Source organism: Pseudorhodoferax sp. (assembly GCF_047601025.1).
In the GTDB taxonomy this organism is placed as follows: Bacteria; Pseudomonadota; Gammaproteobacteria; order Burkholderiales; family Burkholderiaceae_C; genus Pseudorhodoferax.
In genome coordinates this window covers 4,603,025-4,716,398 of record NZ_JASGJZ010000001.1, presented here as the reverse complement: position 1 = coordinate 4,716,398, position 113,374 = coordinate 4,603,025, and the positions used below count along the sequence as shown (strand labels likewise).

96 protein-coding genes, 1 tRNA gene, 6 pseudogenes and 2 riboswitches (2 of these 105 cut by a window edge) are annotated in these 113,374 nt (G+C 69.7%); of the genes and pseudogenes, 61 read left to right on the top strand and 42 right to left on the bottom strand.

The features are described 5' to 3' along the window. From QM782_RS21840 to QM782_RS21825, 4 genes and pseudogenes are all read left to right on the top strand, one after another. Nucleotides 1–189: the end of a tyrosine-type recombinase/integrase gene (locus QM782_RS21840; RefSeq protein WP_415204968.1), read on the top strand. Its footprint begins 1,101 nt before the window's first position; only the last 189 of its 1,290 coding nucleotides appear in the window; the start codon falls outside the window, past its left edge; it ends in the stop codon at nucleotides 187–189. Nucleotides 190–549: 360 nt separating this feature from the next. After that, nucleotides 550–714, top strand: a pseudogene (locus tag QM782_RS21835) (IS5/IS1182 family transposase); the annotation flags it as partial. A 68-nt stretch (nucleotides 715–782) separates the two neighbouring features. Beyond that, on the top strand, nucleotides 783–1,061 hold the full coding sequence (locus tag QM782_RS21830; protein ID WP_415204967.1) for a hypothetical protein: 279 nt from the start codon (nucleotides 783–785) through the stop codon (nucleotides 1,059–1,061). Nucleotides 1,062–1,336: 275 nt separating this feature from the next. Continuing rightward, the gene (locus QM782_RS21825) at nucleotides 1,337–2,002 is read left to right on the top strand and encodes a hypothetical protein (protein WP_415204966.1); all 666 of its coding nucleotides are present in this window, start codon (nucleotides 1,337–1,339) and stop codon (nucleotides 2,000–2,002) included. On the opposite strand, the gene QM782_RS21820 is transcribed toward QM782_RS21825, so the two are convergent. From QM782_RS21820 to QM782_RS21790, 7 genes are all read right to left on the bottom strand, one after another. Further along, on the bottom strand, nucleotides 1,995–3,431 hold the full coding sequence (locus tag QM782_RS21820; RefSeq protein WP_415204965.1) for an argonaute/piwi family protein: 1,437 nt from the start codon (nucleotides 3,429–3,431) through the stop codon (nucleotides 1,995–1,997). The two genes, QM782_RS21825 and QM782_RS21820, sit on opposite strands and share 8 nt — an antisense overlap. 14 nt (nucleotides 3,432–3,445) lie before the next feature. Continuing rightward, a complete protein-coding gene (locus tag QM782_RS21815) occupies nucleotides 3,446–5,293 on the bottom strand; it encodes an SIR2 family protein (RefSeq protein ID WP_415204964.1) in 1,848 nt (615 codons plus the stop codon). Nucleotides 5,294–5,369: 76 nt separating this feature from the next. Further along, on the bottom strand, nucleotides 5,370–6,245 hold the full coding sequence (locus QM782_RS21810) for a phospholipase D-like domain-containing protein (protein WP_415204963.1): 876 nt from the start codon (nucleotides 6,243–6,245) through the stop codon (nucleotides 5,370–5,372). Nucleotides 6,246–6,252: 7 nt separating this feature from the next. Next, nucleotides 6,253–8,460, bottom strand: coding sequence for a hypothetical protein (locus QM782_RS21805; RefSeq protein ID WP_415204962.1), 2,208 nt, complete (start codon nucleotides 8,458–8,460; stop codon nucleotides 6,253–6,255). A 12-nt stretch (nucleotides 8,461–8,472) separates the two neighbouring features. Then, entirely contained in the window at nucleotides 8,473–12,675 is a 4,203-nt protein-coding gene (locus tag QM782_RS21800; protein WP_415204961.1) for a helicase-related protein, read from the bottom strand. Continuing rightward, on the bottom strand, nucleotides 12,662–15,154 hold the full coding sequence (locus QM782_RS21795; RefSeq protein ID WP_415204960.1) for a hypothetical protein: 2,493 nt from the start codon (nucleotides 15,152–15,154) through the stop codon (nucleotides 12,662–12,664). The genes QM782_RS21800 and QM782_RS21795 overlap by 14 nt, the downstream gene beginning before the upstream one ends. A gap of 309 nt (nucleotides 15,155–15,463) precedes the next feature. After that, on the bottom strand, nucleotides 15,464–17,209 hold the full coding sequence (locus QM782_RS21790) for an HsdM family class I SAM-dependent methyltransferase (RefSeq protein WP_415204959.1): 1,746 nt from the start codon (nucleotides 17,207–17,209) through the stop codon (nucleotides 15,464–15,466). A gap of 387 nt (nucleotides 17,210–17,596) precedes the next feature. Between QM782_RS21790 and QM782_RS21785 the strand changes: the two genes are divergently transcribed. The 6 genes and pseudogenes from QM782_RS21785 to QM782_RS21760 all read left to right on the top strand — a co-directional run bounded on the left by QM782_RS21785 (nucleotide 17,597) and on the right by QM782_RS21760 (nucleotide 23,090). Beyond that, a complete protein-coding gene (locus QM782_RS21785; protein ID WP_415204958.1) occupies nucleotides 17,597–18,088 on the top strand; it encodes a helix-turn-helix transcriptional regulator in 492 nt (163 codons plus the stop codon). Next, nucleotides 18,085–18,741 (top strand): nucleotidyl transferase AbiEii/AbiGii toxin family protein, encoded by a 657-nt coding sequence (locus QM782_RS21780; RefSeq protein WP_415204957.1) that lies wholly within the window; start codon nucleotides 18,085–18,087, stop codon nucleotides 18,739–18,741. Before QM782_RS21785 ends, QM782_RS21780 begins: the two co-directional genes overlap by 4 nt. 55 nt (nucleotides 18,742–18,796) lie before the next feature. Continuing rightward, nucleotides 18,797–19,879, top strand: coding sequence for a DUF4365 domain-containing protein (locus QM782_RS21775; protein ID WP_415204956.1), 1,083 nt, complete (start codon nucleotides 18,797–18,799; stop codon nucleotides 19,877–19,879). Nucleotides 19,880–20,141: 262 nt separating this feature from the next. Further along, a pseudogene (locus QM782_RS21770) lies at nucleotides 20,142–21,113 on the top strand (tyrosine-type recombinase/integrase); the annotation flags it as partial. 117 nt (nucleotides 21,114–21,230) lie between these two features. Next, nucleotides 21,231–22,321, top strand: a pseudogene (locus QM782_RS21765) (IS110 family transposase). Nucleotides 22,322–22,802: 481 nt separating this feature from the next. After that, nucleotides 22,803–23,090 (top strand): hypothetical protein, encoded by a 288-nt coding sequence (locus QM782_RS21760; protein WP_415204955.1) that lies wholly within the window; start codon nucleotides 22,803–22,805, stop codon nucleotides 23,088–23,090. Nucleotides 23,091–23,385: 295 nt separating this feature from the next. Here the strand turns inward: QM782_RS21760 and QM782_RS21755 are convergent, their stop codons facing one another. Further along, nucleotides 23,386–24,735 (bottom strand): type II toxin-antitoxin system HipA family toxin, encoded by a 1,350-nt coding sequence (locus tag QM782_RS21755; protein ID WP_415204954.1) that lies wholly within the window; start codon nucleotides 24,733–24,735, stop codon nucleotides 23,386–23,388. Continuing rightward, a complete protein-coding gene (locus QM782_RS21750; protein ID WP_415204953.1) occupies nucleotides 24,732–24,995 on the bottom strand; it encodes a helix-turn-helix domain-containing protein in 264 nt (87 codons plus the stop codon). The genes QM782_RS21755 and QM782_RS21750 overlap by 4 nt, the downstream gene beginning before the upstream one ends. Nucleotides 24,996–25,300: 305 nt before the next feature. Between QM782_RS21750 and QM782_RS21745 the strand changes: the two are divergent. After that, nucleotides 25,301–26,116, top strand: a pseudogene (locus tag QM782_RS21745) (HipA domain-containing protein); the annotation flags it as partial. Nucleotides 26,117–26,721: 605 nt separating this feature from the next. Continuing rightward, nucleotides 26,722–27,082 (top strand): annotated as a pseudogene (locus tag QM782_RS21740) (DUF2958 domain-containing protein). A 42-nt stretch (nucleotides 27,083–27,124) separates the two neighbouring features. Here the strand turns inward: QM782_RS21740 and map are convergent. The 4 genes from map to QM782_RS21720 are packed head-to-tail and all read right to left on the bottom strand — an operon-like array spanning nucleotide 27,125 to nucleotide 29,170. After that, complete coding sequence (gene map, locus QM782_RS21735; RefSeq protein WP_415204952.1) at nucleotides 27,125–27,892, bottom strand: type I methionyl aminopeptidase; 768 nt, start codon at nucleotides 27,890–27,892, stop codon at nucleotides 27,125–27,127. Then, nucleotides 27,889–28,101: a ParD-like family protein gene (locus QM782_RS21730; RefSeq protein WP_415204951.1), complete on the bottom strand. Its 213-nt coding sequence runs from the start codon at nucleotides 28,099–28,101 to the stop codon at nucleotides 27,889–27,891. Before QM782_RS21730 ends, map begins: the two co-directional genes overlap by 4 nt. Further along, the gene (locus QM782_RS21725; protein ID WP_415205702.1) at nucleotides 28,089–28,799 is read right to left on the bottom strand and encodes a DNA glycosylase AlkZ-like family protein; all 711 of its coding nucleotides are present in this window, start codon (nucleotides 28,797–28,799) and stop codon (nucleotides 28,089–28,091) included. The genes QM782_RS21730 and QM782_RS21725 overlap by 13 nt, the downstream gene beginning before the upstream one ends. Before the next feature lie 20 nt (nucleotides 28,800–28,819). Continuing rightward, the gene (locus QM782_RS21720; RefSeq protein ID WP_415204950.1) at nucleotides 28,820–29,170 is read right to left on the bottom strand and encodes a DNA glycosylase AlkZ-like family protein; all 351 of its coding nucleotides are present in this window, start codon (nucleotides 29,168–29,170) and stop codon (nucleotides 28,820–28,822) included. Nucleotides 29,171–29,352: 182 nt separating this feature from the next. Here QM782_RS21720 and QM782_RS21715 point away from each other — a divergent pair. Next, nucleotides 29,353–29,529 (top strand): annotated as a pseudogene (locus tag QM782_RS21715) (IS1634 family transposase); the annotation flags it as partial. Here QM782_RS21715 and QM782_RS21710 read toward each other — a convergent pair. The 5 genes from QM782_RS21710 to QM782_RS21690 form a co-directional block, all read right to left on the bottom strand. Beyond that, complete coding sequence (locus QM782_RS21710) at nucleotides 29,503–29,760, bottom strand: hypothetical protein (RefSeq protein WP_415204949.1); 258 nt, start codon at nucleotides 29,758–29,760, stop codon at nucleotides 29,503–29,505. The pseudogene QM782_RS21715 and the gene QM782_RS21710 overlap by 27 nt on opposite strands. Nucleotides 29,761–29,823: 63 nt before the next feature. Continuing rightward, nucleotides 29,824–31,170 (bottom strand): TolC family outer membrane protein, encoded by a 1,347-nt coding sequence (locus QM782_RS21705; RefSeq protein ID WP_415204948.1) that lies wholly within the window; start codon nucleotides 31,168–31,170, stop codon nucleotides 29,824–29,826. A 239-nt stretch (nucleotides 31,171–31,409) separates the two neighbouring features. Further along, nucleotides 31,410–31,751: a rhodanese-like domain-containing protein gene (locus QM782_RS21700; protein WP_415205701.1), complete on the bottom strand. Its 342-nt coding sequence runs from the start codon at nucleotides 31,749–31,751 to the stop codon at nucleotides 31,410–31,412. A 17-nt stretch (nucleotides 31,752–31,768) separates the two neighbouring features. Further along, nucleotides 31,769–32,473, bottom strand: a complete 705-nt coding sequence (locus QM782_RS21695; protein ID WP_415204947.1) for a protein-L-isoaspartate O-methyltransferase family protein — start codon at nucleotides 32,471–32,473, stop codon at nucleotides 31,769–31,771. A gap of 56 nt (nucleotides 32,474–32,529) precedes the next feature. Further along, nucleotides 32,530–33,309, bottom strand: coding sequence for a YdcF family protein (locus QM782_RS21690; RefSeq protein WP_415204946.1), 780 nt, complete (start codon nucleotides 33,307–33,309; stop codon nucleotides 32,530–32,532). Nucleotides 33,310–33,374: 65 nt separating this feature from the next. Between QM782_RS21690 and msrA the strand changes: the two genes are divergently transcribed. The 3 genes from msrA to QM782_RS21675 all read left to right on the top strand — a co-directional run bounded on the left by msrA (nucleotide 33,375) and on the right by QM782_RS21675 (nucleotide 36,416). After that, nucleotides 33,375–33,908, top strand: coding sequence for a peptide-methionine (S)-S-oxide reductase MsrA (gene msrA, locus QM782_RS21685; RefSeq protein ID WP_415204945.1), 534 nt, complete (start codon nucleotides 33,375–33,377; stop codon nucleotides 33,906–33,908). Between the two features lie 14 nt (nucleotides 33,909–33,922). After that, complete coding sequence (locus QM782_RS21680; RefSeq protein ID WP_415204944.1) at nucleotides 33,923–34,252, top strand: hypothetical protein; 330 nt, start codon at nucleotides 33,923–33,925, stop codon at nucleotides 34,250–34,252. Between the two features lie 88 nt (nucleotides 34,253–34,340). Then, nucleotides 34,341–36,416, top strand: coding sequence for a TonB-dependent receptor (locus tag QM782_RS21675; protein ID WP_415204943.1), 2,076 nt, complete (start codon nucleotides 34,341–34,343; stop codon nucleotides 36,414–36,416). Between the two features lie 243 nt (nucleotides 36,417–36,659). On the opposite strand, the gene QM782_RS21670 is transcribed toward QM782_RS21675, so the two are convergent. Continuing rightward, nucleotides 36,660–37,013: a hydroxyisourate hydrolase gene (locus tag QM782_RS21670; protein ID WP_415204942.1), complete on the bottom strand. Its 354-nt coding sequence runs from the start codon at nucleotides 37,011–37,013 to the stop codon at nucleotides 36,660–36,662. A 73-nt stretch (nucleotides 37,014–37,086) separates the two neighbouring features. On the opposite strand from QM782_RS21670, the gene QM782_RS21665 reads away from it, so the two are divergent. The 17 genes from QM782_RS21665 (at nucleotide 37,087) to QM782_RS21585 (ending at nucleotide 59,045) form a co-directional block, all read left to right on the top strand. Continuing rightward, nucleotides 37,087–38,019 (top strand): AEC family transporter, encoded by a 933-nt coding sequence (locus QM782_RS21665; protein ID WP_415204941.1) that lies wholly within the window; start codon nucleotides 37,087–37,089, stop codon nucleotides 38,017–38,019. A 105-nt stretch (nucleotides 38,020–38,124) separates the two neighbouring features. Beyond that, nucleotides 38,125–39,072, top strand: coding sequence for a sugar ABC transporter substrate-binding protein (locus tag QM782_RS21660; protein ID WP_415204940.1), 948 nt, complete (start codon nucleotides 38,125–38,127; stop codon nucleotides 39,070–39,072). A 9-nt stretch (nucleotides 39,073–39,081) separates the two neighbouring features. Further along, on the top strand, nucleotides 39,082–40,611 hold the full coding sequence (locus QM782_RS21655; protein ID WP_415204939.1) for a sugar ABC transporter ATP-binding protein: 1,530 nt from the start codon (nucleotides 39,082–39,084) through the stop codon (nucleotides 40,609–40,611). After that, complete coding sequence (locus tag QM782_RS21650) at nucleotides 40,608–41,579, top strand: ABC transporter permease (RefSeq protein ID WP_415204938.1); 972 nt, start codon at nucleotides 40,608–40,610, stop codon at nucleotides 41,577–41,579. Before QM782_RS21655 ends, QM782_RS21650 begins: the two co-directional genes overlap by 4 nt. A 2-nt stretch (nucleotides 41,580–41,581) precedes the next feature. Further along, entirely contained in the window at nucleotides 41,582–42,592 is a 1,011-nt protein-coding gene (locus QM782_RS21645) for a LacI family DNA-binding transcriptional regulator (RefSeq protein WP_415204937.1), read from the top strand. After that, nucleotides 42,589–43,530 carry a ribokinase gene (gene rbsK, locus QM782_RS21640; RefSeq protein WP_415204936.1) on the top strand — a complete coding sequence of 314 codons (942 nt, stop codon included), beginning with the start codon at nucleotides 42,589–42,591 and terminating at the stop codon, nucleotides 43,528–43,530. The genes QM782_RS21645 and rbsK overlap by 4 nt, the downstream gene beginning before the upstream one ends. After that, a complete protein-coding gene (gene rbsD, locus QM782_RS21635) occupies nucleotides 43,527–43,922 on the top strand; it encodes a D-ribose pyranase (RefSeq protein ID WP_415204935.1) in 396 nt (131 codons plus the stop codon). The genes rbsK and rbsD overlap by 4 nt, the downstream gene beginning before the upstream one ends. Before the next feature lie 360 nt (nucleotides 43,923–44,282). Then, nucleotides 44,283–45,053 carry an SDR family NAD(P)-dependent oxidoreductase gene (locus QM782_RS21630; RefSeq protein WP_415204934.1) on the top strand — a complete coding sequence of 257 codons (771 nt, stop codon included), beginning with the start codon at nucleotides 44,283–44,285 and terminating at the stop codon, nucleotides 45,051–45,053. A 338-nt stretch (nucleotides 45,054–45,391) separates the two neighbouring features. Next, nucleotides 45,392–45,618: riboswitch (cobalamin riboswitch) on the top strand. 145 nt (nucleotides 45,619–45,763) lie between these two features. Next, nucleotides 45,764–47,971 (top strand): TonB-dependent receptor, encoded by a 2,208-nt coding sequence (locus tag QM782_RS21625; RefSeq protein ID WP_415204933.1) that lies wholly within the window; start codon nucleotides 45,764–45,766, stop codon nucleotides 47,969–47,971. 8 nt (nucleotides 47,972–47,979) lie between these two features. Further along, nucleotides 47,980–48,864 (top strand): ABC transporter substrate-binding protein, encoded by an 885-nt coding sequence (locus QM782_RS21620; protein ID WP_415204932.1) that lies wholly within the window; start codon nucleotides 47,980–47,982, stop codon nucleotides 48,862–48,864. Continuing rightward, complete coding sequence (locus QM782_RS21615; RefSeq protein ID WP_415204931.1) at nucleotides 48,846–49,859, top strand: FecCD family ABC transporter permease; 1,014 nt, start codon at nucleotides 48,846–48,848, stop codon at nucleotides 49,857–49,859. Before QM782_RS21620 ends, QM782_RS21615 begins: the two co-directional genes overlap by 19 nt. A gap of 104 nt (nucleotides 49,860–49,963) precedes the next feature. Next, entirely contained in the window at nucleotides 49,964–50,701 is a 738-nt protein-coding gene (locus tag QM782_RS21610; protein ID WP_415204930.1) for an ABC transporter ATP-binding protein, read from the top strand. Beyond that, nucleotides 50,691–51,695, top strand: coding sequence for an LLM class flavin-dependent oxidoreductase (locus tag QM782_RS21605; RefSeq protein ID WP_415204929.1), 1,005 nt, complete (start codon nucleotides 50,691–50,693; stop codon nucleotides 51,693–51,695). Before QM782_RS21610 ends, QM782_RS21605 begins: the two co-directional genes overlap by 11 nt. A gap of 27 nt (nucleotides 51,696–51,722) precedes the next feature. Next, complete coding sequence (gene cobW / locus QM782_RS21600; protein ID WP_415204928.1) at nucleotides 51,723–52,772, top strand: cobalamin biosynthesis protein CobW; 1,050 nt, start codon at nucleotides 51,723–51,725, stop codon at nucleotides 52,770–52,772. A gap of 689 nt (nucleotides 52,773–53,461) precedes the next feature. After that, nucleotides 53,462–57,268 carry a cobaltochelatase subunit CobN gene (gene cobN, locus QM782_RS21595; protein WP_415204927.1) on the top strand — a complete coding sequence of 1,269 codons (3,807 nt, stop codon included), beginning with the start codon at nucleotides 53,462–53,464 and terminating at the stop codon, nucleotides 57,266–57,268. After that, the gene (locus tag QM782_RS21590; RefSeq protein ID WP_415204926.1) at nucleotides 57,265–58,383 is read left to right on the top strand and encodes an ATP-binding protein; all 1,119 of its coding nucleotides are present in this window, start codon (nucleotides 57,265–57,267) and stop codon (nucleotides 58,381–58,383) included. The genes cobN and QM782_RS21590 overlap by 4 nt, the downstream gene beginning before the upstream one ends. 206 nt (nucleotides 58,384–58,589) lie before the next feature. Next, the gene (locus tag QM782_RS21585; protein ID WP_415204925.1) at nucleotides 58,590–59,045 is read left to right on the top strand and encodes a vWA domain-containing protein; all 456 of its coding nucleotides are present in this window, start codon (nucleotides 58,590–58,592) and stop codon (nucleotides 59,043–59,045) included. 132 nt (nucleotides 59,046–59,177) lie between these two features. Here the strand turns inward: QM782_RS21585 and QM782_RS21580 are convergent, their stop codons facing one another. The 3 genes from QM782_RS21580 to QM782_RS21570 all read right to left on the bottom strand — a co-directional run bounded on the left by QM782_RS21580 (nucleotide 59,178) and on the right by QM782_RS21570 (nucleotide 64,111). Continuing rightward, a complete protein-coding gene (locus QM782_RS21580; protein WP_415204924.1) occupies nucleotides 59,178–60,194 on the bottom strand; it encodes a response regulator in 1,017 nt (338 codons plus the stop codon). Between the two features lie 8 nt (nucleotides 60,195–60,202). Beyond that, nucleotides 60,203–62,824, bottom strand: coding sequence for an MHYT domain-containing protein (locus tag QM782_RS21575; RefSeq protein ID WP_415204923.1), 2,622 nt, complete (start codon nucleotides 62,822–62,824; stop codon nucleotides 60,203–60,205). Nucleotides 62,825–63,238: 414 nt separating this feature from the next. Then, entirely contained in the window at nucleotides 63,239–64,111 is an 873-nt protein-coding gene (locus tag QM782_RS21570) for an ABC transporter substrate-binding protein (RefSeq protein ID WP_415204922.1), read from the bottom strand. A gap of 203 nt (nucleotides 64,112–64,314) precedes the next feature. Between QM782_RS21570 and QM782_RS21565 the strand changes: the two genes are divergently transcribed. Next, nucleotides 64,315–64,734: a GNAT family N-acetyltransferase gene (locus QM782_RS21565; RefSeq protein WP_415204921.1), complete on the top strand. Its 420-nt coding sequence runs from the start codon at nucleotides 64,315–64,317 to the stop codon at nucleotides 64,732–64,734. A gap of 157 nt (nucleotides 64,735–64,891) precedes the next feature. On the opposite strand, the gene QM782_RS21560 is transcribed toward QM782_RS21565, so the two are convergent. The 14 genes from QM782_RS21560 to QM782_RS21495 form a co-directional block, all read right to left on the bottom strand. Further along, entirely contained in the window at nucleotides 64,892–65,674 is a 783-nt protein-coding gene (locus QM782_RS21560; protein WP_415204920.1) for a CbiX/SirB N-terminal domain-containing protein, read from the bottom strand. Further along, entirely contained in the window at nucleotides 65,658–66,434 is a 777-nt protein-coding gene (locus QM782_RS21555; RefSeq protein ID WP_415204919.1) for an ABC transporter ATP-binding protein, read from the bottom strand. The genes QM782_RS21560 and QM782_RS21555 overlap by 17 nt, the downstream gene beginning before the upstream one ends. Next, entirely contained in the window at nucleotides 66,431–67,516 is a 1,086-nt protein-coding gene (locus QM782_RS21550) for a FecCD family ABC transporter permease (protein WP_415204918.1), read from the bottom strand. The genes QM782_RS21555 and QM782_RS21550 overlap by 4 nt, the downstream gene beginning before the upstream one ends. Nucleotides 67,517–67,523: 7 nt before the next feature. Continuing rightward, nucleotides 67,524–68,558, bottom strand: coding sequence for an ABC transporter substrate-binding protein (locus QM782_RS21545; RefSeq protein WP_415204917.1), 1,035 nt, complete (start codon nucleotides 68,556–68,558; stop codon nucleotides 67,524–67,526). A gap of 2 nt (nucleotides 68,559–68,560) precedes the next feature. Next, entirely contained in the window at nucleotides 68,561–70,639 is a 2,079-nt protein-coding gene (locus QM782_RS21540; protein ID WP_415204916.1) for a TonB-dependent receptor, read from the bottom strand. A gap of 139 nt (nucleotides 70,640–70,778) precedes the next feature. Then, nucleotides 70,779–71,025: riboswitch (cobalamin riboswitch) on the bottom strand. A 62-nt stretch (nucleotides 71,026–71,087) separates the two neighbouring features. Next, nucleotides 71,088–71,339 (bottom strand): DUF6587 family protein, encoded by a 252-nt coding sequence (locus QM782_RS21535; RefSeq protein WP_415204915.1) that lies wholly within the window; start codon nucleotides 71,337–71,339, stop codon nucleotides 71,088–71,090. Between the two features lie 2 nt (nucleotides 71,340–71,341). Beyond that, the gene (feoB, locus tag QM782_RS21530) at nucleotides 71,342–73,240 is read right to left on the bottom strand and encodes a ferrous iron transporter B (RefSeq protein WP_415204914.1); all 1,899 of its coding nucleotides are present in this window, start codon (nucleotides 73,238–73,240) and stop codon (nucleotides 71,342–71,344) included. Next, nucleotides 73,233–73,532, bottom strand: a complete 300-nt coding sequence (locus QM782_RS21525; RefSeq protein WP_415204913.1) for a FeoA family protein — start codon at nucleotides 73,530–73,532, stop codon at nucleotides 73,233–73,235. Before QM782_RS21525 ends, feoB begins: the two co-directional genes overlap by 8 nt. Nucleotides 73,533–73,577: 45 nt before the next feature. Then, a complete protein-coding gene (locus QM782_RS21520) occupies nucleotides 73,578–74,753 on the bottom strand; it encodes a PepSY-associated TM helix domain-containing protein (protein ID WP_415204912.1) in 1,176 nt (391 codons plus the stop codon). 18 nt (nucleotides 74,754–74,771) lie between these two features. Then, complete coding sequence (locus QM782_RS21515; RefSeq protein WP_415204911.1) at nucleotides 74,772–76,880, bottom strand: TonB-dependent siderophore receptor; 2,109 nt, start codon at nucleotides 76,878–76,880, stop codon at nucleotides 74,772–74,774. 52 nt (nucleotides 76,881–76,932) lie between these two features. Continuing rightward, nucleotides 76,933–77,664: a hypothetical protein gene (locus QM782_RS21510; protein ID WP_415204910.1), complete on the bottom strand. Its 732-nt coding sequence runs from the start codon at nucleotides 77,662–77,664 to the stop codon at nucleotides 76,933–76,935. Nucleotides 77,665–77,708: 44 nt separating this feature from the next. Further along, entirely contained in the window at nucleotides 77,709–80,180 is a 2,472-nt protein-coding gene (locus QM782_RS21505; RefSeq protein ID WP_415204909.1) for a TonB-dependent siderophore receptor, read from the bottom strand. Nucleotides 80,181–80,325: 145 nt separating this feature from the next. Further along, nucleotides 80,326–81,342 carry a FecR domain-containing protein gene (locus QM782_RS21500; protein WP_415204908.1) on the bottom strand — a complete coding sequence of 339 codons (1,017 nt, stop codon included), beginning with the start codon at nucleotides 81,340–81,342 and terminating at the stop codon, nucleotides 80,326–80,328. After that, entirely contained in the window at nucleotides 81,330–81,854 is a 525-nt protein-coding gene (locus tag QM782_RS21495) for a sigma-70 family RNA polymerase sigma factor (protein WP_415204907.1), read from the bottom strand. The genes QM782_RS21500 and QM782_RS21495 overlap by 13 nt, the downstream gene beginning before the upstream one ends. A gap of 229 nt (nucleotides 81,855–82,083) precedes the next feature. Between QM782_RS21495 and QM782_RS21490 the strand changes: the two genes are divergently transcribed. Then, on the top strand, nucleotides 82,084–83,418 hold the full coding sequence (locus QM782_RS21490) for an NAD(P)/FAD-dependent oxidoreductase (protein WP_415204906.1): 1,335 nt from the start codon (nucleotides 82,084–82,086) through the stop codon (nucleotides 83,416–83,418). 37 nt (nucleotides 83,419–83,455) lie between these two features. Here QM782_RS21490 and QM782_RS21485 read toward each other — a convergent pair whose 3' ends face one another. The 4 genes from QM782_RS21485 to QM782_RS21470 are packed head-to-tail and all read right to left on the bottom strand — an operon-like array spanning nucleotide 83,456 to nucleotide 88,488. Next, nucleotides 83,456–84,667 carry a CynX/NimT family MFS transporter gene (locus tag QM782_RS21485; RefSeq protein WP_415204905.1) on the bottom strand — a complete coding sequence of 404 codons (1,212 nt, stop codon included), beginning with the start codon at nucleotides 84,665–84,667 and terminating at the stop codon, nucleotides 83,456–83,458. Next, a complete protein-coding gene (locus tag QM782_RS21480) occupies nucleotides 84,667–85,437 on the bottom strand; it encodes a glycosyltransferase family 2 protein (RefSeq protein WP_415204904.1) in 771 nt (256 codons plus the stop codon). Before QM782_RS21480 ends, QM782_RS21485 begins: the two co-directional genes overlap by 1 nt. A gap of 7 nt (nucleotides 85,438–85,444) precedes the next feature. Beyond that, nucleotides 85,445–87,268, bottom strand: coding sequence for a lipid A export permease/ATP-binding protein MsbA (msbA, locus tag QM782_RS21475; RefSeq protein ID WP_415204903.1), 1,824 nt, complete (start codon nucleotides 87,266–87,268; stop codon nucleotides 85,445–85,447). After that, nucleotides 87,265–88,488, bottom strand: coding sequence for an O-antigen ligase family protein (locus QM782_RS21470; protein WP_415204902.1), 1,224 nt, complete (start codon nucleotides 88,486–88,488; stop codon nucleotides 87,265–87,267). Before QM782_RS21470 ends, msbA begins: the two co-directional genes overlap by 4 nt. 270 nt (nucleotides 88,489–88,758) lie before the next feature. On the opposite strand from QM782_RS21470, the gene tolB reads away from it, so the two are divergent. The 11 genes from tolB (at nucleotide 88,759) to QM782_RS21415 (ending at nucleotide 99,965) form a co-directional block, all read left to right on the top strand. Beyond that, on the top strand, nucleotides 88,759–90,051 hold the full coding sequence (tolB, locus tag QM782_RS21465; RefSeq protein ID WP_415204901.1) for a Tol-Pal system beta propeller repeat protein TolB: 1,293 nt from the start codon (nucleotides 88,759–88,761) through the stop codon (nucleotides 90,049–90,051). Between the two features lie 32 nt (nucleotides 90,052–90,083). Beyond that, nucleotides 90,084–90,626, top strand: coding sequence for a peptidoglycan-associated lipoprotein Pal (gene pal / locus QM782_RS21460; protein ID WP_415204900.1), 543 nt, complete (start codon nucleotides 90,084–90,086; stop codon nucleotides 90,624–90,626). Nucleotides 90,627–90,630: 4 nt separating this feature from the next. Next, entirely contained in the window at nucleotides 90,631–91,428 is a 798-nt protein-coding gene (ybgF, locus tag QM782_RS21455) for a tol-pal system protein YbgF (RefSeq protein ID WP_415204899.1), read from the top strand. Between the two features lie 45 nt (nucleotides 91,429–91,473). Beyond that, entirely contained in the window at nucleotides 91,474–92,433 is a 960-nt protein-coding gene (locus tag QM782_RS21450) for a hypothetical protein (RefSeq protein ID WP_415204898.1), read from the top strand. Beyond that, nucleotides 92,430–93,236 carry a ThiF family adenylyltransferase gene (locus QM782_RS21445; RefSeq protein ID WP_415204897.1) on the top strand — a complete coding sequence of 269 codons (807 nt, stop codon included), beginning with the start codon at nucleotides 92,430–92,432 and terminating at the stop codon, nucleotides 93,234–93,236. The genes QM782_RS21450 and QM782_RS21445 overlap by 4 nt, the downstream gene beginning before the upstream one ends. 24 nt (nucleotides 93,237–93,260) lie before the next feature. Further along, a tRNA-Lys gene (locus tag QM782_RS21440) sits at nucleotides 93,261–93,336 on the top strand. 69 nt (nucleotides 93,337–93,405) lie between these two features. Continuing rightward, entirely contained in the window at nucleotides 93,406–94,632 is a 1,227-nt protein-coding gene (tadA, locus tag QM782_RS21435; RefSeq protein WP_415204896.1) for a tRNA adenosine(34) deaminase TadA, read from the top strand. Continuing rightward, nucleotides 94,629–95,666 (top strand): LD-carboxypeptidase, encoded by a 1,038-nt coding sequence (locus QM782_RS21430; protein ID WP_415204895.1) that lies wholly within the window; start codon nucleotides 94,629–94,631, stop codon nucleotides 95,664–95,666. The genes tadA and QM782_RS21430 overlap by 4 nt, the downstream gene beginning before the upstream one ends. A 61-nt stretch (nucleotides 95,667–95,727) precedes the next feature. Continuing rightward, a complete protein-coding gene (locus QM782_RS21425; RefSeq protein WP_415204894.1) occupies nucleotides 95,728–96,648 on the top strand; it encodes an adenylate/guanylate cyclase domain-containing protein in 921 nt (306 codons plus the stop codon). Between the two features lie 18 nt (nucleotides 96,649–96,666). Continuing rightward, nucleotides 96,667–99,168 (top strand): penicillin acylase family protein, encoded by a 2,502-nt coding sequence (locus QM782_RS21420; protein ID WP_415204893.1) that lies wholly within the window; start codon nucleotides 96,667–96,669, stop codon nucleotides 99,166–99,168. A 101-nt stretch (nucleotides 99,169–99,269) separates the two neighbouring features. Next, complete coding sequence (locus QM782_RS21415; RefSeq protein ID WP_415204892.1) at nucleotides 99,270–99,965, top strand: flagellar brake protein; 696 nt, start codon at nucleotides 99,270–99,272, stop codon at nucleotides 99,963–99,965. Between the two features lie 40 nt (nucleotides 99,966–100,005). Here QM782_RS21415 and QM782_RS21410 read toward each other — a convergent pair whose 3' ends face one another. Beyond that, entirely contained in the window at nucleotides 100,006–100,395 is a 390-nt protein-coding gene (locus tag QM782_RS21410) for a hypothetical protein (protein ID WP_415204891.1), read from the bottom strand. Nucleotides 100,396–100,618: 223 nt separating this feature from the next. On the opposite strand from QM782_RS21410, the gene QM782_RS21405 reads away from it, so the two are divergent. From QM782_RS21405 to QM782_RS21350, 12 genes are all read left to right on the top strand, one after another. After that, complete coding sequence (locus QM782_RS21405; protein WP_415201025.1) at nucleotides 100,619–100,864, top strand: hypothetical protein; 246 nt, start codon at nucleotides 100,619–100,621, stop codon at nucleotides 100,862–100,864. 112 nt (nucleotides 100,865–100,976) lie between these two features. Then, nucleotides 100,977–101,198, top strand: a complete 222-nt coding sequence (locus tag QM782_RS21400; RefSeq protein ID WP_415201024.1) for a hypothetical protein — start codon at nucleotides 100,977–100,979, stop codon at nucleotides 101,196–101,198. Further along, nucleotides 101,195–102,400, top strand: coding sequence for a replication initiation factor domain-containing protein (locus QM782_RS21395; protein WP_415204890.1), 1,206 nt, complete (start codon nucleotides 101,195–101,197; stop codon nucleotides 102,398–102,400). Before QM782_RS21400 ends, QM782_RS21395 begins: the two co-directional genes overlap by 4 nt. Before the next feature lie 48 nt (nucleotides 102,401–102,448). Next, nucleotides 102,449–102,745, top strand: a complete 297-nt coding sequence (locus QM782_RS21390; protein WP_415201022.1) for a hypothetical protein — start codon at nucleotides 102,449–102,451, stop codon at nucleotides 102,743–102,745. Continuing rightward, nucleotides 102,745–102,960: a hypothetical protein gene (locus QM782_RS21385; RefSeq protein ID WP_415204889.1), complete on the top strand. Its 216-nt coding sequence runs from the start codon at nucleotides 102,745–102,747 to the stop codon at nucleotides 102,958–102,960. The genes QM782_RS21390 and QM782_RS21385 overlap by 1 nt, the downstream gene beginning before the upstream one ends. Nucleotides 102,961–103,056: 96 nt before the next feature. Further along, nucleotides 103,057–103,263, top strand: coding sequence for a hypothetical protein (locus QM782_RS21380; RefSeq protein WP_415204888.1), 207 nt, complete (start codon nucleotides 103,057–103,059; stop codon nucleotides 103,261–103,263). Nucleotides 103,264–103,340: 77 nt separating this feature from the next. Continuing rightward, nucleotides 103,341–103,787 (top strand): hypothetical protein, encoded by a 447-nt coding sequence (locus QM782_RS21375; protein ID WP_415201019.1) that lies wholly within the window; start codon nucleotides 103,341–103,343, stop codon nucleotides 103,785–103,787. A gap of 14 nt (nucleotides 103,788–103,801) precedes the next feature. Then, complete coding sequence (locus QM782_RS21370) at nucleotides 103,802–105,244, top strand: IgG-binding virulence factor TspB family protein (RefSeq protein ID WP_415201018.1); 1,443 nt, start codon at nucleotides 103,802–103,804, stop codon at nucleotides 105,242–105,244. Further along, a complete protein-coding gene (locus QM782_RS21365) occupies nucleotides 105,241–105,528 on the top strand; it encodes a DUF2523 domain-containing protein (RefSeq protein WP_415201017.1) in 288 nt (95 codons plus the stop codon). Before QM782_RS21370 ends, QM782_RS21365 begins: the two co-directional genes overlap by 4 nt. Continuing rightward, on the top strand, nucleotides 105,525–106,625 hold the full coding sequence (locus tag QM782_RS21360; protein WP_415201016.1) for a zonular occludens toxin domain-containing protein: 1,101 nt from the start codon (nucleotides 105,525–105,527) through the stop codon (nucleotides 106,623–106,625). The genes QM782_RS21365 and QM782_RS21360 overlap by 4 nt, the downstream gene beginning before the upstream one ends. 825 nt (nucleotides 106,626–107,450) lie before the next feature. After that, the gene (locus QM782_RS21355; RefSeq protein ID WP_415204887.1) at nucleotides 107,451–108,191 is read left to right on the top strand and encodes a VC1465 family Xer recombination activation factor; all 741 of its coding nucleotides are present in this window, start codon (nucleotides 107,451–107,453) and stop codon (nucleotides 108,189–108,191) included. Nucleotides 108,192–108,467: 276 nt separating this feature from the next. Then, the gene (locus QM782_RS21350) at nucleotides 108,468–108,824 is read left to right on the top strand and encodes a hypothetical protein (protein WP_415204886.1); all 357 of its coding nucleotides are present in this window, start codon (nucleotides 108,468–108,470) and stop codon (nucleotides 108,822–108,824) included. A 609-nt stretch (nucleotides 108,825–109,433) separates the two neighbouring features. On the opposite strand, the gene QM782_RS21345 is transcribed toward QM782_RS21350, so the two are convergent. Then, nucleotides 109,434–110,852: a short-chain fatty acyl-CoA regulator family protein gene (locus QM782_RS21345; RefSeq protein ID WP_415204885.1), complete on the bottom strand. Its 1,419-nt coding sequence runs from the start codon at nucleotides 110,850–110,852 to the stop codon at nucleotides 109,434–109,436. Nucleotides 110,853–110,966: 114 nt separating this feature from the next. On the opposite strand from QM782_RS21345, the gene QM782_RS21340 reads away from it, so the two are divergent. From QM782_RS21340 to acnD, 3 genes are all read left to right on the top strand, one after another. Continuing rightward, nucleotides 110,967–111,365, top strand: coding sequence for an acyl-CoA thioesterase (locus QM782_RS21340; RefSeq protein ID WP_415204884.1), 399 nt, complete (start codon nucleotides 110,967–110,969; stop codon nucleotides 111,363–111,365). Continuing rightward, nucleotides 111,362–112,528, top strand: a complete 1,167-nt coding sequence (gene prpC / locus QM782_RS21335) for a 2-methylcitrate synthase (RefSeq protein WP_415204883.1) — start codon at nucleotides 111,362–111,364, stop codon at nucleotides 112,526–112,528. Before QM782_RS21340 ends, prpC begins: the two co-directional genes overlap by 4 nt. A gap of 61 nt (nucleotides 112,529–112,589) precedes the next feature. Next, nucleotides 112,590–113,374, top strand: the start of a protein-coding gene (gene acnD / locus QM782_RS21330) for a Fe/S-dependent 2-methylisocitrate dehydratase AcnD (RefSeq protein ID WP_415204882.1). 1,840 nt of this gene lie beyond the right edge of the window; the window shows 785 of its 2,625 coding nt (coding positions 1–785); its start codon is at nucleotides 112,590–112,592; its stop codon lies off the right edge, out of view.

The following is a 113,374-nucleotide window of genomic DNA, read 5'->3' as shown; positions in this document are numbered from 1 at the left end:
CGGTTGGTCTACAACAAGGCGGAATATGCCGAGCCGCGCAGGCACATGCTTCAGGAGTGGGCGAACATGGTCGATGCATGGGCTGCCGGCGAAGCGTACAAGCCTGCTTTTTTCCCGCTGGCACCAGTTTTCCCGACCGGTTGCAGGCAACGAAGTGAAGTGGCAACCGAGGAGTGTTGCATGGCGTAGCCATAAGGGCTGCTGGGGGCGCTGAGTTCGACTTCCGTCCGCTCAGCCATTGTCTTCCCAGCCGGCGTCTCACGACGTCTCAGGGAGAGTCTCAGAAGGGGACGCTTAACGGGCTGCATGTATGCAGCCCGTTTTCTTTTGGTGTCAGGGCGTCTCATGGAATCTCACATGATCCGGGGGTCGCGAGTTGGACTCCGGCGCTCTCGGGCAGGCCGCCGTCTAAGATCTTGATTTGTACTGGCACGCTTCCCAGCAACCCCCGTCCCGACCCCCGGCCGTGAACGGGTGCTTTGCAAAATGAGAGCATTTCCGACCCCCGGCTGGGGTAGCCTGAGCGGAACAGACAAACCGTCGCCTACCGCCATCGTGGACAAGGGCTACTGGGGACCCACCGAGGGCGTGCGCATCCTGCGCTCGGGACAAAAGCGTGGCATCACAAAGACCTTGAAGTCGATGATCAAGCGGCGCAGTGCCATCGAAGAACTGGCAATCGGGCACATGAAGATGGACGGACGCCTGGGCCGCAAGCTCTGCGCCACAGATGCTCCTAAAATCTCCATCCCTGGAGCGCATCCTGAATGTCGCCTCAAGAGATGACGAATCTGATCGAGGTCCACTATCACGCCGCCGATAGCACGACCGGCGTGACACGCGATACCACGAAGCGCCTGGCCGAGCACCTCGGCATCGATGAGATTGAGGTTATCCATCTTGCGCTTCGCGAACTGGCCATGACCCTTGGTGTGCTGCCGCAGTACGACGCGGACGATGGTCCGTTGACGATCGCGCAGTTCTGCCAGATCAGGGTGCGTCGTTCGCCAAGTGCCAAGCGATCGGTGCGATCCAGCTTGATAGATATCGAAGCTGCGTGATCGGACCCGTTATGAGGGTGCTGCGATATCTCAAAAGTGACCCGAGTACAGCCTAACAGTGAGTTGGGTGACAAGTCCTCCGCCAGCACCTCGTCTAAGGTGTTGATTTATAACGAAGTTTCGAGCGATCATCCGCGGCAACCCCCCGACTGTGAATGGATTGGTGGGTTGGATGTCCGGAGTTCAGGAAGCAGGCAGGTCGCCGACCTTGGTTTAACCTGAAGCAGGCATGATCGGCATGCTGTGCGAGGCTCAATCCATGAAGCTCCAGGACCATGCGTTTGTCGATCCGGCGCCGTACCGGCGACGTTGTTCTGCGCTCTGAACTGGCGGGGCTGGGCAGCGTGTCACAGGTATCGCATGCGCTCCAAGTGCTGCAGCGCGAGGGCGAACTGATGTGTCTCGGTGCCGGCGTCTACGCCAAAGCCCATCGGGATGGCGGGAGCGGCACGGTGCGGCCGCTGGCCGAGTTCGAGACACTGGCACGCGAAGTGGCAGCCAAGCTCAAGATGGTGGCTCACTCCAAGGCAGAGGGCACTACCGCTCAGGCATCTCGCGATCGCGGCGATTCTCTGGTTCTCGATACGGATCACCGCCGGGTCTCCCCCAGGGTTGCCCTGGGTGACCGTAACGTGGCCTATGTCAACGATCGCATGTGCTCGGAAGCGCACGCCGGCGTCCGCCTGACGATTCCAACCACGGGCGTGGCGCAGTTCGTCTGTGACCTCGCACACAAGCACCATGTGAGCTATACGCCCACGTCCATGGATCAGTGGGCCGAGACGGTCACGCGGCTGGCGGGCGATGAGGTACGTTCCGGGCCGGTGCAGGATATGTTGATCGCGCTCAAACGCGCCGGCAAGCTCTCTACCGGCGACATGGCCGCTCTGCTGGTCAACTATCTGCGGGAGCGCAAGCAGGGTGGGCGTCCGGTCACATGAACAATCGATAGGGATAGCTGTGGCCGGGCAAATTGGGCACATTGGAGATCGTGCGCGACAGCCGCTGTGAATACATGATAGTTACAGGGAGCGGATCGTAGAGGGCGTCGTTGTTCCAGTCCATTTTGGCGAGAGCCATGGCTTCGGACGCCAGGAGATCGAAAGGGCCGCGCCCCATATGCCTGCGCAGCACCATGGGTTTCGGAATGCTCTTCCCACCCTGAAAGTAGTCCCGTCCGCCGACCGCAGATGGAGCATTGCCGGCGACCCACAGCAGTGCGGAGCTACCTGAGGTCATGACCATGGTGCCGCGAGGCACGGGAAAGCGCGCAGGCTCAATCTTCGGAGCCTTGCCGGGCGCCTCGACCATCCAAACTCCGCGCCATGCCGAACTGGAGCCGATCTCCACGCATTCGACTTCGGGGATCGACTGGGTCGCGTCCTGGGCCCCCTTGAGCTCGCCATCCGTGAATGCCGTGGTCTTGTGGATTACCAGGCGGCGCGGTACACGACCACCGTGTCCCTCAAGGTACAAGCGAAGACTGCGCGTCAGTACAGCCCGCATATCGGCTTGCGAGAGAAAGGGGTTGTGCCGCGCTTCGGCCTCGTTGGCGATGGCGTCGTTCGCCTCAAACGCGATGAACTGCATCCCGCCGCCCTCCATGTCGAAGACCTGCGAACAGCAGGTGACGTAGTGGGCTTCGTCGGACGAGCGACGAATCGCGTAGGCCAGACCGATGTAGGCAGTATCCGCAGGGACACCCTCAATCGGCGCGAGCTTCCAAGGAGTGCCTCCCGATTTTGCATACAGCGCGACCGCGAGCCGCCACGAGCGCGCGCCCCAATTGTCGAATCGCAGGGACTTGTCGTTGACAACCTGTGTCGGAATCCCCAGTTGGGCACCGAGCGCCTTCAGTTCATCATGGGCATCGAATTCCTTGGTTCGCAGATGGGGCAACCAGCGATCAGGGAAGTAGACCAGTGCCACGTCGAACTGGTCACGCATTGTGTCGAGCCGCTTGAGGGCTTGATGAAGTGCCGCGCGAACGCGGTCCGCCACCGTCTTTCCCTGGCCAAGGTCATACAGCTCCTCTGGCCAGGCCACGTGGACCTGCTTGTCGGCGCCGAGGAGGTCGACGCCGAACAGAGGCTCGAATCCTGGGAATGCCTGCGCATAGCTGTTGCGGTCCGTGTTGCGTTGAGGGCCGCGCAAGCTCTCGCGCATGTCGCGCACTGGCGCCGCGCCCGAGCGAGGACCCACGTATGCGACTCGCAGCTCGGTGACATAGCGTCGAAACGAATCCTTGTCGAAAGCGCCGAACCGTGACAATCCAATCAGCGGATGGCGATGCATGGCCTTTGGGTCGCCCGCCGCGAAGGCCAGCGCGGGTTCGTCCAGCAACGTGAAGGCAGGCAGGTGGATGGGCAAGGGCGCTTCCGCGTTCATTGCTGCCCCCGCTGAAAATGAAAATAGTCGTGATCGTGGCCAGGTCGGCTGCGCGCTGTCCTTGGGCCAAGCTCGAACACGGCATCGATGCCATCCCCCTCTGGCAAGCCATAGGCGCCGCGCCGCGCGCCCTTGGCGTGCGTGAGCAGTTCCACCCAGGCGTCCAGGATGGTGGACCATTTGTGGTTGTATTTCTGAACCCAACGTTCGCGCCGCCAGTCCTCGGCCTTCCTCCATTCGAGGCTGGCCTGGGCGGGGTCCTCATCCTGCTGCGGCCTGCCGAAGTCAATGAAGGTTGCGGGCTCGAACACGACCCACCAGCGATCGTCGGCTTCCTCCAGGCGGATCCACAGGCCTTCGGCATACTTTCCCGTCGTGCCGGGTACGGGACCTGTCAGCTCAGTTCCGTAGGCAACCCTGAGCTTGGCCAGAAGGCTTCGCCGGTCCTGGGCAACCTCCGGTGGCAGATCCGATCTCGGGCGCGACACCGAGAGGCTGTGGCCCCGGCCCTGGAGGCGGGCATGCAGAGGCAGTTCTCGACACAGGGCGAGCACGAGCGCGTCGTAGACCACGCCCTTGGCCCAGGAGTCCTTGCCAATGTCGAGCGCAATTTCGCCGGCGGATGAGGAGCCGAACGGGGCCAGCGCCTGGGTGAGCGGGGCATCGGCTCCGAACGCGGCGAGGAGGCCGGGATTTCCGGCTTGGCCGACAACGGCTTTTGCGTTCGCTTGCTTGAGCAGGGCGCGCACGTCGGATATCCCCGCCTGTGCGTTCAAAGTGAGCCTGCGTGCCGCACGAGGCATCTCGAGCAGGGGCATTGCGGAGAGGCGCAGGACCGGCGCCGCCAGGGCCGCTTGGCGCTGGAGTGGCACTTGCGTGGTGTCGGTCGAGCGTCGGTCACCGAAGATATGGGAGACCAAGGTCTGCGGCAGGTCGGTCACGTCGGCGATATCGCCGAGCAGCTCGTCGAACGTGGTACCACGCACAAGGTGCACATCTACCTGCGCGAGTGCAGCTTGTTCCAAGAACTCCCTCACGGCAGGCAGTAGATTGGCCGGGTCTTGGCACAGCCAGTAAATCCCCTTGGGATAGGGGACAGGGTCCCTGAGCACCGCGCTCAAGGCCTGCATGACCGACACATCCCTGCCGCTGTAGCCCACGACGACCAGACCGAACCTCTGAAGTGATTGAGTCAACACTAGGCGCAACTGCGTGTCCTGCTCCAACAGCTCCGCATCGGTGTTCTTCAACTCGATCGACTGGTAGTCCCCGTGCAACTTGACGATCAACGGCCATTCGCTTTCGCGCAGGCAGGTTTCGGCGCGGGCTGCGTTGTCAATGGCCGCGAGCGTCACCGTTGTGCGTTGGTCTGCAGGCAGGAACTGAGCGGCCACTGTGGCAGCGCTCTCAATAAGTGCGTCGAAGTTGGTGGTGAAGACGCAAGGAGTCTTCCGCGCACTGAGCAGAGAGCCCAGGACCTTGTGTCCCAGAGATGGACTACCTTTGCTGACCTGATTCCTGATGTAGAGACGTCGGTCCTCAGGAGTGGGGTAGAGCGCTTCGAAGGCGCGGCTGTACTCCGACGGGTCCCATTTCGGTGGCAGTGAGCCTTGCCGTTCATGATGGCGGTCGATGCGCGCTTGCCAGATGGGGTCCGCGGAGTCGATCTCGCGCAGACTGATACCCGCCTCCGATGCGTAGAGGCGGGTTCGGAACTCCTGGATCATCTGGTAGCCGGTTGGTATGCCTGCCGTCGCAGACGCGCCCGCGCCAAGCAGCCACGAATAGCCCATGGGGTTCAAGGCAAACCGCTCGGCAAATGCTCGTCCACTTAGTTCCTTCATCTGAATTTCCTTGCACCTTTTCTTCTCGGAATCTGCATCCCCGTCATAGCAACTCGTAGTAACGGATTGCGCCGGCTCAATCCCAGGGGGTGGAAGCGGCCAGAACAGCATCAATAACCTCAGCTACACCGGTAGCGGCACGCCCCTGCAGGACAACGCCCATCTCCATCGAGTGTTCCAAAGAGGCTGCGGTGACATTCGACGATCCAAGGTATGCGATGCCGCAGTCGCACAGCACAGCTTTCGCATGGAAAGTCTCCCGTCCGCCATCCCTGCGCGGAATCGAGTAGTTGAAAACCCGCACGCCCTGCGCCTTGAGCCACGTCGAGATGGCATCGAAACCGAATGGGTAGTCCTTCCGAGTGTTGTCTTCCAAGCTACGAAGAATCAGGGTGCGCTCGACCCTCGGGGCCACATAAGACAGAAGCTCCTTCAACCAGGCCGCGCCCGTGCTGTCAAAGAACGGTGTCATGACCACCACGCGCCGTCGGGCCGCCCGCACCATGCCGTGGAAAGCGTGCTCAGTGGCCTCCAGTTCGGCGGTTCGCCAACCCAGCGCCGACAGCTCTTGCTCCAGCACGCTAGGCCGAGGCGGCTTGGTGAGCACAACCTGCGTCACGGTTGCATCGTGGTGTACGGACGACCGATAGTGCTCAACGGCATGAAGGGCGAAGGCTAGGCGCGGGAAGCGTTCGTGAGCACCGTTGCGCAGCTTGTATCCCGCCGGCGTCAACTCAATGAGCCCCAGGCTCGCCGAGCGCTCGAGTAGGCCCTGTGTCGCGCCTTCTTCGGTCACACCCAATTGCGCCGCATCGATGAGCGAGCGGGCTGACTGCGCCGAGCCGGCGGGCAGCTCTGCCCACGCCTCCAGCACCGCTGCGGCGAGTCCGGCTTTCTCAGCCAGGCCGGCCAAGACGGTTTGCTCGAACGCGGTCAGCTTCTGGGTCGGCATCGCAGACCTACGGTTTGACCATGTCTAAGTAGCCGGCAATCGGCGTGCCCCGTTTGTCGAGACGAGGCCTGCCCCCGATGGACCGCAAAACCGATCGTGAGAGCAGCTTGTTGCTGGCAATGCACGACGTCTCCGGCATCATCACGCAGTCAGGGCAGGCGCCGCCGCGCTCCGTGCACAGTGAGCCGGTTCCGCATTGCGTCGCCTTGGCGCCGAGCATTGCGGTCAGCATCGCCGGGCCGGCGTTGCGCCAGAGCGCTGACAGGTTGCCCAGGTCCATCGTTGTGCCGTTGCGGTAGACCACGAAGGCCAGGTCAGCCGGGAAGATGTACTCGCCCAACGAACCCAGGTCCAGGCCGGAGTATTCCGACACGTGCTTCATCAGCAGGTGTGAGTAGCTGTGGAGTAGGGTGTACAGGTAGAAGTAGGCCGGCGGCGCCGTGGTCTCCGGCAGGTTGTCCAGGAATGGACTCATTGGCTGAGCCGCACCCAGCAGGCCGGCGCCAATCCTCTCGCCCGGATTCAGTATGAACATGTCTGGGCACCTCAACGTGCGCAGCCATTCGAGAACGAGTTCTTCCTTGAGCCGCACATAGATAGCCTCATTGCCCTGTTGCACCACGTAGACGGGAAATCGATAGCTGTCGCTCTGCTTCACCGGTGGGAACAGGTTGAGGCGAACGGGCATGTCCATGCCCCGCTTGTCTCGCAGGATGGGCGTCGATTCCATCCGAGAGTAGCCGAAGCTGAAGCGGCACAGGTCGAACTCCCGGACGAGGCCCATGTCCTCCAGGCCGAGCTTGTCGAGCAAGGAACGCGTCGCAGTCTGTACCTGGTCCGTCTTGTCCTTGTCTTCCGGCGCTAGGTCTTCGTCCAGCCGGGTGAAGGACACATACGGCTTCTTCCCGTTCGTCCGCGTCTCCACGTCCAGACGCGTGCTCTTGAGCGCCGCGTGCTCGACGGCCAGGCGAAATGGGTCGAACTTGGACGCGAACGTTGACTGCCTGTTCTGAAGGTTCGAGACCACCGACACCGGAAGGTCCACCTTGGGTAGCAGAATTTGTCGCTGGCGCAGGTCGTCAAGGATGCGTTGACGATTGTTGTAGGCGAGGTCCAGCAAACCCTTCATCGCGGCACGTGCGGGCTCGGTGAAGGACTCTAGCTGTGGTTCGACAGCCCGAATCTGCCCCACAGCGGCCAGATAGTCCGCCAGGTCCTTGGCGCATTCCGGCTTGCTCTCGCAGGCCTTCTGCACGTCCTCGTCCGTGATGGACTGCGCGGCAAAGCCGTACTGCTTAGCCACGAAGTCCTTGAGCTCTGCTTCTCGTCCAGGCCGCATCCGGGTCAGCAGCTGCTGGCTGCCATCCTTGAAGTCGATGAACAGGTCCGACTTGACGTAATACGCGCTCGACGCGCGATAGGGTGTGGCCTGCATCCGCACTTCGGTCAGTCGGTCCGGTCCCATCGCCGGTCCAAGAATGCGCAGGGTGTCGCGGTCGTTCTGCAGCCACTTCGGCGACAGCGGCTTGTCGCAGGCGGCGCACTCGAAGAACCAATCGCCGATGCCAGCAGAGCGCCGATTCAACTTGAACAAGTAGCTTCCGCAGACGCAGTTGTCGCGACGTTTTACGACCTTGGCATCGCGGTCGCTCCAGTGCCATTGGCCAGGAAAGGCTGCCTCCCAGTGACCGGACCAGTGCACAAAAATCACATCGAGTTGCTCCCAGTCGCACTGCTCCTTCTTCTTGGGATTGGGGCAGCGGTCGGGCGTCAGGTTTTCGAGGTTCTTGTCCAGCTCCGCGAGGGTCTCGTAGTCCTGGAACATTCCACAGGTTCGGCACACAAACGTCAGCGGCGCCGGCGTGTACTCCATGTGCGAGGGCCGGCACAGATAGAACCGGTCCTGCCCTGGCAGTTGAAACTCCGTCTTCGTCGGGTCAAGCAGCACCTGGTCGACGCATTGCGCGGGGAGGATGCGTGGTTTCGTCGGGTCGCCGTCGCGCGCAGACGAGGCGGTGTTGAACCAGGCACGCCCCAGCTCGTTCATCCGCTCGAACACCAAGTCCATGGTTGATTCCGAGAGCTGGATAGGCTCGCCGGCCGAAGAGCGGGCAATGCAGGCCCCCATCCCGCCTTCGAAGGTGAAGAAGCTCTCTGGGGCGTAGGCCGTCGCGAGCTGGTTGCGCGATCGGCTCATCGTTTTGGCTTTTGCCATCTTGCTTTTCCCTCAGCTCCGCGCTTCCGTCGCGCTATCGGTCGAGTCGATGTCGGCGCCGGAGCCTCGCCGAATGAAGGTCATCGCCCGCGCCGTCATTCCGTCTGCCACGCGTTTGTACGACGCATCGACACCCGACTCGTGGATAAGACCTGGCTGGTCCACGTCGCGCAGCGATGTCATTGGTCGCAGCAGGTTGTTGCGCGCAGCAAAGAACTGAACCAGGCGAGTACTGTTCACCAGGCGGTCGACACCCAGGTCCTGCTGGTAGTGGGTGAGCTGGCTCTTGAGCAGGGATCGGTAGTAGTTCTTCCCTTCAGGCGATGGCGAGAAGGACAGCCCGAGCGCTTTCTCCATAAACGCCTCGGTGGCCTTCATGTGGGCTGGAACGGCCAGGAAGTCGCGCACGTCGGGCGCCATGGCAAAGGTAGGGCTGTTGCGCTTCTTGTTGTCGTCCGCCGCGCACAGGCGTTCGATGGCGTTCATGCCGCACACATACTCCTGGAAGAAGCTAGGCATCACCCGCACCAGCGCCTTCTCGGCCCAGCGGTCCACGGCCGCCGGCAGAATCATCCGCTCAAGGAACCGGTGGAAGATGTCGTGAATCTCGAGTACGAACCGATCGCGGTACCGCTGCGGCACAGGCACCAGCAGCGAGAAGCCAACGTGCGTGCGGCCCACGCGTGACGACGCCTGGATGTACTCTGCAATGTCCGACGGGATGCCCGCGAAGAACATCGCATTGAACTCCTCGACGTCGACGCCGTGCGAGATGGCGGAGGTAGCAATGACCGACCGCAGGGTGTCGTTCAGCTCCGGGAAAGGCTTGTTGACGCCAACGCGGGTCTCGGCCCGCCGGACGATGTCCTGGATGTCAGCGGCGGATACCGCTCCCGAGATGAGCTTCGAGCTCAAAGCCTGGTTGGCGTGACCCTCGACATGATGGAGCTTGTCGAACTGGACCTTTTCGGTATCGATGACCTGGTCGCCACCCTTCTTGTTCGTGACGTAGGTCAGGGCGATTCGGTGCAGATCCACCAGCGTCAGCAATGTAGCGGCATCCGCGCCCGCCAGGAGCCGGATGAACTGAGCCTGCAGAGGTCCAGGAGATACCCACCGAATCAACTCGTTGCGGGCTGGCTCCTCCTTGGTTGGGTCCTCGCTGCGCAGGCGCTCGTACAGGCCGGTGAGCATCACGTGGTAGTGGCCCAGCACTGAGGCCATGGCCACGGTATGGCGGTGCCCGTTCGTCAGGACGGAGGCGTAGACGCGCGCCCAGTGGCTGCGCAGTTCCACGTCGCCTGCAGGAATGGCCGCGCGCTCGATGTCGTCGGACGTAGAGTCAGGCTGGAGGGGCGTTGCGTAGAACGAGTCGTACAGCGTGGGTCCCGGATGGGGGAACTGGACCGTGTTGTCGCGCTGGTAGAGGTTGCGCATTTGTCGCTGTGGCTCGCTGACCGTGGCCGACGCTGCAATGACCTTGATTTTTCGACGGACCGTGGACTCGGGCTCGTATGAGAGATGACCCTTCAACAGCGGCGAGAGTTGGTCGAGCGCCGCCTCCAGCGCAGATTCGAACAGACCCGAGAACGTCCCCAGCGACTCATCCAGTAGGTGGGCCTCGTCCTGAATTAGCAGTGCCGGAAGCGGGTCGAAGAACCTCTTTTCGCCTGAGGCGAACGAGGGGAACAGGGCGCGCGTGCCGGCGCCCGGGTGACCATCCCAATCCTTGGACTTCATCGGTACGTACAGGCGCTCGCTGCCGGTCTCGACCAGCGGCGCAAACCCGAACATCCCGAAGAACTTGCGGATAGTGCCCTGCGACTGACCGATGGCGGCGAGCTTGTCGACCGTACCCAGGAGGACGGACGGAGCCAGGTCGTAGATGTCTTCGTCGACGATGTAAAAGGGCAGCGGCGTCGACTTGGCGAACCGGCCGTTCCAGGAACACTTCTCTTTCGGCGCGGTGCAGTAGTGCCCCATTGCGTTGGCGCCGGTGCCTGATTGACGACGTAGCGCCAAGAGGCTGCCGTCCCTATTGCCACAAAACGGGCACGAGGACAGCTTCAGCCAGCGCTCGCGGGCGCTCTTGTAGGGCTGGACGTCCTTCTGCTTGGCCTCCGCACTCGGGGCGACTTCATCGTCGCCGGGCACTTCGGTGTAGCCGTCCTCGGAATGCCAATTTGGCGTGTTGCTACCGCCAACCCAGAACCCGAGCGAGAACGGCTCGCCGGGATGCCCGCGCGTGTGTCGAACATCCTCGGCCGCGCCCATCGTTGCGAAGGTGCGGCGCGCTTGCTGCAGGGTGAGCAGGCGCAACGGGTAGCGCATCAGGGCCGACACGCCTCGGCGCTTTCCCCGCAGACGGTCGATGAAAAGCACGAATGCCAGCAGGCCCAGAAACGCTTCGGATTTGCCGCCGCCAGTCGAGAAGTACAGCAGCGTCACGGCGTTGGCGTGCTTGGCGACCTCTGGCGTGTAGTAGCTGTGGAATTCCGGAATGCGCGTCGCGAAAGCCGGAATGGACGCCAGGATGAAGGCGAGCTGGAACAGGCGCCACTCGTCATAGCCTTTCGACTTCGCCACCTTGGCCATTGCGGTGTTCATCGAAACCCACGCTTCGAACGGGATGCCGAGCGGCGACTTCTGGACGCCTGGCCCGCTCCAACTTGCGCGGGATTTCTCGAGGATGTCCAGGCCGCAGCGGATAGCACCCAGCTCACGGCGCCACGCCGCGAGGTCCAGGTGCAGCTTCTCCTTCTCGGCCGCCAGTTGCTCCACGGTATTCGGCCCGCCGAGGCCTTGGTCCACCGGATGCTTTTCGACCATGGTTAGCCATGCCTCGTAGGCCGTGACAAGAGGCTTCAGGTCGGCCAGGCAGTCGGGTTGCGACAGCTTTTCGATGTTGCGCTCGACGGCGCCATCGGTCGGGATGATTCGGGGAAGCACGTAGCGTGGCGCCCAGGTCGTGGTCAGCCGGTGCAGTGCGCCATCGACAGTCAGGGTGATGCCGCCGTTGAACCCCAGCGCCGGGTACTTGAGGTACTGGTTGTACCGGTAGGACGGCTTGACGCGGTCCAGGCGTAGAAACTGGTGGTCGGCTGCCGGCACTGCCGTGGTCACAGAGACCTGGAAGAGCGAGGGTTCCAGCTCCTTGAAGTTCGACTTCGTGAGTGGAGTGGTCCAGTTCTCCAGTGCCACGTGGACGGTCGTGCGAGTCGCATCGACCGGGTCCGGTATCGCCTGGACAACCCAACGAAGTTCAATCTGGGGCACGATGACCGCCAAGCTTGAGGCGCGCACCCGTTCTAGGAAGCCCTTCCAGTTGCGCACGTCGGACGGGCGCACTCGTGCGCGCCGGTACCCCCACAACTTGCCACCTGTTTCGGGCTCCGAGCTGGCGGCCCAGTCGGCGAGATGCTTGGCGATGGCTGCATTCAGGTCGTCGGTCGCCTTCTTCGCATCGGCCTGGGCTGTCGCCGGGGTGAACTCGAAGGAGGGCAAGGCGAGCTCGAGCCGGAGCCACTTCGGCGGGGGAGCAATGTCGTCGGCCAGGTGGTCAGGGGTGCTCAATCCGACGGCGACCTCTTGAACCGGGCGTGCCTCGCCTTCCTCGCCGCCTTCGCCGTTCTCACCGTGAGTGCCTTCGGCTCCCGCGTCTTCCTCCGCCGGAGCGCGGTCCAATCGGTTGTCGAACGGCAGGCCCATCGATTCGTAGGCGGCCTTGCGAGCGTCGTAGCTCTTCGCGGCCCAATCCGGATGCATCTTGCCCCCTGGCAGTGCGGCGACGAGCTTGCTCAGTGCGTCCTTGACCTTGCTGCGGATGTCAGCTCGGGCCTCGCGCGTCAATGGGAACGTGGCCTCCAGTCGTCCGCCGGGCTTCACTTCATCCTCGGTTGGCAGGATGCGGACGTATACGGCGCCAGTCAGCGACACGCCCAGCGTGGTGCCCAAAGCAGCCGAGCGAATCTGGAAGTCCATGCCATGCGCACTGATGCGGATGGGGTCCGCCTCCTCGTCACCGCCACGCTCCTCTAGCGGCATCGGCATGATGAATTCCGACATCAGCGCAGCGCTCGGCTTGGCCCCGTAAACGACTTTGTAGAAGTCGCCTCGGCCGGCGAGCCGCGCCGACAGTCCGTTGAGGAGGCTGTCGACGACAGCCTCCTTGTAGGCCGGATGGATGTCGCGGGGGTTCTTACTAAGAATGGGCACTTGTCTCTCCCTTCTTGTTCGTGGTCACACGCGCTGGCGGCGGCACGACGTGTTCGACTCGGTAGACGCACCGCAACGCTTCCTGTTGCAGTTGCCGGATAACATCTTCGGGCACCTTGCGGTATGTCGCAGCGCTCTCTGGCTGGAACAGAATCTCGGCGTACCGGGCGACCAGCTCCCGCCCCAGGTACTGATTCAAACGCCGCGCATTGCGCACGAAGCCCCAGTGCTGCTCGGCCGCCTCGTCGCTGATGCCCAAGGCCTTGCAGAAGACCTTGAAGTACTTGGAATCCTTGGCGGCGTGAGGCCTTGTATCGTCCTTCGCCTGCAGGGCCAGCCAGTAGTACACGCGACCCGGCCGGCAGGCCGTGGCCTTCGGGTCCAGTTCAACCATCTTGGCGTGAATCTCGCGAGCCAGCGCCGACCGCTTAGTAGACGTGAACATCAACGCGCAGCGCCGCTGAACATCGTCGTGGTACAGCTTGAGCAGCATGCGCACAGGGTCCACCACAGAGCTCACGCCTTCGCCGTTTAGCTGCAATGACGACTCCAGCTTGGCGCGCAGCTCGTCGCTCATGTCGAAGATGAAGTCGCCGGGCTGGATGGCGCTGGCGACTGCTCGCCGGAAGGGCGGATCCTCGTCGGGAACATGACGATAGACCCAGCCAGAGGCGTACGCGCGACCACCACCTTCCAGTTCAAACTTGTAGTACGTCTGCTCCCCATTCGGGTTGTTGTGACCGTTGTCGTCGAACTTGAACGTGAGCGGCATCTCGCGCAGCTTGTTGATGCCCAGCGGGTTCGGAACCTCTGCGAGGCGCCGCTCTAGCTCCTGGGCCAGCAGACCGATACGCCCCCGGTAGGCCTTGAACGCATCCACCTCCTTCATGCTGGTGAGCGTCGTGAGCGTGGATTCGGCCTGCCGATAGGCCACCAGCACCGCAGTTCCGTGTGGCACTTCCGGATGCGTCACCAGAATGCGAAGCACGTCTGGATTGATGCCGACAAAGGTGAAGTGCTTGCTCCTACGGTCCCCAGCGAGCGTCTTGCCCACAGCAGAGAGCGTGTGCCATTCGATACGCCCTTCAGCAGTGGGCCAATCTGCTCCCAGCTTCCGCTGCAGAAAGCTATGCGCCAGCAGCACGTACCGGTTATTCGTCAGCACCAGCGAGATGCCCTGTCGGCTGGCAACTGCGTGTTTGCGGACTTCGGCCAACATGCGAGACGCCATTGGCGTGGCATCGTTCCAGTCGTCGAGAAGCTTTTCGGCCCGCGCGATGGCCCGTTCAACGGAGTCGCGTACCTGGTTTAACGCGCCGGAGTCGAGTGCTGCGGCGAGTTTGAGCTTCACAGGCGTCCAGGCGTTCTGCCGGCTGCCGTAGTCGCCTTCGCTGGCCTCCGCCGACGTCGCGGTGAGGTCGGTGTAGCCCGCCGGCATGTTGGATAGCCGCAGAACGTACATGCAGGCCTCGAGCAGTGCCTGGTAGGCTGGGCTCTCCTCATTGCCGGCCGCTGAAGTCAGACGTTGGAACGCCAGCGCAAGCTGGGATGCGTCCCGGTCGACGATGCTCACGCTGAAGTTCGAGTTGCTGCGCGGAGCGGGCTGCCAGTCGGCAGCGACCGGATGCGCCGAGAGCAGCATTTCGTCGGCTTCGGCGGCCCACACCCTCGTTGAGAGCGTGCTCACGGAATCGCGAAGTTGCGCCCGCAGGATGAAGAAGGTCTTCGGGTCGTCTGTCACGATGACGGCCCCCATGTCGGAGAATCCGTTCTCTCGTGCAAACGACAGAAAGCCGGGGATTCGCTCCACCGCCGCGTAATTCGTGCGCTTCGCCGCGTCCGTTGCGTCCAGCAGCAAGACCTCCGGGCGTCCCTGGCTCCTCAATGCCTGGGCGGCCAAAGCCGTCCGCCACGACTCCTTCTTGGCCGTGTGGTGCAGCACCATGAGGGCACCCGGCGCCTTGTCGGGGATATCCCACTCGAGGCTGACCCTCTGGCGCAAGTCGCGCCGATGCGCCAAGCGTTCGACCTTCGCAAGGGTGCGTTCCAGCGGGTTGGACGTCGTCGTGGCCCAGGCTCGCTTGGCGGGGTCGAAGACAAATGTCGGAACGAGCTCTGCCAGAGAAGGGTTCGGGGCCTCGGGTGTGTGCTGAGTAAGGTCGTTCAATGCCCACAAGGCGGCGAGGAACGCTGGCGATAACGTGCATGACTCCGGCTCGAATGCACCGTTCGCCCGCTGCACCCACAGCGTTCGATAGAGAGCACTCAGTGCCTCGCGGTTGGCGAGCACGCTATGGAGCAGCGCGCGGCAGGCGTGCGTGCCCGGATAGAGCAAGGTGCGGACGCCACGCAGGTCCTTGGCGAAAACGCGCTCGATGTTTGCCAACGCATGCAGCAGCGGCAGCGCGGTTACCTTCGCCGGCCAGACAAGGCAGAGCGTCACGCCGCCTTGGTCGGCGGCTGCGAGCAGGGTGCTCACGAGCTCTTTAGTCCAAGGTTGTGCTGCAACAGTTTCGTTGGCCGTGCGGGATTGGTAGGTCAGGTGAGCGTTGCCCGCGCGGACCTGGGCCCACGCCCGTTGTGGACGCGCTGGGGTCGGCGGCGGGGAAGGCGGCAGCGGCACTGCGCGGGGCTTGGCCGATGACGGTTTCCCTCCCACGGGCTTGGCGGCGTACTTACGAGCCCGTTCGGCTTGCTTTTCGCGTGCTTTCGCTTGGTCTGCTTGGCGGTCCGCCAGTGACTTGAATTGAGGCATTGCAAAGTCCGAACTAATGTTTGCCTTGTCTATTCATCCTTCGGAAACGAGCCCGAACGCCAGGCTCACTGCTTCGTCCATGGACCTGCCATTGGCAGCGACCCCGCGAAGTACCTGCGGGTCGGGTAGTGCAAGCTGGTTGAGCTCGAACGCCGAGACGTTGGTGGCGCCCGAGATGCACCGAAAGTAGCGCTCGACCGCGTGCGCGCTCAGGAGCTTCGCTAGCTTGGTGGGTGGCAGGGCTGGTTTGCCGCTGACCGCTTCGATGATGACGACGTGGTTCTCGCCAACAAACCCACCGTAGGTGTCAAAGACGCCCGGCGACACGGCGGCCGCCACAAGGCGCCGCGGCTGATCGTTGGACGTCACTCGTTGCATTACCACGCACGGCGACGTGACTACAGACGTGTGCTCCTTGTCTCCCAGGTCGACGAAGCGATGCTCCCCGTCATAGGCGGAGGTATCCTCAAGTCGAACGATGCCGCAGGAAACAATGTCCCGCGACCACATCAGCGGCATCGCCGTGTGTGCCTTGACTTGCCGCGCGTCCTGAAGGGATTCAAACTTGGGCCGCTTGTCTCGATTCCAGACGTACGCCCCGATGCGCACCCGGTAGCCGTAATCGGACAGGCGGAACCGCGATAAGGTGGCCGTCCTGAGTAGGGCCACATCTTCAATGGAGCGCGGGATGGGCCACACGGCGCCGGCGTTGGGCAGCGTGCATTCACCGACGCTCGTGTATTGACCAGTTCTCGAGACGACTGAGACGTTGGCTCGCACTTGCTTGCGATCCTCTTCGGCGCAGCGCCTCAGCACCGTCAATGCTGTCTCCTGCTCCACGTCGATGAACACACCTTGGCGGTCGCTGACCATGCCTATGTGCTCGACGTCGGTGTTACGGATGAGGAACATGCGCAGCCGCCCGAAGTACTGCCCGGACAGAAAGCTGGTCGGTGTGACGAGAGCGGCACGCCCTCCAATTCGAAGCAAGCGAACGCAGAGGGTGATGAAGAGACAGTAGAGGTTCGGTTGGGCCTCGATGACGTCCGAGTATGTGTCGCGCAACGGCTCCAACTCGCCGGAGGTCATCTTGCGGTAAGGCGGATTGCAGACGACGACGTCGACCGTGCCGAGGCTGGCGGCCAGGTGGATCAATGAGTTGGCCGGGTGGACCTTGAACGATGGGATGTACCCTGTCTTCTGGATCTCAGCGTGCAGGGCCATGCACAGGAAGTGCTTGGACAGCTCGCACAGCGTCTTATCCAGGTCGCCTCCGTGGAGGTGCTTTTCGATGTGCTTGAGAGTTTTAAGTGCCGATCTCCCCTCAGCCGCTAGCGCCGTTCGCATGCGCAGCGCAATGGGGGCTAAGAAGGCTGCTCCGCCGCAGGCCGGGTCCATGAAAGACTGGCTACCGAAGTCGACGCCCTGTGCAGCAAGGTCGTCAAGCAGTCCTTCGGTAAGCGACGCCGGCGTGAAGAACATTGCCAGCTTCTTCTGATAAGCCTCATCGACCAGCATGGCGTAGGAGGAACTCAGCCAGTACGTCGCCTCGAGAAAGCTTAGTTGGCCTAGAACCACCACAAAGGCCTTTATTTGTGGCTCGGCGGCGAGCCCTTTGGAATAGGGCAGAGACGGCTTCGGTAGCGCAGGGAATGCTGTCTTGCACCAAATGCGCAGGATTGTGCCGACGAGCGTCGGCGCGTCGCATCCGCATTTCTCGGTGATTTGTCCGAGGGCTCGAACGCGTCGCTTGATGGACAGCTTTGAAAACGGCGCCATCAGTCTGAGTTCCCGCTCCCACTTGCTGTAGTCGTCGCATCAATTGACAGCTTTGCGCTCATCCTTCTCCCTTGAAATGGCTGAATTTTTGGTCAGTGAACATGTGACATGACTTGCGCCACCGGCCCCGCTTCTTGAGAAGCCTGCTCATGACCGCCGTCTTGTCGTCAATCTCCCGTTTGAAACCGCACCTCAACAGGTTGAATAAACATTCTGCAACAAACCTGAGGGGCGTTTGCCGGAGATCCGGAGTAAATGCCCTCATTTGGTGCGCCGCAAATGAATTACTTCACAATATGGAAAAGCGGGAGGCCTCAATCCTTGCGAATGAAGATGTGTTGGCGTACTATGTCTAATATTTTGGACAATGTCCAGCTGCTGCCTACCATGAACCTCATCGACATCGGCCATGCCGTACGCGTGCGACGCGCTGAACTGGGCTTGTCTCAGGCGCAGTTGGCGCTCCTGAGCGGCCTGTCGCGGCAGACCCTGGTCGGCCTGGAAAACGGCACCCTGAGCGATCTGGGCGTCAACCGCGTGGGGCAGGTGATGGCGGTGCTGGGGCTGGACAGCCCCAAGCCGGATACGCTGGCGCGGCGTAAGAAGCGTGGCCTGTGGATGGCGGCCAAGACAGCCAGCGTCAGCTATGCGCGTGAACTGGGGCCTGATGCGCTGGAGCAGGTCCTAGCGAGTGGTGATGTGCCGCTCCCATTTGCCCCGCACCTGACCCATTTGCTCGATGAAGCGCCCGTGCCTATCGTCGTGATGGCTGTGGAGGAGGCCGCCTCGCGCGTGCACCTGCCACCGCGGCAGATTTGGCGCAACGTGGCAAAACTGGCCGAATCCTTGTCCGTGCACCGGCGGGCGCTGTGGGCATGAAGGCAGGTTCGCTGCCCGGCGGTTCCTGGGAAAAGCTGTTCCCGCGGGCGCTGGCGCTGATTGACGAGATCAGCCGGTACGGTGGAATCCAGGATCCGTTCTGGACCCTGGGCGGCGGGACCGTACTGATGTTCCGTTACCGCCATCGACTGAGCAAGGACATCGACATCTTCGTGCCCGATCCGCAGTACCTCGGCTTTGTCACGCCTCGGTTGAGTGACACGGCAGCGGATTTGACGCAGGACTACACCGAGCAGCCCGGCGCCTTCGTCAAACTGCAGTTCGAGGAAGGCGAGGTCGACTTCGTGGCCGCGCCAAACCTGCTGGCCGACGCTTGGGAAACCTGGGACATCGGCGGCCGCTCCGTGAAGGTGGAGACGGCCGCCGAGATCATTGCGAAGAAGATGTACCACCGTGGTGACCGGGCCACGGCGCGCGATCTGTTTGACTTTGCACTGGTGATCGAGCGCGAGCCTCAGCAACTCCTGACGGCGACGCCGTTCCTGTTGCGCCACCGAGAAGCATTCCTGTCTCAGATCCGGCAGCCGCATGCTGGATTGCCAGCTGCCTTCGACGCCATTGCTACGCTGGACTACACGTCGGGCTTCGATCACTGCGTGGCGGTGGTCGGCGAGTTCCTGGAAAGCCTGTAGTTGTTAGAGCGGCACGGCATTTATCGCGAAGGGACATGCTGATGCAGGGTGGGATATGACTACCGCGAGAAAGCGCTCCCAGGCGACAAGCCGGGAAGGGATCAACTTCGTGCGCACGCTGGTTGAGCACCACAACTGCACGTTCCAAGAGATCGATCTGCAGAACGACCTCGGAAACGATGCTTACGTCGAGTTTGTGGTCGAGGAAAGCGCCACCGGTTGCTGTGTGGCGCTGCAAATAAAGTCAGGCTCTTCATATCGCGCTGGCGGTGGACGCTACGGGTTCCAGGCCGATCGCGACCACTTCGAGTACTGGGCCTCTCACACGCTGCCCGTGCTAGCAATCATTGTCGACCCCGAGGCGAGAAGGGCGACCTGGGTTGACATAACCGATCATCTTCGACGCAACCCTGCGGCGGTCAAGAAAGGACCTTTCAGCATCTACGCTGACCAAGACTTTTCAGAGTCTTCATTTGCTGAGTTTCGGCAACACTGCCTGACCTATCGGGAACCATACAGCCGCGAGCAGAACTTCGGAAGGGCTCTGGAGGCTTTTGCCGATCGAGCGGACGATGAGCGCTGCTTTGACGGACTACGGGCGCTGTTCGCGTTCCATAGGCAGCAAGTAGCTACCTGGTACTACCTAATCTCGTGTCTCTCAAATTTTCAAGGCCGCAGAGTCCTGCGCCCTCTCGTTGCACGTCTCTGCCACATCCCCACGCATGGAGACATATTCTGGAGCCAACAGAACGTCATCGACGAAGGAGTCCGTCAGGAGGCACTTCGACTAATGCGCGAATTGTTTGATCGCGGGGACGCGCTCGCCATGCTCTCGGTGATCGACGATTCCGGCATTGATCGAGGGACCATTGGGCAGGCGGTGCATGCGCTGGTGGACACCATGGCAGATGTGCCGGCAGTGATGGAGTCGATCGCAATCGATCAGAGCCAGAGTGAGCGAATTCGACACAGCGCGATTCTGTTTGCTACCAGCTCGGCCCAGTGGCAATCCCCTGCGGTCGCTCTTGATCTTCTGGATCGAATACGGGCTTCGGTATGCAGCGATGATGAACTGCGCGCCGTGGTTGACTGGTTGGCAGGCGATCTGAAGCAGCACGGCCGTGTTTCGTTCTACTAGGACGCCATACGCTGCTTGCAAAGGTGCTCGTCATTGCTGTCACTCCACCATCACCCGAGTGCAACTCCAGAGTGAGCCGGGTGACACGGGGATCCGAGCGTTCGGCTGCCGTGCATGCCGAGTGACTCTGCGCTGACATTCCATTGCACTGGGGCAAGCAGATGCACCTGTCCAGGCGGCCGTCATGCATGGCCAGGGCGGAAACTTACACCTATGTTTCGATGTCCAACAAAAGCGATGAAACATAGGAGCAGCATGTCCTATGGCAAAACAAGTCGAAAAACTCACGGCGCTCCAAGTTCGCCGTGCTTGCCGTCCCGGCAGGTACGGCGACGGTGGTGGGCTGTACCTGCAGATCACACCGTCAGGTAACAAGAGTTGGATATTTCGGTATGAACGTTTCGGGCGTGAACACAACATGGGCTTGGGCCCTCTCCATACCATCAGCTTAGTAGAAGCCCGGCAGTCGGCTCAACAAGCCAGGAAGTACTTGCTCCAGAACATCGACCCGTTGGCACGCAAGCGCCAGCGCCGTAGACGCCCATCGATCTGGCCGGAGCACAAGCGCTTTGAAGCATGCGCCAAGGAATACATCAAGGAGCACGCGGCAGGCTGGCGCAACGAAAAGCACCAGCAGCAATGGGCGAGCACCATGCGCGACTACGTCTATCCGCACTTCGGTGCGATTGATGTGCTCAGGGTGGATACAGCGGAGGTCCTCAAGGCATTGCGGCCGATCTGGACCACCAAGACAGAGACCGCTACGCGTGTGCGCGAGCGCATCGAGCGAGTGCTGGACTGGGCGACGGTCCACCAGTATCGAGAGGGAAGCAATCCGGCACGCTGGAAGGGGCACCTGGAGGTACTTTTGCCCGCCCCGGCGAAGCTCAGAAGCGTGCGGCATCACGCCGCCTTGCCATTTCAGGAGATCGGCGAGTTCATGGCGGAACTTCGTGAGCAGCGTGGAGTGGCTGCGAAGGCGTTGGAGTTTCTCATTCTCACGGGTTGCCGCTCCGGAGAGGCACTCCGAGCCACCTGGGAAGAGATCGATCTGATCGGTGCGACATGGATCCTTCCAGCCGAGCGGACCAAGGCGGGGAGGGTGCACAGAGTGCCGTTGTCCACGGCTGCGCTACAGGTACTCGCTGCTCAAAAGGGAAAGAGCAGCAGATACGTCTTTCCAGGTGGCACAGACGAAAATCCCCTGTCGTCCATGGCCATGGCCAAGGTGCTGGAGCGCATGGGGTTTGGCGGAGTGAATACGAAGGGACTCCCCCAGTCCCAAGACTGGTGTCCATGCACCAAGATTGACTCGCGGAAGTTCAATCTGAAACGGAAAAAGGGGAAGTCCATGGCGGAGATTACACGGGCGCCGGTGGCGCGGGTAGGGGTGGACCTGTCCAAGCGGGTCTACCAGGTGCATGCAGTCGATGCCGGCGGTCGCGCGGTGATGGCCCGCGCCCTATCGCCGGATCGCTTCTTCGCATGGTGCGCGCAGTTGCCGGCCGGTTGCATCGTGGCCATGGAAACCTGTGGCGGCGCCCACCATGTGGCCCGTCGGCTGCGCCTGCTGGGCCTGGATGCCCGGCTGATCGCTGGCCACTTCGTCACGCCCTACCGCATGGCCGGCAAGAGCGGCAAGAACGACGCCAACGATGCCGCCGCCATCTGCGAGGCCGCAGGCCGACCGCACATGCGCTGCGTGCCGGTCAAGACGGCCGAGCAGCAAGGCCAGCTGGCCGTGCACCGCCTGCGGGAAGGCTTCAAGGAAGAGCGCACCGCGCTGATCAACCGCATCCGCGGCCTGCTCACCGAGTTCGGGCTGGTGTTCGCGCAAGGCCCCGATGCGTTGCGTCTGGTGCTGGCCGGGGGGTGATCGAAGATGCCAGCAACGACATCCCCGGCGTGGCACGGCTGGCCTTGCAGCGTGCACATCTGCACTGGATCGACATCGACCTGCAGATCGCCTGGTGCGACGAGCGCATCGCCGCCCATGTGCGCGCCGATGCGCGGGCCACCAAGGCCGCTGCGCTGCTGGGCATTGGCCCGACCACGGCATCGGCCTTGGTGGCCAGCATCGGCGAGTTTGGGCAGTTCGCCCATGCGCGCCAGTTCGGTGCCTGGCTCGGCCTGGTGCCCAGCCAGAACTCCACCGGTGGCAAGGCCCGGCTGGGAGGCATCACCAAACGCGGCGACGACGACCTGCGCACGCTGCTGATCCAGGGCGCCAAGTCGGCCGTCATGAGCGCAGCCAAACGCAGCGATCGCATCAGCTGCTGGCTGGTGCAACTCAAAGAACGCGTGGGCTGGCAAAAGGCCGTCGTGGCGCTGGCCAACAAGAACGCGCGCATCTTGTGGGCGGTGCTCACGCGCGATGGCGTGTTCGACCCCGACCATGTGCCCGCGATACCAGCGGCGCGGCAAAAGCCGGCGCCGACCTGAAGAGTTGTTCTGAATTGGACGTGCGACAAGCAGATACCCACCACAGGTCAGACCGGCGGCAGGTGAGCTCGATAACCCTGACGTGCTTCAAGCACGACGAGTGAATGGAGTCCTGTCGAGCGGTTCGTATCTGGGGCCTCGGACCAATTGGCCGACACAAGCCCGCCTGTAGATGTGCAGTCTGTCCTTTCGCGGTGGCTTCTGGCTTCATCGTGCGTCTGCGATCAATGAATGCGAATACCGTTGATCAGAAAGAAAGCCTATGAGGTGGTGTTGACGGAGTGGGAAGTCCCTGTAGACGGTTAGCCGAGTGACACCGGGTTGGATCGTTCGGTAGCCGTGTATGCCGAGGTGACTCTCCACTGACATTCCATTGAACTGATCAAGCAGATCAACTCGTTCAAGCCGCTGGCAGAAACATGAGGAACCTAGGGCGTTGGCGGCCGCTCTGTGAAGGTTGCGATTCCATTGGAAGGTCTACATGCCTGCCCGTACCACCGCCAACCAGATTTCCTTCCGCTACCGGTCGGTGGACAGCGCCACCGGCATCACGCGAGAAACCGCCAAGCGTTTGGCCGAGTACCTCGGCGTCGATGAAACGCAGGCAATCCACCGTGCGCTGCACGAACTGGCCGTTCGGGTGCTGCCGCAATACGAGGCCGACGATGGCCCGCTGACGGCGGCTCAGGTCCGCCAAATCAGGAAACGGGTTCCGCAGGGAGCGAAGCGGTCGGTGCGGTCGGGCCTGTTCAGCACGGAGACGGCATGATCCGCTCGCTCCACCGTGCTCGGAGCCGACCCGGCAGCCCCAGCCACATCAGGAAGTCGCGCAGCGGCGCGGGATAGAGGACGCAAGCGTGAACGGGACATGCCTCATTCATAGCCCATGTGCAACTCTTGCGCCTGCTTGGCCCGTTCCTCCATGATCTGCTCGCTCGTCTGGTCGCGCTGGGGAATGCTCCGCTGGCAGCGACAGCTCTGGAACTGAAGCAGCGTTTCCAGCCTTGTGCCCACTGCCCGACCAGATGCCGCGGTGGTGTGCGTGGCAGGATTCCAGACAAGCGCTATCGCTTGCGTCCGCGCGGGGCCAGCAGTTCGGAACGTCCAATGACCTCCCGCTGCGGCTTGGCCGTCTCGGGGGCCGAGAAGCCTGCCTCGGCGATTGCCTGGTCGAGCCCCTTGAACGGGGCTGCCCTCTTGGAACTGCGCAGCGATGACATCCCCTCGTTCCAGGCATGCACCATCTGCTTGGCCGTCTCGCGCCAGCGCAGTTCGTTCTTGCCTGCGCCGATCACTTCCCTACCAACCTCCACCGCCGATTCGCACAGTTGCTCGACCATCTCGGCATAACGGCGTGGCGCGATGCCCAGGCGCGTGTTGAAGAATCGCTCGAGCGCCTTCCCGGCAGCCCAGGTCTGGCGGCCGTCGATCGAGAGCCCGGGCGGATTTGCGGCATAGCGCGGATAGGCTTGCGTGGTCACGATGTCGTAGACCGGCGTGTAGCCGACATCGGAGAGCGAGGTGTAGTACAGCGAAATGTTCTTCGCGTGGCAGTCGGCGTTGCGCACCACGTAGTTCGTCAGCAGGTGCCAGCCCAGGTGTTCCAACTGCGCCCGCACGCGCGCCGGTGGAAGGTAGGCGCGCGTGGCGTTCATAACCTTCTCCGTGGTCGTGGCGTACTTCTCGTGGGGCGGCAGGCCCAACAGGCTGCAGGCATCCTCCAGCCCGTAGGTGGGTACGCCGTTGGCATCGACGTCGAAGCGCTCGACGATCAGGACGCGGCCATCGTCGGACATCTGCGTTCTGGCGACCGGCACCACGTTCAGCCGCTCCAGCACGCGCATGCTGTAGAACTCGTTGAAGCCCAGGTAGGGCGTGTTCTCATCGGAGCCCTTGACGATGTGCCGGCTGGTGCGCAGCGTGGGCTTGCCGACCGGCTCGCGCTGCGTGCCATCAGTGGCCTCGGGCGCGAGAAACTTGGGCACCATGCCGGAGATCGACGCACGGGCGTAGCGACGCACCAGGCCGGCGAAGTGCTCGGTGGCGTTGTCTCCCTTGAGCAGTTGCGCGATGTCCAGCGGTGCCAGATTCTGGCCAGGCGTGGCGCCCTCGGGCGTGACTGTGACACGGCCGATCCCGCTGCCGCCGACCACGGCCAGCAGCGACAGGTCGGTGCCATCGAGCTGGGGGCCGAACTCCTCGCGGATGATGCTCAGCAGATAGCCCTCGGGCAGGTTTTGGCGAAAGAACGGGTGCAGGTCGCGCGGCCAGCGCCAGGGCGCTTTGCGCACGGGCATGGCCAGACTGACGAAGTCCACCTCGGCGGTGCCCGGCAGGTACTTCAGCACATATTCATCGCGTTCGCGGTAGAGCCGCGCGACGAGCCGGCCACAGACCTGGACGTCCAGCCTCACGGCGTGTCATCCTGCCGCTGCTCGGCGAGGATGTCCTCGACGGTGCGGGCATGGCCCAGCTTCACGGCCTTCAGGTCGTACCCTGCGGCTTCAAGCAACCGGACCAGGGCAGACACGCTCATGTCGCCTTTGGCCACGGTCTCCATGCGGGCGACGGTCGTGCGCGAGACACCCGCACGCTGGGCCAGTTCGCCCTGGCTGAGACCTGCCTTCTTGCGGGCGTCTTTCAGCATTTCGGCGACGTCGAGGAGTGTGGTCATGTGTCTGATGGGGTACAAAAATAGGCTAATTGAGTGAAATTGTAGCCCATAGGATATTTTTTAAAGCTTTCTAGGCGAGTGCGACAGATGCCAGCTCAGTAGAAACACCTCCTGGTTTCGGTCGGCTGTGGCATCACCCTCCGCTTCGGCGGTGGAAAAGGGCACTCGGCGTCGAATCATGTCAGCTAGCAAGTGATCCGCTCAGCAGCCCAGGGCGAGCACCGCGTGCCCACTGCGGCGGGCGCTCGTTTCCGTATGAGGGCTGCTGCCATTTGCCATCCCACCACAGGAAAGCCGTCTTCTCCTGGGCGCCGCCCCGTGGCGCGACGCCGACGACGCACATCGCCAAGCTTCCGCTCAGCCTGATGGGCGGCCGATAGGCCGACTTCACGACTTCGGTGGACAACGAATGGCTGTGCCTCCGGCTGCTGAAGGCCTACGAATTGGGCGTCGCCACGGCCCACATCGCGACCTTCGGCAAGCAACGCGTGCTCGTAGTGGAGCGCTTCGACCGGCGCACCGCGCCCGATGGAAGATGTTTGATGCGCCTGCCCCAAGAGGACTTCTGCCAGGTGGAGGGCTGCTCACCGCTGCGCAAGTAGGAAAACGAAGGTGGTCCGGGCCTGAGGGCATCATTCTCGACGCTGCGCCAATCGCAGAACGCCGAGGCGAATATGCGGACCCTGATGACCGCGCAGGCGCTGTTCTGGCTCTTGCGCGCCCCGGACAGCCATGCCAAGAACTTCAGCATCCAGATCCTCCCGGGCGGGTGCTTCCAACTGACCCCGCTCTACGACATGATGTCTGCCTACCCGGTTCTCGGCGGCGGCCCGAACCAGTAGTCTCCTCGGGAGATCAAGCTGGCCATGGCCCTACTCGACAAGAACAGGCACTACGAGATGTTCGGAGTCCAGCGCCGCCACTTCCATGGCACGGCGCAGAAGGTCGGCTATGCCCCCAACGCCGAGCCCATCATTGAGGACATCCTCGCGCGCACGCCTGCCGCCATTGCAGCGGTGCAGGCGGCGTTGCCCCCCGGCTTCTCTGCGCGCGTTGCTAACGCAGTACTCGGTGGGCTCGCGCAGGCGGCCGCCGCTCTTGAGGCGACACCCGCAACTTAGCGAGCACGACAGCCTGCGTAGCCCCAGCATCCTACCCAACCAGCACTGCGAGCCTTCGCAAGGGGGTGGAGCTGAACAAGTCCGTCGCCGCGCCGCCGTTACCCTCCTGCTTGATCCACGCATGGAACGTCTACGACCCTCCAGGCGGAGATGCGCGCGGAGATTTTGCGCGGCGCCGGGAATGTTCCGTCCAGGCCGACAATGGCGCCATCGCGCCGCTCAGCGAAGGCGTGGGAAACAGCCAGGCTGTGGCATGATTTGCTGCGTGGGTGTAGTTTGATGCGCGTGATTCATCGACGAGGTTGGCGATTGCAACATCATGTCGTGCCACATTGTGTCAAGCAAGCCCACTGGTTTTGACGGTATCTCTGACGGTACGAAGGAACTCGAGAATCGCTGGAACCCGCATAAACACTGGGTGTGTGGGTCTAGTGAATAACCGAGTGGGAGTGAGATATGGAAATTTCTCTTTTTAAATCAACAGCTTACGACAAATTTCAAAGATAGTTCACTGGCGTCTCAATCCTTATAAGCTATTGATCTCAAAGGAATCTTCCTCGGTACCTCCTGCACGTCAGGGGCTGTCAGATGAAGGTTTTGACGGCATGGCTGGCGATACGAACGTACCCATCACTGCCGGGCAGCGCATCGTGCTGCTGGCCAACGGTCACGCATCGCTGGAGAACCCGGACTTCGACCCGGCCCCGGTGGTCAAGCTGTTCACGCCGGACGGCGGCGCGACCTGGCTGTTGAACGAGATTGATCCCGATGACCACGACCACGTTTTCGGTCTTTGCGACCTGGGGCTGGGGATGCCGGAACTCGGCTGGGTCAGCTGGAACGAACTGGCGAACGTGCGCGGTGGGCCGGGCGCTGCCGATCGAGCGCGACCTGTCTTTCCAGGCCAAGAAGCGGTTGAGCGCCTATGCGCGCGACGCTCGGCTGGCCGGGCGCATCGTTGTCTGATCCGGCCAAAGGGGTACCTTCGCGTGCCCCTACCGCGCAAGCTCAGTGCGGTCTCTTTTCGTCGGGACGCAAGGTCAACACCTGCACACCGCTCCCGGTGACGGCGACGGTGTGCTCGCACTGCGCGGACAGTCGTCCGTCGCACGTGACCACCGTCCAACCATCCTCTTCGGTTCGGACGGCACGCCGTCCTTGGTTCACCATCGGCTCGATGGTGAACACCATGCCTTCCCGTAGCACCAGGCCCGTTCGCGGCTTGCCCCAGTGCAGCACCTGCGGCTCCTCGTGCATCTCGCGCCCGATGCCGTGTCCGCAGTATTCCCGGACGATCGAATAGCCATTCCTGCGGGCGTGCCGCTCGATGGCGTGGCCCACGTCGCCGAGCGTCGCGCCTGGACGGACGGCCTGGATGCCTTTCCACATCGCTTCGTAGGCCACCTGCACGAGTCGTCGGGTCGGCTGCGACACCTCGCCCACCAGATAGGTCTTGCTGGAATCGGCGATATAGCCGTTCTTCTCCAGCGTGATGTCGAAGTTGACGATATCCCCGTCGTGCAGGATGTCTGCGGTGGATGGAACGCCGTGGCAGACCACGCTGTTGGGGGAGGCATTGAGCGCGTAGGCGTACCCGTACTGGCCCTTGCTGGCCGGGCGGGCACGGAGTTCATGGACGATGAGGTCATCGACCAGCTCGTTGACCTGCATGGTGGACATGCCGATCAGGCTCAACCCGTCGAGATGGCCGAACACCTGCGCCAGCAGCCGGCCCGACTCCGCCAGCAGTGCGATTTCCTCCGGCCGTTTGGTCATGGCGATGCCATCTTGAGGGGTTGCGCCGCAACGCCTGCGGCCCGCAACTCACCGGCAACGATGTCGTTGAAGCTCTGCGTCGGGTTCATTTCGCACAGCATGCCGATCCTGATCCAGAAGGCCGCCTGCGCGTTGATTGACCGGCACGACACGGCGCTTGCCTTGCGCAGTTGGTCGTGCAGGTCGTCGTCGATGTTCACGATGCCCATGCTGCGAACTCTATATGGAACATATATGAATCATATAGTCCGATCGCTGCTGGTGCAACCGACCTTCGCGGAACGACCAGAAGCCGTGTTTTCGTGCCGTCCCGTTCAACTAGGCGTTCGCCCTCCAGGGGAACGATCCGGTGCAACTCGTGCCAGCGGCGAATGGTGCGTCGAAAGGGAAGGGGGACAGCGTCTCGTAGGCTGCCGTGCGTGGCAAGGGAAGCGAATGGCCTGGCGTTGGCGCCGGCCGCATGGGATTCCATGCATGATCGACCCACCGGGGGGGGCGTCAGTGCGGGGTCAGAAACTGCCCTATGCGCTGTAGTTCCTCGTCCAGCGCGCTGCGGAAGGTTGCGCCCTGCGGCGCCGTGCCGGCCGCGTAGCCGAATAGCGGGTGCCAGGCTGCCTTCGCTCACCGACACGTTGGCCCAGCCGATCACCCGGTCACGCCGGAGCATGGGCAGTGCGTAGCAGCCGAACCGGCGCTGGGCCGGTGGTGTGTAGGCCCCGAACTTGTACGTCCAGCCCCAGAGCAGCGTGAAGCGGCGCCGGTCCCAGACCACCGGATCGAAGGGGGCGAGCAGGCGCAGGCGGTCATCGGTGGCGTAGCGGCGCGAGCGCGGGTTTTCGTCGGCGGGCCAGTACCAGGGGATTCCATCGATGCGGCAACTGCCCGGATGCTCGCGTGCCAGCCGCAGCGCTGCCTGGGTCTGTGCCGTCAGGTGCGGTGTGCGCCGTAGCCGAGCAGCCGCACCAGGTGGGTCAGGCTGGCGGCCAGCAGCGGCGCGTACTTGCGCACCACCAGGTCGATCAAGGCGGTGGCGCGCCGGGCACTTCCGGCGGAGCTGCCGTCCGCGGGCGGGTGTGCCGCCGCTTCGTAGACGCGTGTGCCGCTGTCGCGCCGCTTGACCCGCAGCAGGCCGCGGTAGTGCATGCCATCGAGCAACTGCGGGCTGGCGTTGCTCGAACCGCCCCAATGCTGGATCGCGGCCGGCAGCGTGGTCGGCGTGCGCAGAGTGCACGCGACCGCGTAGCGGCGCAGGTCTTCGAGGCTCGGTTCCGTGGGCACGTGGGCATTGAAGCACAGGGAGGAAACGCCGCTCGAGTTGCGACTGCTGGACGTCCCAGGCCAGGAAACATGGCCGGTCGCGCTGTCGTGCGCGTAGCGCACCGAGCCCCTTGCGGGGCTGCGTCTCTGTTGGGCTTCCATCATTCCCGCGCTCCGCTCGGCTGACGCCTCCTGGCCGGCTTCGCGGCTTTCGGGTGCTCAAGTCCGGGATCGAGAGCGCACCGGTGTCCCACCGCCTGCCCGAGCGCATTCGCGCACCCCAGCATCTTCTTCATGGCGCTGGTGCTGCCCGCGTGATGCGCCAGCGCCTGCGCCATGCCGGCAGCGCGCTGTCACCCGAGGCAGCGCTGCAGCAGGTGTGCATCGACCAGGCCGCGCCGATCGCCGGCATCATCACCATCCACACCGAGCAGGCCGGCACGCTGGCCGCATCGAAGAGCAAGAAGCCCTCGCTCCACACCCAGCTCCCCCTTCTGCAGTGGCGCGTTTTGACCGTGGCCTATACAGATCAATGCATTGGCACAGTTGGTGTCGAACTCGGAGACTCCCAGCGAGCGGCAGAGCGAGAACTCCTCCACGTTGTCAGGCACTGGAGCACCGTTGCATTCCAACGATTTCTCCCGCACTCCAGCGGGATGCCGTGCGGGCTTCTTTCAGCGCGCCAGCAGCGCTTCGACGCCCTGCAGGTCCTCAGGCCGCAGCGTGCCGTTGGCCTGGCGCAGCCGCAGGCCGCCCAGCAGCACGTTGTAGCGCGCCTGGGCCAGGTCGCGCTTGGTCTGGTAGAGCTGGCTCTGCGCGTTCAGCACGTCGATGTTGATGCGTACGCCGACCTGGTAGCCGAGCCGGTTGGCGTCCAGCGCGCTCTGGCTGGAGGCTTCGGCCGCTTCCAGGGCGGCGACCTGGCCCTTGCCGGACACCACGCCGAGGTAGGCCGAGCGGGTGTTCTGCACCACGGTGCGGCGTGCGGCCTCCAGGTCGGCGCCGGCCTTCTCTTCGAGCGACAGCGTCTCGCGCACGCGGTTCTGCACCGAGAAGCCGGCGAACAGCGGCACCGTCAGCTGGACGCCGACGGTTCCCTGGTTGCTGCGCGTGCCGTAGCCGAAGCCGGTGTTCGGACTGCCCTGGGGATTGCGGCTGACGCCGTAGCTGGCCTGCAGGTCCAGCGTGGGCTTGTGGCCGGCGCGGGCCTTGTCGGTCTCCAGCCGGGCCACGTCCAGCGCCAGCAGCGCCTGCTGCACGGCGGGGTGCCCGGCCTCGGCCTGCTGCGCCAGGCTTTCCGCGTCGCCCGGCAGCGCCGGCAGCGGCACCGGCTGCACCAGCGGCACGGGCGTGGTGTCGCGCCGGCTGACCACGGTGTCCAGCGCCAGCTTCTTCACGCGTAGGTCGTTCTCGGCCGCGATCTCCTGGGCCTGCACCAGGTCGTGCCGGGCCTGGGCCTCGCGCGTGTCGGTGATGGTGGCGGTGCCGACCTCGAAGTTGCGGCGCGCCGAGGCCAGCTGCTCGCCCACGGCGGCCTTCTGCGCCTGCACGAAGGCCAGCGTGTCCTGCGCGGCCAGTACGTCGAAATAGGCCTGGCTGACCCGGATCACCAGCTCCTGCTCGGCCACCAGCAGCTGCGCGCGGGCGATGTCGGCGAGCTTCAGGCCCTGCTCGTAGCCGGCCAGGTTGGCCGGGCGGTACAGCGGCTGCGTCGCGCCGACGGTGGCGGTCAGCCCGGTGTACGTGCGGTCCAGCGGCGGCATGGTGCTGTCGTAGCTGTTGCGCGTGGCGCCCGCGGACAGGTTGACGCTGGGCAGCAGCAGCGCGCGCGCCTGGTCGGCCTTGGCCAGGTCGGCGTCGTACTGGGCGCGCGCGGCCTGGTAGGTCGCGTCGCTGGCACGCGCGGCCTCGTACAGCTGCACCAGCGTCTGCGCCTGCAGCGGGGCGGCGGCCAGCAGGGCGGCCAGGGCGGCGAGGCGCCGGCGCGGCGCCGTTCTTCGGAAGGGGGAGGCGGGCGGCATGTCCGGAGCGGGGCGTCAGAAGTTGTGAGCGCATCGATCGCGCCCACGACGGGGTGCGCCGGGCCCCGGTTGTAGGCGCAGGCCGCCGCCCGGATGGGTGCCGGGGCCAGGGCTGCAACGCCCGCATGGAGCCTGGCGCGCCCCGGCCCGCAGGGCGAGGCCCCGGGCATGGCATTGGCGATGCGAGTGGGCGCTCATCGGAGGCCTTGCGTGGACGGGAGGGATGCGTTCACAGCTTCTCAATAGCGCGGAACGCCCGGGTCGCGCTGCAGCGACCAGGCGTCGATGCCGCCGCTGAGGTTGGCGACGTGCGCGAAGCCCTGCTGCGCCAGGAACTGCGCCACGCGCAGGCTGCGCGCGCCGTGGTGGCACAGGCAGGCCACCGGCTGGTCCGGGTCGAGCTCGGCCAGGCGGGCCGGGATCTCGCCCATCGGGATGGCCAGCAGCGTGAAGCCCTCGGGGCGGACGCTGGCCACGGCCAGTTCCTGCGGTTCGCGCACGTCGAGCACCGTGACCGTGCCGTGCGGCGCCTTGTGCCGTTGCCAATCGGCCAGGCCGGCCGGGGAGACGTGGTCGATCATCGGTGCCGCGGGCCTCATCAGAACTGGAAGGCCGAGGGTTCGGGGAAGTTCAGCAGGCGCGGCACGATGGCGTCCCAGGGCGTGGCCGTCTCGTAGCGGCCGTCGCCGGCATGGGTGATGACCTGGGCGCGCATGATGGGCTCGCTGCCGGCGATGGCGAACAGCCGGCCGCCGGGCTTGAGCTGCGCCAGCAGCGCCTGCGGCACGGCGGCGACGGAGCCGCTCAGCAAGATGGCGTCGAACGGGCCGTGCGCGGCGGCACCCTGGGCACCGTCGGCGTGGCGCACCTCCACGTTGGAGATGCCGGCCGCGCGCAGGTTGGCACGTGCGGTCTCGGCCAGCCCGGCATGGATCTCCAGGGTCAGCACGTGCTCGGCCAGGTGGGCCATCAGCGCCGCGCTGAAGCCCGAGCCGGTGCCGATCTCCAGCACGCGGTCGGTCGGGGCCAGCCGCAGGTCCTGCACGCTGCGGGCTTCCACGCGCGGGGCCAGCATGCACTGGCCCAGGCGCAGCGCCTCCTCGTGCGGGGTCAGCAGCGGCACTTCCGTGTCGACGAAGGCCAGCGCCCGCAGCGCGGGCGGCGTGAAGTCCTCGCGGCGGACCTGCTGCAGCAGCTCCAGCACGGCCGGATCCAGCACGTCCCAGGGGCGGACTTGCTGCTCGATCATGTTGAAGCGGCTGAGTTCGATGTCGGCGGGGCTCATGGTGTAGGCGTGGGACATGGCGCAGGGCAATCGGGGGAGAGTGCGGATTCTAGAGGGGTGGTCCGCGGCCGCCGTCACCGTCCCAGGCGCAGGGCCAGCCATTCGCGCAGGATCTGCTGCGAGGCCGATAGGCCGTAGGCCGAGGGCAGCCACTCCAGCAGCGGGCGCTGCAGCGGCACCACGAAGCCCATCGGCGCCGGCAGCACCGCCAGGCCGGCCGCCTCGAAGGCGCGCACCGAGCGCGGCATGTGCCAGGCGCTGGTGACCAGCGCGATGCGCTCGACGCCGTCGCGCTGCAGCAGCGCCGCCATGTTGCGGGCGTTCTCGAGGGTGTCGCGCGAGGCGCCTTCGGCCCAGCGCAGCGGCGCGCTGCCGGCGCGCGCCAGCAGGCGGGCCACGGCGTCGGCCTCGTCCGGATGCCCGGCCTCGCCGGCATTGGCCCAGCCCACGCCGCCGGAGAAGCCCAGCGGCAGGTCGCTCTCGCGGGCCAGCCAGCTGCCGTACAGCGCGCGTGCAGCCGTGTGGCTCGACGGCAGCGGACCTTCGAATTCCGGCACGCGCGGATACAGTCCGCCACCCAGCACCACCACCGCCTGGATGTGCTGCGCCTGCAGTCGGGCCGCGGCCTGGGCCTGCGGCAGCGCCGTGAACTGCGGCAGCAGCGCCTGCGACAGCCGCACCGCCACCGCGTTGCAGCTGAGCAGCCACAGCGCCGCCAGTCCCGCCAGCGCCAGCGCACGGCCGGCGCGGCGCCAGCGCCGTGCGAGCAGCCAGCCGAACAGGACGAGCAGCAGCAGGCCGGCCGGCGGCAGGACCAGCGTGGAGAGGATGGGTCGCCATTCCGCAGGATGCATGGGGCGCGCATTCTGTCATCCGGCCACGGCACAATGCCGCCCTTGATTCGACGAAGGACGAGACCATGGCGACGACGGAGACCATCACGCTGGGCGGTGGGTGCTTCTGGTGCACCGAAGCCGTGTTCAAGGAAGTGCGTGGCGTGCTCGACGTCGAAAGCGGCTACGCCAACGGCACCGTGCCGCAGCCGAGCTACGAGCAGGTCTGCACCGGCGGCACCGGCTGCTGCGAGGTGGTGCGGCTGCAGTTCGATCCCGCCCAGGTCACGCTGCGCGAGATCCTGGAGATCTTCTTCGTGGTGCACGACCCCACCACGCCGAACCGCCAGGGCAACGACGTGGGCACGCAGTACCGCAGCGGCATCTACGTCGAGCGCGAGGAGCAGGCCGCCGTGGCGCGCGAGCTCATCGCCGAGCTGCAGGCGCAGCCCGGCATGCCGCCGGTCGTGACCGAGGTCCTGCCGCTGGCCAGCTACTGGCCGGCCGAGGACTACCACCAGGACTTCTTCGAGAAGAACCCGCACCAGGGCTACTGCATGGCCGTGGCCGTGCCCAAGGTGGCCAAGTTCCGCCAGACCTTCGCCCGCCTGGCCCGGTGATGCGGGCTGCCGCCATGCGCACACACAGGCCGGGCTGGCTGCTCGGCCTGCTGCTGTGCGCCTGGCTGGCGGCCCAGACGCTGGGCCTGGCCCACCGCGAACTGCACGCGCCGGCCCCGGGCGCCGCGGCCCAGGTGGCGGGCGCGCACGGCGACGCGTTCCACGCCGCCGGCTCGGACTGCCGGCTGTACGACCAGGCCGGCCTGGCCGACCTGCTGGCCTGCGCCGCCCTGCCGGACCTGCCGGCCGCCGCCATACCCGTGCCGGCCGCGTTGCCGCGGCCGGCGCTGCGCGCCCGCCCGGCGCCGCCGTTCCACGCCCGCGGCCCGCCCGCGCCTCGCTGACTCCACCCGCCACGCGGCTGCGCGCCCCGTCCTGCACGGGACGCGCGTGCCGCCGCATTGTTTTCCCGGATTCGACGAGGCCCTTTTCATGCCCCATACCTTCCCGCGCAGCGCGCTGGCCGCCGCCGTCGCCTGCACCACGCTGGCCTGCTGGAGCCAGACCCCGACCTCCACGCTGCAGGAGGTCACCATCACCGGCAACCCGCTCGGCTCGACCGATGTCGTCGCGCCGACCACCCGCCTCGAAGGCGACGAACTGCTGCTGCGCCGCCAGGGCACGCTGGGCCAGACGCTGGACGGCCTGCCCGGCGTGAGCAGCACCTATTTCGGGCCGAACGCCAGCCGGCCGGTGATCCGCGGCCAGGACGGCGACCGCATCCGCGTGCTGCAGAACAGCGGCGCGATGCTGGACGCCTCGGGCCTGAGCTTCGACCACGCCGTGCCGTCCGACCCGCTGACGGTCGAGCGCGTCGAGGTGCTGCGCGGCCCCGGCGCGCTGCTGTACGGCGGCAGCGCCGTCGGCGGCGTGGTCAACCTGATCGACAACCGCATCCCGCGCAGCGCGCTGTTCGGTGCCGCGGGCGGCGTGACCGGCGCGGCCGAGGCCGGCGTGTCCACCGGCGACCACGGGCGCGACGGCGCGCTGCTGCTCGAAGGCGGCAACGACCGCTATGCGCTGCATGCCGACGTCAGCAGCCGCCGCACCCGCGACGTGGCCGTGCCGCTGGCGCTGCCGTGCACCCAGCCCGGCCACGAGGGCGAGGCGCACCGCATCTGCAATTCCGCCAGCGACACGCAGAGCGGCGCCGTCGGCGGCTCGGTGTTCTTCGACCACGGTTACCTCGGCGCCTCGGTCTCGGACTACCGCAGCGACTACGGCACCGTGGCCGAGGACGCGGTCACGATCGGCATGCGCTCGCGCCGCTACGCGCTGCAGGGCGAATGGCGCAACCTGCCGGGCTGGATCCGCGGCGTCAAGTTCCAGGCCGCGCACACGCGCTACCACCACACCGAGTTCGAGGGCGACGAGGCCGGCACACGCTTCCGCAACACCGGCAACGACCTGCGGCTGGAGGCCCGCCACGCGCCGCTGGGCCCGCTGGAAGGCGTGATCGGCCTGCAGCTGGACGCCAACCGCTTCGCCGCCGAGGGCGAGGAGGCCTTCGCGCCGCCCAGCCGCACCCGCCAGCAGGCGCTGTTCCTGGTGGAGGAGTTGCCGACCAGTTGGGGCAAGTGGACGCTCGGTGCGCGCACCGAGCGGGTGCGCGTGCGCTCGGACGGCAGCAGCGACCCGGACGTGACGCGCTTCGCCGCCGGCGAGCGCCGCTTCGATCCGCTGAGCCTGGCGGCCGGCGCGCTGGTGAAGCTGACGCCGCAGTGGCAGTTCACCGCCAACCTGGCGCACAGCCAGCGCGCGCCGCGCGACTACGAGCTGTTCGCCAACGGCCCGCACCTGGCCACGGCCGCCTGGGAGACCGGCGACCCCGGCCTGCGCAAGGAGAAGTCCGACAGCCTGGACCTGGGCCTGGCCTGGCAGGACGGCCCGCACAAGGCCGCGCTGAACGTCTACACCAGCCGCTTCTCGAACTACATCGGCCTGGTCGACACCGGCCACACCCGCAGCGTGGACGGCACGCTCGACCCGGAAGATGCCGACGAGGCGCTGGCCGACATGCGCTACGCCGGCGTGCGTGCGCGCTTCACCGGCGCAGAGGCCAGCGGCACCGTGCGCCTGCTGGGCGCCGGCGGGCTGGGGCGGGCCGCCGGCGGCGGGCAGCTGGACCTGCTGTGGCGTGCCGACCTCGTGCGCGCGACCAACCGGGACAGCGGCGAGCCGCTGCCGCGCATCGCGCCCGCGCGGGTCGGGACCACGCTGGCCTGGACCAGCGGCCCGTTCGGCGCGCAGATCGGCATGGACCATGTGCGGGCCCAGCGCCGCGTGCCATCCACCGGCCAGCGCGCCACCGACGGCTACACGCTGTGGAACGCCGCGCTGAGCTGGCGCATGCCGCTGGGCGGTGCGGAGCTGACCTGGTTCGCGCGCGTGGACAACCTGACCGACGAACTGGCCTACAGCGCCGTCTCGGTGCTGACGACCACGGCCTTCCCGAAGGCGCCGCTGCCCGGGCGCAGTGCGCGGCTCGGTGCGCGGCTGACGTTCTGATCGCGGACGCGCGCCCCGGGGTGGCCCTGTTCAGAAGGAGTGCATGCGTCGATCGCGGCCACGACGGGGCGCGGCGGGCCGCAGGCCGCCGCCCTGGCCGGGGACGCCAGGACAAGGACTGCGACGCCCGCGTGCGGCCCGGCGTGCCCCGGCCCGCAGGGCGCGGCCCGACGAGCGCCGGTGGTGCGAGAAACAGGTGGTTGCCGGGGCGCGCGTGGGCGAGAGCGGTTCGTTCACGCTTTCTCAGGCCCCGCGGAAGCAGGACAGGCCCCAGGGCGTGAGCTTGACCGGCAGGTGGTAGTGCCGGTCGGTGTCGGCGATGGCGAAGCGGAACACCTGCACGCCCATGAACGGCGGCTCGGGCAGGGCGGTGCCGCGGGCCCGGTAGTAGTCGGCCACGTGCAGCCGCAGCTCGTACTCGCCGGCGCCCAGCGGCTCGGGCACGCCTTCGATGGCGTCCACCAGGCCGTTGCCGGCCACCTTGCCCGACACCACCTCGCGCCACCGGCCCTCGGCGCAGTGCAGCACGTCGACGCGCATGTCGCGTGCGACACGTCCGTTGGCGACATCGACGACGTGGACGGAGAGGGTCTGCATGGCGTGGAGCGGTGGTGGCGACGCGGCGCATTCTAGGAAGGTGGGGACGGCGGCCGGAGTAAGCTCCGCGCCCGTGCCGCATCCCGTCGTTTCCGCGCTGTCACCCGTCGTGCTGCTGATCCTGGCCGGCTTCGTGGCCGCGCGGCGCGGCTGGGTCGGCACCGGCTCGGTCAAGGACCTGTCGAACCTGGTGTTCCACCTGCTGGCACCGGCGTTGCTGTTCCGCTCGCTGGCGGTGGCCGAGCCGGGCAGCTTCGACCTGCTGCCGGTGCTGGCCTATTTCCTCGCCGCCGGCCTGATCTTCGCGGGCACGCTGTGGCGCTGCGGCTTCGGCCGCCGCGCGACCGTGCTGGCCATGGCCAACACCTACAGCAACTCGGTCGGGATCGGCATCCCGCTGATCGGGCTGGCCTACGGGCCGGCCGGGCTGGTCACGCTGCTGGCGCTGGTCTCGCTGCACTCGGTGCTGCTGCTGACCAGCGCGACGCTGGCGATCGAGATCGCCGTGGCGCGCGAAAGCGGGGCGCAGGAGCGTGCGCCGCACCTGCTGCGCACGCTGGCCGAGGCCGTGCGCAAGACGCTGCTGCATCCGGTGCCGCTGCCGATCCTGGCCGGCGTGCTGTGGGCGCGGACCGGCTGGGGCCTGCCGCCGCTGGTCGACCAGACGCTGGCGCTGCTGGGCCAGGCCTTCGCGCCGCTGGCGCTGGTGCTGGTCGGCGTGACGCTGGCGCGGACCGCCATCGCTGGCCACTGGCGCGGTGCGCTCGGGCTGGCGCTGGCCAAGAACCTGCTGCACCCGGCGCTGGTCTGGGGCTTCGCCACGCTGCTGGGCATCGACGGCCTGCCGCGCACCGTGATCGTCGTGGCGGCGGCGCTGCCGATCGGCGCCAACGTGTTCCTGTTCTCGCAGCGCTACGGCGTGGCCGAGGCCGAGGTGACGGCGGCCGTGGGCGTGTCCACGCTGCTGGCGCTGGCCACGGTGTCGCTGGTGATGGCGCTGGCGTAGGCGCGCGGGGGGCTTCGGGAAACCCCTGATGCGCAAACGTTAGCGCAAACGTTTTGCCATGCCTATATTCGCCGGTTCGAGCATTACGAGACCAAGGAGAGGCAGATGCGCATCGAACGACGCAAGGTGGCCGGGGCGCTGGCCCTGGCCGGGGTGCTGGCGGCCACGCCCACGTGGGCCCAGAGTCCGCCGAAGGTGGCGTTGGTGATGAAGTCGCTGGCCAACGAGTTCTTCCTGACGATGGAAGAAGGCGCCAAGGCGCACCACAAGGAGCACGCCAAGCAGTACACGCTGCTGGCCAACGGCATCAAGGACGAGACCGACGCGGCCGCGCAGATCCGCATCGTCGAGCAGATGGTGGCGCAGAAGGTCGACGCGCTGGTGATCGCGCCGGCGGACTCCAAGGCGCTGGTGCCGGCGATCAAGGCGGCGGCCGACAAGGGCGTGCTGATCGTCAACATCGACAACCGGCTGGACGCGGCGGCGCTGCAGGAAAAGGGCCTGCGCGTGCCCTTCGTCGGCCCGGACAACCGCGCCGGGGCGAAGCTGGTGGGCGAGGCGCTGGCCAAGACGCTGAAGGCCGGCGACAAGGTGGGCATCATCGAAGGCGTGTCCACCACCTTCAACGCGCAGCAGCGCACGCTGGGCTACCAGGACGCGATGAAGGCCGCCGGCATCACCGTGGTGGGCGTGCAGTCGGGGCAGTGGGAGATCGACAAGGGCAACCAGGTGGCCTCCAGCATGCTGCGCGAGCACCCGGACCTCAAGGCGCTGCTGGCCGGCAACGACTCGATGGCGCTGGGGGCGGTGGCGGCGGTCAAGGCCGCGGGCAAGACCGGCAAGGTGGCGGTGGTGGGCTACGACAACATCAGCGCCATCAAGCCCATGCTCAAGGACGGGCGCGTGCTGGCCACGGCCGACCAGTTCGCGGCCAAACAGGCGGTGTTCGGCATCGAGACGGCGCTCAAGGCCCTGGCCGACAAGACCCCGCAGAGCGCCATGCCCGCGGAGATCAAGACCGACGTCGTCCTCGTCACCCGCGACTCGAAGTAGGCACCAGGCATGGCAGAACAGCCGGTGCTGGCGCTGCAGGGCGTCGGCAAGGACTATGCCGCGACGGTGCTCGACGGCGTCGACCTCGAGTTGCACGCCGGCCAGGTGCTGGCGCTGACCGGCGAGAACGGCGCCGGCAAGAGCACGCTGTCCAAGATCGTCTGCGGCCTGGTCGCGCCCACGCGCGGCAGCATGCGCCTGGCCGGCCAGCCGTTCGCGCCGCGCTCGCGCCGCGAGGCCGAGGCGCAGGGCGTGCGCATGGTGATGCAGGAGCTGGGCCTGGTGCCGACGCTGACGGTGGCCGAGAACCTGCTGCTGGGCCGGATGCCGCACCGCGCCGGCTGGCTGCAGCGCGGCCGCCTGCGCGCGCTGGCCGAGCGCCAGCTGGCGCGCATCGGCCTGACCGACATCGACCCGGACACGCCGGTCGCGCGCCTGGGCATCGGCCACCAGCAGATGGTGGAGATCGCGCGCAACCTGCAGGACGACACGCGCGTGCTGATCCTCGACGAGCCGACCGCGATGCTGACCGGGCGCGAGTCCGAGCGGCTGTTCGCCCAGATCGCGCAGCTCTCGGCCGCGGGCGTCGCGCTGGTCTACGTCTCGCACCGGCTGGAAGAACTGCGCCGCATCTGCGACCGCGTGGCGGTGCTGCGCGACGGCCGGCTGGTCGACGCGCGGCCGATGGCCGGCGTCAGCGAGGCCGACCTGGTGCAGCGCATGATCGGCCGCGCGCTGGAAGACGAGGGCGAGCGCCCGCGCCGTCCGTCCGGCGCGCTGAAGCTGCGCGTGCGCCATTTGAGCCGCGGCCACGCGGTGCGCGACGTCAGCCTGGACCTGCATGCCGGCGAGGTGCTCGGCATCGCCGGCCTGGTCGGCTCCGGCCGCACCGAGCTGCTGCGGCTGATCTACGGCGCCGACCGCGCCGACCAGGGCAGCGTCGAGCTGCTGCAGGACGGCCAGCCCGTGCCGCGCTGGTCCAGCCCGATCGAGGCCGTGCGCCGGCGCATCGGCCTGGTCAGCGAGGACCGCAAGTCCGAGGGCCTGCTGCTGCCGCAGCCGATCCGCGTCAACACCACGCTCAGCGACCTGCAGGCCGTGGCGCGCGGCGGCTGGCTGCAGCCGGGCCGCGAGCGCGAGGTGGTGCGCGCCCTGGTGCGCAAGCTGCGCGTGCGCTGCCGCGACGAGGAACAGCCGGTGGGCGCGCTGTCGGGCGGCAACCAGCAGAAGGTGGTGTTCGCGCGCTGGCTGCACCGCGACTGCGAGGTGCTGCTGCTGGACGAACCCACGCGCGGCGTGGACGTCGGCGCGCGCGCCGACCTGTATGCCGAGCTGGACCGCATGGCCGCCGACGGCCGCGCGCTGCTGGTCGTCTCCAGCGACCTGCGCGAGCTGACCGGGCTGTGCGACCGCATCGGCGTGATGAGCGGCGGCCGGCTGGTGCGCGTGTTCGAGCGCGGCGAATGGACCGAACAATCCCTGCTGGCAGCCGCGTTCAGCGGCGTCGGCGAACAACGACCCGAGGAGACGGCCGCATGAATGTCGCCACCCCTGCGCCGCGCGGCGGCTTCGGCGCCCAGTTCGGCACCTACCTGGGCCTGGCCATCGTATTGGTCGGCATGGTCGCGCTGTTCAGCGGCCTGTCCGAATACTTCTTCACGGCCGACACCTTCGTCGCCATCGTCAACGAGATCCCGGCGCTGGCGGTCATGGCGGTCGGCATGACCTTCGTGCTGATCATCGCCGGCATCGACCTGTCGGTCGGCTCGGTGCTGGCGCTCAGCGCCGCGCTGTCGGCGATGGCCGTGCTGCAGTGGGGCTGGAACCCGCTGGGCGCCGCGCTGCTGGGCCTGGGCGCCGGCGCGCTGTGCGGCCTGGTGCTGGGTTCGGTCTCGGTGGCCTGGCGGCTGCCGTCCTTCATCGTCTCGCTGGGCATGCTGGAGGTGGTCCGCGGCTCGGCCTACCTGGTCACGGGCTCGCGCACGCAGTACGTGGGCGAGCGCATCGCCGGCCTGGCGGCGCCGCTGGTCGGCGGCGTCTCGGTGGCCTTCCTGCTGGCCGTGGCGCTGGTCATCGTCGGCCAGCTGGTGCTGACGCGCACGGTGTTCGGCCGCAGCGTGGTCGGCATCGGCACCAACGAGGAGGCGATGCGCCTGGCCGGCGTAGACCCGCGGCCGGTGCGCATCATCGTCTTCACGCTGACCGGCCTGCTGGCCGGCCTGGCCGGACTGATGCAGGCCGCGCGCATGGAGGCGGCCGACCCGAACGCCGGCCAGGGCATGGAGCTGCGCGTGATCGCCGCCGTGGTGATCGGCGGCACCAGCCTGATGGGCGGGCGCGGCTCGGTCGTCAACACCTTCATCGGCGTGCTGATCATCGCGGTGCTGGAGGCCGGGCTGGCCCAGGTCGGCGCCAGCGAGCCGAGCAAGCGCATCATCACCGGCTGCGTGATCGTGGTCGCGGTGATCATCGACACCCTGCGCCAGCGGCGCGCGAGCAGGGGCTGACGATGGCCACGATCAAGGACGTGGCGCGGCAGGCGGGCGTCTCGGTGACCACGGTCTCGCACGTGGTCAACAAGACCCGCTTCGTCAGCGCGCAGGGCCGCGCGCGGGTGGAGCAGGCCATCCGCGACCTGGGCTACGTGCCCAGCGCGGTCGCGCGCAGCCTGCAGCGCAGCGCCACCCACACGCTGGGCATGCTGATCCCGAACAGCTCGAACCCGTACTTCGCCGAGATCGTGCGCGCCATCGAGGACCGCTGCTTCGGTGCCGGCTACAACCTGCTGCTGTGCAACACCGACGACGAGCCGCGCCGCCAGGGCCGCGTGCTGCAGGTGCTGGCCGAGCGCCGCGTCGACGGGCTGGTCGTCGTCTCCTCGGGCGACGACCCGGCGCTGCCCGGCCTGCTGGGCGGGGTGCACGTGCCCACGGTGATGGTGGACCGCGAGATCGACAGCCTGCCCTGCGACCTGGTCGAGACCGCGCACATGCAGGGCGCGCTGCTGGCCGTGCAGCACCTGGCGACGCTGGGCCACCGCCGCATCGCCTGCATCGGCGGGCCGGCCGGCGTGGCCACGGCCGGCCAGCGGGCCGAAGGCTGGCGCATGGCGCTGGCCGGCCTGGGGCTGTCCGGCGCGGGCCTGCTGCATGCGAGCGACTTCACCAGCGAGGGCGGCTATGCGGCGATGCACGCGATCCTGCGCCAGGCGCCGCGGCCCAGCGCCGTGTTCGTGGCCAACGACCTGATGGCCATCGGCGCGCTGTGCGCCGCGCACGAATGCGGCGTGGCCGTGCCGGACGAGCTGTCGCTGGTCGGCTTCGACGACATCGAGCCGGCGCGCTTCACTTGCCCGCCGCTGACCACCGTCGCGCAGCCCAAGCGGCGCATCGCCAACCTGGCGGTGGACATGCTGCTCGAACGCATCCAGGGCCGCCGCCAGGAGCCACGCAAGGTCGTGCTGCAGCCCGAGCTGCGCGTGCGCGCATCCAGCGCATCGTTCCGCGAGGGGGCGCCATGACGCAGACACCCGCCATCGTCGTGCTCGGCAGCCTGAACATGGACCTGCTGCTGCGCGTGCCCCGCGTGCCCGGGGCCGGCGAGACGCTGCTGGGCCATTCGCTGCAGCTGCTGCCCGGCGGCAAGGGCGGCAACCAGGCCGTCGGCTGCGCGCGCCAGGGCGCCCGGGTGCGGCTGCTGGCGCGCATCGGCCGCGACGCCGACGGCCAGGCGCTGCGCGAGGCGCTGGCGCGCGACGGCATCGCGCTCGACGCGCTGCAGCAGGACGAAACCGAGCCCACCGGCCGCGCGCTGGTCATGCTCGAGGACTCGGCGCAGAACCGTATCGTCGTGCTGCCCGGCGCCAACGCTCGCCTGGCGCTGGACGATGCCGCGCTGGCGCGGCAGCTGCAGGGCGCGCAATACCTGGTGACGCAGCTGGAGACGCCGCTGCCGGTGGTGCTGCAGGCCGTGGCCGCCGCGCGCCGCGCCGGCTGCAAGGTGATGTTCAACCCCTCGCCGATGCTGCCGCTGCCCGACGCGCTCTGGCCGCAGATCGACACGCTGGTGCTGAACGAGGTCGAGGCCGCGGCCTACGCCGGCGGCGAGGTCGCGACGCCGGCGCAGGCCGCCGCGGCCGGCCGTGCGCTGCGCGCGCGCGGCGTCGCGCAGGTGGTGGTCACGCTGGGCGCGCTCGGCGCCGTGACGGTGGAGCAGGGCGGCTGCCGCTTCCAGCCGGCGCTGCGGGTGCGGGCCGTCGACACCACGGCCGCCGGCGACACCTTCACCGGCGCGCTGGCGGTGGCGCTGGCCCAGGGCAGCAGCCTCGCGCAGGCGGCTGCGCGCGGCGTGCGCGCGTCGGCGGTCTGCGTGACGCGCATCGGCGCGCAGGTGTCGATCCCGACGGCGGCCGAGGCCGATGCGCAGCCCGAAGCACTGCCGGCGCAGGACCTGCCATGAAGCGTGGCCCGCTGCTGCATGCCGAGCTCTCGCGGCTGATCGCCGGCATGGGCCATGGCGACCTGCTGGTCATCGGCGACGCCGGCCTGCCGATCCCGGCGGGGCCGCTGCGCATCGACCTGGCCGTCACGCGCGGCGTACCGCGCTTCGCCGATGTCTTGCAGGCCGTGCTCGCCGAACTGCAGGTCGAGCGCGCGGTGGTCGCGCAGGAGGCCTGCACGCCGGGCCAGGGCCGGCCGCCGCCCTGGTGCGATGCCTTGCAGCCGGTGGTGCCGCAATGCGTGCCGCACGCGCAGTTGAAGCAGCTGTGCCTGGGCGCCAAGGCCATGGTGCGCACCGGCGAGTGCACGCCCTACATGAACGTGCTGCTGTACGCGGGCGTGGTGTTCTGACCCCTCCGGCCATCTGGCGGATGGTCTTGCGAAAGCGCGACAGCGACAGCGCGAACAGCACGGCGCCGATCGCCGTCAGCCGGAGGAACGGCTGCCAGACCACCGCGATCCCGGCGCCGCGGCAGCGGATGGCCTGGCCGATCGCGCCGTCGCGGCCTATCGCGCCCGCGACCGGTTCGAAGGAACCTGATGTCCACGGAGAAAATCGCGGTGCTCCCGTTGAACGCACGGACCTCGCGCACTCGGACGTCGGCCATGGGGCCCTGCTGAAATCGGAGCTGCTGCTCCTGAAGCGGTATTCATTTTTCTCAACCCAGAGACGCTGAACCCATGAACAGTCTTCAAGGAAAGGTCGCCATCGTGACGGGCGGCACCGGCGGCATCGGCAAGGGCGTGGCACTCCAGCTGGCGGCGCGCGGCGCCACCGTCGTCATCAATGGCCGGGATGCACAGAAAGCCGAGGCCGTACTGGCCGAGATCCGGAGCCTGAACGGCACCGGGTGCTTCGTGGCAGGCGACGTGCGTTCCAGGAGCGACATGGAGCAGCTGGCCGCCGAGACCATGCGCCGCCATGGCCGCATCGACATCGTGGTTCCCAATGCCGGCGGCAACGACGACGAAGCGCGTTCGCCGCAGGTGCGTGGCCCCTTTGCCGACATCGACCTGGGCCGGGTCGCCGCATTCATCGGGCAGGCCGTCGCCGCCAAGCTGCTGGTCGTGCAGGCCTGCGTGCCGCATATGCGCGCGGGCGGGCAGGGCAGCGTGGTGTTCGTCACGTCGGAAGGCGGCCGCAGCCCTACGCCGGGGCAGACGGCGATCGCCACCTTCTCGGGCGGGCTGATCATGGCCAGCAAGGTCCTGTCCAAGGAACTGGCCCGGCACCGGATCCGGGTGAACTGCGTGTGCGTGACGGTGGTTCGTGACTCGCCTTCCTGGACCGCGGCCTTCGAGAGCGAAGGCGGGGTATCCGACCACCACCGCAAGCAGTACGAGAAGATCATCGCCAGAAGCCCGCTGGGGGTGGCCGCGCCGCAGGACATCGGCCGCGTCGTGGCCTTCCTGGCGTCCGACGATGCCCTCTATCTCACCGGCGCCACCGTCAGCCCTACCGGAGGGCTGACCATCCATTGAGGCGGCAAGGGCCACGCGCTGCCGTTGTCGCCCCGCGCCGGGCGAGCATGCCGCTCCCTGATTCGGCAGCCACCCGGCGTTTCCGTTGTTCTTCTGCGCGATCCTCGGGGCCGCTGGGAGGTTCTGCCATCGAGGATGGAGACCCAGCCGCGGAAAAGCTTCTCCGCCTCCGTCGGTGGCACGCCCTCGTGACGCTCGCTCGACCGGATGGCCGATGCCGGGCTGGCACCAGCCGCGGCTGCCGGGGTCGGGCCCGGGAGCCAGGAGCCGGTGCAGTCCGCTCGACGATAATTTGCCCGGGCGCGGCCGCTCGTCGAGAGCCGCCGCGCCCCGGTTGCAAGGTGCCGCGGTCCGCGAGGTCCGTGGTCAAACGGGAAGCAGGTGACGCCGCCCCTCGCGGGCCGGGCCATTCCTGCGCTGCCCCCGCAACGGTCAGCGGATCGAGACCCATCGGCCGGCGCATCGCGCCGGCAGCCACTGCGCGCCAGCGCGCGGGAAGGCGATGGGCCTGGCGCGGCAGGCGAAGCCTGTCCCGCGCCGCTCCGCGAGCCCGGATACCGGCCTTCGCAGTCGCCTTTCGGACGCCGCGGGAGTGCGCCGGTCCGACGCTGGCCTGCGCGGCGCACCGCGCGGCCCGGGTCGTTCCGTCAGCGCCGCGGCGTGTTTGGTCGGTCTGCCCTGCGGGAGAGCGGGGCGCGAGTGAGAAGCACATGCGCAACAACGATTCGTCCGGCCGCCGCGCGGCCGCAGCCCGGAGCGGCTTTTTCCCATCGGCCGGCTGGCTGGCCGGCGCGCTCGCCGTCTGGTGCGGCGGTCCGGCCCAGGCCCAGCCGGCCGCGTCGGGCTCCCTGGGCGAGGTCTTCGTGACCGCCACGGCCCGGCCCGAGGACCGCAGCCGCATCGCCAGCACCACGCAGACCATCGACCGCGCCGCCATCGAGCGCTCCACCGCCCGCTCGCTCACCGACCTGCTGGCCGAGAACGCGGTCGGCTTCCTCAGCGAATGGACGGCGGCGCAGACCTCGATGAACATCCGGGGCGCGTCCACGGACGGCCAGGGCCGCGACTTCCGCAGCCAGGTGCTGGTGCTCGTCAACGGCCGGCGCGCCGGCACGGCCAACCTGTCCAAGCTGAGCCCGGCCGATGTGGAGCGCATCGAGATCGTGCGCGGCCCCGCGTCGGTGATCTACGGCAGCCAGGCCATGGGCGGCGTCGTCAACATCATCATGAAGACCGGCGCCACCGCGCCCGGATCGCAGGTGGACCTGACCGGCGGCTCCTGGGGCCTGTGGCGCGCGCACGCGCAGACGGCCGGCGCGAACGACCGGTTCGACTGGTACGTCGGCATGAGCGCCGGCGAGCGGGACGACTACCAGTCCGGCCGCGGCGGCTCGCGCCTGGCCAACACCGGCTGGGAGCGGCGCGGCGCCAGCGGCGCGCTGGGCTGGCAACTGGCCGAGCACCACCGCGTGGAGATGGAGCTGCGCACCGACGGCATCTACGACGCGGGCTTCCGCGGGTCCGGCGCCAACGTCCACGGCCGCGACGACCGCGACAACCGCTCGCTGGACCTGCGCTACGAAGGCGCGACGCCGGACCAGCGCGCCAGCTGGACGGCCCACGCCTACCGCCTGACCGACGTGGACGAGTTCAACTGGGCGTCGCCGGTGATCCGCTCGGGCACCAATGCCGTGCCGGGCACCTCGCGCGACTACAACCTGCGCACGCTGGACGCCACCGGGCTGCGGCTGCAGCCGCGCCTGCGGCTGGGGCAGGGCAACGACCTGCTGCTGGGCCTGGACTGGGAGAAGAGCCGGCTGCGCTCGGAGCGCGAGCGCGTGGCGCTGCCGGGCGGTCCGGCCGGCCAGGTCGCGCCCTACGACAACAACCAGACCGAGCAGGTGCATGCGCTGTACCTGGAGGACGCGCAGACGCTGCTCGACGACCGCCTGACGCTGCGCGCCGGCCTGCGCAAGACCTGGGGCCGCACGCGCTTCGAGCAAACGCCGAACCTGGCGCTGGCCGTGGGCGGCACGCGCAAGTACGACGCGGACACCTGGTCCCTGGGCGCCACCTGGAAGGCCAGCGAGCAACTCGCCCTGCGGGCCGGCGCCTCCACGGGGTTCCGGGCGCCGACGGCCACCGAGCTGGCCTCGGATTTCACCGCCGTGGGCGGCGGGCGCATCTTCGGCAACGCCGACCTCAAGCCCGAGACCAGCCGCCAGCTGGAAGTCGGCGCCACGCTGCAGGCGCCGGCCTGGCGCATGGACGCCGCGCTGTTCCAGAACACCATCAGCGACCGCATCGTCACCGTGTCGCGCGGCCCCTCGACCAACACCTCGGACTACGCCAACAACCCCGCCGACATCGTCGCGCGCGGCCTGGAGCTGCAGGCGCAGGTGGACCTGGCCCGGGCCCTGCAGCTGCCGGGGCAGGTGCTCACCGCCTTCGCGAACGGCTACTACCACTTCGACATGCGCGACAAGGGCGCTCCCGCCTCGGCCAACACCGACAAGGTGCAGCGCATGTACCGCTACGAGGCGTCGGCCGGCGTGCGCTACGGGCGCGGCGCCGGCAGCCGCGCCGGGGACTGGACGGTGCAGCTCTCGGCGCTGCTGCGCGGCCCGATGTGGTACGACACCGAGGAGAACCTGCTGGTGCCGCAGGGCGAGCCGTCGAGCACCTACATCCACCGCAAGGGCGCCTTCACGGTCTGGAACCTGCGGGCCGACTACCGCGTGACGCCGGCGGTGAAGCTCTTCGCCGGCGTGAACAACCTGTTCGACATCAACCGCCACCCGGTCTTCATCGCGCTCGACCGCAGCCCGTGCATCGCCAACCCGGCGTTCCAGAACGGCGGCTGCGGCACCTCGATGCCGGGGCGCGAGTTCCTGGTCGGCCTGCAGGCCAGCTTTTGAAGGGCGGCATGGCACACCGCCGCGCCGTGCTGCGCGCCGGCGCCGCGGCGGGCGCGGCGCTGCTCGGCCTGCCGGCGCGGGCCGCGCCGCTCGTGCTGCACGACGCGCTGGGCCGCCGCGTGGAGATCGCCGCGCCGCCGCAGCGCATCGTCACGATCTTCTCGTCCAACACCGAGCTGGTGGCCGCGCTGGGGCTGGTGGACCGCATCGTCGGCGTGGAGGACTACACCCGCTTTCCGCCCGAGGTGCTGCACCTGCCCAAGGTCGGCGGGCGCCTGGGCTTCTCGGCCGATGCCGTGGTCGCACAGCGGCCCGACCTGGTCATCGTCACGCCGGCGCGGCAGGCGGCGCACCAGCTGGTGGCGCCGATGGAGCGCATCGGCGTGCCGGTCCTGGTGCTGCTGAGCCGCACGCTGGACGAGGTCATCGGCAACCTGCGCCTGGTCGCCCAAGCCGCCGGCGTGCCCGGGCGCGGCGAGGCCCTGGCCGGCCAGCTGCAGGCGCGGCTGGCGCGCGTGCAGGCACGGGTGGCGGCCCGGCCGGCGCCCAGCCTGCTGATGCTGACCGGCCGCCTGGGCAACGGCATGCTGCTGACGGCGCGCGCCGACAGCTACACCGGCGAGGCCATGCTGCGCGCCGGCGGCCGCCTCGCGCTGGCCGGCCCCCTGGCCCAGGTCTCGCCGGAGGCCGCGCTGGCCGCCGATCCCGACGTGCTGCTGTTCGCCGGCAGCGGGCCGGACCTGCAGGACCTGGTGCGCCAGCCGGGCTGGCGCGACATGCGCGCCGTGCGCGGCGGCCGCGCCGCCACGGTGGCGCGCTCGGAGTTCCTGATCCCGGGGCCCCGCACCTTCGACGGCATCGAGAAGCTCGCGCAATGGCTGCATCCGGCCTGACCCCGCCGGCCGCGCGCGCCTGGACGGGCGCCTGGGCGCTGCTGGCCGCCGCCTTGCTGCTGGGCGCCTGTGCCGGCCACCAGTGGGCCAGCCCGGCCGACGTGTGGCACGCCGTGCTCGGCGACGAGGCGCTGCGCAGCCGGCTGCTGCTCGAATGGCGGCTGCCGCGCGTGGGCGCCGCCGCGCTGGTCGGCGCGCTGCTCGGGCTGTCGGGCGCCGTGTTCCAGGGCGTGTTCCGCAACCCGCTGGCCGAGCCCTACCTGCTGGGCGCCTCCGGAGGCGCGGCGCTGGGCGCCACGGTGGCGCTGCTGGTGCCGCTGGGCCTGCCGCAGGCGCTGACGCTGTCCGCGCTCGCGTTTGCCGGGGCCTGGGGCGCCACCGTGCTGGTGCTGGCCATCGCGCGCGTGGCCGGCGCGCTGGACGCCGCCGGCCTGCTGCTGGCCGGCGTGGCGCTGGCGGCCGTGCTGGGGGCGCTGCGCTCGTTCCTGATGCTGGCGCTGTCCGACGAGACCGTCAGCCTGCAGGTCGTCATGAGCTGGGTGCTGGGCGGCATCCAGACGCCCACCTGGCCCGGCCTGGGCGTGCTGGCGTTGGTCACCGCCGCCTGCCTGCTGGCCACGCGTGCCATCGCGCACGGGCTGGACCTGCTGGGCCTGGGCGACGCGGCGGCCCAGGGCTTCGGGCTGGACGTGGCGCGCTTCACGCCGCGGGCGGTGCTGGTCGGCGCGCTGGTGGTGGCCGCGGCCGTGGCCTACGGCGGACTGGTGGCCTTCGTGGGCCTGGCGGCGCCGCACATCGCGCGCTGGATGGCCGGGCCGCTGCACCGCCGGGTGCTGCCGGCCTCGGCGCTGGCCGGCGCCATCGTCGTGACCGTGGCCGACGCCATCGCGCGCTCGGCGCTGCCGCCGGCCGAGGTGCCGCTGGGGCTGGTCACGGCCGTGGCCGGCGGGCCGTTCTTCATCGTGCTGCTGGCCCGGCGGCTGCGTTCGGCATGAGCCTCGCCCGGCCGCCCGAAGAGGCTCGCACCTTTGCCGGTACGGGCGAAGGTCGTCCAGCGGGCCCAGACCGCCTGCCCGCAGGCGCGCCGGTGCATGGCGCCGTGCGCCTGGCCGCCCGCGGGCTCACGCTGCGCCGCCAGGGGCGGGCCGTGGTCGACCGGGTGGACCTGGCCCTGCCGGCCCGCGGCGCCGTGGCGCTGGTCGGGCCCAACGGCGCCGGCAAGTCCACGCTGCTGTCGCTGCTGGCGGGCCTGGCCGTGCCCGATGCCGGCAGCGTGCTGCTGGACGGCGCGGCGCTGCTCGGCCTGTCCGTGGCGCAGCGGGCGCGGGCCGTGGGCTACATGCCGCAGCGCTTCGCGCCGTACTGGGACCTCGGCGTGGCCGAGCTGATGGGCATGCGGCTGCAGGCCGATCCGGCCGGGCCGCTGCGCCGGGCGGGGCTGCAGGACTTCGCCGGCCGGCGCTGGTCCACGTTGTCCGGCGGCGAGCAGGCGCGCGTGCTGCTGGCCACCGTGCTGGCGACCGACCCGCCGGTGCTGCTGGCCGACGAGCCCGGCGCGGCGCTGGACGTGCGGCACCGGCTGGCGCTGGTCGAGGCGCTGGCGGCGCGCGGCCGCGAGCGCCTCGTCGTCGTCGCCATGCACGACCTGGAGCTGGCGTTCGAGCATTTCGAGCGGATCGTCGTGCTGTCCGCCGGCCGCTGCGTGCTGGACGGCGGCCACGAGCTGCTGCACGCGGCCGCGCTGGACGCGGTGTTCGGCGTGCGCTTCGAGCGCATCGCCGCGCCGCCGCACACGCTGCTGCGGGCCCGTCGGCTGGAGGCTTCCGATGCGGATTGACCTGGCCGGCTGGACGCGCGAGGCCACGCGCGGCGACCACCGCGGCTTCCTGGCGCTGTTCGAGCGGGCCGAGCAGCTCGGCTTCGACGGCGTCTGGTTCAACGAATTCCGCGTGCCCGAGCAGCCCTGGCCGTATCCCTCGCCGCTGCTGCTGGCCGCCGCCCTGCTGGCGCGCACCGAGCGGCTGCGCGTCGGCACCTCGGTGCTGGTGCTGCCGCTGCACCATCCGCTGCTGCTGGCCGAGGAGATCGCGCAGCTGGACTTCCAGAGCGGCGGCCGGCTGGACCTGGGCATCGGCCGCGGCACCGAGCCGGCCGCGCTGCAGGCGCTGCAGATCGACCCGGCGCACACGCGCGAGCGCTTCGAGCAGTCCTGCCGGCTGCTGCGCCAGGCGCTGCGCGGCGCGCCGCTGGCGGCGCACCAGGGGGCGTGGAGCTTTCCGGCGCGCGGCGCCATGGCGCCGTCGGTGCAGCGCCCCCATCCGCCGATGTTCGTGGCCGGCTCGACGGCCGAGACCATCGGCTTCGCCGTCGAGCAGGACCTGCCGCTGCTGCTGAGCCTGGAACCGCCCGAGGGCGCCCAGCTGGTGCAGCTGCAGGCGGCCGCCAGCGCGCGCGGGCGCGACGGCGCGGCGCTGCAGGCGCGCGCCTCGCTGGCGCGCTACGTCTGCATCGGCCGGGACGCCGACGCGGTGCAGCGCCAGCTGTCCACGCTGTGGCCGCAGCTGTACGAACGCCGCGTGTACTTCGCCGGCCGGCGCGGCGTCGCGCCCGATCAGGTGCCGCCGATCGACGCCGGCCGCGTGCTGCGCGAGCAGTTCGTCTGCGGCAGCCCCGCGCAATGCCTGGAACAGATCGCCGGGCTGCGCGCGCGCCTGGGCATCGCCCACCTGCGCTGCGTGTTCAACGCCAACGGGCTGTGGAGCGACGAACAGGCGCTGCAGGCCATGGAACTGTTCGCGCGCGAAGTGCTGCCCGCGCTGCGCACCCTTTGACCCTTCACCATCCGGAGAACCCTTCCCATGCAGACCGCCAAGATTCCCGCCACCATCGTCACCGGCTTCCTGGGCAGCGGCAAGACCACGCTGCTGCGCCACATCCTGGACCATGCCGAGGGCCGGCGCATCGCCGTCATCGTCAACGAGTTCGGCGAGCTGGGCATCGACGGCGAGATCCTCAAGGGCTGCGGCATCGGCTGCGACGAGGACGGCCGGGAACAGGAGGGCGCGCTGTACGAACTGGCCAACGGCTGCATGTGCTGCACGGTGCAGGAGGAGTTCTTCCCGGTGATGCGGCAGCTGGCCGCGCGCCGCGACCGGCTGGACGCCGTGCTGATCGAGACCTCGGGCCTGGCGCTGCCCAAGCCGCTGGTGCAGGCCTTCCAGTGGCCGGAGATCGCCAACGTGTTCACGGTGGACGCCGTGGTCACCGTGGTCGACACGCCGGCCGCCGACGCCGGCCAGTTCGCCGCGAACCCGCCGGCCGTGGACGCGCAGCGCCGCGCCGACCCGAACCTGGACCACGAATCGCCGCTGCACGAGCTGTTCGAGGACCAGCTCTCGGCCGCCGACCTGGTGGTGCTGAACAAGACCGACCTGGTGGACGCCGCCGCCGTCGCCCGCGTGCAGGCGCTGGTGCGCGAGGAGCTGCCGCCCGAGGTCAAGGTCGTGCACGCGGCCCAGGGCCGGCTGCCGTTGGACGTGCTGCTGGGCCTGTCCAGGGCGGCCGAGACCACCATCGACGGGCGCCAGAGCCACCACGACCACGAGGAGGACCACGACCACGACGCGTTCGACGCGCACGTGGTCGTGCTGCCGGCCGTGGACCGCGAGCGCCTGCTGGCCGCGCTGGCGCGCCTGGTCGAACGGCAGGCCATCCTGCGCGTGAAGGGCTTCGCCGAGGTGCCGGGCAAGCCGATGCGCTGGCTGCTGCAGGGCGTGGGCCGGCGCCTGGACCACCATTTCGACCGTGCCTGGAGGGACGGCGAGCCGCGCGGCACGCGGCTGGTGTTCATCGGCCAGGACCTGGACCCGGCCGCGCTGCGCGCCGGCCTGGCAGGTGTCGAGGCCTGAAGTGACGCGCCCCGTCTCGCGCCCCGCCGACCACGGCTGCGCGCAGCGCCAGCCGTCCATGGCCGAGCGCAGCGATGGCCCGAGTGGCTGTTCCCCCTGTGCCTGCGCCGAGCAGCGCAGCCGCCAGCGGGAAAAGGGCCGTGCATGTCTGAGCCCGAAGGGCGAGTTTGCACGGACCCCGCTGGCGGCGAGCAGCGCAGGTTGCCCGGAGCGCCGCAGGCGCGCAGGGTCGCAGGTACCGGGGGCGCCTTCTCTTTGGTTACTTTCTCTTGGCGAGACAAGAGAAAGTGACTGCGCCGCCGGGCGCACATCCCGGCCCCTGTGCGTGGCACGCACAGATGGAAATTCAGCTGCCGCAGGCGGGGATTTCGCCCCCGCGGGCGACTCCCTTTTCTTGCTCTCTGCCCAAGAAAAGGAAGCAAAAGAAGGCGACCCCAGTGCCCACGACCCTTCGCTTCGCTCCGGGCAACCTGCGGTGCTCGCGGCATGGGCGCATCGCATCACTCGCTGCGTTCGCTGCGCGAACTCCGCTCAGACAGATGCGATGAGTCAGTGCACGAAGCGCGCGATGCTCGCGCGCCGCCCATGCCGCTGCGCTCCTCGGCGTGGGCACAGGGGCTCCGGGGGACGGACATCCATCCGGGCCATCGCTGCGCTCGGCCGCGGGTACGGTACCGGGAGCCACTGACATGCACCTGCTCTCCACCCGCCCCGGCGGCTTCGTCGAGGACGACGGCGTCGTCGCGCGGCTCGACCAGGAGCCGGCCGACATCGTCGTGCTGAGCTCGGCCGACACCACGCTGGCGCTGCTGTCGGCCGCCGCGCAGCAGCTGGGCCGCGCGCCGGGCGGCTTTGCCAGCCTGCGCCTGGCCAACCTGCTGCACCTGCGCCAGCCGGCCTCGCTGGACCTGTACGTGGACCAGGTGCTGCAGCACGCGCGCGTGGTCGTGGTGGACCACCTGGGCTCCGAATCGGCCTGGCCCTACGGCGTGCAGCAGATCGCCGCGCTCGCGCGCCAGCGCGGCCAGCGGCTGGCCATGTTCTCGGGCGACCTGCAGGAAGACCCGCACCTGCTGGCGCGCAGCACGCTGGCGCCGGAGCAGGGCCGCCGGCTGTGGCAGTACCTGCGCGCCGGCGGGCCGGCGAACGCGCGGGCGTTCCTGCAGGCCGTGGCCTTCTTCGGCCTGGGGCGGGGCGAGGCGCCGGAGCCGCCGCGCCCCTTGCCGCAGGTGGCCGTCCACGTGCCGCCGGCACTGTGCGCCGCGGCCCACGCGGTGCCCGGGCTGGACGACCTGCGCCGGGCCTGGCGGCCGGGCGCGCCCGCCGTCGCGCTGGTGTTCTACCGCTCGCACCTGCTGGCCGGCAACACCGAGCCGTTCGACGCGCTGGCCCTGGCGCTGCACGCGCGCGGGCTGAACCCGCTGCCGCTGGCCGTCGATTCGCTGAAGGACGCGCTGTGCCTGTCGGCGCTGCAGTCGCTGTGCGCCGGGCATGCCGTGCAACTGGTGCTGAACACCACCGCCTTCTCGGCGCTGGAGCCGGGCCAGGCGCTGGCCGGCGACGCGCCGGTGCTGCAGGTCGTCACCAGCGGCAGCAACCGCGAGGACTGGCTGGCCGACGCCCAGGGCCTGCGCCCGCGCGACATCGCCATGCAGGTCGTGCTGCCCGAGATGGACGGGCGCATCGTCACGCGCGCGATCAGCTTCAAGGGCCTGGCGCACCGCTGCCCGGTCACGCAGACCGACGTCGTGGCCTACCGCAGCGAGCCCGACCGCGTGGACTTCGTGGCCGAGCTGGCGCAGCGCTGGTGCCGGCTGCGCACGCTGCCGGCGCGGGACAAGCGGCTGGCGCTGGTGCTGGCCAACTACCCGGGCAGCGAGGGGCGCATCGGCAGCGGCGTCGGGCTGGACACGCCGGCCTCGGTGCTCGCCATCCTGCAGCGCCTGGCGGAGGAGGGCTACGCGCTCGGTCCGCCGCAGGCGCTTCCGGCCGACGGCGACGCGCTGATGCGCCAGCTGCAGCAGGGCATCGCCAACGATCCGGCGCAGTGGCCGCTGCGCCCGGCCTGGCAGAGCTACGCGCTCGCGGACTACCGCGCGCGGCTGGCCGCGCTGCCGGCCGGCATGGCCGAGGCCGTCACCGCGCGCTGGGGCCCGCCGGAGGCCGACCCGGCGCTGCGCCAGGGCCGCTTCCTGGTCGCCGGGCTGCGGCTGGGCCGGGTCTTCGTCGGCATCCAGCCGGCGCGCGCGCTGGGCGGCGCGCAGGACTACGCCAGCTACCACGACGCCGAGCTCGTGCCGCCGCACCACTACCTGGCCTTCTATTTCTGGCTGCGCGACGTGTTCGCGGTGGACGCCGTGGTCCACGTCGGCAAGCACGGCAACCTGGAATGGCTGCCCGGCAAGAGCCTGGCGCTGTCCGGCGCCTGCTGGCCCGACGCCATCCTGGGGCCGCTGCCGCACCTGTACCCCTTCATCGTCAACGACCCCGGCGAGGGCGCGCAGGCCAAGCGCCGCAGCCAGGCGGTGATCGTCGACCATCTGATGCCGCCGCTGACGCGCGCCGAGAACCACGGCCCGCTGCAGGACCTGGAGCGCCTGGTCGACGAGTACTACGACGCGCTGCTGGTCGACGCGCGCCGCGCCGCGCTGCTGCGCCGCCAGATCGTGGACGCGGTGCGCCGCCAGCACCTGGCCGGCGAGCTCGACCTGCCGCCCGGCGCCGAACAGGACGAGCAGGCCCTGCTCGAACGCATCGACGCCTACCTCTGCGAGCTGAAGGAGACGCAGATCCGCGACGGCCTGCACGTGTTCGGCCGCTCGCCCCAGGGCCGCCAGCGCCGCGACACGCTGGTGGCGCTGGCGCGCTTTCCGAGCGGCAGCGGGCAGGGCGCCGAGATGGGCCTGCCCGCCGCGCTGGCCGCCGACCTGCTGCCGCCCGCGCCGGACGGCGCGGCCTTCGACCCGCTGCGCCTGGAGCCAGCGAAGCCCTGGACCGGCGCGCGCCCCGTCGCGCTGCAGGCCGTGAGCGGCGCGCCCTGGCGCCATGCCGGCGACACGCGCGAGCGGCTGGAGCTGCTGGCGCAACAGGTGCTGGACGACCCGGCGCTGGCCGCCGGCTGGCCGCACACCTGCGCCGTGCTGCAGCGCGTGCGCGACCACCTGGCACCCGCGCTCGACGCCTGCGGGGCCGAGGAACTGCGCCAGCTGGCGCGCGGGCTGCAGGGCCTGTTCGTGCCGGCCGGCCCCAGCGGCTCGCCATCGCGCGGCCGGCCCGACGTGCTGCCGACCGGCCGCAACTTCTACACGCTGGACACGCGCGCGATTCCGACCCAGGCCGCCTGGCAGCTGGGCCGGCAGGCGGCCGACCAGCTGATCGAGCGCTACCTGCAGCAGCACGGCGAGTACCCGCGCGCGCTGGGCCTGTCGGTCTGGGGCACGGCCACCATGCGCACCGGCGGCGACGACATCGCCCAGGCCTTCGCGCTGATCGGCGTGCGGCCCCGGTGGGCGCCCGGCAGCCAGCGCGTGCTGGACTTCGAGGTCGTGCCGCGCGCCGGCCTGCACCGCCCGCGCGTGGACGTCACGCTGCGCATCTCCGGCTTCTTCCGCGACGCCTTCCCGCTCACCGTGCAGATGTTCGACGCGGCCGTCCAGGCCGTGGCCGCGCTGGAAGAGGATGCCGAGGACAACCCGGTCCGCGCGCGCATGCTGGCCGAAGCCCAGGCGCTGCAGGCGCAGGGCGCCAGCGCCGAGGACGCGCGGCGCCAGGCCGGCTGGCGCGTGTTCGGCGCGCCGCCGGGCCACTACGGCACCGGGCTGGACCCGCTGCTGGCCAGTGGCGACTGGCAGGACGGCGACGACCTGGCCCGCGCCTGGATCGGCTGGAGCGCCCACGCCTACGGGCAGAACGCCGACGGCGTGCCGGCCGGCGCCGCGCTGCGCCGCCGCCTGGGCGAGCTGGACGTCGTCGCCCAGAACCAGGACAGCCGCGAGCACGACATCCTGGACTCGGGCGACTACCTGCAGTTCCAGGGCGGCATGGCCGCGGCCGTGCGCGCGGTCTCGGGCCGCACGCCCATGCTGGTCCACGGCGACCATGCCGACCCGCGGCAGCCGCGCGTGCGCACGCTGCACCAGGAGATCGGCCGCGTGGTGCGCGCGCGCGTGACCAACCCCAAGTGGATCGCCGGCGCCATGCGCCACGGCTACAAGGGCGCCTTCGAGATGGCCGCCACGGTGGACTACCTGTTCGGCTTCGACGCCACGACCGGCCAGGTGGCCGACCACCACTACGCGCTGGTGGCCGACGCCTACCTGCTCGACGCCGCCACCCGCGGCTTCGTCGCGCGGCACAACCCCGAGGCCCTGCGCGGCATGCTGGAGCGGCTGCTGGAGGCCATGCAGCGCGGCCTGTGGGCCGCACCGGGCGACTACCGCCGGCAGCTGGAGGAACTGCTGCTGGACCACGAACACCTGATGGAGGGAGGGCGATGAGCCAATCCGCACCCGATCTGCCCGCGCCCGATTTGCCGCCGCTGTTCCCGTTCGCCGCCATCGCCGGCCAGCCGGCGCTGTGCCAGGCGCTGCTGCTGGCCGCGATCGACCCGCGCATCGGCGGCGTGCTGGTCGAGGGGCCGCGCGGCACGGCCAAGTCCACGGCCGCGCGTGCGCTGGCCGAGCTGATCGAAGGCGCGCCCTTCGTCACGCTGCCGCTGGGCGCCTCGCTGGAACACCTGGCCGGCACGCTGGACCTGCAGCAGGCGCTGGCCGGCCACGCGGTGCGCTTCGCGCCCGGCCTGCTGGCGCGCGCGCACGGCGGCGTGCTGTACGTGGACGAGATCAACCTGCTGCCCGACGCGCTGGTCGACGTGCTGCTCGACGCCGCCGCCAGCGGCGTCCACGTGGTCGAGCGCGACGGCATCTCGCACCGCCATGCGGCGCGCTTCGTGCTCGTCGGCACCATGAACCCGGAGGAGGGGCAGTTGCGCCCGCAGCTGCTCGACCGGCTCGGCCTGTGCGTGCGGCTGGGCAACGTGGCCGACCTGCGCGAGCGCCAGGCCATCGTGCGCGCGCGGCTGCAGTTCGAGGCCGACCCGGCCGCCTTCCGCGCCCGCCACGCCGACCGGCAGGCCGCGCTGGCGGCGCGCCTGGGCGCGGCGCGCGAACGCGTGCAGGCCCCCGGGGCGCTGCCCTGGTCCGACGCGGTGCTGCAGGCCGCCGGCGCGCTGTGCGTGCAGGCGCAGGTCGACGGCCTGCGCGCCGACCTGGTGCTGCTGCGCGCCGCCCGGGCCTGGGCCGCGTGGCAGGCCGATGCCGAGGTCACGCCCCGGCACGTGCAGGCGGTGGCCGAGCTGGCCCTGGCGCACCGGCGCAAGCCCGGAGCGCCGCAGCCCGCCGGAGCCCCACAACCCGCCGGCGCGCCGCAGCCGATGACGGACCCGCCGGCCGCGCCGGCGCCGGGCGCCGCCGCTGCGGATGCCGGCGGCGCGGCCGGCCCCGGACACGAGCCCGACTGGGGCGCCATGCCGCCCGAGCCCACCGGCACCGTGCGCCTGGCCGTCCCCGACCTGCTGCCCGGCGGCACGGGAGCCGCCGCAAAAAAAGCCTGAGCCTCCGCGCCGACGCCGCGCCGGGCCGGGCCGCCGGGCGCGCGCCGGGCGCGGAGGCGCATCTGGCCACTCGGCTACAGGGCGGCCCGGCCACGGGCGGCTGGGACTGGCCCCGCACGCTGGCCGCGCGCGGCGCCGGCCCGCTCGCGCCGCGGCACCTGCGCCGCCAGCCGCGGCCGCCGGCGGCCCGGCGGCTGCACTGCTTCGTGCTCGACTGCTCGGGCTCGATGGCCGCCGGCGGCGCGCTGGCGCGCGCCAAGGGCGTGCTGCTGGCGCTGATGGAGCAGGCCTACCGCCGGCGCGACCGCGTGGCGCTGCTGTGCTTCGCCGGCACGCAGGTCGAACTGCGCCTGCCGCCGCGCAAGGCCGCGGCCTGGAACGACGGCTGGGTGGCGCCCATCGGCGCCGGCGGCGGCACCCCGCTGGGCCCGGCCGTCGCGCAGGCGGCGCAGCTGCTGGCCACCGCCTGCCGCGCGCCGGCGGAGGAGGGCTGGCTCTGGCTGCTGACCGACGGCCGCTCGCGCGACGCGCCGCCGCGCCCGGCCCAGGCGGCGCAGGTGCGCGTGATCGACTTCGAAGCGGGCCGCCTGCGGCTGGGCCGCGCCCAGGCCCTGGCGCGGCAGTGGGGAGCGGACTGCCTGCGCGCGGATGCATGGGGGTGAGCCGGCAGCGCAAAGGACGGGACGCCGCCACCGAACGCCGCCGGCAGCCTCAGCGCCAATGGCTCGGCAATCCATGCCGCGCATCGTGTCCGGCAGGACCTGGAGTCGGCGCCTGCGTGAACGCTCGAACGTTCAGCCCCCGGCCTTCGTCCCGTCCGGCGGCTCGTCCGCCCATTGCGTGCGCACGCGCAGGATCTCCGGCAGGCAGTCCATGAAGACGGGCACCAGCTCCGGGTCGAAGTGGCGGCCGCTCTCGCGGCGGATGTAGTCCAGCGCCTGGTCCACGGGCCAGGCCGGCTTGTAGCAGCGCGCGCTGGTCAGCGCGTCGAAGGTGTCGGCGAGCGCGACCACACGGGCCACGTGCGGGATGGCCTCGCCGGCCAGGCCATCCGGATAGCCGCTGCCGTCCCATTTCTCGTGGTGCCTGAGCGCGATGGTCGCCGCCATGTCCAGCATGCTCGAGGGATGCTTGCCGATGATGCGGGCGCCGATCACGGTATGGGTGCGCATCGTGGCCATTTCCTCGGGCGTGAGCGGGCCGGGCTTTTGCAGGATGGCGTCGGGAATGCCGATCTTGCCGACGTCGTGCATCGGCGCGGCGTGCAGCACGTCCTCGGCCGCCGCTTCGCCGTAGCCCACCGCCAGCGCCAGCGTGCGCGAGAAATGGCTCATGCGGATCACGTGCCGGCCGGTCTCTTGGTCCTTGAACTCCGCGGCGGTGCCCAGGCTCTGCACGAGCTGCAGCCGCGTCTCGCGCAGCTCCCTGGCCTGCACCAGCGAGAGATGGTTGCGCACCCGCGCGCGCACGATGTGCGGGTTGAAGGGCTTGGCGATGTAGTCCACCGCGCCGAGCTCCAGGCCGTACTGCTCGTCGGTGGATTCCGACATCGCGGTGACGAAGATCACCGGGATGGCGGCCACCGCCGGGTCGGCCTTCAAGGCCTTGCAGACCTCGTAGCCGGTGAGGCCCGGCATCATCACGTCGAGCAGCACCAGATCGGGCCGTTCGGCGCGCACCAGCGCCAGCGCCGTCTGCCCGTCGCGGGCGAACAGCAAACGGTGCTCGTCCTGCAGCGTGTAGCGCAGTACCTGCAGGTTCGCCGGCTCGTCGTCCACCAGCAGCAAGGTGCTGCGGCGCTGATCCCTCATGCTGCGCTTCATTCGCTGTGGCTCCCAGTCTGGGCCAGGCTGCCGTGCACCTGCAGCAATTGCTGCACCAGTGCCCGGGCGCGGCCGAATTCGAATTCATCGATGGCGGCCAGCAGCGCGTGCGCGCGCTCGCGCTCCTCCAGCCGCTCGAGCGCGCCGCACACGGCGTCGACGAGCTCGCTGTCGATCTCGTTGTGCGCCAGCAGATCCTCCAGCGCGCGCAGCGCGGCGCCCAGGTCCGCCAGCGGCTCGTCGCCGCCGGAGGCCGTTCTGGCGGACGCCTCGCCGGCATCGGCGGCTTGCGGCCGCGGCGCCGGATCATCGCCCAGGCCCAGCACGCGCGCCATCTCCTCGACCAGCCGCGGCACTTCCAGCGGCTTGACCGCGAAACCGTCCATGCCGGCCTGGCGGGCGGCGCGCCGGTCTTCTTCCATCACGCTGGCCGTCAGCGCGATCACCGGCGTGGCGGCGCGCCCTTGCGCGCGCTCGTGCTGGCGGATCAGCCGCGTGGCCTGCAGCCCGTCGACACCCGGCATGTGCACGTCCATCAGCACCACGTCGAAGCGGCCGGCGATGAACTTCTCCACCGCCTCGGCGCCGTCGCGCGCCATCTCCAGCGTGTGCCCGCCGCTTTGCAGCGTGAGCGCGAGCAGCTCCAGGTTCTGCGCCACGTCGTCGACGATCAGGATGCGCAGCGGCGGCAGCGCGGTGCGTGGCACCTCGGGCGCGGCGTGCGCCGGCGGCCCCCCCACCGGCAACGGCAGCCAGACATGGAAGCAGCTGCCCTGGCCGATTTCGCTCTCGACCTCGATACACCCGCCCATCAGCTCCACCAGCTGGCGCGAGATGGTGGTGCCCAGCCCGGTGCCGCCGAAGCGGCGGCCGATCGACGGATCGGCCTGGCTGAACGCGGCGAAGATCGAGGTCATCTGCCGGGGCGTCATGCCGATGCCGGTGTCGCGCACCTGCACGTGCACCTGGTCGCCCTCCTGCGAGAACCGCAGCTCGACGCCGCCCTTCTCGGTGAACTTGATGGCGTTGCCCACCAGGTTGGTCAGCACCTGCAGCACGCGCAGCGGATCGCCGCGGAAATACTCGGGCATCTGCGGCGGGTAGACGGTGGCGAGCGTGAGCTGCTTGGCCTGCGCGGCCAGGCCCAGCGAGGACGCGATCTGCAGCGCCAGCTCCTTCAGCGAGAAGTCGATGGTCTCCAGCTTCAGCCGGTCCTTCTCCATCCGCGTGGTGTCGAGGATGTCGTTGATCAGCCCGAGCAGCGCGCGCGACGACTGGCGGATGGTGCCGAGCTGGCTGCGCTGCGTGGCCGTGAGGTTGCCCTGCAGCAGCAGCTCGGTGAAGCCGATGATGGAGTTCATCGGCGTGCGGATCTCGTGGCTCATGTTGGCCAGGAAGGTGCTCTTGGCCGCGGCGGCGCGTTCGGCGCGCTCGGCCGTCTCGCGCAGCGAGGCCTCCAGCGCGATGCGATTGCTGATGTCGCTGACGAAGCCCACGAACAGCAACTCGCCGGGCAGGTCCACGCGGCCGACGGCCAGCCGCATCGGCATCAGGCTGCCGTCCTTGCGCAGGCCGACGACCTCGCGGCCGCTGCCGATGATCTTCGGCACCCCGGTGCGGCGGTAGTTCTCCAGGTAGCCGTCGTGGCGCGACTGGTCGGGCTCGGGCATCAGCATCTTGATGTTGCGGCCCGTCACCTCCGCGGCCGTCCAGCCGAACAGGCGCTCGGCCGACTGGTTCATGCTCTGGATCAGGCCGCGGCTGTCGATGGTGATGATGCCGTCCACCGCGGTGTCCAGGATGGCCTGCAGGCGCAGCCGGCCGTTCTCCATCTCGCGGAACAGCTCGCGCGAGCGCATCAGGCCGTTGAGCGCGGCCACCAGCACCGAGACGGCGATCGTGACGGCGGACAGGCCCAGCGCCGCGAAGCCGGTGTCGAACACGATGCCGGTGGCGGCCATGCCGGGCTCGCCGTGGAAGCGCAGCGTGCTCATTCCGGCGTAGTGCATGCTGGCGATGGCCAGCCCCAGCAGCGTGCCGCCGGCCAGCAGGCGCTGCAGGCTGCTCAGCGCGGTGCGCCCCAGCGCCCTTTGCACCCACAGCGACAGCGCGGGCAGCGTGACGGCCAGACCGATCGACAGCAGGAACGGAAATGGGGCGAAGCGCATCTGCAGCGGCGTGCGCATGGCCGACATGCCGACATAGTGCATCGCGCCGACGCCCAGCCCCACCAGCATGCCGCAGGCCAGCAGCCGTAGGGCGGAGACAGGGCCGCCGCCCAGCAGGTGCAGCACACTGGCCGACGCGATCCAGGCGGGCAACAGCGACAGCAGCGTCGGGGCGACTGCGAAATGCACCGGTGCCGGCAGCTCGAAGGCCATCATGCCGATGAAGTGCATCGTCCAGATGCCGCCGCCCAGAGCGATCGCCCCCGTGGCGATCGCGACGTGCCGGTTGAACGGGTTGTGGGCCTTGCGGGCGACGCGGGCGGTCTGCAGCGCCATCGTCGCGGAGAACACCGAGACGACGAGCGAGAGCAGCGCCAGCCCGACGCCGTGGCTGCCGTACAACGCGGGGCCGCTGGCCGCCGCATCGACAAAAAATAGGCTTTCTCCCATCCCTGGTCTTGTTGATCTTGTGATGACGGCACGACGCATGCCAGACAGCGAGCATCATAGGGGGTCGCGGTCTCTCGGGCCCCTGAAACCAGCTCGAAAATCATGGCGTCGGACCCTTCCGCGCCGGCACCCGGGGCTGGCCGCCGCGTCGCCCTTCCCAAGACCCGCATTTCATTCCCCGAGTAGCCGCTTTTGGATACGCGCAGACGGATTCCGACGGGGTGCCTCTCGAAGCCGCAGGTCCAGGCAGCACGACCGGGCCATCGGCCGCGCGCGTGCCCGGGTGAAGCATGTCCTCGCGGCGCTGCGCCAGCAAGGCGGCCAATGCGTACGGGCGATTGCCAGCCGCTTGCCCTCAAGCGGCAGCGTGCGTAGCCGATCCGCCCTGTGGGGCAGCGGTGTTTCAGCGGCCTGCTACCGCGCGAGCGCCAGCCGGCGGTCCACCGCCGCCAGGCAGGCCATGATCTCCTCGGCCGCCTCGTCGACACGCGGGCCGGGCCGCGCCAGCACGTCGAAGCGCGGCCCGCCGATGCGGCAGTAGCGCCCCTCGCGCACCGCCCGCATGGCCTGCCAGCCGGGGCGCGCGTCCAGCGGCAGCATGCCGGGCGTGTCGTGCACGATCAGCAGGTCGGGGTCGGCGCGCAGCGCGTACTCCGGCCCCAGCTTCGGGAAGGCGCCCAGGCTGGCCGGCACCACATTGCGCAGGCCCAGCCGGGCCAGCGTCTCGCCGATGAACGAGGCCTCGCCGGCCGCGGCCGCGCCGCCGTGCAGCTCGAAGTACACGCGCCGGCCCCGCCAGTGCGGCGGCAGCCGGTCGCGCAGCGCGTCGAGCCGCGCATTGGTGCGTGCCCACAGCGCCTCGCCCGCGCCGGGCCGGCCGATGGCCTGGGCCACGGCCTCCATGTTGTGCCGCATGTCGGCGTGCGTTTTCGCGTCCAGCGTCAGCACGGGCAGGCCCAGTTCCCGCAGCCGTTCGGCCACGCGGTTGCGCGGGCGCAGCAGCACCAGGTCGGGCCGGGCCGCGACGATGCGCTCGATGTCGGCATCGGCCAGGCCGCCGACGCGGGGCAACTGCTGCACGGCCGGCGGCCAGTCGGAATGGCGGTCCACGGCGACCAGGCGGTCGCAGGCGTCGAGCGCACAGAGGATCTCGGTCAGCGAGGGTTGCAGCGAGACGATGCGCAACGCGGCAGACGCGGCCGCGCGCGCTGGCGAGCTACCGCCCGCGGCGACCGGGCCAGCCTGCGCAGCATGGGGAAGCAGGCCCAGCAGCAGGGTGAGCAGCAAGCGGCTGGGCGCAGGGAGCGACGCGGTGTGCGAGAGCGGGAGGTCGGCCGGGCTGGGGGAGCGCATGCGGGTTGGCATTGTGCCCGGCCTGTGCGGCAGGGCTCTCATGCGCACCGTGGTAGCGGCCACCAGGCACGATCCCACGGAAATCTCCGTTGGCGTGGCCGATGACTCAGGCCTCTTGAAGACAGTAGAGTCCCGCAATGACCTTCGCAATTTCCACCGAGAGAACCGTCACCGCATCGGAGTTCGCCCGACTCCTGGATTCGGTCGGCTGGGGAGGCGACGATGACGCGGCGGCCTTCGAGCGGTCCTATGCGGCCTATCCGTTGGTGGTGCATGCGCGGGAGGCCGACGGTACGCTCATCGGCTACGTATCCGCCTTCAGCGATGGTGCATACAGCACGATGCTGGGAGAGTTGATCGTGCATCGCGACGCCCAGGGCCGTGGCGTTGGCAAGGCGCTGATGAGGCGGGTTGAAGACGAGTGGCCGGGCGTCCCGATCTACGTGAAGGCGATGGGCGGGGCAAAGCACTTCTTCCAGGCATGTGGCTACCGGGTGCCTTCCGCAGAAATGACGGTGCTGTTCAAGCGAGTGCCAGTTTCCTTGGCCGATGCCTGAACCGTCGCTTCCGGCGGAGGCAGAGCAGGCGGCGCGGCGCTCCAGGTCGCACGGGCCTATCCGGCGCCGGCGCGTTCCGAGGCAATAGCGCGAGTCTGCACTGACGCCCGGGACGCGCGGCTTGCGGCACAGGTTCAGCGGCGCGGCAATGCCCGGACTACACCGGCCCGCGCTCCTCGCCGCCGCCAGGCCGCAGCCGGTGCACGACATGCTCCGCGCTCGGCCGGCCCTCCAGGAAGTGCGCCTCGAGGACCGGCCCGAGGCTGCGCGCGTCCAGGCGCCCGTACCAGACGCCTTCGGGATAGACGATCGCCAGCGGGCCATGGTTGCAGGGGTACTGGCAGCTGGTCTGCAGCGGGCGGACCCTGCGGCCGAGTTCCGGCTCGGCCTTGAGGCACTCGCCCAGGCGCTGCCACACGTCCACGGCGCCCAGGGCCGTGCAGCGCGGCCCCAGGCAGACCAGCACGTGGTGCTGGTGCTCCGGCACGGCGGACCAGGCGACCGGGTCCTTGTGCCATTGGGCGCCGGCGGTCTCGGCCACGTCCTCGGCCCGCAGGGCCTGGGCGACCAGTTCGCGGGCCAGCTCGGGCAGGCGCTCCGCGGCCATCAGGGGCGGGGCGAACACGATGCGCGGCAGCGCGCCGGTGCGGCGCGCGCGCCAGCGCATCGCCACCTTGTGCAGCCAGCGGGCCAGCGCCGGCTCGTCGGGCGCCAGCAGCGGCAGCACGGCCACGCTGCGCGCGCCGGCGCAGCGGTCCAGCGCCTCGGGCAGCGAGGGCGCGGCCCTGTCGACGAAGGCGGCCAGCACTTCCGTGCCGGGCAGGCGCGGCTGCAGCGCCTCGGCCAGGCGCTGCAGCGCTTCGCGCGCGGCGGCGCCGGTGCCGCCGCGGCCCAGCAGGATCACGCAGTCCGGGGTGTCGGGTTCAGTCGTCGAGGGCATGGGGAATGAAGCTGATGCGCGGGCGGCCGGTGGCCGGGTGGCTGTCGACCTCGGCGGCCACGCCGTAGACCTGCCGGATGGCGGCCGGCGTCAGCACCTGGGCGGGCGGGCCTTCGGCCGCGATGCGGCCCTGGTCCATCAGCACCAGGCGGTGGCAGTAGTGGGCGGCGATGTTCAGGTCGTGCAGCGCGACGATGGTGCTGAGCTGCTGGCGGCGCAGCAGGCCCATCAGCTCGAGCTGGTGGCGGATGTCCAGGTGGTTGGTCGGCTCGTCCAGCAGCAGCACCTGGGGCTGCTGCGCCAGCGCGCGGGCCAGCAGCACGCGCTGCTTCTCGCCGCCCGACAGCTCGGCCAGCGGGCGCCGGGCCAGCGCCAGCGCGTCGACCTGGCGCAGCGCCTCGCGCACGATGGCGTGGTCCTGCGCGCTGTCGCGCGCCCACGGGGCCTGGTGTGGGATGCGGCCCATCATGACCAGCTCGGCCACCGTGGTCTCGAAGCCGGGGGCGGACTCCTGCGCCAGCACCGCCACCTGCTGCGCGAAGCGGCGCTCGGCGATGCCGCGCACGTCCAGGCCCTGCAGCAGCACGGCCCCGCGCGTGGGCCGCAGCGCGCGGTACAGCAGGCGCAGCAGCGTGGACTTGCCGCTGCCGTTGGGGCCGATCAGGCCCAGGCATTCGCCGCGCGCCAGCGCCACGCTGGCGCCGTCGACGATGCGGCGCGCCTGCGCCTCCCAGTGCAGCCCGCGGCCTTCGAGCATCATGCCGGGCGCCCCCCGAAGGCCTGGTGCCGCGCCAGCATCCAGATGAAGAACGGCCCGCCGATCAGCGAGGTCACGACCCCCACCGGGATCTCGGTCGGCGCCAGCCAGGTGCGCGCCAGCAGGTCCACCAGCACCAGGAACACGGCGCCGCCCAGCGCGGCCACCGGCAGCACGCGGCGGTGGCTGGTGCCGACCAGCATGCGCGCGACGTGCGGCACCACGAGGCCGACGAAGCCGATCGCGCCGCTGACGGCGACCATGGTGCCGGTGACCAGCGAGACCGCGACGAACAGCCGCCGCCGCAGGCCGTGCGGGTCGATGCCCAGCGTCACGGCCGTTTCCTCGCCGCCCGCCAGCGCGTTCAGCGCGCGCGCCTGCAGCAGCAGCCAGGCGAGCGTGGCGGCCAGCACCAGGCCGGGCAGGCCCAGCTCGTCCCACTGCGTGCCGGCCAGGCTGCCCAGCGTCCAGGTCAGCACGGCGGCGGCCAGCTCGCGCTGGCCGGAGGTCAGCGTGATCAGGCTGGTGATGCCCAGCAGCACGTGGCCCACGGCCACGCCGCACAGGATCAGCCGCATGGCGTGGATGCGCCCCTGCGCCTGCGCGAGCGCGTACACCACGCAGGTGGCCGCCAGCGCGCCGGCGAAGGCGCCGAGCGTCAGCGCGTGCCCGCCGAGGAACGCGAAGGCGCCGAAGGCCAGCACCGCGACGGCGCCGACCGAGGCGCCGGAGGACACGCCCAGCAGGTACGGGTCGGCCAGCGGGTTGCGCACCATGGCCTGCATGACCACGCCAACCACCGCCAGGCCGGCGCCCACCAGCGCGGCCAGCAGCACGCGCGGCATGCGGATCAGCCAGACGATCTGCTCGTACTGCACGATCCACGGCGCGGCCGGCAGGGGCTCGGCGCCCAATGCCAGCCGCACCTGCTGCCAGGCGATCCGCCAGACGGTGGCGGGCGGGATCGGCACGGTGCCCCAGGTGAGGGCCAGCGTCATGGCCAGCGCCAGCAGCGCGGCCAGCGCCAGGCACCAGGCCGCGAGCGGCCCGCTGCGTGCCGGGAGGAACCGGGCGGCGCGGCGCATGCCCGGTCTACGGCCGGCCGGCGGCCATCAGCGCCGGGTGCAGGGCGGCGGCCAGCGCGCGCGCCCGGGCGACGTTGCGCGGGCCCGGCGTGGCCTCGGCGTAGGTCAGCACGAAGAAGCGCCGGTGGCGCACGGCGTCGACCCCGGCCAGCTCGGGCTTGTGCAGCAGGAAGTCGATCTTGCCCTGCGCGTCGGGCTGGCCGTAGTCGACGATGACGATCCATTCGGGATCGCGGGCGACCACGTCCTCCCAGTTGCCGCGGGGCCAGTTGCGCGGGATGTCGTCGAAGATGTTGCGCCCGCCGGCCGCCTCGATCATCGCCTGCGGCATGCCGTAGCGGCCGGAGGTCACCGGGATGTCCTGCCCGCTGTCGTAGACGAACACGCGCGGGCGCTGCGGCACGGCCTGCGTGCGCTGCTCCAGGTCGCGCAGCGCGCGCTCCAGCTCCTGGATCCGCGGCTCGGCCTGGCGCTCGATGCGGAAGATGCGCGCGATGGCGCGCAGGTCGGCCAGCGTGTCGTCCATGGACACGCGCTGGCGCGGGCCGACGTGGATGCAGGACTCGGTCAGCACGTACGAGGCGATGCCGTGCCGGGCCAGCAGCTCCGGCGTGACCTGGCCGGGGCGAAAGCCGTAGCTCCAGCCGCCGAACACGAAGTCGGCGCGCGCGCCGACGATGGCCTCCAGGTTCATCGCTCCGCGCGACAGGCTGGGCACGCGCGCCAGCTGCGCGCGGAAGGCCGGGTCGATCTCCTTGTCCGCCGGGATGCCGGAGGTGCCGACCAGGTACTCGCCCAGGCCCAGGAATAGGAACATCTCGGTGATGTTCACGTCGTGCGTGACGACGCGCTGCGGCACCCGGGGGTAGGCGACGGGCTGGCCGCAGACCTCGACGGTCACCGGCGCCACGGCGGCCGGTTCCGCGGCGGCGACAGCGGCAGCGGGCCCAGGCACGGACGCGCGCGGCGCCTCGCCCTCGTGCCGCGAGCACGCCGCCAGCAGCACCGCCAGCGCGGTGGCGTACAGGCCGGCCGGGCGCACGTTCAGAAGCGCAGCTGCGCGGCCAGTTCGAACTGCCGGCCGGGGCCGACGAGGAACTGGCTGCCGTAGCTGGAATGGACGTAGAACCGGTCGGTCAGGTTGCGCGCGATCAGGCTCAGCGTGGTGTTGGCGTCGAACTGCCAGTGCAGCGCCGCGTCGAGCAGCGTGTAGGAGGGCAACTCGGTGGTGTTGGCGTTGTTGGCGAAGCGCTTGCCGACGTTGCGCACGCCGGCCGAGGCCTGCCAGGCGCCCACGCGGTAGTGCGCCCACAGGTTGGCGGTCGTCCGGGCGACGCCCAGGGGGCGGTTGCCGGCGCGGTCGCCGCCGGCTTCCAGCAGCGTGCCGAACCGGGCGTCGGTGTAGCTCAGGTTGCCCTCCAGGCGCAGCGCGGCGCTGGCGCGCAGCACGCCGCCCAGCTCCACGCCCTTGGAGGACTGGCTGCCGCCCTGGATGGAGATGGCCGGGCGGCTGGGGTCGCGCGTGACGATGTCGTCCTTGCGGATGTGGTAGACGGCGAGCGTCCATTCGCCCAGGTTGTCGGCCAGCTGCTGCTTGACGCCGGCCTCGACCTGCCGGCCTTCGCTCAGGCGGAAGTCGCGGTTCGCCAGGTTCAGCGAGAGCATCGTGGTCACGGGGTCGTGGCCCTGGCTGTACTGCGCGTACAGGCTGGTGCGCGGGTCCAGCTTGTAGGTCACGCCCAGGCGGGCCGAGGTGCCGCCCAGGTCCTTGTCGAACGGCGTGCCCGAGACCAGCTCGCGGCGTTCGAAGGCGTACAGGTCGCGGCGCAGGCCGGCCAGCAGCAGCCACTGGTCCGAGAGCTTCCAGGCGTCCTCGACGTAGAAGGCGTTCTGGCGCAGTTCGGTGTCGTACCGCGGCAGCGTGGGGTCGGGGCTGATCCAGCCGCCATGCTGCGGGTCGAAGGCCGAGACCACCGAGGCGCCGCGGTAGGGCGAGTTGCTGCTGTTGCGGAACTTGGTCCTGGAGATTTCCCAGCCCAGCGCCACCTGGTGCCGGCCCAGCGCCAGGTCCAGGCCGAAGCGGTTGCCGGTCTGCGCCACGTCGTGCAGGATCTCCAGGTAGTCCGAGCGGGCCACGGTGCCGGCCGCCGGGTCGTAGGCATAGGCCTCGATGTTGCGCCAGTGCCGGTCGCTCTCGAAGTGGAACAGCTCGTTGCGCACGGTCACGGCCTCGCTGGCGCGCCAGCGCAGGCGGGCGCGCAGGCGGTCTTCCTCGTAGCGCACGATGCTGTCGGCGGTGTTGTAGTTCTCGCCGCGCAGCGCCTCGACCACGCGGCCGTCCAGCCCGGGCGTGCCGAAGTAGCGCGCGGGCTTCTGCAGGCTGCGGTCGGCGATCAGGTCGAGCTGCAGGTCGCGCGTGGGCTCCAGCCGCAGCGTGCCCATGAACTTGGCGCTGCGCGCGTCGCCCATCGCGCGCTCGCCGTCGCTGCGCTGGCCGTACACGTCCAGCCGGTAGCTGGCGACCGGGCCCAGCGGGCCGGTCGCGCCCAGGCCGAGGCGCCCGGTGGCGTCGCTGCCGCCGGCCGCCAGCGCCTCGATGCCGAAGGTCCGGCTGGGCTGCTTGCGCACGGCGTTGATGGTGGCGCCCATGGTGCCGCTGCCGTACATCAGCGAGGCCGGCCCGCGCAGCACCTCGATGCGCTCGTAGCCCCAGATGTCGCCGGGATAGGAGGTGGTGCCGGCGGCCACGCTGGCCGGCACGCCGTCCTCGGCCACGCCGACCGAGTTCACGCCGACGAAGCCGCGGCTGCCGAACGACAGGCCGCCGTTGCCGGGCGTGCTGCTGGAGGTCAGGCCGACCGTGCGCGTGACCGCCTCGACCAGGCCGACGTCGCCGCGCTCGCGCATCTGCTCGGCCGATACGCCGTCGACGCTGGCCGGCAGGTCCTGGATCGACAGGCCGGTGTGGCTGGCGGTCTGCGCCGGCAGGCGCAGCTGCGCGCCGGTGCGCTCGGCTTCGTCGGTGACGCGCACCTCGGGCAGCGTGGTCTGGGCCAGGGCCGGCGCGCCCAGCAGGGCGGCGCACAGCGCGGCGGGATGGAGGAGATGGGAATGGCGTGGCATCGTGCGCGACAGGGTTGTGGACCGCCTGTCGCGACAGCAGCGCGCGGCCGCTGCGTGCCCCGCGGGGGCGAGCGGCCGGACGCCCTGTCTGCACCCCGCAGACGGCCGGCATTCGCATGCAGGGCATGCTCGGACGCGGCAGGCCGGTATCCGGGCTCGCAAGGGGAGAGGGGGCCCTCCGGGCGCCGCGTCTTCCCGAACCCGCCGCGCATCCGCCGTTGCGGCGGACCACGTGAGGGCTCAGTGACGGCCGGCCTGCCGGTAGGGCGGGGCGGCGATCGGCGCTTGAACTTGCTTACCGTTGCGGGGGCAGCCGAGGCCTGGGCCGAACCTGCCGGCCTTCACCTCGTTCCCGTTTACTCTGCATGCGGGCATGCAGACACCTGACGCACGGATGCCCCGGAAACGGATCCCCGGGGCGCGCGGAGTATAGCGACCGCGCCGCGCGTCACTCCGGGCGCTTGGCGCCGGCGGAAGGCGGGGCGCAGCTCCCGCAGCTCTCGCAGTCGCCGCAGCCGGAAGTCTTGGCGAGCGAGGCGGCCAGGCGCTCGGCCTGCGCGTCGTCCACCAGACCGGCGCGCTGCGAACCCGCCGCCAGCCGGCGCGCCGCGCCCCTGCGCCAGGCGGCTGGCATCCAGCGCCACACGGCGTACACCGCGGCGGCGGCCACGATGGCGAAGACGATCAGGTTCTGCAGCATGCTCAGGCTCCCGCAGCGAAGGCCAGCGCCAGCCGGTAGGTGGCGAAGCAGGCCAGGTAGGCCAGGCCAAAGAGGTAGCCCGCCATGACGAACACGTACTTCCACGACCCGGTCTCGCGCTTGACGGTGGCCAGCGTCGACAGGCACTGCGGCGCGAACACGTACCACACCAGCAGCGACAGCGCCGTGGCCAGCGACCAGCTGCCGGCGATCAGCGGCTCCAGCGCGCCCGCCATCGCCTCGTCGCCCGTGGCCGAGAGCGCGTACACGGTGCCGAGCGCGCCCACCGCCACCTCGCGCGCGGCCATGCCCGGCACCAGCGCGATGCTGATCTGCCAGTTGAAGCCGATCGGCGCGAACACGTGCTCCAGCGCGCGCCCCAGCAGGCCGGCCAGGCTGTACTGGATGGCCGGCCCCGTGGCGCCCGCCGGCGGCACCGGGTAGCTGGAGAGGAACCACAGCAGGATGGTCAGCGTGAGGATGATGGTGCCCACCCGCTGCAGGAAGATCCAGGCGCGCTCCCACAGCCCCTGCAGCAGGTTGCGCGGGTTGGGCCAGCGGTAGGCCGGCAGTTCCATCATCAGCGGCGAGGCCGGGGCGCCCCGCCGGGTGTGCAGGTGCTGCATCACCCAGGCCACCGCCATCGCCGCGACGATGCCGAACAGGTACAGGCCGAACAGCACCAGCCCCTGCAGGTTGACCACGCCCGCCACCTGCCGCTGCGGGATGAACGCGGCGATCAGCAGCGCATACACCGGCAGCCGGGCCGAGCAGGTCATCAGCGGCGCGATCATGATGGTGGTGAGCCGGTCGCGCCAATTGCCGATGGTGCGCGTGGCCATGATGCCGGGGATGGCGCAGGCGAAGCTGGACAGCAGCGGGATGAAGGAGCGGCCCGACAGGCCCACCGCGCCCATCACCCGGTCCAGCAGGAAGGCCGCGCGCGGCAGGTAGCCCGAGTCCTCCAGCGCCAGGATGAAGAGGAACAGGATCAGGATCTGCGGCAGGAACACCACCACCCCGCCGGCGCCGGCGATCACCCCGTCGACCAGCAGGCTCTGCAGCGGGCCCTCCGGCACCAGCGTCCTGGCCCATCCGCCGACGGCGGCGGTGGCCGCCTCGATGGCCTGCATGGGCACCTCGGCCCAGCCGAACACGGCCTGGAACATCAGGAACAGCACCAGCGCCAGCACCACCAGGCCCAGCACCGGATGCAGCACGATCCGGTCGATGCGGTCGCTCGTGGCCAGGCTGCCGGCCGGCTCGTGCACCGCCAGCGACAGGATGCGGCGCACCTCGCGCTGGGTGTGGAGCACCTCGTCGAACGCCGGCGCCTCCCAGGGCACCGGCGAGGCCGGCGGCACCGGCGCGTCGAGCGCGGCCAGCAGCGCCTGGGCGCCGCCGCGCTGCACGCCGACGGTGGGGATCACCGGCACGCCCAGCTCGCGCGACAGCACCGCCGCGTCGACCTCGATGCCCTGGCGCCTGGCCATGTCGGTCATGTTCAGCGCCACCACCATCGGCAGGCCCAGCTGCCTGGCCTCCAGCACCAGGCGCAGGTTCAGCCGCAGGTTGGTGGCGTCGGTCACGCATACCAGCAGGTCGGGCAGCGGCTCCTGGTGCCGGCCGGTGATCACGTCGCGCGTCACCGCCTCGTCGGCCGACATCGGGTTGAGGCTGTAGGTGCCCGGCAGGTCCACCACCGCCACGCGGCGGCCGGCGGGGGTGCGCAGCGCGCCCTCCTTGCGCTCCACCGTGACGCCGGCGTAGTTGGCCACCTTCTGGCGGCTGCCGGTCAGCAGGTTGAACAGCGCCGTCTTGCCGCAGTTTGGATTGCCCAGCAGCGCGACGCGGCCGGGCGGGGCGGCCTGCGGGCGCACGCGGATCGCGGCCTCAGCCATGGCCGGCGGCTCCGGGCACGACCTGGATCAGCGCCGCCTCGTGCCGGCGCAGCGCGAAGGTGGTGTGGCCCAGCCGCACCGCCAGCGGCTCGCGGCCGGGCATGCCGCGGGCCATGATGCGCACCGCCTCGCCCGGTACGAAGCCGATCTCCGTCAGCCGCAGGGCCAGGTCGCGGCCATCCGCGCCCGGCGGGCGTGCGACGTCGAGGACGGTGGCCCACTGGCGGTCGGGCAACTGGTCGAGCCGCAGCGCGGCCGGAGCCGGGCGGGCGCCCGGTGCCATGGTTGGCATGTCTGAAATATCCACGTGAAATCCAGGTTGCCTGGCCCGTGCGCATCAGGAAGCCGCGCCGGCGGCGCGGCGCTGCCTGTTGCAGGCCGAGGATTGTCTGCGCAACAGGAAGAGCATCCACCCCGTGAGGCCGAATGCCGGCAGTGCCAGCGCGGCCAGCGCCATCGCGACGCGCCCCGCCAGCCCGAAGTAGCTGCCCATGTGCAGCGGATAGATCGCGGCCAGGAACCGGCCGCCGGCCGGCTTTTCCGCATGGCGCTCGTCCTGGAGCACCTCGCCGTCGCGCAGCCGGACCGTCGTGCGGTTGCGCGCGCGCTCGTGCGCCGGCCGTGCGTCCAGCCAGGTGAACAGCACCGCCGGCGCATCGGCCCGCTGCACGCGCACGATGGCCTCGCTCCAGCCGCCGGCGGCCCGGGCGCGCTGCTCGAACGCGGCCCAGGCCAGGCCGATGTCCACCGCGCCGGCGGCCGCGTCGTCGCCGGCCGCGCGCGGGCGCGGCGCCGGGCGCGCCGGTGGCGCCGAGGCGGTCGCCAGCGCGTCGACGCGCTCGCGCACCACATCGAAGGCCCAGTACAGGCCGGTCGTGGTGAGCACCAGGTACGGCAGCAGGGCGCAGGTGCCCGCCACCGCATGCAAGTTCCAGAGAAAGGCGCGGCCGCGCAGCGCCGTGTTGAACGTGAACCAGGCGCGCCAGTCCAGCGGGCGGCGTGGCCACCGCAGGTACAGCCCGGACAGCGCCAGCCCCAGCAGCCCGGCCGCCAGGATGCCGGTGGCGATGCGCCCGGGCTCCCGCGGCAGCAGCAGCCAGCGGTGCAGGCTCTCCACCGTCTCGAAGAACGCCGCGCCCGCCAGCGGCGGCAGCGGCCGGGCGGTGGCGGGGTCGAGGTACACCGTCTCGCCGCGCCGCTGGCCCCCCTGGGGCGCGAAGATCACCCGCGCCGCCGCGCCCGGCTCGGCGGACACGGCCAGCGTGCCCACCGGACGGCCCGGCCATGTGCGCTGCACGGCCGCCAGCAGCTGCGGGGGCGCCAGCGCCGCCTGCCCGACGTGCCCGGCCACGTGGCGGCCGCCCGGGTTGAGCCAGTCGATCGCTTCCTCGCGGAACGCCAGGAGGGCGCCGGACAGGCCGATCAGCATCAGCAGCGTGCCGGCCGTGATGCCGGCGAGCGAATGCACCTGGCGCCAGAACTGGCGCGGGCGAGGCAGCGAGAAACCCGGCATCGGAGCGGTCGCGCGGGATCAGTACTTGATCTTCGCGGCCAGGAGCAGCGTCCGCGGGCTGCCGAAGCTGAGCAGTTGCGCGTTCGGCGTCGTGCCCTGGATGTAGTCCTTGTCGAACAGGTTCTTGATGCCCAGGTTCACGCTCCACGATGCCTGCTCGTAGCCCAGGTTCACGTCGAACAGGGTGTACTTGGGAAGATCGACGAAGTAGGCGCCGCGCTGCGCGGTGCGCGCGCCCTGGAAGCGGACGCCGGCCCCCATGTTCCAGCCGAGCCGGTCCGGCTGGAAGTAGTACTGCGTGGAGACCGACCCCGCGTTCTTCGGCACATGGTTGGTGCGCTTGCCGATCTCGCTCGCCGTCAGGCTCTGGGTCGTCTTCGCCGTCGGGATGTAGCTGTAGGCCGCCGACGCGTTCCACTGGCTGGTCAGCGCGGCGGTGACTTCCGCCTCGAAGCCTTTGGTGGTCTGCTCGCCGGTCTGGATGGAATAGCCCGCGGTGGCGTCGTATTCCGTCACGTTCCGGCGCCGCAGGTCATAGACGGCGACATAGCCCTGCAGCCGCTGCCTGAACGCCTGGAATTTCACGCCGATCTCGGTCTGCCGGCCTTCCTCGGGGTTCAGCAGGCTGCCGTTGACGCCCGTGTCCGTGACCGGCATGAACGACGTCGAGTAGCTGACGTAGGGCGCCAGGAAGTCGTTGATGCGGTACATCACCGAGGCGCTGCCCGTGAACGCGTTGTCGGCGTTGGCCGTGACGTTGCCGGACAGCTGGTCGCGGATCTCCACCCGCGTCCAGTCGTGGCGGCCGGACAGGCCGACGATCCAGGCGTCGTCGATCTTGAAGGTGTTGCGCAGGTACAGGCCGGCGTACTGGTTGTAGGTCAGGTTGCGGGAGGGATTGCCGGGCCGGACCGACGTGATGCCGTAGACCAGGTGGTCCGCGTCGAGCGGATTCACGTTGTCGATGCGCTGGTAGTAGTCGCTGCGCTCGCGCATCATGTCGACGCCCGCGACCAGCTCGTAGTCGACGCGGCCGAGCTTGAAGCTGCGCTGCAGGTAGTTGTCCAGCGCGATGTTGAGGTCCTGCTTGTCCTGGTAGTTGACCTGCCGGGCGACCCGCGGGAACCGGGCGTTCGCCGCCGCGAACACGGAATCGCTCCAGCTGCTGCCCTTCGTCACCGCCAGGTTCTGCCGGAACACCCAGTCGTCGTCGAAGTAGTGCGCGTAGTTGGAGCCGACGCGGTAGACGTCCACGTCGTAGTGCCGGTCCGGCTCGCCGATGAAGATGTGGCGCCCGTAGGCCTGGTAGTTCGCCGGGATCCCCTGGTTGCGGATGTAGTTGCGGTGCTGGTAGCTGGCGATGAGCGACAGGTCGTTCCTGCCGTCCAGGTCGAAGTTGTACGAGGCGGCGAGGTACTGGTTCCTGAAGTACACGTAGTCGGTCGGGTCGTCCTGGTCGGAGACGCGGCCGACGAGGCGGAACGCGCCTTTGCGGCTGCCCCGGGGCGCATAGTTCAGGTCGAGGGTGCCTTCCTTCAGCGCATAGCTGCCCAGGCTGAGGCCGGCGCGGTACGCGGTCTCCGCCTGGGGGCGCTTGGTGGTCAGGTTGACCAGGCCCCCCGGCAGCGCCAGGCCGAAGCCGACCGAGGTCGGGCCCTTGACCACCTCGATGGAGCTGATGCCGAAGATGTCCTCGGAGCGCAGCACGTTGGTGGAGGTCTGTGCGCGCAGGCCGTCGACGTAGGTCTGCGCGGTGGAGATCTGCCCGCGGATGATGAAATCGTCCCAGCCGCGCCGCCCGTAGGCGCCGGAAGACACGCCGGCGACGCCCTCCAGCGCCTCGGCGACCGTCTTGATCTGCTTTTCCTCGATCTGCCGGTTCGTCACCACGCTGATCGACTGCGCCGTCTCGAACAGGGGCGCGTCCGAGCGCAGCACGCCGGCCGCGGTGCGCGCCACGTAGTTGGTTTCGTTGTTCTGGTACTTGTCGGCCTGGACCTGGATGGTCTGCAGCTGGGCGGCCGACGGGTCGGCCGCCTGCGCCCAGCCCGGCATCGGCGCGGCGGCCAGTGCCAGGGAAACGCAGGAGCCGGAAACGCCGGGATGCATGCGAAAGGAAGAGATCACGCGGGATTCCTGGTGTGTCTGAACATGGACGGGAGGTGGCAGGGCGGCGGAATCAGCGTGATTTCAGGGCCCAGTCGACGGCGGCGTCGAACAGCTTGAGCCCGGCGGCGGAGAGGTTGGGGAAGGTCTCGTTGTCGAGGAAGAACATCACGCGGCGCGCGGGCGCCAGCGATTCGTAGTCCATCGTGGCGCCCTTCTCGTAGCCGAAGATGGCGGCCTTCTCGGGCTGGCCGTGCAGCGTGGCGATGATGGTGGCGCCCAGGCCGGGCTTGCCCCAGTTCATCGGCGCCTGCTTCTCGTAGACGTCGACCACGCCGGCCGGCAGGCCGGCGGCCATCGGGTGCGGCGCGTTGACGAGCCACACGTAGCGGTCCTTCTCCACGGTGCCGAAATCGGTGCCCGCGCGCTTGCCGGCCATCGCCAGGTCGTCGAGCAGGTCGCTTTCCCAGGTGAGCAGCGGCACCGGCACGTGGCGGTACGCGCCCAGCAGGTCGTGCGAGCGGATGGTGGACGACAGGATCACCAGGTCGGCGTCGCGCGCGGCGTCCACCGGCGCGTACTGGCTGTGCAGGGTGACCGCATAGCCGCGCGCCGCGAGGTACTGCTGGATCTTCTGGTCGATCGGCAGGCTCTTGCCTTCCACGCGCACGACCAGCAGCACTTTCCTGGGCGGTGCGGGCGGCACGGCGAAGGCCGGTGCCGGCAGCCCGCCGGCGAGCAGGCCGCCCGCCGCCAGCAGCAGGGCCGAGCGGCGGGAGGGGAAAGAGGGGTCCTGGTGGTCCATGGAGGGGTTTTCCGGGTGAAGCATGGGTGGGGAAGAACGGTGGCTCAGAACTCCACCGTGGCGCGCAGCAGCATCTGGCGTGCGTCGCCCATCGAGATGAAGTAGGTGTTGGCGCTGGACGGGTAATAGGTGCGGTCGAACAGGTTCTTCACGTTGAACTGGAACTGGGTCTTGTAGCCGGCCACCCGCGTGTCGTAGGTGGCGAAGGCGTTCGCCACGGTGTAGCCCGGCAGCCAGAAGGAGTTGGCCGAGTCCCCGGGGCGCCGGCCGACGTACTGCGCGCCGCCGCCCACGCGCAGCCGGCCCTCGCCGCCGAGCACGGGGCCGAAGTCGTAGACGGCCGAGAACGACGCGGTCTGCCGGGCGACGTTCCAGAGGCGGTTGCCCGCGTACAGCGGGTCCTCCGTGGTCTTGGCGTCCACGTAGGCGTAGCTGGCGATGGCGCTCCAGCGGCTGCTCAGCTGGCCCGCCACGTCCACCTCCAGCCCGCGCGAGCGCGCCGCGCCCGAGGTGCGCCAGTCGGTCAGCTTGGTCACGTCGTTGAACTGCGACACCAGCACGTTCTTCTTGCGGATGTCGAACAGCGCCAGCGTGCCGGTCAGCTGGCCGGGCAGGTCCAGCTTGGCACCGACTTCCCAGGACTTGGCTTCCTCCGGCGCCACCGAGGCGTCGATCACCTTGCCGCTGGCCAGCGGCGCGATGGTGGAGGTGGGCTTGAGCGACTGGCTGTAGCTGCCGTAGAACGAGACCTCGTCGCTGAGCTTGTAGACCAGCCCGACGCGCGGCAGCCAGCGCGAGCCGTCGGCCTGGGTGTTGGCGACGAACGGGCGGCCGCGCCCCGCGGTCTGCCGCCAGGACTGGTAGCGCAGGCCGCCCACCAGGATCCAGCGCTCGTCCAGGTGGACGCTGTCCTGCAGGAACAGCGACTGGTTGTGCAGCCGGTCGGTCTGGTCGCTGTCGCTGGCCGAGACGGTGCTCGACGGCGTCTCCAGCCCGTACACCGGGGACAGGTAGCTGAAGGTGTTGCGGGTGGCCTGGCGCAGCAGGTCGGCGCGGTAGATCAGGCGGTACTCGGCGTCGGCGCCGAACTGCAGGTCGTGGCGCATGCCGCCGAGCTGCAGCGTGCCGTCCATGTAGGCCGTGCCGTAGCTGTCCGTGCTCAGCGCGCCGTGCGTGGCGTCGTTGCTGCGCTGCAGCGTGCCGCTGGTGGTGTTGACGCCGTTGACGCGCAGCTGGCCGGCGTCGTAGGTCTCGCGGTTGTAGCTCAGGTTCAGGTGCGCGGCCCAGCCGCCGCCGAGCTGGTGGTCGACGGACAGCTGGCCCAGGTGCGTCTCGCCGGTCATCTGGTTGAACGGCTCGTCCAGCCGGCGCGTCTTGGGCAGGTCCAGCGGGCGCTGGGTGCGCGGGTCCAGCGCGGTGCCGCGGTCGAACGGCGTCACGTAGCGGCGGTACTCGTACCACAGCACGGCCTGCGTGTCGTCCCCGTACCAGGCCAGCGAGGGCGCCACCAGCGTCTCGCGGTGGGTGCCGAAGTTGCGCCAGTAGTCCTCGTCCACGTGGTCGACGATCAGGCGGTAGGCCAGGCCGTTCTCGCCGATCGGGCCGGTGGTGTCCAGCGTGGCGCCGGCGCCGTCGCGGCCGCCGGCGTAGCCCGATCCCTGCAGCGACAGGGCCGTGCGCTGGCGCAGCTGCGGCTTCTTGCTGACCACGTTGATCACGCCGCCCGGGTCCATCAGGCCGTACAGCAGCGAGGACGGCCCCTTGAGCACTTCCACGCTCTCGGCGGCCGCGTTCATGCCGCGGCCCTGCACCAGCGGCATGCCGTTGTGCATGATGGAACCGTCGCGGTTGCCGCCGAAGCCGCGCTTCATGATGGTGTCCTGCGTGCTGGCCAGGGTGTTGCCCTGCGTGATGCCGCTGACGTTGACCAGCGCGTCGTCGATGTTGCGCGGCCGCTGGTCGCGGATCACCTGGGCCGGCACCACGTTGACCACCTGGGGGATGTCGAGCACCGGCGCTGTCGTGCGCAGGGTCGAGGCATCGGGCGTGGGCTGGTAGCGGTCGTCGGCGTCGGCCGGCACCGGCGCGGCGCGCGCCACGACGCGGACGGCGGGCAGGGCGGCCGCTTCGGCGCCGGACGCCTGCTGGACGGCGACGGTAGCAGCGGCGGCCTTGCGGACGACGAACTCGCCCGGGCCTCCTTCCACCGCCTCCAGCCCGGTGCCCGCGAGGATCGCCGCGAAGCCCGTGCCCACGGTGTGGCTGCCCTGCAGGCCGCCGGAGCGCAGGCCCTGCGTGCTGGCCGGGTCGAAGGACAGCGCCACGCCCGCCGCCGCGGCGAAGCGGCCGAGCACGGCGGCCAGCGGCCCGGCTTCGATCTGGTAGGCCCTGGCGGCGCCCTGGCCGGGCGCCGGGGCGGGTTCGGCCGCGCGGGCGGCGGTGGCGAGCGCCATCGTGGCGGCGAGCAGGCAGGTCGCCGCCGCTCGGGCGGGTCGCGGTGAGGCGGGCGTATGCATTCGGCGTTCCTTCGGCATGGATCACGGATGAGGGATGTCATCGAGTGAGCCGAACGAAACCGGAAAAGATGAAAGCCGCCGCCGAAAAAAATTCGGCGGCCCCGTGCGGCGGGTACGGGCGCCGGCGGCCCGGCGGCAGGTGCCGTCAGGCCGGCACGAGGGTGAGCCAGTAGCGCGTCATCCCGCTCGCGCGCACCGGGAAGGCGCGGGTGATGACGGCCAGCGCCTTGTCCGTGTCCCCGAGGGGGAAGACGCCCGACACCCGGACGCCGGCCACGGCCGGGTCGCAGTCCAGGCGGCCGCGGCGGTAGCGCGCGAGCTCGCGGACCACGTCTTCCAGCCGCCAGCCGTCGACGACCAGGCTGCCGCCCGGCCAGTCGACGAACACGGGCTCCACCGGCTGCGGCGTCCCTACGCGATCCCGGGTGAAGACGGCCTGCTGGCCGGCCTCCAGCCGCAGCGCCTGGCCGGGCGCCTCCGCGGCGCGGATCTCCACCGCATCCTCGAGCACGCCGACCACGGTGCGCGCCTCGTCGCTGCGGACAGTGAAGCGCGTACCGAGCGCGAGGATCCGGCCCTGCGGCGTCTGCACCGTGAACGGGCGGGCGTCCTTGGCACCGCCCGAGCCGCGGCCGGGGCGGGCCGTGCGCACGAGGATCTCGCCCTCGCGCAGCACCACCAGCCGGCGCGCGGCGTCGAAGGCCAGGTCCACGGCGGTCCGGGTGTTCAGCGTCAGCTGCGAGCCGTCGGCGAGGACAACGGAGCGCTGCTCGCCCGGGCCCGTGCGGTAGTCGGCCAGCCAGGTGCGCAGGCCGCCTGCGCCGCCGGACAGCCGCCACGACAGGCTGGCCAGCACGCCGCTGCCCGCCAGGCCGGCGAGGCCGAGCAGCACCCGGCGCCGGCTGCGCCGCGCCGCCTGCAGCGTCGTCGCGCCGATGTGGCCCGGCACGCGGTCCAGCGTGGCCTGCAGGGCCTCGAAATGCCGCCATGCGCGCTGGTGGTCCGGATGGGCCGCATGCCAGCGCTTCCAGGCGTCGCGGTCGGCCTCGGTCGCCTCGCCGGAGCACAGGCGGGCATACCAGGCCACCGCCTCCTTGCGGACCTCGGCTTCGCCGCGCGCGGAGGGGGCGGCCGTGCCTTCGGCCGGTGTCAGCTCGAGCACGGGCCCTCGGCCACGATCAGGTAGCAGTGCTCCAGCGCCTTGAGCATGTAGTTGTTGACCGTGCGCACCGTCACGCCCAGCCGGGCGGCGATCTGCGCGTAGGTCAGGCCGTCCAGCTGCGAGAGGATGAAGGCCTCGCGGACGGCGGGCTTCAGGCCATCGAGCATGGTGTCGATGGCGACCAGGGCTTCGAGCACGATGGCCCGCGCTTCAGGCGAGGGCATCCGGGGCTCGGGCAGCACCGCCAGCGCGTCCAGGTAGGCGCGCTCCAGCGCCCGCCGCCGGTGGAAGTCCACGACGAGCCCGTGCGCGATGGTGGCCAGGTAGGCGCGCGGCTCGACCGGGTTGGCGGGCTCCCTGCGGCTCAGCAGGCGCACGAAGGTGTCGTGCGCGAGATCGGCGGCGTTGTGGGTGCATCCCAGCCTGGCGCGCAGCCAGTCCCGCAGCCAGCCGTGGTGGTCACGATAGAGCGTCTGCACGTCGCTCCGGGGTACATGTTCGGCGGCCGACATGGCAACGACTTCCTGGCAGGTGCCCGATCTGCGAAAAGACCTGCCCAACAATAGTGATGAGACTGATTCGTATTTTAGGACAACACCAGCATGCCCGCAACATCGGGGCAGGCCCCAGGTCCGCGATCCGGGGCCGGCAACGACAATGCGCCGCCGCGGACGGCCCGGGATGGCCGGGGCAGCCGGCGCGGCGCATCGCGGAGACCCATTGCAAGCCATGAGGCCACCCATGAACGACACCTCTTCCAAGCACCGCATCGTCATCGTCGGCGGCGGCGCCGGCGGCCTGGAGCTGGCCACGCGGCTCGGCGACACGCTGGGCCGGCGCGGCCGGGCCGAGGTCGTGCTGATCGACAAGAACCGCACGCACGTCTGGAAGCCCAAGCTGCACGAGATCGCCGCCGGCAGCATGGACATGAGCGCGCACGAGGTCGACTACCTGGCGCAGGCGCACTGGCACGGCTTCCGCTTCCGGCTCGGCGAGCTGACCGGCATCGACCGCGCGCGGCGCGAGGTGCACGTCGCCCCGTACCGGGACGAGGAGGGCCATGAAGTCACCCCCGCGCGCGCCTTCGTCTACGACACCCTGGTGCTGGCCGTGGGCAGCCTGTCCAACGACTTCGGCACGCCCGGCGTGCGCGAGCACGCGCTGAAGCTGGAGTCCAAGGCCGATGCGCAGCGCTTCCACGCGCGCATGGTCAATGCCTGCATCCGCGCCCATGCGCAGACCACGCCGCTGCGCCCCGAGCAGCTCAAGGTCGCCATCATCGGCGCCGGCGCCACCGGCGTGGAACTGGCGGCCGAGCTGCACCGCACCACGCGCGAGGTCGTGGCCTACGGGCTGGACCGCGTGGACGCCGAGAAGGACGTGCGCGTCAGCGTGATCGAGGCGGCCGGCCGCGTGCTGCCGGCGCTGCCGCCGCGCATCTCGGCGGCCACCGAGCGGCTGCTGGACGAGCTGGGCGTGGCCGTCTACACCGGCGCCAAGGTCGCCGAGGTGCTGCCGGACGGCGTGCGGCTGGCCGACGGCCGGGTGCTGCCGGCCGAACTGGTGGTCTGGGCGGCCGGCGTCAAGGCGGCCGACTTCCTGAAGGACATCGGCGGCCTGGAGACCAACCGCATCAACCAGCTCGCCGTGCTGCCCACGCTGCAGACCACGCGCGACGAGAACATCTTCGCGATGGGCGACTGCGCCCAGTGCGCCTGGCCCGAGGCCGATGGCGGCAAGGGCGGCTTCGTGCCGCCGCGCGCGCAGGCCGCGCACCAGCAGGCCAGCCACATGCTGGGCCAGATCCGCCGGCGCATGGCCAGCCAGCCGCTCAAGCCCTACCGCTACCGCGACTTCGGCTCGCTGGTCTCGCTGGGCGAGTTCAGCACCGTGGGCAACATGATGGGCGGCCTGGTCGGCGGCAGCCTGATGGTCGAAGGCTGGTTCGCCAAGATCATGTACGTCTCGCTCTACAAGATGCACGAGCTGGCGCTGCACGGCTACGCCAAGGTGGCGCTGGACACGCTGGCGCGGCTGATCACGCGGCGCACCGAGCCGCACGTGAAGCTGCACTGAGGAACTGCCGGCGTCGCGGCGCCAGCGCGGCACGCGCTCAGCGCCGGGGCTGCAGGCCGGCCAGCCGGCCGGCGATCAGGATGCCGGCCAGGCTGCACAGCCCGGTGGCGGCCCAGGTCCATTGCCAGCCGCCGGCCTGCCGGGCGATCCAGGCCACCACCGGCGGGCCGAGGAACTGGCCGACGGCCGAGCACTGCTGCATCCAGCCCACCGTGGTGGAGACCGTGTCGGGGCCTGGCGCCAGCCGCTGCGACAGCGCGAACAGCGTGGCCGGCACCATGCCGCCGAGCATCGAGAACAGCACCACGGCGCCGGTGCGCGCGGCGGGGCCGAAGTCCAGCGCCGGCAGGAAGGCCAGCAGCGCGCCCAGCGCCATGGCGGCGTAGCCGGCCCGCAGCAGCGTGCGCGCGGCCACGCCGCGCCGCAGCAGCCGGCCGGCGCCGATGTTGCCGACCATGTTGACGACGGCCACCAGCGCCGTCAGCGCGCCGGCCGCGGCGGGGCCGACGCGGGCCTGGGCGTAGATGGTCGGCAGGAAGCCCACCACCGCCAGCCACTGGCCCGAATAGACCGCGAAGCCCAGCGCCAGCAGCCAGGGGCCGGGCGCGGCCAGCGTGCGGCGCAGCCGGTCCTTCCAGCCGGCGGATGCGGCGCCCGTGCGCAGGGGGTCGGGCGGCAGCGCCCGCCACAGCCAGGCCGCCATCGCCAGCGACAGCGCCGCCAGCAGCCACCACCAGCCGGGCCAGCCGATGCGCGGCAGCAGCAGCGGGCCGGCCAGCAGCGCCAGCGCCGTGCCCAGCGGCATGTAGGCGCCCCACAGGCCCATCTTGGCGTCCAGCTCGCCCGGCGCGGCCACGCGCCGGATCAGGCTGGGCGCGGGCGTGGCGGCCAGCAGGAAGCCGCAACCCTCGACGGCGCGCAGCGCCAGCAGCGTGGCCGCGTCCTGCGCCAGGCCGCCGGCCAGGCTGGCCGCGCCCAGCACCAGCAGGCCGGCCGTCATGCAGCGCTTCAGGCCCAGGCTGTCGCCGGCCAGGCCGACGGCCAGCCCCAGCGCCATGCCGGCGACCTGCACCAGGGAGAGCAGGAAGCCGGCCTGCACCAGGGACAGCTGCAGCGCCTCGCGCAGCACCGGGATCGCCGGCGGCAGCTTGCCCACGTGCAGCGCCGCCGCGACGCCGCCCAGCACCACCACCAGGGCCGGCTCGATGCGCCGCCCGGCGGCGCGCCCGGGCATCGGTCGGTCCGCCATCAGGGGCGGGGCGGATCGCGGTCCGCCGGTGCTCGCTGCAGCGCAGCCAGCTTCAGGTATTTGTAGAACGCCATCTCGCCGTTGTAGACCGCCAGGATGAAGCCCTGCCGGCCATCGCGAAAGCCCTGGCGCACCAGGTAGGTGCGCACGAAGGCCCACAGCCCGTGCGTGACGGCCTTGGACAGCGAGCCGCTCCGGCCGCGCTCGTGCAGGTCGCGCGCGCCGCCGCTCGAATAGCGGTTCAGCTTCTCGAGCACGTCGTCCAGGTCGCGGTAGCTGTAGTGGACCAGGCTGTGCCGCAGGTCGCGCGTGCTGCCGTCCACCGTCATGTGGGCATGCAGGAAATGCGCGGTGAAGCCGGCCTTCTCGCGCCGGACCAGGCGCAGCGTGTAGTCGGGCCGCCAGCCGCTGTGGTGGATGAACTGGCCGCAGAAGCTGGACAGGCGCGGCAGCCGGTAGCCGTCGGCCGCGCCGGAGCCGATCGCCTGCAGGATCTCCTTGCGCAGTTCCTCGCCGATGCGCTCGTCGGCGTCCAGCGACAGCACCCAGTCGCCGCGGGCCATCGCGATGCCGCGCGCCTGCTGCGGGCCGTAGCCCGGCCAGTCCGTGGCGACCACGCGGGCGCCTTCGGCCGCGGCGAGTTCCGGCGTGCCGTCGGTGCTGCCCGAGTCCAGCACCAGCACCTCGTCGGCGAAGCGGGCCGAGCGCACGCAGTCGGCGATGTTGGCCGCTTCGTTCTTGGCGGCGATGATCACGGTCAGCGTGGGCATGGCTCCCTCATTCCGAATCATCCGGCAGGCCCAGCCCGTACAGCCGCGCGTAGGCGCCGCCCTGCGCCAGCAGCTCGGCATGGGTGCCGGCCTCGACGATGCGGCCCGCCTCCATGACCACGATGCGGTCGGCGTGCTGGACGGTGGACAGCCGGTGCGCGATGACCACGGTGGTGCGGCCCTGCATCAGCCGCTGCAGCGCGGACTGCACGGCGCGCTCGGACTCGGTGTCCAGGGCCGAGGTCGCCTCGTCCAGGATCAGCACCGGCGCGTCCTTGTACAGCGCGCGCGCGATCGCCAGCCGCTGGCGCTGGCCGCCCGACAGCTGGGCGGCGTTGTGGCCGACCAGCGTGTCCATGCCCTGCGGCAGCTCGGCGACCATGCGGTCGAGGTTGGCGTCGGCCAGGCAGCGCGCGAGCCGCTCGCGGTCCAGCGGCTGGCCCAGCGCCACGTTGGCGGCCACGCTGTCGTTCAGCATGACCACGTGCTGGCTGACGACCGCGAACTGGCGCCGCAGCGCGGCCAGGTCCCAGTCCTGCACGGCATGGCCGTCCAGCTCCACGCGACCGGCCGTGGACTCCAGGAACCGCGGCAGCAGGTTGACCAGCGTGGTCTTGCCGGCCCCCGAGGCGCCGACCAGCGCCACGGTCTCGCCGGCGACGATCGACAGGTCCAGTGCGTCCAGCGCCGGCTGCGGCGCACCGGGGAAGCGCACCGTCACGCCCTGCAGCCGGATGTCGCCGCGCGCGCGCGCCAGCGCGAAATGCCCGCCGCGCTCGTCGGCGGTGTGCTGCATCAGCTCCAGCCCGCGCTCGATCGCGGCCAGGCCGCGCGTGACCGGGCTGGCGACTTCCGACAGGTGCTTGATCGGCGCCACCAGCAGCAGCATCGCCGTGATGAAGGCCACGAAGCTGCCGACCGAAGTGCCGCCGTCGGCGCTTTGCAGCAGCGCGATCGCGATCACCGCCGACAGGGCCACGGCCACCAGCATCTGCGTCAGCGGCGACATGATGGAGGAGGCCACGACCGACTTCATCGACAGCTGGCGCAGCCGCGCGCTGAGTTCGTCGAAGCGCCGCTGCTGCAGCGCCTGGGCGGCCTGCAGCCGGATGTCGCGGTGCGCCAGCACGTTCTCCTCGACCACGTAGGCCAGCGCGTCGGTGGAGCTCTGGCTCGCGCGTGTGAGCGTGTACAGCCGCCGCGACAGCACGCCCATGACCCAGGCGATGGCCGGGATCAGCAGCGCCACGATCAGCGTGAGCTTCCAGTTCAGGTACAGCAGGTAGCCGACCAGCGCGACCAGCGTCAGGCTGTCGCGCGAGAAGGCCATGATGGCGCCGACCAGCACCTGCGAGCCGGTCTGCACCTCGTAGACCACGGTGTTGGCCAGCGAACTGGCCGACTGGTGCTGGAACAACGCGAGGTCGCCGCTCAGGATCTTGGCGAACATCTCGCGCCGCAGCGTGAGCAGGCCCTGGTTGGTGATGCGGCCGAGCGCGTAGTTGGCGGTGAACGCGGCGATCCCGCGCAGGCCGAACAGGCCGATCAGCGCGGCCGGCACGGCCCACAGCGGCAGGCCCTCGCGCTGGAAGCCCTTGTCCAGCAGCGGCTTGAGCAGGGCCGGGATCATCGGCTCGGTGCCAGCGACCACGGCCGTGGCCAGCACCAGCAGCACCCACCCCGTGCGGGCCGAGCGGAAATAGGGCCAGACGCGGCGCAGGCGCTGGCCGATCGAGGCCTTGCGGGCCGGTTCGGCCGCGGCGCTCGATGGAGGACCTTCGCCCGTGCCGGCTGCGGTGCGCGCCTCTTCGGGCGGCCGGGCGGCGCTCATGCGGGCCGTCCCACCGGGTCGGGCGACGCGGTGCGCAGGCACAGCGCCATCAGCAGGCCGAGGACGACGCAGAAGAAGTCGCCGATGGTGGCGTCGAAAAGGGTCGAATTGAACATGCAGGAGATCACCAGGGCGGCCAGCACCGACACGCCGGCGCGCGCGGCGGCCGGCTCGCCCAGGCGCAGGTCGCGGTACAGGCTCAGCAGCAGCCAGCACAGTACCAGCACCGCGCCGAGGCCGGCCTCCACGCCCCACAGCAGGAATTCCTGGTGCGGATTGCGCACGACGAAGGTGGCCGGGTTGCCGCGCCCCGCGTCGAGCCGGTTGTACTGCTGGTTGAAGCTGCCCAGGCCGAAGCCGGTCAGCGGCCGCTCGGCGATGGCCTGCAGCGAGCGGTGCCAGTAGTTCAGCCGCTCCCCGGTGGAGGTCTGGTTCTCCGACCGGCTCGCGAACGCCAGGCTCTCCTGCCGCACCAGGTCGACCCGGTCGCGCAGCTGGGGCGAGGCCAGCAGCAGTCCGGCGCCGAGCAGCACCGGCGCCAGCAGGCCGGCCGGGCGCAGCCGGGCCGGCAGCTGCCAGAGCACGGCCAGCGAGACCATGGCGATCGCGACCACGTAGCCCGTGCGGCCGGGCATGAGGAACAGCGTGCTGCCCAGGCCCAGCACGGCCACGCCGGCCGCGAGGGCGCGCATCCAGGCACGCGGCAGGTAGCCCCGCAGGTGCCAGCACACGGCCGCCGCCACGGCGGTCATGATCGACTGCGCCAGGTAGTTGGTGAACACCGAATGGTCCCATCGCGCTTCCGCCGAGGTCGCCCAGGGCACGGGCAGGCCCAGCGCCAGCGCCCAGGAGCTCCCCACGGTGAGGATCTGCGCCGCTGCGAACCAGCCGAGCGCGATCAGCGCTTCGCGCCGCGTGCGCAGCAGCACGGCCAGCAGCGGCACGATGATCAGCTTGCCGTGCTTGCCCAGCGCGGACAGGGCCTCGTCGCTGGGCACGGTCGTCCAGAACAGCGACAGCGCCAGGTAGCCGAGCGCGACGACCACGGCCAGCGGCGTGCGCAGCCGCGCCACGGCGGCGTCGGCCGGGCCGCGCGGCGCAGGCCACAGCAGGATGAAGATCGCGCTGGTCACCGCCAATGCCTTGGCGACGCTGATGACAGCGTTGGGCAGGCCTACCGCCAGGGCCAGCAGGCACGCGAGAACGAGACGAAGATTCAAAGACGGTCCATCGGAAGCGGGCATGCCGCGTGCAGATCGGCGGAGCGTCGGACGCCCGCCGGCGGCGCCATTATCGGCCGAAGCATCGTCCCGGCCGCGGGCCGGAAAGCCCGGGGCGACTCTGCTATCCTCCCGGCCCCGTGGGGGCTGCTGCCGTCGTTGTGCCACAAGGGTGTGGGCCAGTCGCCCCGGCCGGCACGCACAATTCGAAACTAGGAACTTCCGGGGTCGATCGGACACCATCGGTTCGCTTTCACTACATTCCCTCCCATGCAATCTGAGTTCTCTTCCCGGCGCCGGCACTGTCTTGCGGGCTTGGCGCTGGCCGGTACGGCTCCGGCGTGGGCCCAGTTCCGCGTGGAGATCAGCGGCGTGGGCCTGACCCAGCTGCCGATCGCCGTCGCCACCTTCCGCGGCGACGACCAGTCGCCGCAGAAGATCGCGGCCATCGTGCAGGCCGACCTGGAGCGCAGCGGCCAGTTCCGCGGCGTCGATGCCTCGGGCGCCTCGCTCGACGAGGCCTCGCGCCCCGACATGGCGCTGTGGCGCCAGCGCGCCGCCGATTCGCTGCTGACCGGCAGCGTCGCGCGGCTGGCCGACGGGCGCTACGACGTGCGCTTCCGCCTGTGGGACGTGGTGCGTGGCCAGGACCTGGGCGGCCAGAGCTACAGCGTGGTGCAGGCCGACCTGCGGCTGTCAGCCCACCGCATCGCCGACTACGTCTACGAGAAGCTGACCGGCGAGCGCGGCGTGTTCTCCACGCGCATCGCCTACGTCACGCGCGCGGGGCAGCGCTACACGCTGTGGGTGGCCGACGCGGACGGCGAGAACAGCCAGACCGCGCTGGCCAGCCCCGAATCCATCATCTCGCCGGCCTGGTCGCCGAACGGGCGGCAGCTGGCCTACGTGTCGTTCGAGTCGCGCAAGCCGGTGGTCTACGTGCACGACGTGGCGTCCGGCCGCCGGCGCCTGGTGGCCAACTTCCGCGGCTCCAACAGCGCGCCGGCCTGGTCGCCCGACGGCGGCACGCTGGCCGTGACGCTGACGCGCGACGGCGGTTCGCAGCTCTACGCGATCGACGCCGGCGGTGGCGGGGAACCACGCCGGCTGACGCAGTCCAGCAGCATCGACACCGAGCCGGCCTATTCGCCCGACGGCAAGAGCCTGTACTTCGTCAGCGACCGCGGCGGCGCGCCGCAGATCTACCGCATGCCGGCCGGCGGCGGCGGCGCCGAGCGCGTCACCTTCAGCGGCAGCTACAACATCTCGCCGGCGCTGAGCCCGGACGGCCGCTGGCTGGCCTACGTCACGCGCAGCAACGGCGGCGCCTTCCGCCTGCAGGTCATGGAGCTGGCCACGTCCACCGTCACCGGGATCACCGACACGTCGGCCGACGAGCGCCCGAGCTTCGCGCCCAACAGCAAGCTGATGGTCTACGCGACCGTGCAGAACGGCCGCGAGGCGCTGATGACCACCACGCTGGACGGCCGCATCAAGGCGCGCCTGGCCGGGCAGGCGGGCGACATCCGCGAGCCGGACTGGGGACCGTTCCTGCGGGCATGAGTTTTTCTTTGATGGAAAAGGGGAGTGTGCAAATGAAACAGTTCGTTCTGACCGCGATCGTGGCGGCCGCTCTGGCCGGCTGCAGTTCGCCCGTGAAACTCGACGACGTGCCGGTGCAGGACAAGACCGGCACGTCGGCTGCGGCCATCGGCGCGGACGCCGGGGCCGGCGCCGGCAGCGTCGGACAGAGCAGCGTGGCGCCGGTGGACCTGAGCAAGTCCGGCGGCGACCTGGCCGCCAGCCCGGCCGGCGCCCGCACGGTGTACTTCGACTACGACAGCTACGGCGTCCGCGCCGACCAGCAGACCACGGTCGAGAACAACGCCCGCTACCTGCGGTCCGACCGCAACCGCCACGCCGTGATCGAAGGCCACACCGACGAGCGCGGCGGCCGCGAATACAACCTGGCGCTGGGCCAGAAGCGTTCCGAGGCCGTGCGCCGCGCCCTGGTCCTGCTGGGCGTGGCCGACGGCCAGCTCGAGGCCGTGAGCTTCGGCAAGGAGAAGCCGGCGGTGACGGGCTCCACCGAGGACGCCTACGCCAAGAACCGCCGCGCCGAGATCACCTACCGTTGACGGCATGCGCACGACGGCAGTGATGCGGGCCGGTGCGCGCGCGGCGATGGCGGCGTGCCTGGGCATCGCGCTGCTCGGCAGCATGCCGGCGCACGCGCTGTTCAGCGACGACGAGGCGCGGCGCGCGATCCTGGACCTGCGCCAGCGCCACGACGCGATGCAGGCCGCGCAGCAGAAGCAGGCCGAGGAACTGCGCCGGCTGGGCGAGGACAACGCCCAGCTGCGCCGCAGCCTGCTCGACCTGCAGGCGCAGATCGACGGCCTGCGCACGGACCTGGCCAAGTCGCGCGGGCAGGAGGAGCAGCTCGCGCGCGACCTCGCCGACATGCAGCGCCGCCAGAAGGACATCGCCCAGGGCGTGGACGAGCGGCTGCGCAAGTTCGAGCCGGCCAAGGTCACGGTGGACGGGCGCGAGTTCGTCGCCGACCCGGCCGAGGCACGCGAGTACGACGCGGCGCTGGCCCAGTTCCGCAAGGGCGACTTCGCCGGCGCCGGCAACGCGTTCACGGGCTTCCTGAAGACCTATCCGCAGAGCGGCTACCGGCCGTCCGTGCTGTTCTGGCTCGGCAACGCGCAGTACGCGACACGCGACTACCAGGCCGCGATCGCCAACTTCAAGAGCCTGCTGGCGGCGGCGCCCGACCATCCGCGCGCGCCCGAAGCCGCGCTGTCGATCGCGAACTGCCAGCTGGAACTCAAAGAAGTGCGCGGCGCGCGCAAGACGCTGGAAGACCTGATCAAGGTGTATCCGCAGTCCGAGGCCGCGGTGGCGGCCAAGGACCGGCTGGCCAAGATGCGCTGATAGCGCCGCCAGGTCTCCGCGGGCGGGCCGCCCGCACGCCAAGCCATGCGCTACATCCTGTACAACTCCGAGTCCGAGCTGGCCGCCTTCATCCTGCAGGGCGGCGTCGGCGAGGGCACGGAGCTGATCGGCTATCCGGAAATGCCGGCCACGGTGCTCGGCCGGATCGGGCGGGGCGTCGAGTCGCTGCTGCCCCGCACCCGGCTGGCCCTCTATCCGGACCCGCGGGTCGGCCGGCAGCTCAGGCGCATCACGCCGGCCGACACCGTGCTGTTCTTCGCGATCGAGAACACCCGCAACATCGCCAACCTCGCGAAGTACATCGCCACGCGCGACATGCACGTGTTCCTGTGGAATCCGATCGCCAGGCTCAAGGGGGATGCCGCCGGCAGCGTGCGCCAGCTCGCCAGGATCAAGCGCCTCGTCCGCAGCATCCACACCTTCGACGGCCGCGACGCCGCGCGGTACGGCCTTCGGCTGGTGCCGCAGCCGTACCGCAAGGTCGCGCCGCCACCGACCGGGACGCAGGCGCGCTGCGACTTCTATTTCTCCGGCGTGGACAAGGGGCGGCTCGCCATCCTGCTGGAACTCAAGGCCGCCATCGGGGATCTCGGCATGCGCCCCAGCTTCCACATCGTCGGCGACCGGCACAGGGCCTACACGCCGCAGGAGCAGGCGCATCTGGCGCAGGACTGGATCGCCTACGCCGACAACGTGCGCCGCAGCCAGCAGGCCGGCTGCCTGGTGGAGATCGTCCAGGAGCACCAGTCCGGCCCGACCCTGCGCAGCGTCGAGGCGCTGTTCCTGCGCAGGAAGATCGTCACCAACCGGCCGTCCGCACGCGAGGATGCCTTCTTCGATCCGCACCGCGTCCTGGTGATCGGCGACCGGGTGGACCGGGACGCGCTGCGGCACTTCATGGCCCAGCCGTTCGACCCGCCGCGGCCGGCCCTGCTGGCGCCGCACGACATCCGCACCTGGCTCGACAACCTGCTCGCCGCATGAACACCCCTATTCCCATGGACATGGCCGATGCCGACCTGGCGCGCCGCTTCGGCGGCCTGGAGCGCCTGTACGGCGTCGCCGGCGCCGCCGCGATCCGCGGCGCCCACGTGGCGGTGGTCGGCATCGGCGGCGTCGGCTCCTGGGCCGCCGAAGCCCTGGCGCGCAGCGGCGTCGGGCAGCTGACGCTGGTCGACCTGGACCACGTGGCCGAGTCCAACGTGAACCGCCAGATCCATGCGCTGAGCACGACCCTGGGCCAGGCCAAGGTGCTGGCCATGGCCGAGCGCATCGCGCAGATCCATCCCGGCTGCCGCGTCCACGCGGTCGAGGAGTTCGTGACGCCGGACAACTGGCCGGCGCTGCTGCCGCCGGACTGCACGGCCGTCATCGACGCCTGCGACCAGCTCGCGGCCAAGACGGCGATGGCGGCGTGGGCCCGCGCGCCGGCCGCCGCCGGCCGGTGGTTCGTCAGCGTCGGCGCGGCCGGTGGCAAGCGCCTGGCGCACCGCGTCGAGATCGAGGACCTGGCGCTGGTCACGCACGACCCCTTGCTCGCCCAGTTGCGCCAGCGCCTGCGCAAGCACCATGGCGCGCCGCGCGAGGGCCGGCGCATCGGCGTGCCCTGCGTGTTCAGCCGCGAGGCCGTGGCGCCGCCGGACCCGTCCTGCGCGATCGCCGGCGACGGCTCGCTGAACTGCCATGGCTACGGCTCCGTGGTCAGCGTGACGGCCACGTTCGGCCAGTGCGCCGCAGGCTGGGTGCTGGACCAGATCGCCCGGAAGGCGGCCAGCGCCGGGCTATAATCTTTGGCTTTGCTGCACAGCAGCGGGACGTTAGCTCAGTTGGTAGAGCAGCGGACTTTTAATCCGTTGGTCATAGGTTCGAATCCTATACGTCCTACCACTTCCCCCATGGGACATCCGCCGTGCCGTCGATGCTCCTGTCTTCCCCGACCGCCCGCACACGCGCCGCATGACCGACGAAGAGGCCATGCAGCTGGCGCTCGCCCAGGCCCGGCTGGCGGCCGAGGCCGGCGAAGTGCCGGTCGGCGCTGTCGTGCTGCAGAACGGGCGCGTGGTCGGCACCGGGCGCAACGCGCCGATCGGCAGCCACGACCCGACCGCGCACGCCGAGATCGTGGCGCTGCGCGCCGCCGCGCAGGCACTCGGCAACTACCGGCTCGACGGCTGCGAGCTGTTCGTGACGTTGGAACCCTGCGCGATGTGCAGCGGCGCGATGCTGCATGCGCGGCTGGCGCGCGTGGTCTACGGCGCGGCCGATCCCAGGACCGGCGCCGCAGGCTCGGTGCTCGACCTGTTCGCGCAGCCGCGGCTGAACCACCATACGCGCGTGCGCGGCGGCGTGCTGGCGGGGCAGGGCGGGGCGTTGCTGCAAGCGTTCTTCCGCGACCGCCGCGGCCCGGCCCCGGCGCGCCTGCCACTGCGGGACGATGCGTTGCGCACGCCGGCCGAGCGCTTCGCGCAGCTGCCGGACTTTCCCTGGCAGCCCCGGGTCCTGGCCGACCTGCCCAGCCTGCGGGGGCTGGCGCTGCAGGTCCTGGACGAAGGCCAGGGGCCGGCGCTGCTGTGCGTGCACGGCCGCCATGGCTGGAGCCATGCCTTCCGGGCCTTGCTGCCGGTCTGGCTGCAGGCCGGCGGCCGCGTGCTGGCCGTGGACCTGCCGGGCTTCGGCCGCAGCGACAAGCCGAAGAAGGAGGCCGCGCACGGTGCCGACTGGCACCGGCAGGTGCTGCGCGAGCTGGTCGAGGCGCTGGACCTGCGCGACCTCGTGCTGGTGCTGCAGGGCACGGGCGGCCTGCTGGCGCTGGACCTGCCGCTGCGCGAGGCGCCGCGCTGCCGCGGCCTGGTGGCCGTCGACGCCGCGCTGTCCTGCGCCGTCGCGCAGCGGCCCGGCGCGGCACCCTGGCCGGCGGGCTGGCAGGCGGTGCCGGCCGGGCGGGTCGTCGACCTGCTGCGCGAGGAGCCCCGCCGCGCGCCGCGCTCGCCGGCGGGCGATGCGCCCTTCCCGGACCAGGGACACCGCGCCGGCCCGCGCGCCTTCGCCCGCATCGCGGCGCAGGGCTTCGAGGCACCCGACTGGCCGGCCGCGGCGCTGGCGCCATGCGCCCCCCAGGACGGCGGCGCCACGCTCGCACGGCGCATGCTCGACGTTTTCCCGGTGGGATACTCCCCCGCGTGACGTCCAAACACATCTACATCTTCTCCCCCGCCGGCGCCGTGCGCGACAAGGCCGCCTTCCGCCGCGGCGTGCAGCGCCTGCGTGCGCAGGGGCACGCGGTCGAGGTCGACGAGGCCGCGCTCGGCAGCCGCATGCGCTTCGCCGGCGACGACGACGTGCGGCTGGCAGCCATCCACCGCGCGGCTGCCAGCGGCGCCGACGTGGCGCTGGTCTCGCGCGGCGGCTACGGCATCACGCGGCTGCTGGACCGCATCCGCTATCCGGCCCTGGCGCGCGCCGCGGCGCGCGGCACGCGCTTCGTCGGCCACAGCGACTTCACCGCGCTGCAGCTGGCGCTGCTGGCGCGCACCGGCGCCGTCAGCTGGGCCGGGCCGATGCTGTGCGCCGACTTCGGCATGGAGCAGGCGCCCGACGAGATCATGCAGGCCTGCTTCGACGACCTGCTGCTGGGGCAGGGGGAGGGCACGGGCTGGCGCATCGGCCGCACCGATCCCGTCCCCCTCCCGCGCGCGCGCCGCGCCGGCGCCACGGACGCGCAGGACGCGCCGCCCGCCTGGACGCTGCGCGAGGCCGTGCTGTGGGGTGGCAACCTGGCGGTGCTCGCCGCCCTGGTCGGCACGCCCTACCTGCCGCAGGTGAAGGGCGGCGTGCTGTTCCTGGAGGACGTGAACGAGCATCCCTACCGCATCGAGCGGCTGCTGACCCAGCTGCTGCATGCCGGCGTGCTGGCGCGCCAGAAGGCCATCCTGCTCGGCCAGTTCACCGGCTACCAGGCCGCGCCGCACGACCGCGGCTTCGGGCTGGACACCGTCGTCGCCTGGCTGCGCACGCAGCTGAAGGTGCCCGTGTTCACCCGGCTACCGTTCGGCCACGTGCCGACCAAGGTGCTGCTGCCGGTCGGCGCGCCGGTGCAGATGGTCGTGGACAAGCGCGAGGCGCTGCTGTTCTGGGGCCACCTGGAGGGTGGCGCGCACGACCACCATGCGCACGACCACGCGCACGGCGAGGGGCACGGCCACCACCACGCCCATTGAGGCGGGCGCGGAGACATCCCCTACACTGGCAGCCGTTCCCTCCCCACACCACGACAGCTCCATGGGCGTCCAGGCCACGGTCGTATTCGCAGATCTCTCCGACAGCACGGCATTCTTCGAGGTGCTGGGCAACGAGAAGGCGACCGCCGCCATCACCCGCCTGACGCAATGGATCGGCGCCGTCTGCGAGGCGCACCACGGCCGTGTCGTCAAGATGCTGGGCGACGGCGTGCTGGCCCTGTTCCAGGACACGCTGGGCGCCGTCGATTCCGTGGTCCAGATGCAGCGCGGCCACCACATCCGGCTGGAGAAGTGGCCCGCGTCGATCCGCATGGGCATCAAGGCCGGCGTGGCGCGCGGCGACGTCGTCGAGGTCGACGGCGACTGCTACGGCGACGCGGTCAACGTGGCGGCGCGGCTCAGCGACCTGGCCGGCGGCGGCGAGATCTGGGCCACCGAATCCGTGGTGCAGGCGGTCGACGACGCGGCCGGCCTGCGCTTTCGCAGCCTGGGCTCGGTCACCCTGCGCGGCAAGACCGAGCCGCTGGCGCTCTACAAGGTCGAATGGGAGGAGGACGTGGCCACCGACTTCCTGACCCAGCAGGCCGTGCTGCCGCACATGCCGGCGGAATCGCCGCAAGGCCAGATCCAGCTGCGCCACCTGGACGTGTCGCTGCGCTTCCATGCGCACGAGATGCCGGTGCACCTGGGCCGCAACGAACATGCGGAGCTGGTCGTCAACGACCCGCGCGTCTCGCGGCTGCATGCCCGTATTGAACACCGCAACGGCAGCTTCGTGCTGGTGGACCTGAGCAGCTTCGGCACCTGGGTGCGCTTCGCCGGCAGCGACTCGGACGTCGCGCTGCGGCGCGACGAATGCCAACTGCATGGTGCCGGCGAGATCGCGCTCGGCGTGCCGCTGGGCGACATCGGCGCGCCCACCGTCTCGTTCGCGATCAGCACCGGCAGCACCGTGCGCTAGGGCCGCGGCCGGCACGCCATGGTCTGGCTCGGGCGCCTGGCCACCGTGCTGGTGCTGGCGGCGCTGGCCGTCCTCGTGGCGCTGGGCCTGTACGTCTGGCGCAGCTTCCCCGCGCTGGACGGCCGCCTGCAGCTCCCGGGCCTGCAGGCCGAAGTCCGGGTACTGCGCGATGCGGCCGACGTGACGCACCTGCAGGCCGGCACGCCGCGCGACGCCTGGTTCGCCCTCGGCTTCGTGCACGCGCAGGAGCGCGGCTGGCAGCTGGAATTCAACCGCCGGGTCATGCACGGCACGCTGTCCGAGATCCTCGGCGAGGCGACGCTGGAGACCGACAAGCTGATCCGCACCCTGGGCATCATGCCGGCCGCGCGGCGGCAGTTCGAACGCCTGGCGCCGCAGGCCCAGGCCGCGCTGCAGGCCTATGCCGCCGGCGTGCGCGCCTTCTATGCGCACCGTACGCAGGCCTTGTCGCCGGAGTTCCTGGTCCTCGGCGTGCGGCCGGGCGAGCAGGGGCCGGCCTGGGAGGCCGAGGACTGCGTCGGCTGGTCGCTGATGATGGCGCTGGACCTGGGCGGCAACTGGGGCAACGAGTTCGCGCGGCTGTCGTCGGCGCAGGTGGTCGACACGCAGCGCCTGTGGGAACTGTTCCCGCCGTATCCGGGCGAGCCACCGGCCACGGACGTGGACCTCGCAGCGCTGTACCGCGGACTCGGCGTGTACCGTGCGTCCCCACCGGCCGCGCCGGCGAAGAACGGGCAGGCCGGGCCGCCCGCCATCGCGCCGGCGCTGCATGCCGCGGCGCAGGCCTGGTCACGGGCCTTCGTGCGCGACGCCGGCCTGGCGGAAGGCAAGGGCAGCAACGCCTGGGTCGTCTCGGGCGCACGCACGGCCTCGGGCAAGCCGCTGCTGGCCAACGATCCGCACCTGGGCCTGAGCGCGCCGGCGATCTGGTACGTCGCACGCCTGCAGGCGCCGGGCCTGGACGTGGCGGGCGCCACGCTGCCCGGCTTGCCGTTCGTGGTGCTGGGCCGCACGCGCACCGCGGCCTGGGGCTTCACGAACACCGGCCCTGACGTGCAGGACCTGTACCTGGAGCAGATCAAGCCGGACGACCCGCAGTCCTACCGCATCGACGACGCCCAGGGCCGGCCGGCCTGGGCGCCATTCACGCGGCGCACGGAAGTCATCCGCGTCAAGGGCCGTGCCGACGTGCACCACGCGGTGCGCAGCACCCGCCACGGCCCGGTGCTCAGCGACGCCCAGGCCGCCCACGGCCAGTTGCTCGACACCAGCCGCTACGTGCTCGCGCTGCGCTGGAGCGCGCTGGAGCCGGACAACGCGACGGCACTGTCCATGCTGCGGGCGAACATGGCGCACAGCGTCGACGAGCTGCTGGCCGCGTTCGCCGACCACCACTCGCCGATGCAGAACGTGCTGATGGCCGACACACAGGGCCGCATCGCCTACAAGGCCGTCGGCCGCGTGCCGCTGCGCCGCGCCGACAACGACCTGCGCGGCATCGCCCCCGCGCCCGGCTGGGACCCGCGCTACGCATGGGCTGGCTGGCTGCCCTATGCCGAGACGCCGCAAAGCGGCGTGGGGCAGGGCGGCCAGCCGGCCGACGGACCGGTCTGGATCGCCAACGCCAACCAGCGGCCGACGCCGCCGGGCTACCCCCATTTCATCGGCCAGGACTGGGCCTTCCCCGACCGCTTCGACCGCATCGTGCAGATGCTGGCGGCCACGCCGCGGCACGACGTCGACAGCGCGGCGCGCATGCAGGCCGACCTGCTGTCGCTGGCCACGCAGCGGCTGCTGCCGCACCTGCAGCAGGCCACGGGCAGCCATCCGCTGGCCCGGCCGGCGCTGCGGCAGCTGCAGGGCTTCGACGGCACCATGCGCGGCGACGGTCCGCAGCCGCTGATCTTCGCCGCGTGGGTGGACGAACTGACGCGCGGATTGCTGATCCCGCACCTGGGCCGCGAACGCTTCGACGCGCTGTACGGCAAGCGCCAGTTCCGCAGCCTGGTGGAAACCGCGCTGGCCGCGCACGACGGCTGGTGGTGCACGCCGCTGCGCTGCGCCGAACAGGTCGACCGCGCGCTGGACCGCGCGCTCGCACGCCTGGCCGCCGCCTACGGCCCGGACATCGCGCGCTGGCGCTGGGACCAGGCGCACCCGGCCGTCAGCAGCCACCGGCCGTTCGGCAGCGTGGCGCTGCTGGCGCGCTGGTTCGACGTGCGCGTGCCGACCGGCGGCGACGGTTTCACCGTCAACGTCGGCCAGTACCTGCCCGGCGACGCGAAGCAGCCGTTCGCGAACCGGCATGCCGCCGCCCTGCGGGCGATCTACGACCTGGCCGACCTGGAGCAGACCCGCTTCATCTACCAGACCGGGCAGAGCGGGCTGGTGTTCTCGGGCCGCTACCGCGACATGGCCCAGGAGTGGGCACAGGTGCGTTACCGCCGGCTGGCGATGGAGCCCCCCGACGTTGCGCATACACTGCTACTCGTTCCGTGAAACGTTCAACACAGCCCCCGAACATGTCGAAATTCCGATCGGATCAGGGGCTGCACGGCGAAACCGCAGCGGTGCGCCACTCCCATTCCTCGTGACCGAGCATGAACAAGAAGGCCAGGATCGATTTCGAAGACATGAACCTGCAGGTCGGGGTGCGCCTGCAGCTCATGCCCAAGCAGGCCAAGGCTCCGGCCGTGCAGTACACCTCGCTGATCGGCTTCGTCGCCGACGAATACCTGCTGCTGCAGGTACCGCAGCAGGACGGCACGCCGGTGGACCTGGCGCCGGGCACGGAGCTCGCGCTGCGGGTGTTTTCGGGCGTCTCGGTGTTCACCTTCGAAGCGCGGATCGAAGCCGTCGTCACGTCGCCGCGTACCTTCCTGGTGATGAGCTTCCCGGAGAACATCCAGAAGGTCGGCCTGCGCAAGGCCGTGCGCGTGAAGGCCAACATTCCGGTGCGCATCATGAACCCGGTCACGCGCGAGGTGCTGAAGGAAGCCATGCTGTCGGACATCAGCCTGTCCGGCGCGCTGGTCTCGACCTCCAACCCGCTGGGCAGCACGGGCGACACCATCCACATCGAGTTCTCGGTCATGGTCCAGTCGCAGAGCGCCGAGGTCTCGTTCGCCACCAGCGCCTCGATCCGCAGCGTGCAGCAGGCCGTCGGCACGGCACCGGACGGCGGCGCGTTCTACACGCTCTATACCTACGGCATCAACTTCCTGGACATCGACGCCGCGCAGCAGGCCATCCTGCAGAACTACGTGTACGAAACCTTGCTGATCCACCGCAGCTGACTGAGCAGGGTGATCCTGCTTTTTCATCGCATTCTTTACTTTACATAATATACATCGTCGAAAGTGCCGTCAGCATCCAGGCTGCGAGGTCATGGGCTGGTGTCGAAAAGATCGCGCTGGCGTGTGCTCCAGCGGAAGCGATGGCCGCGCCAATCGCTAGCGATGACTTTCCCAGGGCACGCATCAGCAGGTCGCCTTTCTTGGTGCCCTCGTGCTTGCGCAGCATGGCGCGCGTCATTTCGGCTACAGGGTCGAGGCCGGCAACGGATGCAAACAGGGCGTAGTCCTCTGGCTGTGCGTTCTTGCGGCCGTGGCGTAGGTCGCTCAGCTTTTGGCCTGTGATGCCGAGCAGGCGAGCCAGTTTGTAATCGCTTCCGGCTATCTCTTTGGCGCGGTCGATTAGGAAAATTAATTCGTTAGGCGGGTTCATTGATCCTCCTGTTTGGGTATTATGCGACCCTATTACCAAACCTGGGTACTGCCCAAGCTTGGATAGATCGTACAGGAGCCGCCATGCCCCCTCTGCCAACGTCCCCTGCCTCCTTCGAGGCCATCGTTTCGTCCCCCTCGGCCGCCAGGGTCAACCAGCCACACCGTGCTGTGGCGGCTCCGGTTGCAGGTCTGGTCCCCGGGCCGAAGGGGGGCACCTCGTCATGAAGCGCGCAAGCCCAATTGAACTGCAGCAGCTCGCCCTGTTCGAGCCCGAAGGCAAAGAGGCGGTGAAGCTCATGCAGAAAGCTCTGGCCGAGTCGGCCAAGTGCAAGGCCGACGCCGATCGTCTGCGACTGATCGGCGTCGTGTCGGGTGCTGAGCTGCTGGAGCGATTGGCCGATGCGTTCCGGCGCGATGCCCTCGTCTTCGCCATCCTGCTCGACCTTGAGCGCGAGGCGGGCTTGTGATGACCGGTCTCGACGCACTGCTGGCTGACCTCTGCGCATCGATGTTGGTCTTGCTCATGCTGCTGGTGTACGTAGCGGCCGTGGTGGCTGCGCTGGAGCGGGGAGACTGGCGATGATGACCCTCTGCGGCCAGTCCGGTGCCGGCATGCTGGACCTTCACCGCTGGGCTTTCCCGCTCCATGCCGTCGTGGTCCGTGGTCAAGCGGCTGCTCGCGCCGTCGATGACCAGCAGGGCGGCGAAGCGCAGCGCGGCGGTGCGCAAGCCTGCGCAGCGCGCCGCCGCGCGGAGCGCTCTACCCTCCCCGATGGTAATCACGGGGAGAACAACCGATGACCCGGCCGCTGCTGTCCCCCCTGGTCCTCGACGGCTCCGAAGTCAAGGCCCGGCTGCTCGCCGAGCGCAGCGCGAGTGAAGCGCCGGTGCATGTGGACTGGCTCCGCTTCACCATCCAGCGCCGCCACGTCCTGCCCAGTGCCGAGGTCCTGTTCCCGCCTGCGGCCGGGCAGTCCGGCAATATCTGGGACGCCGAGCCTCGCATGGCAAAGTTGCACGCGACATTGCGCGAGCTGCAGGGCGGTGACTTCGCGGCCGCCGCGCAAGCCTGGGAACTCGGCGAGCAGGTCGCCGGTACCCTCGGTCCCGACTTCGTGGTTCACCCGGAAATGCGCAAGGGCCATGACTTCTACCGGCACCGCTGGAGCATCGAGCGCGCCGGCCAGGAAGTGGGCTGGATCGGCTTCCTCGCCAGCGGCGACAGCCCGCGGCAGAAAGCGCAGACGCGCACCATCCACGTCAACCTCTACGGCCACGCCTGCACATTCGCCGTCCATGGCTGGCGTGAACGCATGGCTGACCTGATCGACCAGCACGACGGAACCGTCACGCGCTGCGACCTTGCCTTGGACTGGTTCGACGGCATGCCCGGTGGCATCCTGCAAGTCGAGGCCGACTACGAAGCCGGCTTGATGGACGTGCTCGGCAAAACCCCGAAGTGCAACCATGTCGGCGACTGGAGCACGCGCAGCGAGGGCGGCCGGTCCTTCTACTTCGGCAGCAAGGAAGCCGGCAAGCAGACGAACGTCTACGAGAAAGGCGACCAGCTCTTCGGCACCTCCGAACGCTCGCCCTGGATGCGGATCGAGTTGCGCTACGGCAACAAGCTGCGCGACCTGCCGACCGACATGCTGCGCCGCCCGGCCGACTTCTTCGCAGGCGCATCGCCATGGCATGCCAACAAGCTGCGCGAGTTCGAGGCGAGCGACTGGTGCGCCGAGTCCATCGCCTGTAGGGAACGTCTTCCCGTGCAGACCACAGACGCCGAAGTCTCGCGCGTCTGGCGCTGGCTGGACAACACCGCGAGCGCTGCGATAGCCGTGGCGTTCAAGTTCGCCGGCGATAGCTTCTTGGACCTCGTCCATGCGCGCAAGCTGCCCGGCCGTCTGCGCATGTTTAAGGAGTCTGAGGTTTCCGCCGCATTCCAGCGGCGGGCCGAACGAGACAAACCGGTCGAGGGCTTCTGCCCTGCCCTCGCTTGACCGGCAACCCAGGGCGTAGGAGAAATCATGCGATTCAAGAACCAAGTCATGCTGCACGCCGTGAAGGAGTCGGTCGGCGAGATCGAAGGCCGGGCGTTCAGCAGCACCAAGTTTCATCTCGAAGTGGACCTCAAGGACAACGGCGTCGGCCGCTCCATCGGCCGCGTGACTCGTGAATTCAAGTGCGGCGACGCCAAGGAATTCGACAAGTGGGTCAACTTCCGCGACAGCCTCCCCTGCCTCGTCGAAGCCACCTTCGAGATGGAAGCCACGAAGGACGGTTCCAGGCTTGCCCTCGTGGACGTGGTGCCCGTCTCGAAGTCGCCGATCGGCAAGGCGGCCTGATGCGCTTGCTGGTGCAGTCCCAGGCCACCGGCCGATTTCTCGCGCCGAGCCTCGAAGACGGCACGCCCGAATGGGTGTGCTCGCTGCGCGAGGCCGGTGGCGGCGTCGTGCAGGACCTTGAAGCGGCGCACCAGCTCATGGCCGACTGGTGCGATCTTGAAGATGCCGCGCAGGTCGTGGACCTCGACCGCCTCGGCACCGCTGACGACTACTGAGTCCAGCCGGTAGCCCTCCAACGCTGCGAAGCGCCGAGGGCCTCCGGGTGCACTCCTGCAATTCCGCAGGAACACCATCCTTCGAGGAGTTGTTCCATGAACGCTGTGAAGCGCTTTCTGGCGCCGGTTGGCGTCGTCGCCCTGGCCCTTTCCACGCAAGTCCACGCCGCCCTGCCCACCGGCGCGGCCGAAGCCATCGAGACCTATGAAACCGACGTGGTCGCCGCGATCGGCCTGATGATCGCCGCCGGCATCGCCATCTTCGCCGTGAAGAAGCTGGGCTCGAAGATGGGTTGGCTGTAAGCCCATCGCCTGATCAGTCCTGATCCTGCTGGCTCGCGTGCGGGCCAGTGGCATCAGTCAACAGGAGCGAGCCGACCATGGCGAACATGTGCACTATCTCGCGCCCATCGGTGTTCAGCCCGCAGCAGTGGCAGAGCACGACGGCGAGCTATTCGAACGGTGGTTTCACGAACCCTTACGGGTTCTTCCAGCAGTCCCGTAACGCGGACGTGTCTGGCGGCTCGTTTTACTTCGACGCCGACAAGTTCGGCATGACGTGCGTGGCGTTCCCGGATGCATCGGGCAACGAGGACCCGCTGATCGGCCAGGCGGCTGCGATCCAGGCCCTCCAGTCGGCGACGGTCGGCCTGCAGAACCAGATCTCGGCCATGGCGCCTTGGGTCGGCGAGAACGCCGCCGATGCCCAGGCCGAGCGTATCCAGGACATGAGCGATGTATGGGCGCTGTTCTTCGGCGCGGCCATCGTCATCGCGTGTTGGAAGGGGCTGCAGCGGCTGTTCGACCGCGGGCCGAATGACGATTGATCGAGGGGTGACATGTGGACCATGGAAATGCAATTCGCACTGGGCTCTGTGCTCTTGCTCTGGCTGGCGTTCCGGTAGCCAATGCCGCCGAGGTCGGGCTGGCCGACTTCGCCGGATTCATGCAGCGCGTGACGGGCAATAACGCGGTGACCGTGGGCATCGGCTCGGGCGGGACGTTGGTAGCTACGAAGCCGAGTGCTGCGCTCGGCGGTACGTCGGGCTGGAGCGTCGCTAGCAATTTTGGCAGTGGTGGCACGTCCGGCGGCGCCGTGGTTGGCATGTCCGGCAATGCGTCGGTCGCCGGCCATAAGGTGCCGGTGACCGTTTCTACGCCGATCACGCGGGCTGCGCTTGGTGCTGGCATGGGCATCCTCTGGCGTAACGCTGCTCGGCTGGCTGGCCCTGTCGGCGTCGTGATGATGCTGGCCGACATGGCGGAGACTTTGCAGCATGCGCAGATTCGCAGCAATCCGAATGCGGCCAATGACCCGGACAACCCGTTTCTGCTGGACCTCAATTCCAAGCAGTACACCGTGACATTGCCGGGGGCGCCGTGGGCAGTGAGTAAAGAGGCGTTGTGTTCGGCGTTGGTTGGTTTGACGTTGCCGTCGAACGGGGCGAAGATTACGAAGTCGGAGCTTGCGTACGATCAGTGTTCTTATAAGTACATTAATCCGACGATGGGCTATGAAGCCGGCGGCGCCTTTGTGATCATGAATCGCACAGTGACGAGTGATGTCCCGGCAAGCTGGGATCAGGTGCGGCCGAAGTATGAGGCCATGAATCCGCTGCCGTCTGACGTGTTGCAGAAGCAATGGGAGTGGGCCGAGAAGCAGAAAGGCAAGAACGGCATTGAACCGTGGAAGGTCGAGGTTGGGCCAAGTACTGTGACGACGCCCAGTCCGTCTCTGCAGCCGAAGACCGAAACGAAGGTCACGACGCGGACCCTTCCGGACGGACGGACGGAAGAGCGGATCGTCACGACGACGTCGGAGACCACGGTATCGACGACGGGCGATCAGGTGAAGGTAGTTCCGACCACGACCACGACGACGACGACGAAGGTCATCAACCAAGATGGTTCGTTCGAGGAGCATACCGAAACAGAAACAGAGACACGCACGTCGAACGAAGACACGGCTGCGAAGCCGGAGGACCAGCCCGGCATGTGCGACCTCTATCCCGACATCCTCGCGTGCGCGAAGCCCGACCTCGACACGCCCGAGGGCGAGATTCCCCGCGGCGAAAAGCAGATCACGTATTCGGAAGAGAACCTGTTCGGTGAGGGCAGTTGCCCGGCCGACGTGTACGCCAGTCTCGCCACTATCGGCCAAACCGTGAAGGTGTGGGACTGGCAGGCCGCATGCCAGTACGCATTCCCGTTGCGCGCGCTGGTGATTGCGCTGGCGACCCTGTCGGCATTCGTCATTGTCATGCCCGGGGAGACGCGGCTATGAAGATCGGTACGTGGTTGCTGTCCCTGATCGAGCCCATGCTGGCGAAAGTCTTGGTCAGCCTCGGTTTCGGCGTCGTCTCCATCATCGGCGTCGATGCCGCGCTCAACACGCTCAAGTCTCAGCTCGTCGCGCAGATCAACAGCATGCCCGGGGACTGGCTCGCGTTCGCGCTGTACCTCTGGATCGGCAAGGGCCTGGGCATCATCCTCGGTGCCTGCGCGACCAAGCTGATGCTGTGGTCGGCGCAGCATGCGACCTCGATCATGTCGAGGAGCATCGGATGATCACAGTCATCACCGGCCAGCCGGGCGCCGGCAAGACCGCGCTGTGCGTCGAGCGCTTCCTGATGACGCTGGCGGCCAAGGGCTACGAAGAGAAGGCCATCGATCCTGATGGCAACGAAGTCACCGTGAGGCGCCGCATCCTCACGAACGTGAACGGCCTGCTGCTCGATCACGAGAAGATCGACGACGCGCTGCTGGCGACGTGGCACGAGTGGGTCAAGCCCGGCGACCTGATCGTCTTCGACGAAGTGCAGAAGCCATGGCCCTACACCGTGATGAACAAGGCGCAGGACAAGTGCATCACGGAGCTGGAGACCCATCGTCACTACGGGATCGACTTCATTCTGATGACGCAACACCCGATGCTCTGCAACAGCGCCGTGCATCGGCTGGCCGGCCAGCATCTGCACGTGCGCAAGCTCGGTAACAGCCGCTTTGCGACGGTCTACGAATGGGACGGCGTCTCGCGCACGCTGAGCTACAAGGCTGCGTTCGCGAAGAAGCCGTGGCGCCGCGGCAAGGAAGTCGAGAAGACCTACAAGTCCAGCAGCCTGCACACCCGGCAGCGGCGCGCAGTGCCTACGGTCCTGTTCGGCGTCCTGTTCGCCGCGCTCCTGCTCGGTGTCCTCGGCCCGAAGGTCTACGGCCGTCTCTCCGACCGGATCAGCGGTCAAACCGTCGCGGTCGGGGCGCCGTCCACCGCGGCCGCGAAGGCCCCGGCCTTGGCCGCCAGTGCGCCGCAGATCAAGCCGGCTTTGGCCCCTGCAAGCCCGCTTCCAGTGCTTGAGCCGCAACTGGCATCGGCTCCGGCTCTGGTGGCCGCCAGCGGGACGGCTGTCTTCGCCGGCTGCGCGCGCATGCGCGACCGCTGTACCTGCTTCGACGGCGCCGGCGTCAAGGTCGAGCGCGAGCCCGAGTTCTGCGCCGACCATGCGCTGGCCCACGTGCCCGCGAAAGTCGCCGAGCCCCCGGCCAGCCTGGACCGCTTTCTGCCGCTGACCTACCCGCAGCGATCCCCGGCCGATGCTGCGCTCATCGCCTGGGCCGACCGCGAGCGGGAGAAGCGGCACCGGGCCATCGGCCTACCAATCGAGTAGGGGGACGGGGGCGCAGCCCCAGGTGGCGCCGGGGGCCCGCGCACCGACCCGGATTAGGCCGGGGCCCTAGCCCCGGTCCAGGCACCACGCCACCAGCGCGCCCGCAGCCACCATAGGGTGCGCCCGGCCGGGCTGGTCCATCGCATCCGTCCCGGTCCTCCCCAGCGACAGGCACCATTTCCTGAAGGCGACGAACGGGATGGGGGCCCGCGCGACGGCGCGGGGAAGGGCAAGGCCCTTCCGGGGGTCCAGGGGGCGCAGCCCCATGCCGGAGTCCGTCAGCAGACGGACGTAGGGATGAGGCTGGAGATCGCAGCCGGGAGCGGTCTATTCCAGGTGGGGTATTCCGGCCGATCGCGGGGATGCGAGACCAGCCCGCAGGGCTGCCCGAAGGGTCGGCCCCTGGAGCTTGCGGAAGGGGTCGAGTGAGCACGTCCCCGCGATCGGCCGGGCAGGGTTTCGGGTATTGTCTTCACTTGGGGGTAACTATGGCTGCTGATAACCGCGATTGGTATCGTGACTGGTGGTGTAAGAAGACGGGTCATGTGGAACGGTCGTTGTTCCGGATGGGCGAGCATGAGCTGCAGCGCTTGCGGTATCGCAGGGCGTGGCGTCGGAACTGGCTTGTCTTTGTCGTGCTAGTGGCTGTTGTGGTTTTGGCTTTCTGGTTGAGAACTTAACAAAACCGAAGATCGGCGCAATTGCTGGTCTGCTGGCGTGGGCTGTGCTGGCTCTTTCTATACATCGTCGAAAGTTACTCATGGACGCAAGGGAGGGCGTGTCGATGTGGAAAGCCGCTTGGATGCTGGGCGAAGGCTGCGGTCCATGTACTTGAGCCTGGGCATGGATTTGGGGGCCTGTGCGCAGTTTCTTCAGGTCAGCCGGCGCACTCTGCATAACTGGCAGTCCGGCAAGCACGCGATCCCGTTCGCGGTCTTCAAGTTGCTGCGGTTGCTCAACCGCATGGACCTGCCGGGGCCGAGCTGGGACGGCTGGTACTTCGTGGGTGGCAAGCTGGTTAGCCCTGAAGGCTGTGCCTTCGTCGGCACGGACGGCAGTTGGTGGAGCCTGCTGGTTCGTCGGGCGCAGATGTTCGATGTGCTCTATCGGGAGAACAGCCGGCTTCGTGCCGAGCTTGCCGGGGCTGTGCCTCGGCGTCGTGCGGCGGCCGATGGCCGCACCGCTGTGCGGGCGGCAGCGGCGCCGCAGGCGCCTGGGCTTGTCACAGTATCAACAACCCACGCAGTGGGTGATTTTGATATCAGTGCAGATATCGGATTGACGCCGAATCCGGGTGCTGCTAGGATTTTGATGTCATATCAGATAGATCATGGATTGATGTCATGTCCTACCCTCTCCGCCTTCCCGAAAACCTCGATGTCGCAGCCCGTGAGCGGGCGGCCTCAATCGGGATCAGCTTCAACGCCTTCATCTGCGTTTGCGTCGATGCCTACCTCCACGGCGCAGGCAAGCCATCGGCGGCAGTCGCCGCCGAGCCGCGGGCAACTGCCCGGCCAAACCCGCCACGTAGGCCGGCTGCAGAGCCCGCCGGCGATGATGGTCTAGACGATGAGGGTGATCAGTTGGAGGAGTTTGTACGGGCCATCGAGCGCGCAGGAGATGGGCGGCCGGATCAGGTGCGGGTCTTGGTGCCTGCACCGGAGCGCGATGCGCTCACGCGCCAGCAGCGGCGGCAATTCGAGCGCCACGACCGTAAGCGCAAGGGAGGTGCCTGAAGCCCTCGCGTAGGCGTCTCGGGCCGTGTTGGCCCACAAAGCGAGGCGCCGGGTGTTTGCGTCACCTGGCGCCTCTGACCAAATCGAGAACTGTAAGGTACTCAAAATGGCTGAGTTGAATTCTAGGGTCTGTCGTTCTGGTGGTGTCGGCCGTCGCGATCGGACGGCCAATCCGGAGAAGGCGGTGTGGGACTGGCTCCCGAAGGAAAAGCGCCAGGAACTGTTGGAGCGGGCGTTTGCGGCGGTCAAACGCCACAACGAGCTGCCAGCCGGCGAGGACTTCTGCGGCGAGCATGGCGACCCGTACACCGATGCGGGCCAGTTCGCGGAGGAGCTGGCCGAGGAGTTCCGGGAGCGGCTGTTCGAGCTGCTGGGCCTGCGGGACGCGGAGGTGGCGCGCGGCGGGCGCTACTTCCTGCTGGGCGAGCTCTCGGCCGAGCGGGTGCAGGTAGCGCGGAAGTGAGCCGGCTCACGCGGCGCATCTACGCGCAGTGGCTCGCGGCCAACGGCACGGCTGCGGCATCGGCACGGGACAGGGAGCGCGCCGAAGCATGGCGCAGCCTGGAGCGCGCGATTGAGCTTCGCGAGCGCAGGCCAGTGCGGGGCGGGGGCGCAGCCCCAGGCGTCGGCGGCGGAACCCGCAGTGCCCTGTCCGGCAGGGGCCCTAGGCCCCTGCTCTCGCCTCCGGCCGTTGGCGGGCCACGGCCGGCCCGGGTCTACCTCGTGGGTGCCTGCACAACGCATCCGTCCGGCGGTGAAGCTGGCCGGCCAGAACGCGCGGCGTGCCCTGTGCCAGTCGCTGACGGTGATCGCCGCCCTGAAAAACGGTATTCGGCACCGCAGGCCGCCGAGCAACCCGAAACTATGAAGTGCGGGGTATTCGGGCCTGCGAGTGACGGCGAAACCGGCCCGCAGGGCCGCCCGAAGGGTTCGGCCGCAGGCCGAAGTGAGCCATATACCGCAGGCCCGAATGGCGATTATTTCCAGGCCGAACCCGCCCCTTTTTTAGGTGCAGGTGCAGATTATTCCGAGCGGGAGCCGGGATAATGGTTTATACATCGTCGAAAGTTGTTCATGGCTCCGCGAACCCATACGGCGTGAACCGGCTGCGGTGCATGTCCACGGCCAGCGGCCGGCCTACGAACGGGAATGCGCGCTGGGGACACTCGGGCCGCTCGCAGACCTTGCAGCCCATGCCGATCGGCGTCGCGGCGTCCGGGTCGCCCAGGTCCAGGCCCTTGGCGTAGACCAGCCGCGGCGCGTGCCGGATGTCGCAGCCCAGGCCGATCGAGAACGTCCTGCGCAGCGCGCCGTAGCGCCGCGGGCCGTGGGAGACGGTGCGCGCGATCCATAGGTAGGTCCGCCCGTCCGGCATGCGCGCGAGCTGCGGCAGGATGCGCTCGGGCTGGCCGAAGGCTTCGTACACGTTCCACAGCGGGCACGTCCCGCCCGTGCGGCTGAAGTGGAAATGCGTGGCCGACTGGCGCTTGGAGATGTTGCCGGCACGGTCCACGCGCACGAAGAAGAACGGCACGCCCGGCGCGCCGGGTCGCTGCAGCGTGCTCAGGCGGTGGCACACGGTCTCGAAGCCCACGCCGAAGCGCTGCGCCAGCATCTCGATGTCGTAGCGCAGCGCTTCGGCCGCCTGCAGGAAGCTGCCGTACGGCAGCAGCAACGCGCCGGCGAAGTAGTTGGCCAGGCCGATGCGCGCGAGCTGGCGGGCCGCCGCGTCGTCGGCAAGCGGCGCGCCTTCGGTCAGCGTCTCGATCGTTCCGGCGAGTTCCAGCAGCGCCAGCTGGGTGCCGAGCTGGAACGCCTGCTGCGAGGCGTCCAGCCTGGCGGACAGGTGCAGCGTGCGGCTGTGCGGCGCGTAGCTGCGCTTGCTGTCGCGCGCCTCGTCGCCGAACACCACGCGCACGCCGTGGCGCTGCGCCAGGCGCTGCGCCAGCCAGTCCGGCAGCGTGCCGCCGCCCGGCGCCTGGGCCTCGGCCGCCAGGCGCTCGGCCGCGCGGTCCACGGCGTCGAAATGGTTCTGGTGCGCGAAGAAGAAATCGCGCACCACCTCGAACGGCATGGCGCGCGGCGCGGCGGCGCCGGAGCGGTCGTCGCCCAGGCGCTCGGCCATGGCCTCCATCCGGTCGGCCGCCTGCTGGTGGCGCCGGTACAGCGCCACCAGCGCCCGCCCCAGCGCCGGCATCTGTGCGGCCACTTCCTTGAGCTCCGCGAGCGCCACGGGCTCCGGCGCGTCGGCCAGCGCCTCCTGCATGCCGGCCACCAGCCGCGCCTCCTCGTCTTCGGAGAACTGCTGGATGTCCACGCCCAGCGTCTTGTGGATCTTCAGCAGCACGGCCACCGTCAGCGGGCGCTGGTTCTGCTCCAGCTGGTTCAGGTAGCTCGGCGACAGCCCCAGCGCCTGGGCCAGCGCGGCCTGGGTCAGGCCCCGCTCGGCGCGCAGCTTGCGCAGGCGCACGCCCATGAAGGTCTTCTTCATCGGCGCCCCACCCCCTGGTGATTCGCAAGATTCGCAGATTCACAGGTTTTCATTCGCAAGGATTCACCTTTTCAGTACTGGTTCGAGCTTCGCATTCTGCGTAAATTGCGAAGCATGACAACACCACCCGGGACGATCGAGCTGCACGAGCTGGTATTGCCCGTGCACGCCAACCACCGCGGCACGCTGTTCGCAGGCGCCGGCCTGGAACTGCTGGCCAAGGCCGCCTACCTGGCCGCGCGCAGCCTGGCCCGGCGCGAGGTCGTGATGGCCGGCGTGACCGGCGTCGATTTCCTCGCGCCGGTGCCGGTCGGCCGCCAGCTCCGGCTGCGCGCCTGGGTCAGCCGGCTCGGCCGCAGCTCGATGACGGTCTGCGTCAGCGGCCACGCGCTGATGCCGGGCGCGCCGGACGAGGAAGTCCTCCAGGCGGTGTTCGAGATGGTCGCGGTCGATGCCGCCGGCCGCCCCCTCTCCGTCGATCGCACCCACAGCCACCAGGAAACCACCGCATGAGCACCCTGAGCACCGAAGCCCCCTCCCCGGCCACCAAGGCCAAGAAATCCGTCGCCCTGTCCGGCGTCACGGCCGGCAACACGGCGCTGTGCACCGTGGGCCGCACCGGCAACGACCTGCACTACCGCGGCTACGACATCCTGGACATCGCCGAAGTCTGCGAGTTCGAGGAGATCGCCCACCTGCTGGTGCACGGCAAGCTGCCCACGCGCGCCGAGTTGGCGGCCTACAAGGCCAGGCTCAAGGCGCTGCGCGGCCTGCCCGACGCGGTGATGAGCGCGCTCGAAGCCGTGCCCGCCGCGGCCCACCCGATGGACGTGATGCGCACCGGCGTCTCGGCCCTGGGCTGCGTGCTGCCCGAGAAGGACGACCACAACCTGCCCGGCGCGCGCGACATCGCCGACCGGCTGATGGCCTCGATGGGCTCCATGCTGCTGTACTGGTACCACTTCAGCCACAACGGCAAGCGCATCGACGTGGAGACCGACGACGATTCCATCGGCGGCCATTTCCTGCACCTGCTGCACGGCGAGAAGCCCGCGGACAGCTGGGTACGCGCCATGCACACCTCGCTGAACCTGTACGCCGAGCACGAGTTCAACGCCAGCACCTTCACCGCCCGCGTGATCGCCGGCACCGGCAGCGACATGTACTCGTCCATCGCTGGCGCCATCGGCGCGCTGCGCGGCCCCAAGCATGGCGGCGCCAACGAGGTGGCCTTCGAGGTCCAGAAACGCTACGACAGCCCCGACGAGGCCGAGGCCGACATCCGCCGCCGCGTGGAAGCCAAGGAAGTCGTCATCGGCTTCGGCCACCCGGTGTACACGGTCGCCGACCCGCGCAACGTGATCATCAAGGGCGTGGCCCGGCGCCTGTCGGACGAGGCCGGCTCGACCAAGATGTTCGACATCGCCGAACGGCTGGAATCGGTGATGTGGGAAGTCAAGAAGATGTTCCCCAACCTGGACTGGTTCAGCGCCGTGAGCTACCACATGATGGGCGTGCCGACCGCGATGTTCACGCCGGTGTTCGTGATCGCCCGCACCAGCGGCTGGGCCGCGCACGTGATCGAGCAGCGCGTGGACAACAAGATCATCCGTCCGAGCGCAAACTACACGGGTCCGGAAGACCAGCGCTTCGTGCCGATCGAGGAACGCCGCTGAGGCTCCGCACGACGACCCCGGCGGGCCGCGCCGCGGCCCGCCCTGCTCCCCATCCCGCCCCATGAATACCCATTACAGAATCCCCCTTCCCGGCACCGGCGTCGACTATGTCGACGCGCGCGCCGCCGTCAACGCCATCCAGCCCGGCGCCTGGGACGGCCTGCCCTACACCGCGCGCGTGCATGCCGAGAACCTGGTGCGCAAGGCCGACCCGGCGCAGTTGAACGACTTCCTGCGCCAGCTGATCGAGCGCAAGCGCGAGCTGGACTTCCCCTGGTTCCCGGTGCGCGTGGTGTGCCACGACATCCTGGGGCAGACGGCGCTGGTGGATCTGGCCGGTTTGCGTGATGCGATCGCCAAAGAAGGCGGCGACCCCGCGGCCGTCAACCCCGTGGTGCCGGTGCAGCTCATCGTGGACCACTCGCTGGCCGTAGAGTGCGGCGGGTTCGACCCCGATGCGTTCCGCAAGAACCGCGAGATCGAGGATCGCCGCAACGAGGACCGCTTCCACTTCATCGAGTGGACGAAGAAGGCCTTCGCCAACATGAGCGTGATCCCCGCGGGCAACGGGATCATGCACCAGATCAACCTGGAGAAGATGTCGCCCGTCGTTTACGTGCAGGACGGCGTGGCCTTTCCCGACACCTGCGTGGGCACCGACAGCCACACGCCGCACGTCGATGCGCTGGGCGTGATCGCCGTGGGCGTGGGCGGGCTGGAAGCCGAGAACGTGATGCTGGGCCGCGCCTCGTGGATGCGCCTGCCCGACATCGTGGGCGTGAAGCTCACCGGCAAGCGCCAGCCGGGCATCACCGCGACCGACATCGCCCTCGCGCTGACCGAGTT

What these genes read in the sequence shown, in the direction of transcription:
- QM782_RS21830 (WP_415204967.1), top strand. Translation starts at nt 783, where the DNA reads ATGACGAATCTGATCGAGGTCCACTATCACGCCGCCGATAGCACGACC.
- QM782_RS21825 (WP_415204966.1), top strand. Translation starts at nt 1,337, where the DNA reads ATGCGTTTGTCGATCCGGCGCCGTACCGGCGACGTTGTTCTGCGCTCT.
- QM782_RS21815 (WP_415204964.1), bottom strand. Translation starts at nt 5,293, where the DNA reads ATGAAGGAACTAAGTGGACGAGCATTTGCCGAGCGGTTTGCCTTGAAC.
- QM782_RS21810 (WP_415204963.1), bottom strand. Translation starts at nt 6,245, where the DNA reads ATGCCGACCCAGAAGCTGACCGCGTTCGAGCAAACCGTCTTGGCCGGC.
- QM782_RS21805 (WP_415204962.1), bottom strand. Translation starts at nt 8,460, where the DNA reads ATGGCAAAAGCCAAAACGATGAGCCGATCGCGCAACCAGCTCGCGACG.
- QM782_RS21790 (WP_415204959.1), bottom strand. Translation starts at nt 17,209, where the DNA reads ATGGCGCCGTTTTCAAAGCTGTCCATCAAGCGACGCGTTCGAGCCCTC.
- QM782_RS21785 (WP_415204958.1), top strand. Translation starts at nt 17,597, where the DNA reads ATGAACCTCATCGACATCGGCCATGCCGTACGCGTGCGACGCGCTGAA.
- QM782_RS21780 (WP_415204957.1), top strand. Translation starts at nt 18,085, where the DNA reads ATGAAGGCAGGTTCGCTGCCCGGCGGTTCCTGGGAAAAGCTGTTCCCG.
- QM782_RS21775 (WP_415204956.1), top strand. Translation starts at nt 18,797, where the DNA reads ATGACTACCGCGAGAAAGCGCTCCCAGGCGACAAGCCGGGAAGGGATC.
- QM782_RS21760 (WP_415204955.1), top strand. Translation starts at nt 22,803, where the DNA reads ATGCCTGCCCGTACCACCGCCAACCAGATTTCCTTCCGCTACCGGTCG.
- QM782_RS21750 (WP_415204953.1), bottom strand. Translation starts at nt 24,995, where the DNA reads ATGACCACACTCCTCGACGTCGCCGAAATGCTGAAAGACGCCCGCAAG.
- map (WP_415204952.1), bottom strand. Translation starts at nt 27,892, where the DNA reads ATGACCAAACGGCCGGAGGAAATCGCACTGCTGGCGGAGTCGGGCCGG.
- QM782_RS21730 (WP_415204951.1), bottom strand. Translation starts at nt 28,101, where the DNA reads ATGGGCATCGTGAACATCGACGACGACCTGCACGACCAACTGCGCAAG.
- QM782_RS21705 (WP_415204948.1), bottom strand. Translation starts at nt 31,170, where the DNA reads ATGCCGCCCGCCTCCCCCTTCCGAAGAACGGCGCCGCGCCGGCGCCTC.
- QM782_RS21700 (WP_415205701.1), bottom strand. Translation starts at nt 31,751, where the DNA reads ATGATCGACCACGTCTCCCCGGCCGGCCTGGCCGATTGGCAACGGCAC.
- QM782_RS21695 (WP_415204947.1), bottom strand. Translation starts at nt 32,473, where the DNA reads ATGTCCCACGCCTACACCATGAGCCCCGCCGACATCGAACTCAGCCGC.
- QM782_RS21690 (WP_415204946.1), bottom strand. Translation starts at nt 33,309, where the DNA reads ATGCATCCTGCGGAATGGCGACCCATCCTCTCCACGCTGGTCCTGCCG.
- msrA (WP_415204945.1), top strand. Translation starts at nt 33,375, where the DNA reads ATGGCGACGACGGAGACCATCACGCTGGGCGGTGGGTGCTTCTGGTGC.
- QM782_RS21680 (WP_415204944.1), top strand. Translation starts at nt 33,923, where the DNA reads ATGCGCACACACAGGCCGGGCTGGCTGCTCGGCCTGCTGCTGTGCGCC.
- QM782_RS21675 (WP_415204943.1), top strand. Translation starts at nt 34,341, where the DNA reads ATGCCCCATACCTTCCCGCGCAGCGCGCTGGCCGCCGCCGTCGCCTGC.
- QM782_RS21670 (WP_415204942.1), bottom strand. Translation starts at nt 37,013, where the DNA reads ATGCAGACCCTCTCCGTCCACGTCGTCGATGTCGCCAACGGACGTGTC.
- QM782_RS21660 (WP_415204940.1), top strand. Translation starts at nt 38,125, where the DNA reads ATGCGCATCGAACGACGCAAGGTGGCCGGGGCGCTGGCCCTGGCCGGG.
- QM782_RS21655 (WP_415204939.1), top strand. Translation starts at nt 39,082, where the DNA reads ATGGCAGAACAGCCGGTGCTGGCGCTGCAGGGCGTCGGCAAGGACTAT.
- QM782_RS21650 (WP_415204938.1), top strand. Translation starts at nt 40,608, where the DNA reads ATGAATGTCGCCACCCCTGCGCCGCGCGGCGGCTTCGGCGCCCAGTTC.
- QM782_RS21645 (WP_415204937.1), top strand. Translation starts at nt 41,582, where the DNA reads ATGGCCACGATCAAGGACGTGGCGCGGCAGGCGGGCGTCTCGGTGACC.
- rbsK (WP_415204936.1), top strand. Translation starts at nt 42,589, where the DNA reads ATGACGCAGACACCCGCCATCGTCGTGCTCGGCAGCCTGAACATGGAC.
- rbsD (WP_415204935.1), top strand. Translation starts at nt 43,527, where the DNA reads ATGAAGCGTGGCCCGCTGCTGCATGCCGAGCTCTCGCGGCTGATCGCC.
- QM782_RS21625 (WP_415204933.1), top strand. Translation starts at nt 45,764, where the DNA reads ATGCGCAACAACGATTCGTCCGGCCGCCGCGCGGCCGCAGCCCGGAGC.
- QM782_RS21620 (WP_415204932.1), top strand. Translation starts at nt 47,980, where the DNA reads ATGGCACACCGCCGCGCCGTGCTGCGCGCCGGCGCCGCGGCGGGCGCG.
- QM782_RS21615 (WP_415204931.1), top strand. Translation starts at nt 48,846, where the DNA reads ATGGCTGCATCCGGCCTGACCCCGCCGGCCGCGCGCGCCTGGACGGGC.
- QM782_RS21605 (WP_415204929.1), top strand. Translation starts at nt 50,691, where the DNA reads ATGCGGATTGACCTGGCCGGCTGGACGCGCGAGGCCACGCGCGGCGAC.
- cobW (WP_415204928.1), top strand. Translation starts at nt 51,723, where the DNA reads ATGCAGACCGCCAAGATTCCCGCCACCATCGTCACCGGCTTCCTGGGC.
- cobN (WP_415204927.1), top strand. Translation starts at nt 53,462, where the DNA reads ATGCACCTGCTCTCCACCCGCCCCGGCGGCTTCGTCGAGGACGACGGC.
- QM782_RS21590 (WP_415204926.1), top strand. Translation starts at nt 57,265, where the DNA reads ATGAGCCAATCCGCACCCGATCTGCCCGCGCCCGATTTGCCGCCGCTG.
- QM782_RS21580 (WP_415204924.1), bottom strand. Translation starts at nt 60,194, where the DNA reads ATGAGGGATCAGCGCCGCAGCACCTTGCTGCTGGTGGACGACGAGCCG.
- QM782_RS21575 (WP_415204923.1), bottom strand. Translation starts at nt 62,824, where the DNA reads ATGGGAGAAAGCCTATTTTTTGTCGATGCGGCGGCCAGCGGCCCCGCG.
- QM782_RS21565 (WP_415204921.1), top strand. Translation starts at nt 64,315, where the DNA reads ATGACCTTCGCAATTTCCACCGAGAGAACCGTCACCGCATCGGAGTTC.
- QM782_RS21560 (WP_415204920.1), bottom strand. Translation starts at nt 65,674, where the DNA reads ATGCCCTCGACGACTGAACCCGACACCCCGGACTGCGTGATCCTGCTG.
- QM782_RS21555 (WP_415204919.1), bottom strand. Translation starts at nt 66,434, where the DNA reads ATGATGCTCGAAGGCCGCGGGCTGCACTGGGAGGCGCAGGCGCGCCGC.
- QM782_RS21550 (WP_415204918.1), bottom strand. Translation starts at nt 67,516, where the DNA reads ATGCGCCGCGCCGCCCGGTTCCTCCCGGCACGCAGCGGGCCGCTCGCG.
- QM782_RS21540 (WP_415204916.1), bottom strand. Translation starts at nt 70,639, where the DNA reads ATGCCACGCCATTCCCATCTCCTCCATCCCGCCGCGCTGTGCGCCGCC.
- QM782_RS21535 (WP_415204915.1), bottom strand. Translation starts at nt 71,339, where the DNA reads ATGCTGCAGAACCTGATCGTCTTCGCCATCGTGGCCGCCGCCGCGGTG.
- feoB (WP_415204914.1), bottom strand. Translation starts at nt 73,240, where the DNA reads ATGGCTGAGGCCGCGATCCGCGTGCGCCCGCAGGCCGCCCCGCCCGGC.
- QM782_RS21525 (WP_415204913.1), bottom strand. Translation starts at nt 73,532, where the DNA reads ATGCCAACCATGGCACCGGGCGCCCGCCCGGCTCCGGCCGCGCTGCGG.
- QM782_RS21520 (WP_415204912.1), bottom strand. Translation starts at nt 74,753, where the DNA reads ATGCCGGGTTTCTCGCTGCCTCGCCCGCGCCAGTTCTGGCGCCAGGTG.
- QM782_RS21510 (WP_415204910.1), bottom strand. Translation starts at nt 77,664, where the DNA reads ATGGACCACCAGGACCCCTCTTTCCCCTCCCGCCGCTCGGCCCTGCTG.
- QM782_RS21505 (WP_415204909.1), bottom strand. Translation starts at nt 80,180, where the DNA reads ATGCATACGCCCGCCTCACCGCGACCCGCCCGAGCGGCGGCGACCTGC.
- QM782_RS21495 (WP_415204907.1), bottom strand. Translation starts at nt 81,854, where the DNA reads ATGTCGGCCGCCGAACATGTACCCCGGAGCGACGTGCAGACGCTCTAT.
- QM782_RS21490 (WP_415204906.1), top strand. Translation starts at nt 82,084, where the DNA reads ATGAACGACACCTCTTCCAAGCACCGCATCGTCATCGTCGGCGGCGGC.
- QM782_RS21485 (WP_415204905.1), bottom strand. Translation starts at nt 84,667, where the DNA reads ATGGCGGACCGACCGATGCCCGGGCGCGCCGCCGGGCGGCGCATCGAG.
- QM782_RS21480 (WP_415204904.1), bottom strand. Translation starts at nt 85,437, where the DNA reads ATGCCCACGCTGACCGTGATCATCGCCGCCAAGAACGAAGCGGCCAAC.
- msbA (WP_415204903.1), bottom strand. Translation starts at nt 87,268, where the DNA reads ATGAGCGCCGCCCGGCCGCCCGAAGAGGCGCGCACCGCAGCCGGCACG.
- tolB (WP_415204901.1), top strand. Translation starts at nt 88,759, where the DNA reads ATGCAATCTGAGTTCTCTTCCCGGCGCCGGCACTGTCTTGCGGGCTTG.
- pal (WP_415204900.1), top strand. Translation starts at nt 90,084, where the DNA reads ATGAAACAGTTCGTTCTGACCGCGATCGTGGCGGCCGCTCTGGCCGGC.
- ybgF (WP_415204899.1), top strand. Translation starts at nt 90,631, where the DNA reads ATGCGCACGACGGCAGTGATGCGGGCCGGTGCGCGCGCGGCGATGGCG.
- QM782_RS21450 (WP_415204898.1), top strand. Translation starts at nt 91,474, where the DNA reads ATGCGCTACATCCTGTACAACTCCGAGTCCGAGCTGGCCGCCTTCATC.
- QM782_RS21445 (WP_415204897.1), top strand. Translation starts at nt 92,430, where the DNA reads ATGAACACCCCTATTCCCATGGACATGGCCGATGCCGACCTGGCGCGC.
- tadA (WP_415204896.1), top strand. Translation starts at nt 93,406, where the DNA reads ATGACCGACGAAGAGGCCATGCAGCTGGCGCTCGCCCAGGCCCGGCTG.
- QM782_RS21425 (WP_415204894.1), top strand. Translation starts at nt 95,728, where the DNA reads ATGGGCGTCCAGGCCACGGTCGTATTCGCAGATCTCTCCGACAGCACG.
- QM782_RS21420 (WP_415204893.1), top strand. Translation starts at nt 96,667, where the DNA reads ATGGTCTGGCTCGGGCGCCTGGCCACCGTGCTGGTGCTGGCGGCGCTG.
- QM782_RS21415 (WP_415204892.1), top strand. Translation starts at nt 99,270, where the DNA reads ATGAACAAGAAGGCCAGGATCGATTTCGAAGACATGAACCTGCAGGTC.
- QM782_RS21410 (WP_415204891.1), bottom strand. Translation starts at nt 100,395, where the DNA reads ATGAACCCGCCTAACGAATTAATTTTCCTAATCGACCGCGCCAAAGAG.
- QM782_RS21405 (WP_415201025.1), top strand. Translation starts at nt 100,619, where the DNA reads ATGAAGCGCGCAAGCCCAATTGAACTGCAGCAGCTCGCCCTGTTCGAG.
- QM782_RS21400 (WP_415201024.1), top strand. Translation starts at nt 100,977, where the DNA reads ATGATGACCCTCTGCGGCCAGTCCGGTGCCGGCATGCTGGACCTTCAC.
- QM782_RS21395 (WP_415204890.1), top strand. Translation starts at nt 101,195, where the DNA reads ATGACCCGGCCGCTGCTGTCCCCCCTGGTCCTCGACGGCTCCGAAGTC.
- QM782_RS21390 (WP_415201022.1), top strand. Translation starts at nt 102,449, where the DNA reads ATGCTGCACGCCGTGAAGGAGTCGGTCGGCGAGATCGAAGGCCGGGCG.
- QM782_RS21385 (WP_415204889.1), top strand. Translation starts at nt 102,745, where the DNA reads ATGCGCTTGCTGGTGCAGTCCCAGGCCACCGGCCGATTTCTCGCGCCG.
- QM782_RS21380 (WP_415204888.1), top strand. Translation starts at nt 103,057, where the DNA reads ATGAACGCTGTGAAGCGCTTTCTGGCGCCGGTTGGCGTCGTCGCCCTG.
- QM782_RS21375 (WP_415201019.1), top strand. Translation starts at nt 103,341, where the DNA reads ATGGCGAACATGTGCACTATCTCGCGCCCATCGGTGTTCAGCCCGCAG.
- QM782_RS21365 (WP_415201017.1), top strand. Translation starts at nt 105,241, where the DNA reads ATGAAGATCGGTACGTGGTTGCTGTCCCTGATCGAGCCCATGCTGGCG.
- QM782_RS21360 (WP_415201016.1), top strand. Translation starts at nt 105,525, where the DNA reads ATGATCACAGTCATCACCGGCCAGCCGGGCGCCGGCAAGACCGCGCTG.
- QM782_RS21355 (WP_415204887.1), top strand. Translation starts at nt 107,451, where the DNA reads ATGTACTTGAGCCTGGGCATGGATTTGGGGGCCTGTGCGCAGTTTCTT.
- QM782_RS21350 (WP_415204886.1), top strand. Translation starts at nt 108,468, where the DNA reads ATGGCTGAGTTGAATTCTAGGGTCTGTCGTTCTGGTGGTGTCGGCCGT.
- QM782_RS21345 (WP_415204885.1), bottom strand. Translation starts at nt 110,852, where the DNA reads ATGAAGAAGACCTTCATGGGCGTGCGCCTGCGCAAGCTGCGCGCCGAG.
- QM782_RS21340 (WP_415204884.1), top strand. Translation starts at nt 110,967, where the DNA reads ATGACAACACCACCCGGGACGATCGAGCTGCACGAGCTGGTATTGCCC.
- prpC (WP_415204883.1), top strand. Translation starts at nt 111,362, where the DNA reads ATGAGCACCCTGAGCACCGAAGCCCCCTCCCCGGCCACCAAGGCCAAG.